The organism is Aquabacterium sp., assembly GCF_034003525.1.
GTDB lineage: Bacteria > Pseudomonadota > Gammaproteobacteria > Burkholderiales > Burkholderiaceae_C > Aquabacterium.
Window position 1 is genome coordinate 165,980 of record NZ_JAVEYN010000002.1, and the last position, 94,632, is coordinate 260,611.

82 protein-coding genes, 2 pseudogenes and 1 riboswitch (1 of these 85 running past the window's edge) are annotated in these 94,632 nt (G+C 67.8%); of the genes and pseudogenes, 32 read left to right on the top strand and 52 right to left on the bottom strand.

Features of this window, described 5'->3' with window-relative positions; genetic code table 11:
• The 15 genes from secY to rsmI all read right to left on the bottom strand — a co-directional run.
• Positions 1–1,019, bottom strand: partial view of a preprotein translocase subunit SecY gene (gene secY / locus RBT42_RS02295; RefSeq protein WP_320362196.1) — the 5' portion only. Its footprint begins 292 nt before the window's first position; only the first 1,019 of its 1,311 coding nucleotides appear in the window; the start codon lies at positions 1,017–1,019; the stop codon falls past the left edge of the window.
• A 44-nt stretch (positions 1,020–1,063) separates the two neighbouring features.
• The gene (gene rplO, locus RBT42_RS02300; protein ID WP_320362197.1) at positions 1,064–1,498 is read right to left on the bottom strand and encodes a 50S ribosomal protein L15; all 435 of its coding nucleotides are present in this window, start codon (positions 1,496–1,498) and stop codon (positions 1,064–1,066) included.
• A 23-nt stretch (positions 1,499–1,521) separates the two neighbouring features.
• Entirely contained in the window at positions 1,522–1,704 is a 183-nt protein-coding gene (gene rpmD, locus RBT42_RS02305) for a 50S ribosomal protein L30 (protein ID WP_306563604.1), read from the bottom strand.
• A 16-nt stretch (positions 1,705–1,720) separates the two neighbouring features.
• Positions 1,721–2,239 (bottom strand): 30S ribosomal protein S5, encoded by a 519-nt coding sequence (gene rpsE / locus RBT42_RS02310; RefSeq protein WP_300157552.1) that lies wholly within the window; start codon positions 2,237–2,239, stop codon positions 1,721–1,723.
• Between the two features lie 29 nt (positions 2,240–2,268).
• Complete coding sequence (gene rplR, locus RBT42_RS02315; RefSeq protein ID WP_320362200.1) at positions 2,269–2,631, bottom strand: 50S ribosomal protein L18; 363 nt, start codon at positions 2,629–2,631, stop codon at positions 2,269–2,271.
• A gap of 14 nt (positions 2,632–2,645) precedes the next feature.
• A complete protein-coding gene (gene rplF, locus RBT42_RS02320; protein WP_320362202.1) occupies positions 2,646–3,179 on the bottom strand; it encodes a 50S ribosomal protein L6 in 534 nt (177 codons plus the stop codon).
• 16 nt (positions 3,180–3,195) lie between these two features.
• Positions 3,196–3,591 carry a 30S ribosomal protein S8 gene (rpsH, locus tag RBT42_RS02325; RefSeq protein WP_320362203.1) on the bottom strand — a complete coding sequence of 132 codons (396 nt, stop codon included), beginning with the start codon at positions 3,589–3,591 and terminating at the stop codon, positions 3,196–3,198.
• A 30-nt stretch (positions 3,592–3,621) separates the two neighbouring features.
• Positions 3,622–3,927 (bottom strand): 30S ribosomal protein S14, encoded by a 306-nt coding sequence (rpsN, locus tag RBT42_RS02330; RefSeq protein ID WP_109037607.1) that lies wholly within the window; start codon positions 3,925–3,927, stop codon positions 3,622–3,624.
• An 8-nt stretch (positions 3,928–3,935) separates the two neighbouring features.
• Positions 3,936–4,487 (bottom strand): 50S ribosomal protein L5, encoded by a 552-nt coding sequence (gene rplE, locus RBT42_RS02335; protein ID WP_320362205.1) that lies wholly within the window; start codon positions 4,485–4,487, stop codon positions 3,936–3,938.
• Positions 4,488–4,495: 8 nt separating this feature from the next.
• Positions 4,496–4,813 carry a 50S ribosomal protein L24 gene (rplX, locus tag RBT42_RS02340; protein ID WP_320362207.1) on the bottom strand — a complete coding sequence of 106 codons (318 nt, stop codon included), beginning with the start codon at positions 4,811–4,813 and terminating at the stop codon, positions 4,496–4,498.
• 30 nt (positions 4,814–4,843) lie between these two features.
• Positions 4,844–5,212, bottom strand: a complete 369-nt coding sequence (rplN, locus tag RBT42_RS02345) for a 50S ribosomal protein L14 (RefSeq protein ID WP_260788821.1) — start codon at positions 5,210–5,212, stop codon at positions 4,844–4,846.
• 304 nt (positions 5,213–5,516) lie between these two features.
• The gene (gene tldD / locus RBT42_RS02350) at positions 5,517–6,977 is read right to left on the bottom strand and encodes a metalloprotease TldD (protein ID WP_320362211.1); all 1,461 of its coding nucleotides are present in this window, start codon (positions 6,975–6,977) and stop codon (positions 5,517–5,519) included.
• A 67-nt stretch (positions 6,978–7,044) separates the two neighbouring features.
• Positions 7,045–8,022, bottom strand: coding sequence for a lipase secretion chaperone (locus RBT42_RS02355; RefSeq protein WP_320362213.1), 978 nt, complete (start codon positions 8,020–8,022; stop codon positions 7,045–7,047).
• A gap of 44 nt (positions 8,023–8,066) precedes the next feature.
• Positions 8,067–8,999 carry a triacylglycerol lipase gene (locus RBT42_RS02360; protein WP_320362215.1) on the bottom strand — a complete coding sequence of 311 codons (933 nt, stop codon included), beginning with the start codon at positions 8,997–8,999 and terminating at the stop codon, positions 8,067–8,069.
• A gap of 144 nt (positions 9,000–9,143) precedes the next feature.
• Complete coding sequence (gene rsmI, locus RBT42_RS02365) at positions 9,144–10,061, bottom strand: 16S rRNA (cytidine(1402)-2'-O)-methyltransferase (RefSeq protein ID WP_320362216.1); 918 nt, start codon at positions 10,059–10,061, stop codon at positions 9,144–9,146.
• On the opposite strand from rsmI, the gene RBT42_RS02370 reads away from it, so the two are divergent.
• From RBT42_RS02370 to RBT42_RS02380, 3 genes are read left to right on the top strand one after another with little or no spacing between them, the layout of a single operon-like run.
• Positions 10,054–10,428: a YraN family protein gene (locus RBT42_RS02370; protein WP_320362217.1), complete on the top strand. Its 375-nt coding sequence runs from the start codon at positions 10,054–10,056 to the stop codon at positions 10,426–10,428. The genes rsmI and RBT42_RS02370 overlap by 8 nt on opposite strands.
• A 44-nt stretch (positions 10,429–10,472) precedes the next feature.
• Complete coding sequence (locus tag RBT42_RS02375) at positions 10,473–11,051, top strand: SIS domain-containing protein (RefSeq protein ID WP_320362219.1); 579 nt, start codon at positions 10,473–10,475, stop codon at positions 11,049–11,051.
• On the top strand, positions 11,051–11,704 hold the full coding sequence (locus RBT42_RS02380) for a BON domain-containing protein (protein WP_320362221.1): 654 nt from the start codon (positions 11,051–11,053) through the stop codon (positions 11,702–11,704). Before RBT42_RS02375 ends, RBT42_RS02380 begins: the two co-directional genes overlap by 1 nt.
• 80 nt (positions 11,705–11,784) lie before the next feature.
• Here the strand turns inward: RBT42_RS02380 and RBT42_RS02385 are convergent, their stop codons facing one another.
• From RBT42_RS02385 to RBT42_RS02395, 3 genes are all read right to left on the bottom strand, one after another.
• A complete protein-coding gene (locus RBT42_RS02385) occupies positions 11,785–12,684 on the bottom strand; it encodes an NAD(P)-dependent oxidoreductase (RefSeq protein WP_320362222.1) in 900 nt (299 codons plus the stop codon).
• Positions 12,685–12,752: 68 nt separating this feature from the next.
• The gene (locus tag RBT42_RS02390) at positions 12,753–13,889 is read right to left on the bottom strand and encodes a PilT/PilU family type 4a pilus ATPase (protein ID WP_320362225.1); all 1,137 of its coding nucleotides are present in this window, start codon (positions 13,887–13,889) and stop codon (positions 12,753–12,755) included.
• Between the two features lie 60 nt (positions 13,890–13,949).
• On the bottom strand, positions 13,950–14,993 hold the full coding sequence (locus RBT42_RS02395) for a type IV pilus twitching motility protein PilT (protein WP_320362227.1): 1,044 nt from the start codon (positions 14,991–14,993) through the stop codon (positions 13,950–13,952).
• A 36-nt stretch (positions 14,994–15,029) separates the two neighbouring features.
• Here RBT42_RS02395 and RBT42_RS02400 point away from each other — a divergent pair, with 36 nt between their 5' ends.
• Together RBT42_RS02400 and proC are read left to right on the top strand one after the other, a co-directional pair.
• Entirely contained in the window at positions 15,030–15,716 is a 687-nt protein-coding gene (locus RBT42_RS02400; RefSeq protein WP_320362229.1) for a YggS family pyridoxal phosphate-dependent enzyme, read from the top strand.
• Positions 15,717–15,768: 52 nt separating this feature from the next.
• Positions 15,769–16,587, top strand: coding sequence for a pyrroline-5-carboxylate reductase (gene proC / locus RBT42_RS02405; protein WP_320362230.1), 819 nt, complete (start codon positions 15,769–15,771; stop codon positions 16,585–16,587).
• Between the two features lie 3 nt (positions 16,588–16,590).
• Here the strand turns inward: proC and ubiA are convergent, their stop codons facing one another.
• Genes ubiA through RBT42_RS02425 form a run of 4 tightly spaced genes read right to left on the bottom strand, consistent with a single transcriptional unit; the run spans position 16,591 to position 23,378 of the window.
• Positions 16,591–17,475: a 4-hydroxybenzoate octaprenyltransferase gene (gene ubiA, locus RBT42_RS02410; RefSeq protein WP_320362232.1), complete on the bottom strand. Its 885-nt coding sequence runs from the start codon at positions 17,473–17,475 to the stop codon at positions 16,591–16,593.
• 7 nt (positions 17,476–17,482) lie between these two features.
• The gene (locus RBT42_RS02415) at positions 17,483–19,003 is read right to left on the bottom strand and encodes an efflux transporter outer membrane subunit (protein ID WP_320362234.1); all 1,521 of its coding nucleotides are present in this window, start codon (positions 19,001–19,003) and stop codon (positions 17,483–17,485) included.
• Positions 18,996–22,130, bottom strand: coding sequence for an efflux RND transporter permease subunit (locus tag RBT42_RS02420; RefSeq protein ID WP_320362236.1), 3,135 nt, complete (start codon positions 22,128–22,130; stop codon positions 18,996–18,998). Before RBT42_RS02420 ends, RBT42_RS02415 begins: the two co-directional genes overlap by 8 nt.
• Before the next feature lie 12 nt (positions 22,131–22,142).
• Entirely contained in the window at positions 22,143–23,378 is a 1,236-nt protein-coding gene (locus tag RBT42_RS02425) for an efflux RND transporter periplasmic adaptor subunit (protein ID WP_413785833.1), read from the bottom strand.
• Positions 23,379–23,552: 174 nt separating this feature from the next.
• Here RBT42_RS02425 and RBT42_RS02430 point away from each other — a divergent pair, with 174 nt between their 5' ends.
• Positions 23,553–24,185, top strand: a complete 633-nt coding sequence (locus tag RBT42_RS02430; protein WP_320362238.1) for a TetR family transcriptional regulator — start codon at positions 23,553–23,555, stop codon at positions 24,183–24,185.
• Between the two features lie 21 nt (positions 24,186–24,206).
• Here the strand turns inward: RBT42_RS02430 and RBT42_RS02435 are convergent, their stop codons facing one another.
• Positions 24,207–24,866, bottom strand: coding sequence for a histidine phosphatase family protein (locus tag RBT42_RS02435; RefSeq protein WP_320362240.1), 660 nt, complete (start codon positions 24,864–24,866; stop codon positions 24,207–24,209).
• Positions 24,867–24,932: 66 nt separating this feature from the next.
• Positions 24,933–25,283, bottom strand: a complete 351-nt coding sequence (locus RBT42_RS02440) for a DUF1840 domain-containing protein (RefSeq protein WP_320362242.1) — start codon at positions 25,281–25,283, stop codon at positions 24,933–24,935.
• Positions 25,284–25,397: 114 nt separating this feature from the next.
• Here RBT42_RS02440 and RBT42_RS02445 point away from each other — a divergent pair, with 114 nt between their 5' ends.
• The 5 genes from RBT42_RS02445 (at position 25,398) to RBT42_RS02465 (ending at position 30,785) form a co-directional block, all read left to right on the top strand.
• Positions 25,398–26,006, top strand: coding sequence for a YqiA/YcfP family alpha/beta fold hydrolase (locus RBT42_RS02445; RefSeq protein ID WP_320362244.1), 609 nt, complete (start codon positions 25,398–25,400; stop codon positions 26,004–26,006).
• 72 nt (positions 26,007–26,078) lie between these two features.
• Positions 26,079–28,142, top strand: a complete 2,064-nt coding sequence (locus RBT42_RS02450; RefSeq protein WP_320362245.1) for a ribonuclease catalytic domain-containing protein — start codon at positions 26,079–26,081, stop codon at positions 28,140–28,142.
• Positions 28,143–28,182: 40 nt separating this feature from the next.
• Positions 28,183–29,073, top strand: a complete 891-nt coding sequence (locus RBT42_RS02455; RefSeq protein ID WP_320362246.1) for a TonB family protein — start codon at positions 28,183–28,185, stop codon at positions 29,071–29,073.
• A gap of 18 nt (positions 29,074–29,091) precedes the next feature.
• The gene (aroE, locus tag RBT42_RS02460) at positions 29,092–29,958 is read left to right on the top strand and encodes a shikimate dehydrogenase (RefSeq protein WP_320362247.1); all 867 of its coding nucleotides are present in this window, start codon (positions 29,092–29,094) and stop codon (positions 29,956–29,958) included.
• Between the two features lie 29 nt (positions 29,959–29,987).
• Positions 29,988–30,785 carry a transglycosylase domain-containing protein gene (locus tag RBT42_RS02465; protein ID WP_320362326.1) on the top strand — a complete coding sequence of 266 codons (798 nt, stop codon included), beginning with the start codon at positions 29,988–29,990 and terminating at the stop codon, positions 30,783–30,785.
• Here the strand turns inward: RBT42_RS02465 and RBT42_RS02470 are convergent, their stop codons facing one another.
• A complete protein-coding gene (locus RBT42_RS02470) occupies positions 30,786–32,003 on the bottom strand; it encodes an alkane 1-monooxygenase (protein WP_320362249.1) in 1,218 nt (405 codons plus the stop codon). It abuts the gene before it with no gap.
• Positions 32,004–32,223: 220 nt separating this feature from the next.
• Here RBT42_RS02470 and RBT42_RS02475 point away from each other — a divergent pair, with 220 nt between their 5' ends.
• Positions 32,224–33,153: an AraC family transcriptional regulator gene (locus tag RBT42_RS02475; protein ID WP_320362251.1), complete on the top strand. Its 930-nt coding sequence runs from the start codon at positions 32,224–32,226 to the stop codon at positions 33,151–33,153.
• 91 nt (positions 33,154–33,244) lie between these two features.
• On the opposite strand, the gene RBT42_RS02480 is transcribed toward RBT42_RS02475, so the two are convergent.
• Entirely contained in the window at positions 33,245–34,759 is a 1,515-nt protein-coding gene (locus RBT42_RS02480) for a DEAD/DEAH box helicase (RefSeq protein ID WP_320362253.1), read from the bottom strand.
• A gap of 58 nt (positions 34,760–34,817) precedes the next feature.
• Positions 34,818–35,936 carry an aminoglycoside phosphotransferase family protein gene (locus tag RBT42_RS02485; RefSeq protein WP_320362255.1) on the bottom strand — a complete coding sequence of 373 codons (1,119 nt, stop codon included), beginning with the start codon at positions 35,934–35,936 and terminating at the stop codon, positions 34,818–34,820.
• 122 nt (positions 35,937–36,058) lie between these two features.
• On the opposite strand from RBT42_RS02485, the gene RBT42_RS02490 reads away from it, so the two are divergent.
• From RBT42_RS02490 to RBT42_RS02510, 5 genes are all read left to right on the top strand, one after another.
• On the top strand, positions 36,059–38,662 hold the full coding sequence (locus RBT42_RS02490; protein ID WP_320362257.1) for an LPS-assembly protein LptD: 2,604 nt from the start codon (positions 36,059–36,061) through the stop codon (positions 38,660–38,662).
• Entirely contained in the window at positions 38,643–40,040 is a 1,398-nt protein-coding gene (locus tag RBT42_RS02495; RefSeq protein WP_320362259.1) for a peptidylprolyl isomerase, read from the top strand. The genes RBT42_RS02490 and RBT42_RS02495 overlap by 20 nt, the downstream gene beginning before the upstream one ends.
• On the top strand, positions 40,030–40,869 hold the full coding sequence (gene rsmA / locus RBT42_RS02500; protein ID WP_320362261.1) for a 16S rRNA (adenine(1518)-N(6)/adenine(1519)-N(6))-dimethyltransferase RsmA: 840 nt from the start codon (positions 40,030–40,032) through the stop codon (positions 40,867–40,869). The genes RBT42_RS02495 and rsmA overlap by 11 nt, the downstream gene beginning before the upstream one ends.
• A 109-nt stretch (positions 40,870–40,978) precedes the next feature.
• Positions 40,979–42,238: a multifunctional CCA addition/repair protein gene (locus tag RBT42_RS02505; protein WP_320362263.1), complete on the top strand. Its 1,260-nt coding sequence runs from the start codon at positions 40,979–40,981 to the stop codon at positions 42,236–42,238.
• A 134-nt stretch (positions 42,239–42,372) separates the two neighbouring features.
• Complete coding sequence (locus RBT42_RS02510; RefSeq protein ID WP_320362265.1) at positions 42,373–44,214, top strand: long-chain-acyl-CoA synthetase; 1,842 nt, start codon at positions 42,373–42,375, stop codon at positions 44,212–44,214.
• Positions 44,215–44,359: 145 nt separating this feature from the next.
• Here RBT42_RS02510 and ftsZ read toward each other — a convergent pair whose 3' ends face one another.
• Genes ftsZ through mraZ form a run of 15 tightly spaced genes read right to left on the bottom strand, consistent with a single transcriptional unit; the run spans position 44,360 to position 62,178 of the window.
• Positions 44,360–45,580, bottom strand: coding sequence for a cell division protein FtsZ (gene ftsZ, locus RBT42_RS02515; protein ID WP_320362267.1), 1,221 nt, complete (start codon positions 45,578–45,580; stop codon positions 44,360–44,362).
• 53 nt (positions 45,581–45,633) lie between these two features.
• Positions 45,634–46,863, bottom strand: a complete 1,230-nt coding sequence (gene ftsA / locus RBT42_RS02520; protein ID WP_320362268.1) for a cell division protein FtsA — start codon at positions 46,861–46,863, stop codon at positions 45,634–45,636.
• Positions 46,864–46,875: 12 nt separating this feature from the next.
• Positions 46,876–47,715: a cell division protein FtsQ/DivIB gene (locus RBT42_RS02525; RefSeq protein WP_320362269.1), complete on the bottom strand. Its 840-nt coding sequence runs from the start codon at positions 47,713–47,715 to the stop codon at positions 46,876–46,878.
• A gap of 24 nt (positions 47,716–47,739) precedes the next feature.
• Entirely contained in the window at positions 47,740–48,714 is a 975-nt protein-coding gene (locus RBT42_RS02530; RefSeq protein WP_320362270.1) for a D-alanine--D-alanine ligase, read from the bottom strand.
• A gap of 2 nt (positions 48,715–48,716) precedes the next feature.
• A complete protein-coding gene (gene murC, locus RBT42_RS02535) occupies positions 48,717–50,126 on the bottom strand; it encodes a UDP-N-acetylmuramate--L-alanine ligase (protein WP_320362271.1) in 1,410 nt (469 codons plus the stop codon).
• Positions 50,123–51,238, bottom strand: a complete 1,116-nt coding sequence (murG, locus tag RBT42_RS02540) for an undecaprenyldiphospho-muramoylpentapeptide beta-N-acetylglucosaminyltransferase (protein ID WP_320362272.1) — start codon at positions 51,236–51,238, stop codon at positions 50,123–50,125. The genes murC and murG overlap by 4 nt, the downstream gene beginning before the upstream one ends.
• Positions 51,235–52,470: a putative lipid II flippase FtsW gene (gene ftsW / locus RBT42_RS02545; RefSeq protein ID WP_413785834.1), complete on the bottom strand. Its 1,236-nt coding sequence runs from the start codon at positions 52,468–52,470 to the stop codon at positions 51,235–51,237. The genes murG and ftsW overlap by 4 nt, the downstream gene beginning before the upstream one ends.
• Before the next feature lie 38 nt (positions 52,471–52,508).
• A complete protein-coding gene (gene murD, locus RBT42_RS02550) occupies positions 52,509–54,341 on the bottom strand; it encodes a UDP-N-acetylmuramoyl-L-alanine--D-glutamate ligase (protein WP_320362274.1) in 1,833 nt (610 codons plus the stop codon).
• 9 nt (positions 54,342–54,350) lie between these two features.
• Positions 54,351–55,529, bottom strand: coding sequence for a phospho-N-acetylmuramoyl-pentapeptide-transferase (gene mraY, locus RBT42_RS02555; protein ID WP_320362275.1), 1,179 nt, complete (start codon positions 55,527–55,529; stop codon positions 54,351–54,353).
• On the bottom strand, positions 55,519–56,937 hold the full coding sequence (locus tag RBT42_RS02560; protein WP_320362276.1) for a UDP-N-acetylmuramoyl-tripeptide--D-alanyl-D-alanine ligase: 1,419 nt from the start codon (positions 56,935–56,937) through the stop codon (positions 55,519–55,521). The genes mraY and RBT42_RS02560 overlap by 11 nt, the downstream gene beginning before the upstream one ends.
• Positions 56,934–58,454, bottom strand: a complete 1,521-nt coding sequence (locus tag RBT42_RS02565) for a UDP-N-acetylmuramoyl-L-alanyl-D-glutamate--2,6-diaminopimelate ligase (protein WP_320362277.1) — start codon at positions 58,452–58,454, stop codon at positions 56,934–56,936. Before RBT42_RS02565 ends, RBT42_RS02560 begins: the two co-directional genes overlap by 4 nt.
• A complete protein-coding gene (locus RBT42_RS02570; RefSeq protein ID WP_413785831.1) occupies positions 58,454–60,382 on the bottom strand; it encodes a peptidoglycan D,D-transpeptidase FtsI family protein in 1,929 nt (642 codons plus the stop codon). Before RBT42_RS02570 ends, RBT42_RS02565 begins: the two co-directional genes overlap by 1 nt.
• Positions 60,379–60,699 (bottom strand): cell division protein FtsL, encoded by a 321-nt coding sequence (gene ftsL, locus RBT42_RS02575; protein WP_320362278.1) that lies wholly within the window; start codon positions 60,697–60,699, stop codon positions 60,379–60,381. Before ftsL ends, RBT42_RS02570 begins: the two co-directional genes overlap by 4 nt.
• Positions 60,696–61,742: a 16S rRNA (cytosine(1402)-N(4))-methyltransferase RsmH gene (gene rsmH, locus RBT42_RS02580; RefSeq protein ID WP_320362280.1), complete on the bottom strand. Its 1,047-nt coding sequence runs from the start codon at positions 61,740–61,742 to the stop codon at positions 60,696–60,698. The genes ftsL and rsmH overlap by 4 nt, the downstream gene beginning before the upstream one ends.
• Before the next feature lie 4 nt (positions 61,743–61,746).
• Positions 61,747–62,178, bottom strand: coding sequence for a division/cell wall cluster transcriptional repressor MraZ (gene mraZ, locus RBT42_RS02585; RefSeq protein ID WP_320362328.1), 432 nt, complete (start codon positions 62,176–62,178; stop codon positions 61,747–61,749).
• Positions 62,179–62,527: 349 nt separating this feature from the next.
• Positions 62,528–62,645, top strand: a riboswitch (TPP riboswitch).
• A 162-nt stretch (positions 62,646–62,807) separates the two neighbouring features.
• Here mraZ and thiC point away from each other — a divergent pair.
• The 6 genes from thiC (at position 62,808) to RBT42_RS02615 (ending at position 70,705) form a co-directional block, all read left to right on the top strand.
• Positions 62,808–64,733, top strand: coding sequence for a phosphomethylpyrimidine synthase ThiC (gene thiC / locus RBT42_RS02590; protein ID WP_320362281.1), 1,926 nt, complete (start codon positions 62,808–62,810; stop codon positions 64,731–64,733).
• Positions 64,734–64,751: 18 nt separating this feature from the next.
• Positions 64,752–65,924: an FAD-dependent oxidoreductase gene (locus RBT42_RS02595; protein ID WP_320362282.1), complete on the top strand. Its 1,173-nt coding sequence runs from the start codon at positions 64,752–64,754 to the stop codon at positions 65,922–65,924.
• Between the two features lie 4 nt (positions 65,925–65,928).
• Positions 65,929–66,153: a MoaD/ThiS family protein gene (thiS, locus tag RBT42_RS02600; RefSeq protein WP_320362284.1), complete on the top strand. Its 225-nt coding sequence runs from the start codon at positions 65,929–65,931 to the stop codon at positions 66,151–66,153.
• Positions 66,154–66,157: 4 nt separating this feature from the next.
• Positions 66,158–66,979: a thiazole synthase gene (locus RBT42_RS02605; RefSeq protein WP_320362286.1), complete on the top strand. Its 822-nt coding sequence runs from the start codon at positions 66,158–66,160 to the stop codon at positions 66,977–66,979.
• Positions 66,976–68,796 carry a bifunctional hydroxymethylpyrimidine kinase/phosphomethylpyrimidine kinase gene (locus tag RBT42_RS02610; RefSeq protein WP_320362288.1) on the top strand — a complete coding sequence of 607 codons (1,821 nt, stop codon included), beginning with the start codon at positions 66,976–66,978 and terminating at the stop codon, positions 68,794–68,796. The genes RBT42_RS02605 and RBT42_RS02610 overlap by 4 nt, the downstream gene beginning before the upstream one ends.
• A 73-nt stretch (positions 68,797–68,869) precedes the next feature.
• On the top strand, positions 68,870–70,705 hold the full coding sequence (locus tag RBT42_RS02615; RefSeq protein WP_320362290.1) for a PAS domain-containing sensor histidine kinase: 1,836 nt from the start codon (positions 68,870–68,872) through the stop codon (positions 70,703–70,705).
• A gap of 24 nt (positions 70,706–70,729) precedes the next feature.
• Here RBT42_RS02615 and RBT42_RS02620 read toward each other — a convergent pair whose 3' ends face one another.
• Positions 70,730–71,200, bottom strand: coding sequence for an AtaL-like protein (locus RBT42_RS02620; RefSeq protein WP_320362291.1), 471 nt, complete (start codon positions 71,198–71,200; stop codon positions 70,730–70,732).
• 106 nt (positions 71,201–71,306) lie between these two features.
• Entirely contained in the window at positions 71,307–71,498 is a 192-nt protein-coding gene (locus tag RBT42_RS02625; RefSeq protein ID WP_320362293.1) for a hypothetical protein, read from the bottom strand.
• A gap of 8 nt (positions 71,499–71,506) precedes the next feature.
• Here RBT42_RS02625 and bioB point away from each other — a divergent pair.
• Both bioB and ppk2 read left to right on the top strand, forming a co-directional pair.
• Positions 71,507–72,436: pseudogene (gene bioB, locus RBT42_RS02630) on the top strand (biotin synthase BioB); the annotation flags it as partial.
• A gap of 146 nt (positions 72,437–72,582) precedes the next feature.
• Positions 72,583–73,728, top strand: coding sequence for a polyphosphate kinase 2 (gene ppk2, locus RBT42_RS02635; protein WP_320362295.1), 1,146 nt, complete (start codon positions 72,583–72,585; stop codon positions 73,726–73,728).
• A gap of 31 nt (positions 73,729–73,759) precedes the next feature.
• On the opposite strand, the gene RBT42_RS02640 is transcribed toward ppk2, so the two are convergent.
• A complete protein-coding gene (locus RBT42_RS02640) occupies positions 73,760–74,092 on the bottom strand; it encodes a zf-TFIIB domain-containing protein (RefSeq protein WP_320362297.1) in 333 nt (110 codons plus the stop codon).
• 150 nt (positions 74,093–74,242) lie between these two features.
• Between RBT42_RS02640 and RBT42_RS02645 the strand changes: the two genes are divergently transcribed.
• From RBT42_RS02645 to pap, 3 genes are read left to right on the top strand one after another with little or no spacing between them, the layout of a single operon-like run.
• A complete protein-coding gene (locus tag RBT42_RS02645; protein ID WP_320362299.1) occupies positions 74,243–75,100 on the top strand; it encodes a universal stress protein in 858 nt (285 codons plus the stop codon).
• Positions 75,097–76,650 carry an NYN domain-containing protein gene (locus tag RBT42_RS02650; RefSeq protein WP_320362301.1) on the top strand — a complete coding sequence of 518 codons (1,554 nt, stop codon included), beginning with the start codon at positions 75,097–75,099 and terminating at the stop codon, positions 76,648–76,650. The genes RBT42_RS02645 and RBT42_RS02650 overlap by 4 nt, the downstream gene beginning before the upstream one ends.
• Before the next feature lie 32 nt (positions 76,651–76,682).
• Complete coding sequence (gene pap, locus RBT42_RS02655; protein ID WP_320362303.1) at positions 76,683–78,305, top strand: polyphosphate:AMP phosphotransferase; 1,623 nt, start codon at positions 76,683–76,685, stop codon at positions 78,303–78,305.
• On the opposite strand, the gene RBT42_RS02660 is transcribed toward pap, so the two are convergent.
• The 6 genes from RBT42_RS02660 to RBT42_RS02685 all read right to left on the bottom strand — a co-directional run bounded on the left by RBT42_RS02660 (position 78,306) and on the right by RBT42_RS02685 (position 85,277).
• Positions 78,306–79,121: an ABC transporter ATP-binding protein gene (locus tag RBT42_RS02660; RefSeq protein ID WP_320362305.1), complete on the bottom strand. Its 816-nt coding sequence runs from the start codon at positions 79,119–79,121 to the stop codon at positions 78,306–78,308. It abuts the gene before it with no gap.
• A 10-nt stretch (positions 79,122–79,131) separates the two neighbouring features.
• A complete protein-coding gene (locus RBT42_RS02665) occupies positions 79,132–80,370 on the bottom strand; it encodes an ABC transporter permease (RefSeq protein ID WP_320362307.1) in 1,239 nt (412 codons plus the stop codon).
• A 13-nt stretch (positions 80,371–80,383) separates the two neighbouring features.
• Positions 80,384–81,733 (bottom strand): efflux RND transporter periplasmic adaptor subunit, encoded by a 1,350-nt coding sequence (locus RBT42_RS02670; protein ID WP_320362309.1) that lies wholly within the window; start codon positions 81,731–81,733, stop codon positions 80,384–80,386.
• Positions 81,734–81,815: 82 nt separating this feature from the next.
• A complete protein-coding gene (locus RBT42_RS02675) occupies positions 81,816–82,739 on the bottom strand; it encodes a hypothetical protein (protein ID WP_320362310.1) in 924 nt (307 codons plus the stop codon).
• Positions 82,740–82,889: 150 nt separating this feature from the next.
• A complete protein-coding gene (locus tag RBT42_RS02680; protein ID WP_320362312.1) occupies positions 82,890–83,258 on the bottom strand; it encodes a hypothetical protein in 369 nt (122 codons plus the stop codon).
• Between the two features lie 24 nt (positions 83,259–83,282).
• On the bottom strand, positions 83,283–85,277 hold the full coding sequence (locus RBT42_RS02685) for an acetoacetate--CoA ligase (RefSeq protein WP_320362314.1): 1,995 nt from the start codon (positions 85,275–85,277) through the stop codon (positions 83,283–83,285).
• A 168-nt stretch (positions 85,278–85,445) separates the two neighbouring features.
• Here RBT42_RS02685 and RBT42_RS02690 point away from each other — a divergent pair, with 168 nt between their 5' ends.
• Together RBT42_RS02690 and RBT42_RS02695 are read left to right on the top strand one after the other, a co-directional pair.
• On the top strand, positions 85,446–89,732 hold the full coding sequence (locus RBT42_RS02690) for a CHASE domain-containing protein (protein ID WP_320362316.1): 4,287 nt from the start codon (positions 85,446–85,448) through the stop codon (positions 89,730–89,732).
• A 5-nt stretch (positions 89,733–89,737) separates the two neighbouring features.
• Entirely contained in the window at positions 89,738–90,688 is a 951-nt protein-coding gene (locus tag RBT42_RS02695) for a diguanylate cyclase (protein WP_320362318.1), read from the top strand.
• A 13-nt stretch (positions 90,689–90,701) separates the two neighbouring features.
• Here RBT42_RS02695 and RBT42_RS02700 read toward each other — a convergent pair whose 3' ends face one another.
• Positions 90,702–91,595, bottom strand: a complete 894-nt coding sequence (locus RBT42_RS02700; protein ID WP_320362320.1) for a LysR family transcriptional regulator — start codon at positions 91,593–91,595, stop codon at positions 90,702–90,704.
• 163 nt (positions 91,596–91,758) lie between these two features.
• Between RBT42_RS02700 and RBT42_RS02705 the strand changes: the two genes are divergently transcribed.
• Both RBT42_RS02705 and RBT42_RS02710 read left to right on the top strand, forming a co-directional pair.
• Positions 91,759–93,876: a 3-hydroxyacyl-CoA dehydrogenase NAD-binding domain-containing protein gene (locus RBT42_RS02705; RefSeq protein WP_320362321.1), complete on the top strand. Its 2,118-nt coding sequence runs from the start codon at positions 91,759–91,761 to the stop codon at positions 93,874–93,876.
• A 38-nt stretch (positions 93,877–93,914) separates the two neighbouring features.
• Positions 93,915–94,632: pseudogene (locus RBT42_RS02710) on the top strand (acetyl-CoA C-acyltransferase); the annotation flags it as partial.

Genomic DNA, 94,632 nt, shown 5'->3' on the forward strand with positions numbered 1-94,632 from the left:
TTGTCTGCGGTTTCTCGGCTGTTGAACACCAGGGCCGTGTAGAAGAAACAGAAGAAGACGATCGCAACAGAATACAGAATCACGTAGATCGGCTGACCAGGCGACAACATGCCAGCGATGTCCTTGAGCCAACGCATGCTGTCACCGGTGGCAAACCAGCTCACTGCGGTCGTCGGCAGCAGGATGATCGAGGAAGCGAAGATCGGGGGGATCACGCCAGCCATGTTGATCTTCAAGGGCAGGTGCGAAGACTGACCACCGTAGACACGGTTGCCAACCTGACGCTTGGCGTAGTTGACCAGGATCTTGCGCTGACCCCGCTCGACAAACACCACCAAGTAGGTCACCAGAACCACCAGCGCCAGGATGAAGATGGCGGCCGGGATGCTCATGGCACCGGTGCGGATCAGCTCGAACAGACCACCCATGGCAGAGGGCAGGCCCGCAGCGATACCGCCAAAAATCAGGATCGAAATGCCGTTGCCCAGCCCGCGTTCGGTGATTTGCTCACCCAGCCACATGAGGAACATGGTGCCGGCAGTCAGGCTGATCACCGCAGTCATGCGGAAACCAAAACCAGGGTCGATCACCAGACCAGGCGTGCCCTCCAGGGCCACGGCAATGCCGAAGGACTGGAACAAGGCCAAGCCAAGCGTCGCAAAACGCGTGTACTGGGTGATCTTGCGGCGGCCGGCCTCGCCTTCCTTCTTCAAGGCTTCGAGGGTCGGTACCACATAGCCCATCATCTGCATGATGATGGACGCAGAAATGTAGGGCATGATGCCCAGCGCGAACACGGTGAAGCGCGACAGCGCTCCGCCCGAGAACATGTTGAACAGACTCAGGATGCCGCCTTGCTGCCCCTTGAACAACTGTTGCAGCTGCGCCGGGTCGATACCGGGCACGGGGATGTGCGCCCCGATGCGGTAGACCACCAAGGCGAGCAGCAGAAAGACCAAGCGACGTTGCAGGTCGCCATACTTACCGCTTTGAGCCAGTTGTGTGGGAGAAGTTGCCACGCTGAGTCCGTTCTCTGTCTTAAGTTCGCGTCGTGTCCGTTGGCTTATTCAGCCAGCGAGCCACCAGCAGCTTCGATCGCAGCCTTGGCGCCGGCGGTCGCGCCGATGCCCTTGAGCACAACCTTGGCCGACAGTTCGCCCGACTTGATCACCTTGACCACCTTGGCGATCTGGGGGATCAGGCCGGCTGCCTTCAGCGACAGAACGTCGACTTCAGCCGCGCCCAGAGCTTGCAGCTCGGACAGGGTGATTTCGGCGTTGTACTTCAGCAGGTGCGACTTGAAGCCACGCTTGGGCAGGCGACGTTGCAAAGGCATTTGACCGCCTTCGAAACCCACCTTGTGGTAGCCGCCCGAACGCGACTTCTGACCCTTGTGACCGCGACCAGCGGTCTTGCCCAGGCCAGAGCCGATGCCGCGGCCAACACGGCGCTTGGCATGCTTGGCGCCTGCGGAGGGCTTGATGCTATTGAGTTCCATGGTGTTCCCCAGTGTCAAAGTGCTTACAGCACCACGACCATGTAGCTGATCTTGTTGATCATGCCGCGGACAGCAGGCGTGTCTTCCAGGACAGACGTGCTGTTCATGCCACGCAGACCCAGACCACGCACGGTGGCGCGGTGATCGGCACGGGTGCCGATCGGGCTGCGCACCAGCTTGACGGTGACAGTTTTCTTTTCGCTCATCTCAGCTCTCCCGCGATCAGTTGAAGATGTCTTCAACGTTCAGACCACGCTTGGCAGCGACTTCGGCCGGGGTCGTCGCCTTGTTCAGGGCGTCGAACGTGGCGCGAACCATGTTGTAGGGGTTGCTCGAACCGAGGCTCTTGGCCACGATGTCGGTCACGCCCATCACTTCAAACACAGCGCGCATCGGGCCGCCAGCGATGATGCCGGTACCGGCGGGCGCCGGGGCCAGCAGCACCTTGGCTGCACCGTGTTCGCCACGGATGTTGTGGTGCACGGAACCGTTCTTGAGCGAGACCTTGACCATGTTGCGACGGGCTTGGTCCATCGCCTTTTGCACGGCCAGAGGCACTTCACGCGCCTTACCCTTGCCCATGCCAACGCGGCCATCGCCGTCGCCGACCACGGTCAGGGCTGCGAAGCCCATGATCCGACCGCCCTTGACCACTTTGGTCACGCGGTTCACCTGGATCATCTTCTCGCGCAGACCGTCGTCGCGACCTTCGTCCGCTACCTTGGGTTGAAACTTAGCCATTTGAAATTCCTTCCGGTTGCCGACGCGGCTTAGAACTGAAGACCGGCTTCACGCGCGGCTTCAGCCAAGGCCTTCACACGACCGTGATACTGGTAACCAGCGCGGTCGAAAGCGACCTTCTCGACGCCAGCAGCCTTGGCCTTCTCGGCGATGCGCTTGCCGATCAAGGCAGCAGCGGCGGCGTTGCCACCCGAAGCCTTGAGTTGCTCGCGCACTTCCTTCTCGGCGGTCGAGGCGGTGGCCAGGACCTTGCTGCCGTCGCCAGAAATCACGCTGGCGTAGATGTGCAGGTTGGTGCGGAAGACCGTCAGACGCACAGCGCCTTGCAGGGCGATGCGGGCACGCGTCTGGCGTGCGCGACGCAGGCGCTGTTCCTTCTTGCTTGTTGCCATGATGAATCAGCTCCTTACTTCTTCTTGGTCTCTTTGATGACCACACGCTCGTCGGCGTACCGGATGCCCTTGCCCTTGTACGGCTCTGGCGGACGGAAGGCGCGAATTTCAGCGGCGATCTGACCAACGACCTGGCGATCGGAACCCTTGATCAGGATTTCGGTCGGGGCCGGCGTCTCAACCTTGATACCAGCAGGCATGTCCTTCACCACGGGGTGAGAGAAACCGATCTGCAGGTTCAGCTTTTGACCTTGTGCCTGGGCACGGAAGCCCACACCCACCAGGGTCAGCTTCTTCTCGAAACCCTTGCTGACACCGTTGACGGTGTTGTTCAGCAGGGCACGGAAGGTGCCGGACATGGCATTGGCGGCGGCGGTGTCGTTAGCCGGGGCCACCTTCAACTGACCGGCTTCGTTCGAGACGACAACCAGGCTGTTGGCAGGCAGGCTCAGCGTACCGAGGCTGCCCTTGACGGTGACGGCGGCTGGGGTGATCTGGACGTCCACACCTTGAGGGACGGCGATCGGCATTTTTCCAACGCGGGACATTGCGATTGCTCCTCGATTAGGCGACGTAGCAGAGCACTTCACCACCGATACCGGCGGCGCGAGCCTTGCGGTCGGTCATCACACCCTTGGGGGTGGTCACGATTGCCACACCCAGGCCATTCATGACCTGAGGGATGTCGTGACGGCCCTTGTAAATGCGCAGACCGGGGCGAGAGACACGCTCGATGCGCTCGATGACCGGGCGACCAGCGTAGTACTTCAGCGAGATTTCCAGCGTGGGCTTTGCAGCCTCGCCGGTGACGGCGAAACCGTCAATGTAGCCTTCGTCCTTCAGGACCTGGGCAATCGCGACTTTCAGCTTGGACGACGGCATGGCAACACCGGTCTTGGAGACCATTTGGGCGTTGCGGATGCGTGTCAGCATGTCGGCGATGGGATCACTCATGCTCATGGGATAACTCCTGTTCGTGACCTGCTGGGATTACCAGCTCGCCTTGGTGACACCGGGGATGTCGCCAGCGAAAGCCAATTCACGGATCTTGGTGCGACCCAGACCGAACTGACGGAAAGTGCCACGGGGGCGACCAGTCAGGTTGCAGCGAGCGCGCAGACGGGTCGGGTTGGCATTGCGGGGCAGCTTTTGCAGCTCAAGACGGGCGGCGTAACGCTCTTCTTCCGACTTCTTGGCGTCATCGATGATGGCCTTCAGTTCGGCGTACTTTTGTGCGTACTTGGCAACCAGCTTTTCGCGCTTTTCTTCGCGTTGCTTCAAGGATACTTTTGCCACGATGTACCTCAGTTCTTGAACGGGAACTTGAAAGCAGCCAGCAGAGCCTTCGCTTCGTCGTCGGTCTTGGCCGTCGTCGTGATGCTGATGTTCAGACCACGGATGGCGTCGATCTTGTCGTATTCGATTTCCGGGACAATGATCTGTTCCTTGACGCCGACGTTGTAGTTGCCGCGACCGTCAAAAGAACGACCCGAGATACCGCGGAAGTCACGAACGCGAGGCAGCGAGATGGTGACGAAACGGTCCAGGAATTCGAACATGGTGGCACCACGCAGGGTGACCATGCAGCCGATGGGCATGTTTTCGCGGATCTTGAAGCCGGCGATGGGCTTGCGGGACATGGTGACCACGGGCTTTTGGCCAGCGATCTTGGTCAGGTCGCCGACGGCGTGCTCCATGACCTTCTTGTCCGACACGGCTTCCGAGACACCCATGTTCAGGGTGATCTTGGTCAGACGCGGCACTTCCATGATCGACTTGTAGCCGAACTTGGCCATCAGGTCGGGGACGACCTTTTCGCGGTAAAACTGCTGCAGGCGAGCTTGTGTTTGAGCCATTTTTGACCTCAAGCCTTGATTTCTTCGCCGCTGGACTTGTAGACGCGCACTTTCTTGCCGTCTTCCAGGAGCTTGATACCGACGCGGTCAGCCTTGCCGGAAGCAGGGTTGAAAATTGCCACGTTGGACTGGTGGATGGGCATGGTCTTGTCAACGATGCCGCCGGTGGTGCCCTTCAGAGGGTTCGGCTTGACGTGCTTTTTGGCAACGTTCACGCCTTCGACCAACAGATGGTCGACATCCACGCGAGCGGACACAGTGCCACGCTTGCCTTTGTCACGGCCGGTCAGAACAATGACCTGGTCGCCTGTCTTGAGCTTGTTCATAAGAGCTGTCCTTTGCGTTGCGCCGAGGGATTACAGAACCTCGGGAGCCAGCGACACGATCTTCATGAAGCGCTCGGAACGCAGTTCACGCGTCACGGGGCCGAAGATGCGGGTGCCGATCGGCTCCAGCTTTGCGTTCAGCAGCACGGCGGCATTGCCATCAAACTTCACCAGAGAGCCGTCTTGACGACGAACACCCTTGGCAGTGCGGACGACCACAGCGCTGTAAACCTCGCCCTTTTTGACGCGACCACGCGGTGCAGCTTCTTTGATGCTGACCTTGATGATGTCGCCAATACCGGCGTAACGACGCTTTGAGCCACCGAGCACCTTGATGCACATGACGCTCTTAGCACCCGTGTTGTCAGCGACGTCAAGTCGCGATTGCATTTGGATCATGGTGTACCCCAACTTGGCCCGATCGGCTGCGCAAACCACTTACGCAACAACGAACGGTCAGTCTTGGGCCCGTAGAACGGGCGGATCTGCAAAAGCTCACAACCTCGTGAATCCTGCCGCAGCGCCTGCTTGTTGCAATTTGAGTCTTACAACGAGCCAGCGAGGGTAACCAGGCCGAAATTGATCGCTTGAGCAGCGAAGCCTTGCATTATGCATGAGGAGCCGACACGGGGTCAAGCACTTCCTGCAAAAAATCGCAAGGGGCGAATCGTCCCTGCGCTGACGTGCGCCGGGACGGTGGAAATCAGGCGGTGCCGCCGACAGTCAGGCCTTCGATGCGCAGTGTGGGCTGGCCGACACCAACCGGCACGCTCTGGCCTTCTTTGCCGCAGGTGCCCACACCGGGGTCGAGCGCCAGGTCGTTGCCGATCATGCTGACACGGGTCATGGCGTCGGGACCGTTGCCGATGAGGGTGGCTCCCTTGACGGGGTACTGGATCTTGCCGTTTTCGACCCAGTAGGCCTCGGAGGCGGAGAAGACGAACTTGCCGCTGGTGATGTCGACCTGGCCCCCGCCGAAGTTGACGGCGTAGAGGCCGCGGTCGATGGAGGCGACGATTTCCTGCGGATCCTTGTCACCGGCCAGCATGTAGGTGTTGGTCATGCGGGGCATGGGCAGGTGGGCGTAGCTTTCGCGGCGGCCGTTGCCAGTGGGCGCGGTCTTCATCAGGCGGGCGTTGGTGGCGTCCTGCATGTAGTTGCGCAGGATGCCGTCTTCGATGAGGACAGTGCGCTGAGTCGCGTGGCCTTCGTCATCGATGTTGAGCGAGCCGCGGCGGTCGGGGATCGTGCCGTCGTCGAGGATGGTGACGCCCTTGGCGGCGACGCGCTGGCCGATGCGGCCGGAGAAGACGCTGGAGCCCTTGCGGTTGAAGTCACCCTCCAGGCCGTGGCCGACGGCTTCGTGCAGGAGGATGCCGGGCCAGCCGTTGCCGAGGACGACCGTCATTTCGCCAGCGGGGGCAGGACGGGCTTCGAGGTTGACGAGGGCGGCGTGGACGGCCTGGTCCACATAGGTCTGGGTGACGGCCTGGCTGAAGTAGCCGAGGTCGTAGCGGCCACCGCCGCCGGCCGAGCCGACTTCGCGGCGGCCGTGCTGTTCGGCGATGACGGTGAGGGAGAGGCGGATCAGGGGGCGGACGTCGGCGGCCATGGTGCCGTCGGCGCGGGCGACCATGACAACGTCGTATTCGCAGCCAAGGCCAGCCATGACCTGGACGATACGGGGGTCCTTGGCGCGGGCGCGGCGTTCGACGTCTTCCAGCAGGGCGACCTTGGCGGCGCTGTCGAGCGAGGCGATGGGGTCGAAGGCCGGGTAGAGGGTGCGGCTGGGGGCGACGCGAGGCTCACCGACCTTGACCTTGCGGCTTTGACCGGCTGCGGCGATGGTGCGCACCGTGCGGGCCGCGTCAAGCAGGGCCGCTTCCGAGATGTCATCGGAGTAGGCGAAAGCGGTCTTCTCGCCGGAGATGGCGCGCACGCCGACACCCTGGTCAATGCCGAAGCTGCCGGACTTGACGATGCCCTCTTCCAGGCTCCAGCCTTCGCTGCGGGTGTACTGGAAGTAGAGGTCGGCATCGTCCACGCGGTGGGCGGTGATGACCTGCAGGGCCTTGAGCAGGGTGGACTCGTCCAGCTGGTAGGGAGCGAGCAGCAGCTCACGGGCAGTCTGGAGGCGGGCGATGGTGGCGTCAACGGCGATCATGGGCGCATTGTAGGCATGGCGGCGTGCGGCTGCGCGGCGAAGACGCGAAGCCCTCCCTGCCAGCGTTTCAGAGTGCCAGCAGGGCCTCGACGCGGCGGCGCTCGTCAGGGCGGAAATGAATCTGAATGTGCGCGTCGATGGCCTGGCGCCGCTGTGACCAGGAGAGCTCGGGGGCGGCTTGCAGGCGCGCCCATTCGCTTTGCACGGTCTGCAGGCGACGGGTCCAGTCAACCCATTGCGCGTCGGCCTGAGCGAGGCGATCGGCCGCGGCGGCGCCGTAGCGCGCGACGCGATCGGTGTGGACAGCGTGAGGGGGGCCTGCGGCGGCGCCCGGCACAGCGGATGGGACGGGCAGGCCCGGGTCGGCCGGCAAGGGGGCGCCGCGTTCGAGGTGTGCAAGATCGCTTCGGGCCTCGGTTTCCTCGGAGGCGAAGAAGGCCTGGGCCCAGGTGTCGCCGAGGATCTGGCGGCGGGTGCGCTGCTGTTCGTCGAGCAAGGCGCGCCAGGTGGCGAGGTTGTGGGGGTCAAACACCGTGCGGTAGGGGTGGGCACGCAGCGTCAGGTAACGATCCCAGAGGGCAAGGACCTCGGCCACCGGCGCGGGGCCGTGCGTGCGCTTGACTTCGTCTGCCACGAGGGCACGCAGGTCGTCGGACGCGACTTCGCCCTGGGCGAGCAGGTAGTACTCAAAGCGGTGACGCAGGGCCTCGCAGGGCTGAACTTGCCCGGCGCGCACGCACCAGTCACCGGTGGGGCTGGTGCCGGCCAGGGAGCCGTGGCGAAACAGGCGCTCGCGCGTTTGCGCCGGGGTGAGGCCAGCGGGCATCGGCGCGGCGGCGGCATGCCCCGACGTGATGAGGGGGGCCATGCCGGACGCGGCGCCGGCCAGCTCAGCGCGGCCCGCTTGCACGGACGGCGCCGACTCACCGCCCCTCTTGAGCACGCTCCAGGTCAGCATCAAAGCGGCCAGCAAGCCCGCGCCCGCCAGTCCCCAGACGATCAGGGGGCGCCGAGAGATCATCAGCAGGGGACGAATGGGGCTCACGGTCAAGGGCAACGAGACGAGGGGGCGCTGCTGCGGCGGACGGCTTACAGGCCGACCTGCTTGAGGCGGTTGGCGTGCTGGACGTAGAAGGCCAGCGGGCTGGGGGCGTTGCGGCCGACCAGACCGAAGACCTGGTTGATCTCGTCGAGGTGGTTCCAGTCGTAGTTGTCCTTCAGGACCTTGCCCCAGTGGCTGGCGCAGCGGCCCACGAGGCCGTCGTGCGCCTCGGTGAAGTACTGCGAGGCGAAGGTGTCGAGCAGCGCGTCGGAGATGTCCCAGAAGTTGGTTTTGACCGACGTGCCGGAGACGGAGTACCAGCGGATCGGGTGTCCGTCGACGGCGGCGACCTCGGGGCCGCTGCCGCAGGGGGTGGTCGGCGCACCGGCGGGGAAGCGGGCGTTGAACTTGGCCAGGCCCGTGGCGCTGAGGGAATCGACGGCGTCGCGCAGGTTGACGTCGGAGGTGCTGGGGGTGCCGTTGAGGAAGGAGATCAGCTTGGCCAGGGTGGTGGCGGTTTGCTCGAACAGGGCCCCCGGGGTCATGTTGGCTTCGAGCTGGTCGGCCACTTGGGAGCCGAAGTTGGCGCCGGCCACGGTGGTGACGCTGGCGACCATGGCAGGCATGACGCCCGCGGCGTAGCGCACGGTGGGTCCGCCATGGCTGTGGCCGATGAGGTTGAACTTCTGGGCGCCGTCACGCGCCGCCCATTGCTGCAGCTGACGGATCAGCTCTTCGCCGCGGTATTCGGTGGTCTGGGCGGGGTTGACGGAGGCGATGTAGACGGTGGCGCCCTCTTTGCGCAGGGCCTCGGGGATCTTGTACCAGTAAGGGATGCCGAGGACGGTGTTGAAGCCCATGAAGCCGTGGACCAGCACGATGGGGTGGCGGGTCTGGGCGGTGGTGCCGGCCTGGGCGACGGACAGTGTCGCAAGCAGCAGCAGCGCGGTCAGGCCGCGACGAAGGAGGGACAAGGTCATGGAGGGCTCCCGGTGAGTGCGCCATGTCAGGCGCACGGTAGCCCAGACTGTCATTTGGGATACGGGCGATGTCACAACTGGAGAACCCTGATTTCGCGGGTTGCTCCGGACCCCTGCTCGCGGGAGCGAGGGGCGCGCGGTGCGTCAGCGGGCGTCGTCGGCCTGGCGGTAGGTCAGGGCCTGCTCGTACAGGGCTTTGCGCGGCAGGCCGGTGACATCGGCCAGCAGGCCGGCAGCCTGCTTGACGGGGAGGTGTTGCACCAAGGCTTGCAACAGCGTGGCCTGCGCGGGCGTGAGCAGGGTCTCGGCCGCCTCTTCGGGCTGGGCGTGCACAACGATGACGAATTCGCCGCGCTGGCGGTGGGCCTCGGCGGTGAGCCAGGCGGGGAAGTCGGCGACGGGCAGCGTGGCGATTTCTTCAAACTGCTTGGTGAGTTCGCGGCACAGCGTGAGGCGGCCGTGCGGCAGCACCTCGACGAGGTCACGGGCCAGTGCGTCGATGCGGTGCGGGGCCTCGAAGAGCACCACGCTGTGGGACTGACCGAGCACCTCGCGCAACTGGGCCTGGCGGGCGGTGCCTTTGGCGGGCAGGAAGCCGAGGAAGCGAAAGCCCTGGGCGACGGTGTCGCCGGCCACACTCATGGCGGTGGTGACGCTGCTGGCGCCCGGCAGGGGCACAACGGTGAGGCCGGCGGCCTGTACGGCTTGCACGAGGTGGGCGCCGGGGTCGGAGACGGCGGGGGTGCCGGCGTCGCTGACATAGGCGACGCGCTGACCAGCCTGCATGAGCGCGATCAGGGCCTGGGCGCCGCCAACTTCATTGTGCTGGTGCAGCGGCAGAAGGCGCTTGTCCATGCCGAGGTGGCGCAGAAAGCCGCCGGTGACACGGGTGTCTTCGCAGGCGACGACGTCGGCCAGCGTGAGCGCCTGGACGGCGCGCAGGGTGATGTCGGCCAGGTTGCCGATGGGGGTGGCGATGAGGTAGAGCGCGCCTTTGGGATACTGTTGGCCGCCGGCCACGTGTTGGGCCGCCTGGAGCAGCAGATTGGCATCGATGGTCACGACAAAGTCCCGGGGAGATGAGGCGGAGGAACGGGCGCTGCAGCATTTGCTGGCGCAGGGCCTGACGCTGGTAGAGCGCAATTATCGGGTGGCGCGCGGCCCGAGCGCACGCGGGGCCGAGGTGGACCTGATCATGCGCGCTCCGGACGCGGAAGGGACGCTGGTGTTCGTGGAGGTGCGACAGCGCAGTGCACGCACCCATGGCGGGGCCGCGGCCACGGTGACACGGGGCAAGCAGCGGCGCTGTGTATTGGGCGCGCAGTTTTACCTGTCCACCCTCAAGGTGTGGCCGCCGTGCCGCTTTGACGTGGTGGCCATCGACGGTGAGGACGTGACCTGGCTGCCCGCTGCCTTTGATGCGTCCTGACGTCATGAGGCTGGGACTGGCAAACCCTGGGTATCATCCCCGCCATGCCGGATTCCTCCTTTCAGCAGTCTTATCTGCAGCAGCCTTTGCTGGAAACCGCCGACTGGCTGTATCAGTCGTCCGAGCGGTTGGCCCAGCAGTTGAATTACGCGGCCTTGGCCCTGATGCACACCATCACCTCGGGCGGCAAGGTCCTGTGCGCCGGTGAAGCCGAAGCCGCCTGGCTGGCCCAGCAGGCCGCCACCTGGCTGGTGCGGGGCACGGGGCGCGAGCGCCCTCCCCTGTCGGCCGTGGCCCTGGTGCCACCGGCCGGACCGATGCAATCCACCTTGGCGCAGCAGGTGCGTGCACTGGGCCACCCCGGTGATGTGTGGCTGGCGTTTTCGCTGGAGCGCGATGACCCCGATCTGCTGGCCGCCACGGAAGCGGCCGCGGAACTGGACCTGACTTTGGTGGTCTTCACAGGAGAGGCGGCCCGCACGCTGGGGCCGCTGTTGCGTGACACGGATGTGTGGGTGCCCTTGCCGGGCACGCGCGAATCCACCCTGTTTGCGATCGCCTGGCTGGCCCTGGAAGGCCTGTGTGCGGCCGTGGACACCCACCTGCTTGGAGAGGATGCCTGATGACCCGTTTGACTTTCACCCCCACCGTACTGCGCTGGACCGCGGCCTTGGCCGCTGCCCTGAGTCTGTCGGCCTGCGCCCCGCTGGTGCTGGGCACCGCCGTGGGGGGCGCGTTTGTGGCCACCGATCGCCGCACCTCGGGCATGCAACTGGAGGACCAGGGCATCAAGATCAAGGCCGCCAACCGCATTCGGGAGGTGCTGAAAGACCGCGGGAATGTGAACGTGAACGCCTACAACCGTCGGGTGCTGCTGACCGGTGAGGTGCCGACCGAAGCCGACCGCGCGGCGGCTGTGGCCGCGGCCGCACAGACCGAGAACGTGGCCGGGGTGGTCAATGAGCTGATCGTGAGCCTCAGCAGCACGCTGACCTCACGGTCGAGCGACGTGCTGGTGGCCACCAAGGTGCGTGCCACGCTGGTGGACGCGCGCGACCTGATGAGCAATGCCTTCGACGTGGTGGTCGAGCGCGGGGATGTCTACCTGATGGGCATCGTGACCGAGCGCGAAGCCAACCGCGCTGCCGAGCTGGTGTCGACCATCAGCGGCGTGCGCCGGGTGGTGAAGGTGTTCGAGATCATCAGCGAGGACGAGCTGGCGCGCAAGCTGCCCAAGCCGGTGAGCCCGGCCGCCAGCGACAGCACGCAGCCTTGAGCGGGCTTCGGCCGGGCTGGTGAAGCCCGGCGCCCGGTCACCGGGGGCGCACGCGGGGTGCGTGCGCCGATGCCGAGAGATCAACGCAGGCGCTTGATCAGGCTGGAGGTGTCCAGGCGGCCGCCGCCCATGGCCTGCACATCGGCATAGAACTGATCGACCAGCGCCGTGGCGGGCAGGCGCGCGCCCAGGCGTCGGCCTTCGTCGAGCACCAACCCCAGGTCCTTGCGCATCCAGTCCACGGCAAAGCCGAAGTCGAACTGGTCGGCGATCATGGTGGGGCCGCGGTTGACCATCTGCCAGCTGCTGGCGGCGCCCTGCGAGATCACGTTGAGCACCTGGTTCATGTCCAAGCCGGCTTTTTGCCCGAAGGCCAGCGCTTCGGCCAGGCCTTGCAGCAAGCCGGCCACGGCGATCTGGTTGACCATCTTGGCGAGCTGGCCCGCGCCACTGTCGCCGAGGTGGGTGATGGCGCGAGCGTAAGCCGCGATCACGGGCTGGACGCGGGCATAGGCCTCGGCATCGCCCCCACACATGACGGTGAGCACGCCGTTGAGGGCGCCGAGGTTGCCGCCGGACACCGGGGCGTCAATGAAGCTGATGCCGCGCGCGTGGGCGGCCTGCGCGAGCTCGCGGGCGACTTCGGCCGAGGTGGTGGTGTGATCGACGACGACCGCGCCAGGCGCGAGGCTGTGGAACACGCCTTGCGGTCCGGTGCAGACCTCGCGCAGATCGTCGTCGTTGCCCACGCAGGTGACGACGATGTCGGCGCCCTGAGCGGCTTCACGCGGGGTGGCGGCGGACAGGCCACCATGCGCCTGCACCCAGGCAGCCGCTTTGGCCGCGGTGCGGTTGTAGACGGTGACACTGTGGCCGGCACGCTGAAGGTGGGCGGCCATGGGGGCGCCCATGGTGCCCAGGCCGATGCAGGCGATGCGGCGGGCTGGGGTGGGCTCGTAGGTCTTGTCGGCGACGTTCATCGGGCTCTCCGGGATGGAGAGCCGATTGTGTCAGAGCGGCGCCAGACCGCCCGGAGTGAAGGCGCCGATCAGACGATCTGGAAGTGCTCGGTGCCGGCCGACAGATCCTGGTTGCGGGCGCGCTGGCTGTGCAGCTTGATCTGCAGGCGCAGGTCGTTGAGCGAGTCGGCGTTGCGCAGCGCGTCTTCGTAGGTGACGTAGTTGCCCTCGTAGAGGTCGAACAGCGCCTGGTCGAAGGTCTGCATGCCCAGCTCGCGCGACTTCTTCATGATCTCCTTGATCTCGCCCACCGAGCCCTTGAAGATCAGGTCGGCGATCAGCGGCGAGTTCAGCATCACTTCCACGGCGGCGATCCGGCCCTTGCCGGCTTCGCGCGGCAGCAGACGCTGCGACACGAGGGCACGCAGGTTCAGCGACAGGTCCATCAGCAGTTGGTCGCGACGGTCTTCGGGGAAGAAGTTGATGATGCGGTCAAGCGCCTGGTTGGCACTGTTGGCGTGCAGGGTGGCCATGCACAGGTGACCCGTTTCGGAGAACTGGATGGCGTGCTCCATGGTCTCGCGGTCGCGGATTTCACCCATCAGGATGACGTCGGGGGCCTGACGCAGGGTGTTCTTGAGGGCCTGTTCCCAACCCTCGGTGTCGATGCCGATCTCGCGCTGCGAGACGATGCAGTTCTTGTGCGGGTGCACGAACTCGATCGGGTCTTCGACGGTGATGATGTGACCGTAGGAGTTCTCGTTGCGGTGGTCCACCATGGCGGCCAGCGAGGTGGACTTACCGGAGCCGGTGCCGCCCACGAAGATGACCAGACCGCGCTTGGCCATGGCCACATCCTTGAGGATCAGGGGCAGGCCCAGGCCGTCGATGGTGGGCAGGTGTGCCGGGATGACCCGCAGCACGATGCCGACCTGGCCTTGCTGGATGTAGGTGTTGACACGGAAGCGGCCGATGCCGGTGGGCGCGATCGCGAAGTTGCACTCCTTGGTGCGCTCGAACTCGGCGGCCTGCTTGTCGTTCATGATCGAACGCGCCAGGGCCATGGTGTGCGAGCCACTCAGGGGTTGGGGCGAAACCTTGTTGATCTTGCCGTCGACCTTGATGGCAGGCGGAAACTCGGCCGTCAGGAACAAGTCGGAGCCGCCCCGCGAAATCAGGAGTTTGAGCAGGTCGTTGATGAATTTGGAGGCCTGGTCGCGTTCCATGGTGGTGTCCTGATTTTGTGGGGTCGGTGAAAGTCAGCGTGCGTCCGGCGGCGACCGGGATCAGCCCGGGAAGTTCTCGGGGATCTTGGCCTTGGCGCGTGCCTCGGCCGGCGAGATGATGTTGCGACGCACCAGGTCGGCGAGGTTCTGGTCGAGGGTCTGCATGCCCTGGCCGCTGCCGGTCTGGATGGCCGAGTACATCTGGGCGATCTTGTTTTCGCGGATCAGGTTGCGGATGGCCGAGGTGCCGATCATGATTTCGTGGGCGGCGACACGGCCGCTGCCATCCTTGATCTTGCACAGCGTTTGCGAGATGACGGCCTGCAGCGACTCGGACAGCATGGCGCGCACCATTTCCTTTTCGGCGGCGGGGAAGACGTCGACCACGCGGTCGATGGTCTTGGCGGCGCTGGAGGTGTGCAAGGTGCCGAAGACCAAGTGGCCGGTTTCGGCGGCGGTCAGGGCCAAGCGGATGGTTTCGAGGTCGCGCAATTCGCCCACCAGAATGCAGTCGGGGTCTTCACGCAGGGCCGAACGCAGGGCGTTCGAGAAGCTCATGGTGTGCGGGCCGACTTCGCGCTGGTTGATCAGGCACTTCTTGGCCTCGTGCACGAATTCGATCGGGTCTTCCACCGTGAGGATGTGACCGTACTCGGTTTCGTTGAGGTGGTTCACCATCGCGGCCAGCGTGGTGGACTTGCCCGAGCCGGTGGGGCCGGTGACCAGCACCAGGCCTCGGGGCTTGAGCGCCAGGTCGCCGAAGATCTTGGGGGCGTTGAGCTGCTCCAAGGTCAGGATCTTGGACGGAATGGTCCGGAACACGGCGCCGGCGCCGCGGTTCTGGTTGAAGGCGTTGACGCGGAAACGCGCCAGGCCCTGGATCTCGAACGAGAAGTCGCACTCCAGCGTCTCTTCGAAATGCTTGCGCTGCGCGTCGTTCATGATGTCGTACATCATTTCGTGGACCTGCTTGTGGTCCAGCGCATCGACGTTGATGCGGCGCACGTCGCCGTTCACCCGGATCATGGGAGGCAGGCCTGCCGACAGGTGGAGGTCAGAGGCCTTGTTTTTGACCGAGAAGGCCAGCAGTTGGGTGATATCCATGGATGATGTCGACCTGTCATTCGTTACAGACCCATTATGGCGACGATCGCGAACAACCTGCAACTCGTACGAAACCGGATTCAGGCAGCGTGTGCACAAACGGGGCGTCCTGCCGACAGTGTCACGCTGCTCGCGGTGAGCAAAACGTTTCCAGCCGTAACGGTGCGCGACGCATTTCACGCTGGGCAGCGCTGGTTTGGTGAAAACTATGTGCAAGAGGCGCTCGACAAGATCGCCGAGCTGGCCGACCTGCGTGAGCAGATCACCTGGCACCTGATTGGCCCGCTGCAGAGCAACAAGACCCGCGTGGTGGCCGAGCACTTTGACTGGGTGCAGAGCGTGGACCGGCTCAAGATTGCACAGCGCCTGAGTGAGCAGCGCCCGGCGCATCTGCCGCCCTTGCAGGTGTGCATTCAGGTGAACACCAGTGGCGAGGAGAGCAAGAGTGGCGTGGCGCCCGGCGAAGCGCTCGCCCTGGCACAGGCCGTGGCCGCCCTGCCCCGTTTGCAGCTGCGTGGGGTGATGGCGCTGCCCGCGCCCTCGCCCGACCCGGCGGTGCAGGCCGAGGCGCTGGCGCAGGTGCGCGTGGTGTTTGAGCAACTGCGCGCCGCCGGGCTGGCGTTGGACGTGCTGTCGATGGGCATGAGCGGCGACCTGGAAGCCGCGGTGGCGCAGGGTTCGACCATGGTGCGGGTGGGCACGGCGCTGTTTGGACAGCGTTGAGACCGACGGGTGGCGGGCCGGAGTCGGCCGCGATTGCGGCATGATGACGACCATGAGCACCTCCATCGACATCGCATTCATCGGCGGGGGCAACATGGCCACTGCCATCATCGGCGGCCTGTTGCGCCAAGGCACGGCCCCCACCAGCATCCTGGTCATTGATCCGGTGGCCGAACAGCGTCAGCGCCTGACCGACACCTTGGGCGTGCAGACGGCCGCCGGCCCGGACGAGGCCCTGCGCACGGCACGCACCGTGGTGTGGGCCGTCAAGCCGCAGCAGTTCAAGGACGCGGCGCAGAGCTATGCCCCGTTGACCAGCCAGGCCCTGCACTACAGCGTGATGGCCGGCCTGCGCACCGACGACATCGCCCGCCTGCTGGGCACGCCGCGCATCGTGCGCGCCATGCCGAACACACCGGCGCTGGTGGGCCAGGGCATGACGGGCATGTTCGCCCGTGCCGAAGTCAGTGCCGACGAACGGGCGGCCATCGAAGACATGGTGCGCTCCACGGGTGCGCACCTGTGGGTGGCGCAAGAAGCCGATCTGGACGCGGTGACCGCCTTGTCGGGCTCGGGACCGGCCTATGTGTTCTATTTCATTGAGGCCATGATGCAGGCCGCGCAGGACATGGGCCTGAGCGCCGAGCAAGGTCGCCTGCTGGCCCAGGCCACGTTTGCGGGCTCGACCGCCTTGGCTCAGCAGTCGGACGTGAGCCCGGCGGTGTTGCGTGAGCGCGTGACCTCAAAGGGCGGCACCACGTATGCGGCGCTGACCCATCTGGAGTCGGCTGGCGTGAAAGACGCGTTCGTGGCCGCGATGCGGGCGGCGCAACAGCGGGCCGCCGAGTTGGGCGACGAGTTCGGGCGTTGACCCTCAGCCGCGCAACGCCAGATCGGCGGCCACGCCCACCCACACACTGAAACCCAGCCAGTGGTTGAGGCGGAAGGCCTTGAAACAGGCCAGACGTTCACGGCCCTTGATGAGCGTGAAGTGGTACAGCGCCTGGGCCGCAGCCACCACCAGGGACAGGTCGTAGACCCAGCCCAGGCCCGCCAGCTGCCCCGCCTGCCACCAGCAAGCGATGCACAGCGCGTACAGCGTCATGACCCCCGCCACGTCGAAGCGCCCCAGCGTGATGGCCGAGGTGCGAATGCCGATCTTGAGGTCGTCGTCGCGGTCGACCATGGCGTACTCGGTGTCGTAAGCGATGACCCAGGCCAGCTTGCCAGCCAGCAGCCACCACATCACCGGCGGCACCTCGTTGCGCACGGCCGTGAAGGCCATCGGGATGCCGAAGGCGTAGGCCACGCCCAGCACCGCCTGCGGCATGGCAAAGAAGCGCTTGGTGAAGGGGTAGACGATGGTGACGGCCAGGGCCCCGAAGGACAGCGCCACGGTGGCGGCATTGGTGGTGAGCACCAGCGCGAACGAGATCAGCGCCAGCACCACACCGATGAGGACGACCTCCTTGACGGAGATGCGGCCGCTGGTGAGCGGGCGCTGGGCGGTGCGCTCGACGTGGCGGTCGAAGTCCTTGTCGGCGAAGTCATTGACGGCGCAGCCAGCGCTGCGCATCAGGATGGTGCCAGCGGTAAAGACCGCCAGCAGGTGCCAGCCCGGAAAGCCTTGCGCGGCGATCCACAGGGCCATCAGGGTGGGCCACAGCAGCAGCAGCCAGCCCTGAGGGCGGTCCCAGCGGATCAGGTCAAGATAGAGCGACCAGCGGTCGCGCAGGGTCAGGGTGGCGGCGGTGTTCACACCGGAATTATGGCGTGACCGGCTGGGCTGTGGCGGCGCTCTGCTGCTGCGCCACCCAGCCCCCGCCCAGCGCCTTGTAGACGCCGATGTGGGCCTGCTGACGCGCCAGCTGGGCCGCGATCAAGGCCTGCTGGCTGTTGAACAGGGCACGCTGGGCATCGAGCAGGTCGAGTTGGCTGGCGACGCCGGTGTCGTAACGCAAGGTGGACAGGCGCAGACGGGCGGCCTCAGCCTGGGCCTGGGCCAGTTGCGCTTCGGCCTGTTCGGCGTAGCTGCGGCGGGCCACCAGGGCGTCGGCGACCTCCTTGAAGGCGGTCTGCACGGCCTTGTCGTACTGGGCCACGGCGATGTCGCGCTTGACCTCGGCGACGGCCACGCCGGCCTTGGCGCGACCTGCGTCGAAGATCGGCACGCTCAGGGCGGGGGCAAAGCTCCAGGCGTTGCGGCCGTCGTCGAACAGCCCGGACAGCGAGTCGCTGACCACGCCAGCGCTGGCCGTCAGGCTGATGCGCGGGAAGCGCGCCGCGCGGGCGGCGCCGATGTTGGCGTTGGCGGCGATGAGCTGTTGCTCGGCCTGCGCAATGTCCGGGCGCTGCAGCAGCACCTCGGACGACAGGCCCACCGGCAGCTCGCTCAGGCCGGGCCACAGGGTGGCGAGCACGGCCTGGCTGGCCGCCTGGGTGTCAGCACTGCGACCCACGGCCTGGGCGTCAAGCTGAGGCACGGGCGGCAGCAGGTCGGCCGGGGCGGGCGAGCCCAGCAGCAGGTTCAGGGCGTTGAGGTCCTGCGCCCACTGGCGCTGGGCCTGGGCCCGGGTCACGCGGGCGGCCTCGACCAGGGATTGCGAGGAGCGCAGGTCCAGCTCGTTGAGCACGCCGTGGTCGAACTTGAGCTTGAGCAGCTTGTAGGAGTCTTCGCGCGTTTTCAGGGTCTGCTCGGCCAGGGCGAGCTGCCAGCGGTCGGCCCACAGGGCGTAGTAGCTGTTGGCCACGGCGGCGACCAGGCTGATGTGGGCGGTCTTGCGCGCCTCTTCCGAGGCCAGCACCTGGGCGGCAGCGGCCTCGCTGAGCGCCTTGACGCGGCCGAACAAATCCAGCTCGAAGGCAGAGACCGTCACCCCACCGGTGACGGTGGTGGTGATGTCGTTGGGCGGATTCGACGAAGGGCCTCGTGTACCGCTGACGACGCCACTCAGGGTGGGGAAGCGGTCGGCGTTCTGGATCTGGTAAGCGGCGCGCAGCTGCTCGATGTTGAGCATGGCCACGCGCAGGTCACGGTTCTGGTCCAGCGCTTGGCGGATCAGGCCTTGCAGCCGGGTGTCCGGGAAGTAGCTGCTCCAGGGCAGCTCGGACACCTGGGTGGCAGCCGCCGACGGCGCCGACGCAGACGCCGCAGCCGAAGTCGCGGGCAGCTGCTCGGGCACGGCCAAGGCCGGGCGCTGGTAGTCGGGCGTGAGCGAGCAGGCAGCCAGGCTCAGCAGCGCCGCCACGGCGATGGCGGGGCGCAGCAGGCGAGTGGTCTTAGTCATGAGCGGTCTCCACATCGGAAGCAGGGGCAGCGGCGGACTTGCCCGGGAAGAAACGCCGCACCACCACGAAGAACACGGGTACAAAGAACACGGCGAGGACGGTGGCCGCGATCATGCCGCCCATCACGCCGGTGCCGATGGCGCGCTGGCTGGCCGAGCCAGGGCCCGACGCCAGCACCAGGGGCAACACGCCGAGGATGAAGGCCAGCGAGGTCATGATGATCGGACGGAAGCGCAGGTGGCAGGCCCGCAGCGTGGCGTCGATCAGGCTCATGCCCTTTTCCTGCAACTCCTTGGCGAACTCGATGATCAGGATGGCGTTCTTCGCCGACAAGCCGATGATGGTGATCAGGCCGACCTTGAAGTAGACGTCGTTAGGCATGTCACGCAGGTTGGCGCCCAGCAGCGAGCCCAGGATGCCCAGCGGCACGACCAGCAGCACGGCCACGGGGATGGACCAGCTTTCGTACAGGGCGGCCAGGCACAGGAACACCGCCAGCAGCGAGAACACCAGCAAGATGGTGGCTTGCGAGCCCGACAGGCGCTCTTCACGTGACAGGCCCGTCCACTCGATGCCAATGCCCGGGGGCAACTGATCGACCAGGCGTTGCAACTCGGCCATGGCGTCGCCCGAGCTGTAGCCCGGCGCCGCCGCACCCGAAATCCGCATCGACGGATAACCGTTGTAGCGCACCGCCTGCATCTGCCCGCTCACCCAGCGGGTCGTGGCAAAGGCCGACAGGGGCACGCTCTGCCCGCTGCTGTTGACCACGTTGATGCGCAACAGGTCTTCGGCCTGCATGCGGTCCTTGGCGTCGGCCTGCACGATGACGCGCTGCATCCGGCCGGCGTTCGGGAAGTCGTTGATGTAGGCCGAACCCAGCGAGGACGACAGCGAAGCGCTGATCGAGCCAAAGTCCACGCCCAGGGCATTGGCCTTGTCTCGGTCGATGTCGATCTGCAACTGAGGCGCGTCTTCCAGACCTTCGGGGCGCAGGCCCGTCAGGATGGGGCTTTGCATCGCCATGCCCAGCAACTGGTTGCGGGCGGCCAGCAGGGTGTCATGGCCCAGCGAGCCGCGGTCCTGCACGCGCACGGCGAAACCGGTGGCGTTGCCCAGCTCCATGATCGGCGGCGGCACCAGAGGGTAGATGAAGGCGTCGCGCACCCCCATCAGCGCCCCGAAGGCGCGCTTGGCCAGGGCCTGCGCGCTGTGCGCCTCACCCACACGCTCGTGGTGGTCCTTCAGGGTCACGAAGGCCAGGCCGGCGTTCTGGCCGGAGCCGGAGAAGCTGAAGCCGATCACGCCGACCACAGACTTGACCTCGGACTGCTTGAGGTAGAAGCTCTCCACCTGCTTCATCACGGCTTCGGTGCGCTGCGCCGTGGCCCCTGCGGGCAACTGCACGAGGGTGATCAGACTGCCCTGGTCTTCGTCCGGCAGGAAGGAAGTGGGCATGCGCACATACATCCAACCCACGGCCCCGACGATGATGGCGTAGATGATCAGGGTACGGCCACCGCGCTTGACCAGGCGGGCTGCCCAGCTTTCGTAGCCGTGCGTGGTCGAGCTGAAGGCGCGGTTGAACCAGCCGAAGAAGCCTTTCTTCTCGTGGTGATCTTCGGCGGCCGGCTTGAGCAGCGTGGCGCACAGCGCGGGAGTCAGCGTCAAGGCCAAGAAGGCCGAGAACAGGATGGAGGCGACCATCGACAGCGAGAACTGCTTGTAGATGTTGCCCACCGAGCCCGAGAAGAAGGCCATCGGGATGAACACCGAAACCAGCACCACGGTGATGCCGACGATGGCCCCGCTGATCTGGCCCATGGCCTTGCGGGTGGCCGCCAGGGGGGACAGCCCCTCTTCGACCATGATGCGCTCGACGTTCTCGACCACCACGATGGCGTCGTCCACCAGGATGCCGATGGCCAGCACCATGCCGAACATGGTCAGCACGTTGATGGAGAAGCCGAACACCGACATCACGCCGAAGGTGCCCAACAGGGCCACCGGCACGACCAGCGTCGGGATCAGGGTGTAGCGCCAGTTCTGCAGGAACAGGAACATCACCAGGAACACCAGGATCACCGCTTCCACTAGGGTCTGTACGACCTGGGTGATGGACAGCTTGATGAAGCCCGAGGTGTCATAGGGCACGGAGTAGTCCACGCCCGAGGGGAAGTACTTGCGCAGCTCTTCCAGACGCGCCTTGGCCGCGGTGGCCGTGGCCAGCGCGTTGCCGGTGGGCGAGAGCTGGATGGCCATGCCCAAGGCAGGCTTGCCGTTGAGGCGGGCATACGCGCTGTAGCTTTGCGCCCCCAGCTCAACCCGGGCCACGTCTTTCAGACGCACGGTGGCGCCATCGGCCTTGGCGCGCAGCACGATGTTGCCGAACTGCTCGGCGTTGCTGAGTTGCCCTGCCACCACCACGGTGGCCGACACGGTCTGCTCGGTCAGGTTGGGCAACTCGCCCAAGCCCCCTGCGGGCACCAGTGCGTTCTGGGCGCGGATGGCGGCATTGACCTCGGCCACGCTCAGGCCGTAGGACACGAGCTTGGCCGGATCGACCCAGATGCGCATCGCACGCTCGGTGCCGAACATGGTGACCTGGCCGACGCCAGGCACGCGCTGCATTTCGGGCACGATGTTGCGCGAGGCGTAGTCCCCCAGCGCCACCGGGTCGTAGGCCGGGTTGCTGGACGACAGCATCACGAACATCAGGATGTTGCTGCGGGTCTTTTCAACCTTCACGCCCTGCTGCGTCACCGCACTGGGCAGGCGCGGCGTGGCGCGCGCCAGGCGGTTTTGCACCTCGACCTGGGCCAGGTCGATGTTGGTGCCGGACTCGAAGGTGACCGTGATGGCTGCCGTGCCGTTGGCCTGGCTGACCGACTCCATGTAGGCGAGACCGGGCGCGCCGTTGAGCTCCTGCTCGATGACGTTGACCACCGCTTCGTCGAGCGTCTTGGCCGAGGCGCCGGGATAGACGGCGCTGATGACGACCGACGGCGGCGCCACGGTCGGGTACTGGGCCACGGGCAGCTGCGTGACCGCCACTGCACCGAACACCAGGATGAAGAGGGCGATCACCCACGCAAAGATGGGCCGATCAATGAAGAAACGTGACATGCGCGCGCTCCCTTACTTCGAGGCCGCAGCCGATGCGGCGGGCGTGGCCGAGTCGGGCGCCGCGCCCATGCCGGCTTGCGCGCTCGGCTGCTGCCAGGGGACGGCCTTGACGGGCGCCTTGGGGTTCATCATCTTCTGGAAGCCGTCGACCATGACCTGCTCGCCGGTCTTCAGTCCACCCAGCACCACCCAGTTCGTGCCCTGGGCCCCGCCCAGTTTGACCTGGCGGGGCGCGACCATGCCCTTGTCGTCGACCACCATCACGGTGTCCGCCTGCGGGCCACGCGTGACCGCCTGCTGCGGCAGCAGGATGCCGCCGTCCACCTGGGCCTGGGCCAGGCGCACGCGCACATACATGCCGGGCAGCAGCAGACCTTCGGGGTTGGGCAACTCGGCGCGCAAGGCGACCTGCCCCGAGGTGGCGTCCACGCTCAGGTCAGAGAACAGCAGCTTGCCGGGCAGGGGGTATTCGCGGCCGTCGTCCAGCACGATGCGGATCTCGGCGGCGTCGGCGCCGGCGCGCTTGAGCGAGCCGGCCTTGAGTGCCTCGCGCAGCTTGAGAACTTCGGTGGCGGGTTGGGTGAAGTTGACGTAGAGCGGGTGGACCTGCTGGATCAAGGCCAGTTGGGTGGCCTCACCCTGCCCCACCAGCGCCCCCTCGGTGACCAGGGCGCGGCCGATGCGGCCCGAGATGGGCGCCGTCACGGCGGCATAGCCCAGGTTGATGCGGGCCGTCTGCACGGCGGCCTTGGCCGCGGCGACATCGGCCTGGGCCTGGCGCTGCGCCACCTGGGCGTTGAGGAATTCTTGCGGGCTGATGGCCTTGGCGGCTTGCAGCGGTTCGTAACGCTGCACCAGGGCACTGGCCTGCGCCAGATTGGCTTCGGCCTTGGCTTGGGTGGCTTGGGCGCTGTCGAACGCAGCCTGGAACGTGGCCGGATCGATCTGGAACAAGGGCTGGCCGGCCTTCACGTCGGCGCCTTCGGTGAACAGGCGCTTTTGCAGGATGCCGGGGACGCGGGCGCGGACCTGAGCGGTGCGCACCGCCTCCAGGCGGCCGGGCAACTCGCTCATCACCGGCACGCTTTGCGGCTGCACCGTGATCACGCCCACTTGGGCGGGCGGCATGCCACCGGCCGGCGCGCCACCGGGTGCGGCCGCCTGCTTGTCACCACATCCTGCCAGCATGGCCAGCGTCACGACGCCCAGCGCCAGCCCCCCCATCGACCGCCCGCGACGTCGGCGCATCGCAGCAGTGGGTTGCAGGGGAGAAAACGCGGTCACATCTTGACTGGCCATGGGGCACCTCGTGGAACACAAGTCGGGTCGACAATACAAGACTGAAATATACATACATTCTTGTATGTATGTGTCCGAATGAACGATAATCCCCGTACTGTCGACTGGTTTTATGTCACCGCCATGCGCCGAACCAAAGAAGATGCACAACACACCCGCGAGGCCCTGCTGGACGCCGCGGAGTTGGTGTTCGCGCAACGCGGGGTGTCGCGCACGTCCTTGCAGGAGATAGCCAAGGCTGCCGGGCTGACCCGGGGCGCGGTGTACTGGCATTTCAAGGACAAGGCGGAACTGTTCAATGCCATGATGGCACGGACCGCCTCACCCATGGAAGAGGCCGCCCAGACCCTGGTGGACACCCCCCTGCCCCCGCTGGCCGAGCTCAAGCGCACGGCCATGGACGCGTTGACCCGCATCGCCCACGACCCGCGCACCCGTCGGGTGTTCGGCATCGCGACCCAGAAGGTGGAATACGTCGACGACCTGATGGGCGTGCGCGAGCGGCATCTGGAAATCCACCAGACCTGTCAGGATTGTGTGCGCACGGCGGTGGAGCGCGCCCAGAACCTGGGCCATGTGTCGGCGCACCTGGATCCGCAGGTGATCGCCATGAGCTACCAGGCCATGCTCAACGGCCTGATCAATCACTGGATGCTCGACCCCGAGGCCTTTGACCTCGTGGCCTGTGGCGAGCAGAGCCTGGACCTGTTCATGGGCGGCCTGACGCAGGCGCCTGCGCTCTGCGCCACGGACTGACGCACCGCGTCACCGGCGCACTCAGGCCGCGCGCACCGCCCCGTCACTGCTTTCGTCGAGCGAACCGCCCAGGTGCTGGTCATCGGCCCAGCCCACCAGCGTGAAGCCCTCGGGGCTGTAGAGCAGGCGGTTGATGGTGGCATTGCCCACCTTCCAGGCCCGCGGCGCGTCGAGCGCAATGCGGTTGGCCGCCCGGTAGAAGCAATCGAGCACGCCCCCGTGGGCGACCACGGCAATGCACTCACCCGGGTGGCGCCTGGCCAGTTGGGCCAAGGTGCCCACGCAGCGGTCGTAGAAGGCCTGCAGGGTTTCGCCCCCGTCCGGACCAAAGGCCGGGTCACGTGCCAGCCAGCGGCGTGTCTGCTCCGGCCAGCGCAGCGCGATCTCATCCCGCGTCAAACCCTCCAGATGCCCGAAATGCCTCTCGCGCAAGCCGGTCTCCAACCTCAGGTTCAGACGCTGAGCCTGGGCAATGGCCTCGGCCGTGGCGCGCGCCCGTTGCAGATCGCTGCTGTAGACCGCCTGCAGAGGCTCGCCGTGCAAGGCCTGCGCCACGCGGGCGGCCTGCCACAGGCCGGTGTCGTTCAAAGGGATGTCGGTGTGGCCCTGGATGCGGCTTTCGGTGTTCCAGGCGGTTTCACCGTGACGGATGGCGAGGATGCGGGTGGCGTGCTCAAGCATGCGCCCATGATGCCTCAGGCGTGCTGCGGCGCACAATCCCCGCCCTGATCGAAGGGCGGCAAAGGACTAGACGCCCCAGACAATGGGCTTGTCGGCCGCGTGGGCTTTCTCCAGCATCTGGATCAAGGGCCAGGCCCGCAGACGCAGGCTGACCCGCTCGCCCTGAAAGTCCGCCCCGCGCTGATCACCCGCATCGCGCTCGTCCGGGTCCTCGTCGCGCTCGATGTCGCGGCTCGCCTCGTCCTCGGCGACCTCATCGCCCAGCGCGCGCAGGATCTGCAGCGCCGCCGGCATGTCCTTCGTTTCAATGATGCCCTGGGCCGCTGGCGCCTTGCCCAGCAGCTTCAACAGCGATTCGGCATGGGCCTGGACCATGAACAGGTCGCCCGTGGCCTGGGATTTGAACGTGATGGACATGGTGAACCTCCCCTTGTGGCAGGGTCGAGATTTTGGGGGACGCGGCATACTGACCGCTGCATGCCTGCACCGTATCACGGCGCAGCCCTTGTGTCTGCCAGAAAGTAGCCCGCCATGTCCACGCCCACCCACCTGCTGTACCTGCACGGCTTTCGCTCCTCGCCGCAGTCGGCCAAGGCGCAGTTGCTGGGCCGCGCCATCGCGCAACTGCAAGGCCAGGGCCACAACCTGACCTGGCTGTGCCCGCAACTGCCGCCCTCGCCGGCCGACGCCCTGGCCGAGCTCAAGGCCCTGACGCTCGACTGGCCGCACGAGGACATGGTGGTGATCGGCTCCTCGCTGGGCGGCTTTTATGCCACCGTGCTGGCCGAAGCGCTGGACTGCCGCGCGCTGCTCATCAACCCGGCCGTGGCACCCGCGCGTGACCTGGCGCGCTACATTGGCGAGCAGACCAGCTTTCACAACCCGGCGGATCACTTTTTCTTCCGCCCCGAGTTCATCTCCGAATTCGAGGCCATGGACCCCTACCCCATCACCCGTCCGGAGCGCTACCACGTGCTGGTGGCCGAGGGTGACGAGGTGCTGGACTGGCGCGAGATGGTGGCCCATTACCTGGGCACGCAGCTGACGGTGCTGCCCGGCAACGACCACGCCATCAGCGACTTCGCCAACCACTTGCCCACGGTGCTGGGCTGGCTGGGCTTGCCTCTGCCGCAAGCCTGAAACATCCGGCGCGGGCGCCGCCCCCATCTCAATGGGACAATCACGCTTCCACCCTCGCGAGATTCCATTTCGATGTTTGCCCTTTTTGATGACGCCGGCAAGTTCCTGGCCGGTCGTGTGATGTCCGAAGCCGACAGTTCGATGCAGATCGAGCTCGATTCGGGCAAGCGCGTGAAGGTGAAAGCCGCCAACGTGCTGCTCAAGTTCGCCAAGCCTGCACCCGCCGAGCTGATCGCCCAGGCCGCCGCGCAAGCCACCGACATCGACGTGGACCTGGTGTGGGAAGTCGCCCCCGAAGAAGATTTCGGCTTTGACGAGCTGGCCCGCGAGTACTTCAGCGACAGCGCCGATGCCGTGCAGCAGGCCGCCATGCTGATGCGCCTGTTCGAGACGCCGCACTACTTCCACCGCCGCGGCAAGGGCCGCTTCAAGAAGGCCCCGGAAGACATCCTCAAGCAGGCCCTGCTGGCCATCGAGCGCAAGAAGCAGATCGCGCTGCAGATCGAGCAATGGGCGCAGGAACTGGCCAGCGGCCAATGCCCAGCCCCCATCAAGGACCAGCTCTACAAGATCCTGTTCAAGCCCGACAAGAACGGCGCCGAGTACAAGGCTGTGGTCGAGGCGGCCAAACAGACCCAGCGTGCCCCGCTGGATCTGCTCAAGGACGCAGGCGCCATCGACAGCCCCTACCAGTTCCACTGGAGGCGCTTCTTGTTCGAGAACTTCCCCAAGGGCACGGGCTTCCCCGCGCTGGAAGCCCCACCGATCAAGGACGAGCTGCCCCTCTCGCCCGCCCAGGCTTTCTCCATCGACGACTCGATGACCACCGAGATCGACGATGCCCTGTCCGTGCAGGGCTTGGGCAGCGGCACCGTGGTGTTCGGCGTCCACATCGCGGCGCCCGCGCTGGCCATCTTGCCGGGCAGCCCGGTCGACGGCGTGGCGCGCAACCGCATGTCCACCGTCTACATGCCGGGCCACAAGATCACGATGCTGCCCGACGACGTGGTGCAGACCTACACGCTGCAGGAAGGGCGTGACTGCCCCGCCGTCTCGCTGTACGTGACCTTCGACGAGGCCACGCTGGCCGTCCAGGCCACCGAGACCAAGCTGGAGCGCGTGCCCATCGTCTCGAACCTGCGCCACGACCAGCTCGACGGCGTCATCACCGAGCCGACGCTGACCGGCGAGGCCCCGGCGACCTATGCGCACGCGGCCGAACTGGCCTTTGCCTTCCGCCTCGCCAAGCACCTCAAGGCCCAGCGCGAGGTGGTGCGCGGCAAGCCCGAAACCTTCAACCGCCCCGACTACACCTTCAAGCTGGTGAGCGAGGCCGGCACCAACACCATGCACGACGGCATCGAGCCCACCGGCGTCGAGCAGGTGCTGATCGGCACGCGCCAGCGCGGCGCACCGCTGGACCTGATCGTGGCCGAAGCGATGATTTTGGCCAACAGCACCTGGGGTGGCTGGCTGGCCGAGCTGGGCGTGCCCGGCATTTACCGCAGCCAGGCCAGCCTGCAGCCCGGCATCAAGGTGCGCATGAGCACCAAGGCCTTGCCGCACGCGGGCATGGGCGTGGCGCAGTACACCTGGGCCACCTCGCCGCTGCGCCGCTATGTGGACCTCGTCAACCAGTGGCAGATCGTCGCCTGCGCCAAGAACGGCCGCACCGCCGCGCTGGCCGCGCCCTTCAAGCCCAAGGACGCCGAGCTGTTTGCCGTCATCTCCAACTTCGACACGGCCTACAGCACCTACAACGGCTTCCAGTCGGCCATGGAGCGTTACTGGACCCTGACCTACCTGGGCCAGCAAGACATCACCGAGCTCGACTGCGCCGTCATGGTCAACGGCCTGGTGCGCGCTGACAGCCTGCCCCTGGTCTTCAAGGCCATCGGCGCCGACAGCCTGCCGCGCCACGCTCGCGTACGGGTGCGTGTGACCGGCGTTGACCTGCTGACCCTGGACGTGCACGCCAGCGTGATCGCCCGACTCGACGAAGCCGGCAGCACCACGGATGAGGGTGACTCCGAAGGCGAAGGCGACGAAGAGGTGCTCGACAATGCAGGACCGCTGACCCTGGCCATCGACGTGAGCGATGCCGATGCCCCGACGGGCGATGCCGCCCCGGCCTGAGGTCTCTTGAACTGAACGCTGACGACTGGACGTGCACCGGATGCTGGACCGCCTTCGATCTCTGTGGAGCCGCCTGACCCTGCTGCAAATCTGCCTGGGGATCTCGGTGGCGGTGCATGTGGCCCTGCTGGGTTTTCGTTTTGTGGACCCGGAAGGCTTCAACCGCACCTTCAAGGACACCCCACTGGAGGTGATCCTGGTGAACGCGGCCAGCGAGGAAGCCCCCGAAAAGGCCCAGGCGCTGGCCCAGCAGAACCTGGCCGGCGGCGGCGAGGCCGACAAGGGGCGCGCCACCTCGCCTCTGCCGCCCTCGCAAGACGCCACGCTGGGCGATGCGATGGACGAGAGCCGGCGCATGATCCAGCAAATGCAGCGCGAGCAGCAGAACCTGCTCACCCAGGTGCGCCAGGAACTGGCCGCCCTGCCCCCGCCGCAGCCGCGCGACCAGGCCGAATCGGCGCAAAGCCGAGCCGAAGAGGAGCGCCGCCGCCAGCTGACCAAGCTGCTGGCCGAGATCGAAAAGCGCATCCACGACGAGAACGCCCGACCGAAGAAGCGCTACCTGAGCCCCGCCACCCTGCGCTCGGTGGACGCGCTGTACTACAGCGCCTTCCGCACCCAGGTGGAGCGCGCGGGCACCACCTACTTCCCCATGGAAAAGGGACAAAAGCTCTATGGGGAGCTGGTGATGGAGGTGTGGCTCAACCGTCAGGGCAAGGTGGTGGACGCCATCGTGCTGCAAAGCTCGGGCAACGCAGTGCTCGACAAGCGGGCCCGTGCCATCGTCATGCAGGCGGGCCCCTTTGGCGCCGTCCCGGCCGAGGTCAGCGCGGGCAATGACCTGCTGCTGATTTCCTCGCGCTTCCGCTTCACCCGCGATGCCGGCCTGGAAGCGACCACCACGAAGGTCGTCTCGAACGCGGCGCCCTGATTTCCTGTTTTTGTCACGATGAGCACCTCCCCCCCTGACCGCTACGCCGTCGCGGGCAACCCGATCGCCCACAGCCGCTCGCCCCTGATCCACACGCAGTTTGCGCAGCAGACCGGCCAGGCCATGGTGTACGAGCGCCTACTGTGCCCGCTGGACGACTTCCCGGCCACGCTGACCCGCTTTGTGCAAGAAGGTGCCCGAGGCTGCAACGTGACCGTACCCTTCAAGTTCGAGGCCTTCGAGATGGCCGCGCGCCGCACACCACGCGCCGAGCTGGCCCAGGCGGCCAACACCTTGCGTTTTGATGCCACCGCCGACGGCGGCTGGCTGGCCGACAACACCGACGGCGTGGGCCTGGTGCGCGACATCACCGTGAACGCCGGCGTGCCGCTCGCAGGTGCGCGCGTGCTGCTGCTCGGCGCGGGTGGCGCCAGTGCTGGCGTGCTGGGACCGCTGATCGAGGCCCGCCCCGCCGAGATCGTGGTGGCCAACCGCACGGCCGACAAAGCCCAGGCGCTGGTCGATCGCCATGCGGACTGGGCACGCCAACACGGTGTGGCCTTGAGCGCGCGCTCACTGGCTGAGCCAGGCCAGGCGTATGACGTGTTCATCAACGGCACGGCCGCCAGCCTCTCGGGAGGCGGCATCCCGGTGGGCCCGGAAGTGCTCAAGCCAGGCAGCCTGGCGCTGGACATGATGTACGGCCCCGCCGCGCAGGGCTTCCTGGACTGGGCCCGCGCCCACGGGGCCGTGGCCCGTGATGGCCTGGGCATGCTGGTGGAGCAGGCGGCCGAGTCGTTTGCGCTGTGGCGCGGCGTGCGCCCGGATACCGCCCCCGTGCTGACGGCCATGCGCGCGCTGGTCGATGGTGCCGCCCCTCACTGACGCAGAAGGGCGCGCCCATGACCTCCCCGATGCGCGCCGTCTGGCGCATCCTGGCCCTCATCGTGCTGGCCGGCCTGAGCCTGCAGCTCTACTTTGTGGCGCGTGTGGCGCTGATGGCTGTGCTCGCCCCCGAGTCCACGACCTTCCAGCGCAGCGAGATGCGCCGCATCGTGGCCGACACCGGCACGCTGCTTTGGAGCCAGAGCTGGCGTGATGCCGGCCAGATCTCCGACCACCTCAAGCGCGCGGTGATCGCCTCCGAGGACGCGAACTTCGTCGACCACGCGGGCATCGAGTTCGAGGCTTTGCACAATGCCTGGAAGAAAAACAGCCGTGCCGAAGAACGGGCCGAACGGGCCCGTCAGGCCGCCCTGGCCCGCCATGAGCGGGCTGTGCAACGGGCACTGAAGCGCGGTCGCACCCCACCCCCACCGCCCGCGGCCGCGCAGGCGGTGCCCAAGGTGATCGGCGGCTCCACGATCACGCAGCAGCTGGCCAAGAACCTGTTCCTGAGCAAGGAGCGCAATTTCCTGCGCAAGGGCCAGGAGGTGCTGATCACCTTCATGCTCGAAGGCCTGCTCAGCAAGGAGCGCATCCTCATCGTCTACCTCAACAACGTGGAGTGGGGCGAAGGCGTGTTCGGCGCCGAAGCCGCTGCGCACCACTACTTCCGGGTCGATGCCGCCCGGCTGGCGCCCATCCAGGCCGCTCGGCTGGCGGTGATGCTGCCGGCGCCCAAGCGCTTTGAAAAACAGCCGCGCTCGGGCTACGTCATGGGTCGTGCGGGCACCATTGCCGCCCGCATGCGCGACGTCGAACTGCCCTGATCAGGCCGCCGGGCTGGCCGAGCGCCGCGCCTGCGCGGCCGCCTCGTCGGCGTACCGGGCCATCAAGGCCTCGCGGCGCGGGCCGTACCAGTTGATGCGACTTAGGTCACCCTGGTAGTGGCGGATCACCCGCTTGTCCATCACGGCAAACCACAGCGGCGGGAAGTAGGCCAGCAGGATCATCGCGGCGTAACCGGCAGGCAGTTGCGGGCTCTCTTCGAAGTGGCGCAGGGCCTGGTAGTGGCGCGTCGGGTTGGCGTGGTGGTCGCTGTGGCGCTGCAGGTGGTACAGGAACAGGTTGGTCACCATGTGGTTGCTGTTCCACGAATGCTCGGGCAGGCAGCGCTCCACGCGGCCATCGGGCAGGCGACGGCGCAGCAGGCCGTAGTGCTCCAGGTAGTTCACCACCTCCAGCAGCGAGAAGCCGTACACCGCCTGGATCAGCAGGAAGGGCAAGGCCACCCAGCCGAACACGGTCAGCACGCTCCCCCACAGGACCACCGACATGGCCCAGGACTGCAGGTTCTCGTTGGACAGGCTCCACACGCCCTTGCCCGAACGCGCCAGGCGCTCGGCCTCCAGGTGCCAGGCCGAACGCAGGCTGCCCACCACGGTGCGCGGCCAGAACGCCCAGAAGGTTTCGCCCATGCGCGAGCTGGCTGGGTCGGCCGGGGTGGACACGTTCTTGTGGTGGCCGCGGTTGTGCTCGACATAGAAGTGGCCGTAGAAGGTGGGTGCCAGCGAGATGCGCGCCAGCCAGCGATCGAGCTTGCCCTTCTTGTGGCCGAGTTCATGCGCGGTGTTGATGGCCACGCCGTTGACCATGCCCACGCTGATGGCCAGGCCCAGCAGGTGATGCCAGGGCAGATCGCCCGTGGCCGCCAGCCAAGCGCCGCCCACGGTGGCCGCCAGTTGCAGCGGCACGAAGGCGTACAGCACCCAGCTGTAATAGCGGTCCTGCACCAGGCCGGCCAGGGCGGCCTCCGGCGGGTTGGCGGCGTCTTCGCCAAACAACCAGTCCAGCGCCGGGATGATGGCATGCACCAGAATGACCACGAACCACAGCGCCCACACCGAGCGGGTCTGCGCATAAATGGCCAGCATGGCCAGACCGATCAATGGCACAGCGGGGCCGAGCAGCCAGAGGTAGCGCTTGGGGTCCGACCACGCGGCGCTGGGCGCTGGCGTCGGTGTGGGGGCAGATTGAACATGAGACATGGGGCACTCCTGTGGAATGCCTTCAGTGTCTGAAAATTGATCTGCGGCAGGAATCCGCGCCCCTCCGCCCGACCATCGCAAGACGCCGGCCGACTCTCGGGGCAAACCCGAGCCCGCTTGGGTTCGCGGCATCGGCGGTCGTGTAGGAGGTGTATCGCGCGGGTCATGCGGCGTTTTCGCCAGGACGCCCACACCGCGTGCCATGGCATGCTGCAGGACAATGGACACGCTCAGCCTGATTCTGGACGACATGCACTTCGATGGCGTCGTCTTCGCCTCCACCCACAACACCGCGCCCTGGGCCTGGTCCCTGGCCACGCCCGGCCTGGCGAGCTTTCACATCGTCACCAGCGGGCAGGCCTGGCTGATGCGCGAGGGCCTGCCGCCCACCCTGATCCAGACCGGTGACCTGTTCGTGCTGCCGGCCGGCGGCGCGCACCGCATCCAGGACAAGCCACAGACCCTGGCCGTGCCCGCCGACCTGCTGCCCATCATGGCGCAGGGGGCCACCGACACGCCGCAGTTGCACGGTGGAGGCGGGGTGGCCTGCACCCTCATCAGCGGCCACGCCCGCTTTGACGTGGGCATGGCCGCCCCCTTGATCGCAGCCCTGCCCACCGAGATGCACGTGCGCGGCCTGGGCGAGGCGCCGCCGCTGTGGTTGGCCATCGGGCTGCAATTCCTCGCGCAAGAGGTGGCGGCGCGACGGCCCGCGCAGCAGGCCATCATCAACCGCCTGGGCGACATCCTGTTCATGGAGTGCATCCGTGAGCATGTGGAGTCGGTCCCGGAAGGTTCCGGCAACTGGTTGGCGGCCCTGAAAGACAGGGCCCTGTCCAGCGCCCTGGCCCAGATCCACCGCGACCCGCGCCGTGCCTGGACGGTACCCGAACTGGCGGCGCACGCCTGCCTGTCGCGCTCGGCCTTTGCAGAGCGCTTCAGCCAGGTGCTGGGCGAGCCACCGCTGACCTATCTGACACGCCACCGCATGCGCCTGGCCGCCCGCCATCTGGGCAGCAGCGCCTTGCCAGTCAGCCAGGTGGCGGAGTTGGTGGGCTATGCCTCCGAAGCCGCGTTCAGTCAGGCGTTCAAACGGGCGCATGGGGTGTCGCCGTCGGTGTGGCGGCAAGGTGCGGCAGTCAGCGCCTAGCTGGGTGCACCAACACAAAGGGCTGCACAACGGCAGCCCTTGTTCATCGCCTCACGCACCACGGTCAGGTTCCGCGGCCGCATGACTCAGCTCACCGGCGGTGCGTCCCCGAGCCGCCCAGCAAGGTTGCGACCTTGCGCTTGGGCTTGAGGAAGCGCGACAGGCCCGAGCCGCCGCCGCTGGCCGGTACCGGCGCGGTAGCCGCGCTCTTGCTCTCCCAGGCCGGGTCGGCCGAGGGATCGGGCTCGTAAGGCTTGTCAAAGAAGGGGTCGGAGGACGCGCGACGCACCGGCGCAGCGCGAACCGGACGCTCTTCGCGCTCTTCGCGCCCACCGAAGTCACGGGCTTCACGACGGTAGCTGTCACGCTCACCGCGCTCGCCCCGGTCGCTGCGCTGGCGGCGCTCCAGCTCGAAGGTCTCAACCTCGGGCTTCTTCTTGATCAGCTTTTCGATGTCGCCCATCAGGCGCGCATCCGAGCCCGTCACCAGGGACACAGCCAGGCCGCTCGCACCGGCACGACCGGTACGACCGATTCGGTGCACATAGTCTTCGGCGTTGAAGGGGATGTCGTAATTGAACACCGCCGGCAGGGCCGCGATGTCGATGCCGCGCGCGGCCACGTCGGTGGCCACCAGCAGGTCCACCTCGCCGCGCTTGAAGGCGTCCAGCGCCTTGATGCGCTCGTCTTGCGACTTGTCGCCGTGCAAGGCGGCCGTGCGCAGACCGTCACGCTCGAAGGTGCGGGCCAGGCGGGCAGCGCCCAGCTTGGAGTTGACGAAAACGATGGACTGCTTGATGTCGCGGTCGCGCAGGATCTGGCGGATCACGTGGCGCTTGTCGTCGTCTTCGACGCGGTAGAAGCGCTGCTCGACGTTGGTGGCGGTCTGGTTGGGACGGGCCACTTCGACCAGCACCGGGTCTTGCAGATAGCTCTGCGCCAGCTTCTTGATCTCGGGCGAGAAGGTCGCCGAGAACAGCAGGGTCTGGCGGGTCTTGGGCAGATAGCTCAGGATGCGCTGCAGGTCGGGCAGGAAGCCGATGTCGAGCATGCGGTCGGCTTCGTCGAGGACCACGTACTCCACCTGCGAGAGGTTGCAGTTCTTGGCCTCAATGTGGTCGATCAGGCGGCCCGGGGTGGCAATCAGCACCTCGACGCCGGCTTTCAGCTCGACCGTCTGCTCTTTCATGTTCATGCCGCCAAACACCACGGCCGAGCGCAGGTTGCACTTGCTGGCGTAGGTCTTGACGTTGTCGGCCACCTGGATGGCCAGCTCGCGCGTGGGCGCCAGCACGATGGCGCGCACCGGGTGGCGCGCCGGCGACATGCTGGCGTTCTCGTGCTTCATCATCTTCTGAAGCAACGGGATGGAGAAGGCGGCGGTCTTGCCGGTGCCGGTCTGGGCGGCACCCATCACGTCGCGCCCGGCCAGGACCAAGGGGATGGCCTTGGCCTGGATCGGCGTCATCGTGGGATAGGTGATGGCGCTGAGGATCTTGGGATCCAGGGGCAGCGTGTCAAACCGGGCGGGGGCTTCGGGCGCAGCCTGGGGGGCGGCGCTCACCTCGGCCGTCACGGCCGCGTCTTGGGAGAGGTTTTCATTCATCGAGGCCGGATTATCCGCTTCTTGCTGCTTTTTTGCGCAGTTTTCTTGCGAACGCCCCTCAGAACGTGTAGCCGACCTGCGTTTGGGTGCCGCCGTGGGCCGCTTCGGCCTGCTCCAGCAGGCGCGCGAGCGGGCCCAGGCCCTGGTAGCGCGAGGCCACGCGGTGGGCGTAGGTCCACACGCGGGGGATGTCGTCGAGGTACTGGCGCTTGCCGTCGCGCAGGGCCAGGCGGGCAAAGATGCCCAGCACCTTGAGGTGGCGCTGCAGGCCCATCCATTCGAACTGGCGCCAGAAGTCGCCGAAATCGTCGGCCACGGGCAGGCCGGCCTTGCGGGCCTTTTCCCAGAAGCGCACGGCGTAGTCAAGCTGGATGTCTTCGTCCCAGATCACATAGGCGTCGCGCAGCAGGGACACCAGGTCGTAGGTGAGCGGCCCGCGCACGGCGTCCTGGAAGTCGATCACGCCCAGGCGCGCCTTGGGGTCGGCCGGGTCGGCCATCAGGTTGCGGCTGTGAAAGTCGCGGTGCACGAAGCCGGTGGGCTGGGCCAGCACCTCGGCCTTGATAAGGGCGAAGGTCTGGGCCAGCATGGCGCGTGTGGCTTCGTCCAGCGTCAAGCCACGCAGCTGGGTCAGGTACCAGTCGGGCAGCAGGTCCAGTTCACGCTGCAGCAGGGCGTCGTCATACGGGGGCAGGCTGTCGGCGGGCACGGCCTGCAGGCGCACAAGCTCGTCGATGGCACTCATGTACAGGGCACGGTTGTGAGAGGCCGGGCCGTGGTCGTAGTCGGTGGCCTCCAACGTGGCCAGGAAGGTGTGCTGGCCCAGGTCGGACAACAGCATGAAGCCCTGGGCCTCGTCCCATTCCAGAATGTGGGGCACGCCCACGCCGCCGGCTTCCAGCAAGCGGGCCACAGCGACGAAGGGGTGGCAGTCTTCCTTGTCGGGCGGGGCGTCCATGATGATGAGCGTGCCGCGTGGGGCGGTGGGCGCGTCCACGCGGAAGTAGCGTCGGAAGCTGGCGTCGGCACTGGCCGAGCGCAGGCTGTCGGGCTGCAGGCCATGGCGGCTCGCCTGGGCGGCCAGCCAGGTTCCGAAGGCCTGCTGACGGGCCGGATCGGCCCAATGGATGTCGAAAGCAGACGGGGCCGAAGCCGGTGTGGACGACGCAGATGTCATGGAGGACTCAGAGAACGGTCAGAAGGCGAAGGGACATGAAATAATGCACCGATTTTAGGCAAGGCCAGCCCGCACCTGCGCAGGCCCCGCCGCCGCCCCTTTAGCGACGCGCCATCGTGACCGTGAATTCCCTCCTGGCCTGCTCTTCTCGACGCCCTGGCGTCCTGCCCACCCGCTGGACCCCGACCGCTTGCGCGGCCGGTCTGGCGCTGGTGAGCCTCACGCTGACGGCGCCCGCCCGCGCTCAGACGGTGGACCCGTCCCCGCCCAATTTGCTGGCGCAGGCGGCGGCTTCGACCCCGACCAGCGCCCGTGCCGCCGCTGCGGCAGTGGCGACGCCGGCCAGCGCGCCCACCCTGCCCTTTTCGCTGCCCCCCATCGTCACGGGCGGCAAACAGGGCAAGGAGCCGATGTATTTCGAGGCGGACCACCTGGAAGGCGAGGCGGGCGAGCGCACCCGCGCCACCGGCAAGGTGCGCCTGCGCCAGGGCGACCTGTCGCTGCGGGCCGACGAGCTGACCCACACCCAGGCCGACAACACGGCCCGGGCCGTGGGCAAGGTGCGCGTCGAGCGCCAGGGCAACATCTTCATGGGCCCGGAGCTGTCGCTGCAACTCGACCGCCTGGAAGGCGAGTTCGTACGCCCACGCTTCTGGTTCGCGCGGCCCCAGGCCGGCGGCAGCGCCGAGCTGGTCGAATTCCTGGGAGAAAAGCGCCTGCGCGCCACCCGCACGACCTACAGCAGCTGCACCCCGGCCAACACCGCCGAGGGCCTGCCGGGCGAGCCCGACTGGTCGCTGCAGACCAGCAGCGTCGACCTGGACATGGCGGCCGATGAAGGCGTCGCCCGCAATGCGGTGATCTGGTTCAAGGGCGTGCCCATTCTGGCCACGCCCTACCTGAGCTTCCCGCTGAGCGACGCCCGCCGGTCCGGCCTGTTGCCGCCCAGCTTCTACTTCGACAGCAAGAGCGGTTTCGAGCTGTCACTGCCCTACTACTGGAACATCGCCCCCGATCAGGACGCCACCATCGCGCCGCTGCTGTCCACGCGCCGTGGCCTGGGCCTGGACCTGGAATACCGCTACCTGGCGCCCAATGACAAGGGCGTCCTGAACTTGTTCGGCTTGCCGAACGACCGCGTGGCCGACCGCTCACGCGGCATGGTCGACTTCACCCACCAGGGCAGCCTGCGCATGGGCAACTCGCCCTCTCAAACCGTCTACGACGTCCAGCTGCTGCGCGTGTCCGACGATGAATACTGGCGGGACTTCACGCACAACCTGAAGAACAAGACGCCGCGCCTGTACGACAGCCACCTGCGGGTCGAGCAGGTGCTCAATGAACGCAACTGGGGGCTGGGCGACAGCCAGACCAGCTTGTACGCCGGGGTGCAAAGCTGGCAGACACTGAAGGACCTGGACCCGAAGTCCGACCCGATCGACAGTGCCATTGACGCCCCCTACCGCCGCACGCCGCAGATCGGCATCCGCAGCCGCAGTGGGGTGGACCAGGCTCTGAACTGGCAACTGCAAGGCGAGTTCAACCGATTCACCCACCCCGACGAGCAGAAGGTTTCGGGCAACCGCCTACACGCCGTCGGGCAACTGGACCGCTCGTTTGACCTGGGGCCGCTCACACTCACGCCTCGTCTGGCGCTGCACAGCACCAGCTACGACCTGGACAAGGTGCCAGGCAGCCCCCAGCGCAGCATCACGCGCACCATCCCCACCTTCAGCCTGGACGCCCGCACCGAGCTGGAGCGCCCGGTCGAGCTGTTCGGCCGCCAGCTGACGCAGACGCTGGAGCCGCGTGTGCGCTACGTGCGCACCCCCTATCGCGACCAGAGCATGCTGCCGCTGTTCGACAGCGCACCGCGTGACTTCAACCAGTACGCCATCTTCAACAGCGACAACAACGACAACGCCTACACCGGCGTGGACCGCATCTCCGACGCCAACGAGATCACGCTGGGCGCCACCTCGCGCCTGCTCGACCAGAACGGCGGTGAGACCCTGCGTTTGGGCGTGGTACAGAAGTGGCTCCTGTCCGAACAGCGCCTGAACCCCTATGGCGCCGACCCCATCAAGGCCGGCCTCTCCGACACCCTGCTGCTGGGCTCGACCTCCGTGTTCCCGAGCTGGTACCTCGATGGCAGCACCCAGTTGGGCGCCGACAACCAGGCCACGCAGCAGGCCACCCTGGGCGTGCGCTACTCGCCGGGAGCCTGGCGCACCGTCGGGGTCACCTACCGCTACAACCGCGACAACAGCGAGCAGATTGAAGTGGGCTGGCAATGGCCGCTGGGTGGGCGCAAGCCGCCGCTGCAGGAGCTGATGGCCAAGGTAAGCTCGCCGGATGTCCCTAAGCCCGGCCAGCTGCTGGGCGGCGGCAACCAGTGCGGTGGTGCCTGGTACAGCGTGGGCCGGGTGATTTACGACAAGCGTGACGACCGCTTCACCAACACCCTGGCGGGTTTCGAATACGATGCGGGCTGCTGGATCGGCCGCTTCGTGATGGAGCGCGTGGCCCTCGGCCAGAGCGAAGCCACCACCCGTTTCATGTTCCAACTCGAGCTCATTGGTCTGTCCCGTCTGGCCCTGGGCTCCAACCCGCTGCGCACCTTGCAGACCAGCATCCCGGGCTACCGCCTGCTGCGCGATGAAGCGCCGCAGCCGCCCGCCCTTGCACCCCAGCCTTTCCTCGACGATGACACACCCCTTCCGTAAGCCCCGTCTGCGCCCCCTGGTTCAGGGTCTGTGCCTGAGCCTGCTGCTCACCAGCCTGACCTCGGCCCAGGCTCAGTTGCGCAACCCGGACGCCCCCTCGGTGGTGCCGCGCATTCCGGGTGCACGCCAGTTGAGCACCGACCTCAAGCTGCCTGGCAAGCCGACCACGGCCGACTACATCGTGGCCGTGGTAGACCAAGAGCCCATCACCCACCTCGATGTCGACAAGCGGGTGGCGCGCATCCAGGAAACCGCCCCGGCCGGCAGCCGCCTGCCCCCGCCCGATGAGCTGCGCCGCCAGGTGCTCGATGCGCTGATCGACGAGAAGGTGCAGATCTCGCACGCGCGCACGGTGGGCCTGAACGTCCCGGACGCCGAGGTCGATGCGGCCATCGAGAACATCGCCGCCCAGAACAAGCTGAGCCTGCGCGAAATGCAGCGTCGCATGGAAGCCGACGGCCTGGACTACCCGCGTTACCGCGCCAGCCTGCGTGAGCAAATCCTGCTGCAGCGTCTGCGTGACCGCGAGGTCAACGCCCGCATCCAGATCAGCGACAGCGACATCGATGCCTTCCTGGCCACCGACCCGGCCGCGCAGACCGAGGTCGCCCTCAACCTGGCTCACATCCTGATCCCGGTGCCCGAGCAGGCCACGCCCGCCCAGATCGAAGCCCTGGCGGCCAAGGCGCGCCAGGTGCAGGAGCAGGCGCGCAGCGGCGGCAACTTCAACCAGTTGGTGCGCACGCACTCCGCCGACACCCAGACCAAGGAGCAGGGCGGCGCTTTCGGCATGATGCCGGTCAGCCGCTTGCCGGACCTGTTCGTCTCTGCGGTGCGCGACCTCAAGGTCGGTGAAGTGGCCCCCGTGGTGCGCTCCAACGCCGGCTTTCACATCATCAAGCTCGTCGAGCGCGAGAACAGCGCCGAGGCGTCCTACACCCAGCAGCGCAGCCGCCACATCCTGCTGCGCGCCAACCCGAAGGAATCCACGCAAGCCCAGGTGGCCCGCCTCGCCGAGATCCGCAGGGAGATCGTGAGCGGGGGCGCCGGTTTTGCGCAGATGGCCCGCCAGCACTCACAGGACGGCAGCGCCGCCAACGGGGGCGATTTGGGTTGGGCCTCGCCCGGCCAGTTCGTGCCCGAGTTCGAGCGCGCCCTGACGGCCCTGCAAGCTGGCGAAATCTCGCAACCCATCGTCAGCCGCTTCGGGGTGCACCTGATCCAGCTGATCGAACGCCGCGAGGTCAAGCTCACCGACGCGCAAAAGCGGGAAGCCGCCCGAGCCGTGCTGCGTGAGCGCCGCTTCGAGTCGACCTACGAAGACTGGGCCCGCGAGCTGCGTGCCGCCGCCTGGGTGGAAATGCGCGATGCGCCCTGACACCCGTTCCAAGTCCGCCCGCCCGAGCGGCCAGCGCGCCGTACAGGGGGGGGGCGGCCACATTGCCCGCAAGCGCTTTGGCCAGAACTTCCTGGTCGATCATGGTGTGATCGATGAAATCGTGCGCGCGATCGCGCCCCAGCCGGGCCAGACCCTGGTCGAGATCGGCCCCGGCCTGGGCGCCCTGACCAACCCGGTGGTCGAGCGCAGCGAAAAGCTCACCGTGATCGAACTCGACCGCGACCTGGCCGCGCGTCTGCGCAAGCGCCCCGAGCTCAACGTCATCGAGTCCGATGTGCTGAAGGTGGATTTCGGCCAGCTCGCGCAAGAGGCGGGCCAGAAGCTGCGCCTGATCGGCAACCTGCCCTACAACATCTCCAGCCCCATCCTGTTCCACCTGCTGCCCTGGGCCGATCAGGTGGTGGACCAGCACTTCATGCTGCAAAAGGAAGTGGTCGACCGCATGGTGGCCACGCCGGGGAACAAGGACTACAGCCGCCTGAGCGTGATGCTGCAGTGGCGCTACCAGATGGAGTGCGTGGTCGACGTGCCGCCGGGTTCGTTCGACCCGCCGCCCAAGGTGGACTCGGCCGTGGTGCGCATGATCCCGCTGGCGGATCCGCCCGCGGTGGACCTGCCCGAATTCACCAAGATGGTGGCCGTGGCGTTTTCGCAGCGCCGCAAGATCCTGCGCCACACGCTGGGCGCGTGGATCAGCGAGCACGGCATCGTGACCGATTTCGATCTGCAACGCCGCGCAGAAGAGGTGCCGGTGACCGACTACCTCGCCCTGGCGGCGTTGAAGAAAGCGAAAGGCGCCGAGGCCTGAGCTTTCTGCTGCATCAACCGTGCCAGGCTGAACGCACCAGCCGTGTGCACGGGCAGCGCTTGTGCTTGCCATGGCGGCCCTCAGCGCCAGCCTCGCTACACTGCCATCCATGCAGATCTATCTCGTTGGCGGCGCGGTGCGCGACCGCTTGCTGGGCCGCCCCGGGGGCGACCGTGACTGGGTGGTGGTGGGCAGTACGCCCGAGGCCATGGTGGCGGCCGGTTTTCGGCCGGTGGGCAAGGACTTCCCCGTCTTCCTGCACCCCGACACCCAGGAGGAGTATGCGCTGGCACGCACCGAGCGCAAGCATGGCCACGGCTACCACGGCTTCCAGGTCTACGCCGCCCCCGACGTCACGCTCGAAGACGACCTCGTCCGCCGCGACCTGACCATCAACGCGATGGCCGAGGATGCCGAGGGCCAGGTCATCGACCCGAATGGCGGCCAGCGCGACCTGCGCGCGCGCGTGCTGCGCCATGTCTCCCTCGCCTTTGCCGAAGACCCGGTGCGCATCCTGCGGCTGGCACGCTTTGCCGCCCGCTTCGCCGACTTCAGCGTGGCCGACGAGACGATGGCGCTGATGCGCCAGATGGTGGCCGAGGGCGAGGTGGACCATCTGGTGGCCGAGCGCGTGTGGCAGGAGCTGGCCCGGGGCCTGATGGAAGAGCGCCCCTCCCGCATGTTCGAGGTGCTGCGCGACTGCGGGGCACTGGCGCGCCTGCTGCCCGAACTCGACCGCCTGTGGGGCGTGCCCCAGCGTGCCGACTTCCACCCCGAGATCGACACGGGCGTGCACGTGATGATGGTGCTGGACATGGCCGCCCGGCTTCAGACCCCCTTGAGCGTGCGCTACGCCTGCCTGGGCCACGACCTGGGCAAGGGCACCACCCCGGCCGACATCCTGCCGCGCCACCTGGGCCACGAAGGCCGCAGCGTGCAACTGCTGCGCGCCGTCAACGAACGGCTGCGCGTGCCCAACGAGTGCCGCGAACTGGCCGAGGTGGTGGCGCGCGAGCACGGCAACATCCATGGCAGCCTGAACTTTGGCGCCGCCGCGGTGCTGCGTCTGCTGGGGCGTTGCGACGCCTGGCGCAAGCCACAGCGCTTTGCCGAGGTGCTGCAGGCCTGCGAGTGCGACGCCCGCGGCCGCCTGGGTTACGCCGAGCAGCCCTACCCGCAAGGTGCACGACTGCAACGGGCTCTGGCCCTGGGACAGGCCGTGGACACCGCACGCGTTTCGGCCGAGGCCCTGGCCCGGGGCCTGAAAGGTCCGGCCATCGGGCAGGCCATTGACGATGCCCGGGAGGTCGCCCTGAGCGCGGGACTGGACACGGAGCGGCCAGACTGCAGCGCGCCACCCAGCGCCTGAGGAATACCCAGGCATCGACGCCGGCATCGCACCGCCCGCCACGCAGCGGAAAGCTGTCGCGTCTTCACCCCCGCCCGAGGGGGGCGAAGCAACCTGGCACGGCGACCAGGCCGGGGGCCGCCTAGACTGGTCCGATGAGCCCTCCTGCCTCCGACCGTGCGCCCGCCGCACCCCAACTCGTCCGCCTCACCGACTGGATCCCGGCCGCCTGGCGCACCGTCCGCACCGACCTGCGTCTGCTGCTCAAGGGCCTGATCGGCCTGCTGCGCCTGCGCCCCACCCGCCTGGGCTCCATCGGCCAGACCTTTGCCCAACAAGCCGCCCGCCACCCTGAGCGCCCCGCCGTGGTCTGTGGCGACCGACGCTGGACCTATGCCGAGTTCAATGCCTGGGCCAACCGCTGCGCCCATGCCCTGCAGGCGGCCGGCGTGAAGTCAGGTGACAGCGTGGGCGTGCTGCTCGACAACCGCGCCGAGGTGCTGGCCTGGGTGCTGGGCACCGTCAAGCTGGGCGCCATCGCCACCCTGCTGAACAACCAGCAGCGCGGCGAGGTGCTCGCGCACAGCCTGCGCCTCAGCACCCCGGCCCTGGTGGTGGTGGGCGAAGCCTGCGCCGATGCCCTGCACAGTCTGCCCCCTGCCGAACGCGCCACCTTGTGCGAACGCTGGTGGTGGGAGGGCGAGACGCCCCCACCCGACAACCTGATCTGGGCGCAGGAGCGCCTGGCCGTGGCCCCCAGCCACAATCCGCCCGAGACGGCCACCATCCGCCTGCATCAGCCGGCCTTCCACATCTACACCTCGGGCACGACCGGCCTGCCCAAGGCCTCGGTGATGTCGCACTACCGCTGGCACCGCTGCATGTCAGGCATGGGCGTGATGGGGCTGCGACTGCGCCCCGACGACGTGCTCTACTGCCCCTTGCCGCTGTACCACAACAACGCGCTGACCGTGTCCTGGGGCGCCGTGGTCGGGGCCGGTGCCAGCCTCGTGCTCGTGCCCAAGTTCAGCGCCTCACGCTTCTGGGACGACGTCCGGCGCTATCAGGCCACATCGTTTTGCTACATCGGGGAGCTGTGTCGCTACCTGCTCAACCAGCCGGCGCGCCCGAACGACCGGGAGCACCGTGTGCGCGCCATGATCGGCAACGGACTGCGCCCGGAGATCTGGGACGCCTTCCAGCAGCGCTTCGGCATCGGGCACATCGCCGAGTTCTACACCGCCAGCGAATGCAACCTGGCCTTCATCAACGCCCTGGGCCTGCCGCGCACCACGGGGCTGTGCCCGCTGTCCTACGCCATCGTGCGCATGGACCTGGACACCGAACAGCCCGTGCGCAGCGGTCGCCGCCAGCACATGAGCCGGGTCCAGCGCGGCGAGGTCGGGCTGCTCATCACCGAGATCACCACCCGCGCGCCGCTGGACGGCTACACCGATGCCGAGGCGACCGAAGCCAAGGTGCTGCGCAACGTGTTCAAGAAGGGGGACGCCTGGTTCAACACCGGCGACCTGGTGCGCCACCAGGGCCTGCACCACATGCAGTTCGTCGACCGCCTGGGCGACACCTTCCGCTGGAAAGGCGAGAACGTGGCGACCACCGAGGTGGAAGGCGTGCTCGCGCATCAGCCGGAAGTGGCCGAAGCGGTGGTGTACGGGGTGACGGTGCCAGGTGCCGATGGGCGGGCGGGCATGGCGGCGCTCACCCTGTGCGATGACGCGGCGCCTTTCGATGGGGCGGCGCTGGCACGAGCGCTGTACGCTCAACTGCCGCACTATGCGGTGCCGCTGTTCCTGCGGCTGCGCGACGACCACGCGGTGACCGCGACGTTCAAGTACAGCAAGGTGGCACTCAAACGGGAGGGCTATGATCCGACCGTGGTCCACGATGCCTTGTATGTGCTCACACCGGGTGGCTACGTGCCCATGACGGGCGAGCTCTGGCAGGCCTTGTCAGCGGGCACACACCGGTTCGACTGACGCTCGGCATCTCAGCGCATCCGCTGGATCGCCCGGCTCAGTCCAAGATTGAATTCAGAACAAGGTTCAGACGAAGACGGCCAAAAACCCCCTGCGACCGGCAAGGCGCAGGGGGAAAAAGGCAACATGGAGAGAGGATCAGAAATCAGTCAGCCTGACGACGCAGGAAGGCCGGGATCTCGATCTCGTCCATGCCGTTGCTGGCCAGGGCGTCGACCTTGGCTGCCGCTTGCGTGCGGCCACTGCGCCACACGCTCGGGGTGTTCAGGCCGCTGAAGTCACCACCGGCGCTGGCACGGCCCATGCCCAGACCGCTCGGGTGCGGGGCCACCGGGTCGGTCAACACGGGGATGTTGTCGGTGCCGGTGCGCAGGGCGCTGTGCACGACGGTCATCGGGGCGGCGGCACGCTTGGCCGAGCTCAGGCCCGTGGCGATCACGGTCACGCGCAGCTGGTCGCCCAGGCTTTCGTCGTAGGCGGTGCCGTAGATCACATGGGCGTCTTCGGCGGCGTAGCGGCGGATGGTGTTCATCGCGTTGCGCGACTCGCTCAGCTTGAAGGTGGCCTTCGAAGCGGCGATCAGCACCAGCACGCCACGGGCGCCCGACAGGTCGATGCCCTCCAGCAGCGGGCAGGCCACGGCGGCTTCGGCGGCCTTGGTGGCGCGGTCCGGACCACCGGCGGTGGCGGTACCCATCATGGCCTTGCCCGGCTCGCTCATCACGGTCTTGACGTCTTCGAAGTCGACGTTCACCAGGCCGGGAATGTGGATGATGTCGGAGATGCCACCGACGGCGTTCTTGAGCACGTCATTGGCCTTGCCGAAAGCTTCTTCCTGGGTGACGTCGTCGCCCATGACTTCCAGCAGCTTCTCGTTGAGGACGACGATCAGCGAGTCGACATTGGCTTCGAGCTCGGCCAGGCCTGCGTCGGCCTGCTTCTGGCGACGGTTGCCTTCAAAGTCGAAGGGCTTGGTCACCACGCCGACGGTCAGGATGCCCATTTCTTTGGCCACGCGCGCGATCACGGGCGCCGCACCGGTGCCGGTGCCGCCGCCCATGCCAGCGGTGATGAACACCATGTGGGCGCCATCCAGCGCGTTACGGATGTGGTCCACAGCCTCTTCGGCGGCGGCCTTGCCAGCTTCAGGCTTGGCCCCAGCGCCCAGGCCCGAGTTGCCCAGTTGCAGCAGCACTTCGGCGCTGGAGCGGTTGAGCGCCTGCGAATCGGTGTTGGCGCAGATGAACTGCACGCCTTGCACACTCTCGCTGATCATGTGTTCGACGGCGTTGCCGCCACCGCCGCCCACACCGATCACCTTGATCTGTGTGCCCATGTCAAAGTTGTCGATCATCTCGATGGCCATGTCGTACCTCTCTCTTGTCTAACGGTTGCCGGTTGAATTGAGTAAAACTTTTTTTAGAAACTGCCTACGAACCAGTCGCGCACGCGGCCGAACAGGGTCTGAACCGACCCCACCTGCTGCGCCGCCTTCATCCCGCGCGAACGCGCGAGCCTTGCCTCTTCGAGCAAGCCCATGACGGTGGCCGAGCGCGGGCTGGCCACCATGTCGTGGAGGGGGCCTGCGTACAAGGGCGTCCCCTTGCGCACAGGCTTGAGGAAGATGTCTTCGGCCAGTTCGACCATGCCGGGCATGACCGCCGAGCCGCCCGTCAGGACGATGCCCGACGACAACAGTTCCTCGTAACCAGAATCGCGGATCACCTGGTGAACCAGCGAGAAAATTTCTTCAACGCGCGGCTCGATCACGCCGGCCAGGGCCTGACGCGAGAGCATGCGCGGCGCGCGGTCGCCCAGACCGGGGACCTCGACGTGTTCGTTCGGGTCGGCCAGCAGTTGCTTGGCCACGCCGTAGTCCACCTTGATGTCCTCGGCGTCCTTGGTCGGCGTGCGCAGCGCCATCGCGATGTCGCTGGTGATCAGGTCACCGGCGATGGGGATGACGGCGGTGTGGCGCACCGAGCCATCGGTGAAGATGGACACATCGGTGGTGCCCGCGCCGATGTCGACCATGGCCACGCCCAGCGACTTCTCGTCTTCGGTCAGCACGGCCGAGCTCGACGCGCTCGGGTTGAGCACCAGTTGCTCGGCTTCCAGACCGCAGCGGCGCACGCACTTGACAATGTTCTCGGCAGCGCTTTGTGCCCCGGTCACGATGTGGACCTTGACCTCCAGACGGCCGCCGCTCATGCCGATGGGCTCTTTGACCTCGTGCCCGTCGATGATGAACTCTTGCGGCTCGACCAGCAGCAGGCGCTGGTCGTTGGGGATGTTGATGGCCTTGGCCGTCTCCACCACACGCTGCACGTCGATGGGTGCGACTTCCTTGTCGCGCACGATGACCATGCCGGTGCTGTTCTGACCGCGGATGTGGCTGCCGGTGATGCCGGTCCAGACGCGGGCGATCTTGCAGTCGGCCATCAGCTCGGCCTCTTTGAGCGCTTGCTGGATGGACTGCACGGTGGCGTCGATGTTGACGACCACGCCGCGCTTGAGGCCGTGGCTGGGCGCCATGCCCAGGCCAGCCAGACGCAGGTCACCGCCGGGCATGACTTCGGCCACGACCGCCATTACCTTGGCAGTGCCGATGTCGAGTCCGACAACCAGATCCTTGTATTCCTTGGCCATGGTGTGTTTGCGTTAACGGGTTGAAGACTGAGGTTTTGGGGGAGGAGCTGCGCCATCGGGCAAGGTCGTCAGGCCACGGAGCTTGACGGCATAGCCTTGCGGATAGCGCAGGTCGGCTTGAGACAGGGGCGCCGGGTAGTAACGGCGCAGTTCGGGCAAGGTGGCGACAAAGCGCTCGGCCCGCGCGAGGATGGCCTCGTCGCTGCCGCGGCCCAGCACGATCTGGGCCTCGTCGTCGAGCTGCAGCGACCACGAACCCCGGTCGCTCAGCTTGAGCGTGACGACCTCGCCCAGGGGTTTGAACACGTCCTGCAGCTGGCGCAGCATCTGCAGCATGTGGGCGGCCTCGCTGGCGCCGGTGTTGGCCGGCGCCTCCAGCGTGGGCAGGCGCTCGTCCTCGACGTCGCCGAGGTTGGCATCGAACACCTCGCCAAAGGTGTTCACGAGCTGGTCCTCGCTGTGGGCCTGACGCCAGTAGGCGGCCGGCTTGTGCTCTTCCAGCGTGACACGCAGCTGGTTGGGCCAGACGCGGCGCACCACGGCCTTGCGCACCCAGGGCACCGATTCGAAGATGGCGCGGCTGCGCACCAGGTCGGCCTGGAAGAAGCTGCCATACAGGCGCGGCACCGTGTTGGCGCGCACGGTGACCAGGTTGTTGCGCGTCAGGTCACCCTCGATCTGCACACGTTGCAGATCGAAGTACGGCAGACGCCCGAGCTTGAGCAACCCGGCGGCCAGCAGCATGAGCACCGCCACGACCACCAGCGCTGCGGCGGCCGCGTTCATCCAACGGACGTCTTGCGGCGTCTCGTCGGGCGAGCTGTAGCGGTTGAGGGCGGCGGCGGCCAACATGGTGGGGCTCGATCAGTCCAAGGTTCAGCGGGTGGAAGAGTCCAGGCTGGCCGAGGCCAGCAAGTGCAAGCACAGTTGTTCGTAGCTCAACCCGGCCACCTTGGCCGACATGGGCACCAGGGAGTGCCCGGTCATGCCTGGGGAAGTGTTGATCTCGAGCAGAAAGGGCTGACGGTCGGACTTGCGGATCATCACGTCGGCACGCGCCCAGCCCCGGCAACCCAGCGTCTTGAAGGCCCGCACCACTTCGCGCTGGATCTCGGCTTCTTCGTCGGCGTCCAGCTGACTGGGGCACAGGTACTTCACGTCGTCGGTGAAGTACTTGTTCTGGTAGTCGTAGTTGCCACCGGGGGCGACGATGCGGATCACGGGCAGCGCCTGGGCCTGACCGTCGACGATGAGCACCGGGCAGGTGGTTTCTTCGCCCTCGATGAACTGCTCGCACAGCACCTCGGGATCATGCTGGGCGGCCGCGGCATAGGCGGCGGCGCACTGCGACACATCGGTCACCTTGGTCAGACCGATGGACGAGCCTTCGCGGGCGGGCTTGACGATCATGGGTGCGCCCAGCGCGATCAGGGCCTGCTCGCACTCATGGGCATTGGCCACCAGACGCCATTCCGGCGTGGGCAAGCCCTCGAAACGCCAGATGCGCTTGGTCATCACCTTGTCCATGGCAATGGACGAGGCCATCACACCGGAGCCGGTGTAGGGGATCTTCAAGAGTTCGAGCGCGCCTTGCACGGTGCCGTCTTCGCCACCGCGGCCATGCAGGGCGATGAAGCAGCGGTCCACGCCTTCGACCTGGAGCTCCTGCAGCGGACGCTCGGCGGGGTCGAAGGCGAAGGCGTTGACGCCCTGCGATTGCAGGGCTTGCAACACGCCCGCGCCCGACATCAGCGAGACGTCGCGCTCGGCCGAGGTGCCGCCCAACAGCACGGCGACCTTGCCCAGGTCAGCGGGGTTCACCGTCGGTGCCGAGAGGTGAATGGTGCTCATGATCAGTTCTTGTCCTTCAACAGTTCAGCGGTCTTGCCGGCCACGGTGCCGATCGAGCCGGCACCCATGCAGATCACGACATCGCCATCGCGGGTGTTGTCGGCAATCGCCTGGGGCAAATCGTTCACGTCGTCGACGAAGACCGGCTCGACCTTGCCGGCCACGCGCACCGCACGAGTCAGGGCGCGCGCATCGGCGGCGACGATGGGGGGCTCTCCTGCCGCGTACACCTCGGTCAGCAGCACGGCGTCGGCGGTGCCCAGCACCTTGACGAAGTCTTCGAAGCAATCGCGCGTGCGGGTGTAGCGGTGCGGCTGGAAGGCCAGCACCAGGCGGCGGCCGGGGAAGGCCCCCCGCGCGGCCGCGATGACCGCGGCCATCTCGACCGGATGGTGGCCGTAATCGTCGATCAGCGTGAAACGCCCACCGTCGGCAGCGCGGTGCTCGCCATAGCGCTGGAAGCGCCGGCCCACGCCGGTGAAGGCGCCCAGGGCACGGATGATGGGCTCGTCGGCCAGGTCGATCTCGGTGGCCACGGCAATCGCGGCCAGCGCATTGAGCACGTTGTGCATGCCGGGCAGGTTGAGCGTCACCTGCATGTCGGGCAGGACCACGCCATTGCGGCGCTGCACGGTGAAGCGCATCTGGCCGCCGGGCAAGGCTTCGACATCGACCGCACGCACCTGGGCATCTTCACCGAAGCCGTAGGTGATCACGGGGCGTGAGACCATCGGGATGATGGAGCGCACGCCAGGGTCGTCGCAACACAGGATGGCCGAGCCGTAAAAGGGCATGCGGTGCAGGAAGTCCACGAAAGCCTGCTTGAGACGGGCATAGTCGTGGCCATAGGTCTCCATGTGGTCGGCGTCGATGTTCGTCACCACTGCCAGCACGGGCATCAGGTTCAGGAAGGAGGCGTCCGACTCGTCGGCCTCGACCACGATGAACTCGCCCTTGCCCAAGGCCGAGTTGGCCCCGGCGCTGTGCAGCTTGCCGCCGATCACGAAGGTCGGATCCACACCGGCTTCGGTCAGGATGTCGGTCACCAGCGAAGTGGTTGTGGTCTTGCCGTGTGTGCCGGCGATCGCGATGCCCTTGCGCAGGCGCATCAGCTCGGCCAGCATCACGGCGCGCGGCACCACGGGGATGCGCTTGGCGCGTGCGGCGATGACCTCGGGGTTGTCGCCCTTCACCGCCGTGGAGGTGACCACCGCCTCGGCGCCTTCGATGTGCGCGGCGTCATGGCCCACATGGACGCGGATGCCCAGCGAGGCCAGACGGCGCGAGGTGGCGCTGTCGGCCTGGTCGGAGCCCGAGACCACGTAGCCCAGGTTGTGCAGGATCTCGGCAATGCCGCTCATGCCGGCGCCACCAATGCCCACGAAATGGATGTTCTTGACGGCGTGCTTCATGGGGACGCCTTTACGGTAGAGGGTTTCACGTTTTCTTCGATGGCATCGGCCACGGCGGCGGCCGATTGGAGACGGGCCAGGCGATGGGCCTTTTGGGCCATGGCCAACAGTTCAGGGCGTTGCAGGCCTTGCAGGCGCTGGGCCAGCGAGGCTGCCGTGAGTTCGGCTTGCGGCAGGTGCACCGCGGCACCATGCTCGGCCATGTACTCGGCGTTGTCGCGCTGGTGCGCGGTGGTCGAGACCACCAGCGGGATCAGCACGCTGGGCACGCCCGCGGCGCACAGCTCGCTGACGGTGATGGCGCCGGAACGGCAGATGATGACGTCGCAGTCGGCCAGGCGCTGCGCCATGTTGTTGATGAAGGGCAGCACCTCCGCATCGACCACCGGGTCGAGACCGGCATTGGCGTAGCTGGCCTTGACGGCCTCGAGGTTGGCCATGCCGGTCTGGTGGGTGATGCGCGGGCGCTGGTCGGCCGGGATCAGGGCCAGGGCTTGCGGCACCACGTCGTTGAGTGCACGCGCACCCAGGCTGCCACCGACGATCAGCACGCGCAGCGGACCGGTGCGATCGGCAAAGCGCTCGGCCGGCGGCGCGATGGCCTCGATCTCGGCGCGCACAGGGTTGCCGGTGACGCGGGCCACTTTGTGACGGGCGGCGGGGCCGTCGAAGCCGCAGGCCAGCACGTTGGTGATCGGCAGCAGCGCCTTGTTGCTCAGCAGCAGCGCGGCGTCAGCGTTGACCATCACCAGCGGCAGGCCCCGGGCCTTGGCCATCAGGCCGCCGGGGAAGCAGACATAGCCGCCCATGCCCAGCACGGCGCTCGCCTGACGGGCCTTCAAGATGCGGGCGCATTCGGCAAAGCCCTTGAGCAGCTTGAAGCCACCCAGCAGCGTGCCCTTGGCCCCCTTGCCGCGCAGGCCGTTGAAGGAGATGGTGTCGAGCGGGATGCCAGTGGGCGGCACCAGGCGGTTTTCCATGCCGCCTTCGGTGCCCAGCCAGCTCACGGTCCAGCCGCGGCGCTTCATTTCATCGGCCACGGCCAGGCCGGGCATGATGTGGCCGCCGGTACCGGCCGCCATGATGACGAGGTGACGAGCGGTCGTGCTCATGCGCGCCCCCCCCTCATGAGTTGGCGATTCTCCATGTCCACCCTCAGGCAAATGGCCAGCGCGATGGCGTTGAGCAGCAGGCCCGAACCGCCGAAGCTCATCAGCGGCAGGGTCAGGCCCTTGGTGGGCAGCACGCCCAGGTTCACGCCCATGTTGATGAAGCCCTGGCCGCCCATCCACACCGCCACGCCTTGCGAGACCAGGCCCGCGAACACGCGGTCGAGCGCGATGGCCTGACGGCCGATGTTGAACAGGCGCACGACCAGCCAGAAGAAGGTCAGGATCACGGCCGAGACGCCGACAAAGCCCAGCTCTTCGCCGATCACGGCGAGCAGGAAGTCGGTGTGGGCTTCGGGCAGGTAGTGCAGCTTTTCCAGGCTGGAGCCCAGACCCTCGCCAAAAATCTCGCCCCGCCCGAAGGCGATCAGCGAGTGGGTGAGCTGGTAGGCCTTGCCCAGCGCATTCTGCTCCGACCAGGGGTCGAGGTAGGCGAAGATGCGCTCGCGCCGCCAGGGGCTCAGGCCCACCATCAGGCCGAAGGCCCCGATCAGCACCCCGGTGATCAGCGCGAACATGCGGCCATTGACGCCGCCCAGGAAGAGGATGGCCATGGCGATGGTGGCGATCACCATGAAGGCGCCCATGTCGGGCTCGGCCAGCAGCAGCACGCCCACCAGACCGACGGCCAGGGCCATCGGGTAGACGGCCTGCACAAAGCGCTCCTTGACGTCCATCTTGCGCACCATGTAGTCGGACGCATACAGGACGATGGCCAGCTTGGCCAGCTCGGAGGGCTGGAAGTTCATGATGCCCAGCGGCAGCCAGCGCCGTGCGCCGTACACCACCTTGCCGATGCCCGGGATCAACACCAGCACCAGCAGGAACAGCGAGAACAGGAACAGCGGCCGCGCCAGACGCTCCCAGCTGGCCATCGGGATCTGCGTGACCACGGCCGCCAGGGCCACGGCCATGACCATCGAGATCAGGTGGCGCTGCAGGAAGAAGGTGGGCGTGTAGTTGGCAAAGCGCGGGCTGTCCGGCAAAGCGATGGTGGCCGAATAGACCATCACCAGACCCAGCAGCATCAGCGACAAGGTCACCCAGACCAGGGCCTGGTCAAAGCCCATCATCCGTGTCGGCTGGCCCGCATTGACGTTCACGTGGTCGCGCACCGGCAAGCTGCCGACGTGGTCAGCCGAGCCCCGGCCCAGACGGGCGCGCACGGCCGCCATCAGGGCAGTCCAGGGCATGCGGCGGACGCTCGACTGGCTCATGCCATGTCTCCCCGCTCAATCGCCAGTTCACGCACGGTGGTCACGAACACCTCGGCGCGGTGGGCGTAGTTGCGGAACATGTCCAGGCTGGCACAAGCCGGGCTCAGCAGCACGGCGTCACCGGCTGAGGCCTGCTCGAAGGCCCAACGGGTGGCCGCCTCCAGGCTGTCGTGACGGGCCATCGGCAGCGCCTCGCCGGTGGGCGTGCGGACCTCGGCCAGCACCGCTTGCAAAGCCGGTGCGTCCTGACCGATCAGGGCCACGGCGCGCGCAAAGCGCCCCACCGGCTCGGCCAGCGGACCGAAGTCCTGGCCCTTGCCGTCGCCCCCCAGGATGACGACCAGCTTGCCTGGCGCCAGATCGGCCCCCAGGCCCAGCAAGGCCGCCACGGTGGCGCCCACATTGGTGCCCTTGGAGTCGTCGATCGCGTCCACGCCACCGACGGTGGTGACGTGCTCGACACGGTGCGGCTCGCCGCGGTACTCGCGCAGGCCGTGCAGCATCGGCGCCAGAGGGCAGCCAATCGCCGTGGACAGCGCCAAGGCCGCCAGGGCGTTGGACGCGTTGTGGCGCCCACGGATGCGCAGCGCGTCGGCGGGCATCAGGCGTTGCAGGATGATCTCATGCTGCTCACCCTTCTTGAGCTTGAGCGTCGGATCGGCCTCGCGGGCGCGCACCAGCCAGGCCATGCCGGACTCGGTCACCAGACCGAAGTCACCCGGATGCTGAGGCATGTCCAGACCGAAGCGCACCACCTGGCGGTGCACCAGTTTGGCGGGGCGGCCACGCACGCCCGACTTGATGACCTCGGGCGGCGGGACCATGGCGGCCACTTCCGGGTCATCGCGGTTGATCACCATCACGGCCTGTTTGCCGTAGATGCGGGCCTTGGCGGCGGCATACGCGGCCATCGAACCGTGCCAGTCGAGGTGATCCTGGGTGATGTTGAGCACCACGGCCGCATCCGGCTCGAAGTTGCTCACGCCATCGAGTTGGAAGCTCGACAGCTCCAGCACCCAGGCTTCAGGCAAGACTTCAAAGGTCGGGGCAGCGGGCGTCGGCGGGGCCAGTTCGATCAGCGGCGCATCGGCGTCCTCGCTCAGCGGTGCCACGGCGGGCGCCTCCTCGTCGGGCGATGTCACGTCGGCGTGCGCCGGTTCGTCATCGGCCGAAGCCTCGATGACCGACGAGGCATCGCCCTCACCCAGATCGGGCTCGGTCTGCACCGACGTGGCGCCCGACTCGGCCTGACCGGGCAACACAGACGCATCACCACCGAAAGCCAGCTCGGTCTGCTCGGCCGCCGACTCACGTGCCGGCTCGGCGTCCAGCGCCACACGCAGCGTGTCGAGCAAGGTTGGGCCGATGTTGCCGGCCATGCCCACGCGCAGGCCCGCGCGCTCGATGAGCTGGGCGGTCAGCGAGGTCGTCGTGGTCTTGCCATTCGTGCCAGTGATGGCCACCACCTTGGGTGCATAGCCCAGATCGGTCTTCAGGTCGGCCAGGGCCGAGGCGAACAGCGACAACTCACCGCGCACCGGGATGCCCAGCGCGTCAGCGCGGGCCGTCAGCGCGGCCACGGCCGGGTCGTTGGGCATCAGTCCCGGGCTCTTGAGCACCAGGTTCACGCCGTCGAGCAAAGCCACGTCCAGGCCCTGGTGCAGTGTGGCAGCCGGCACGTCGGCGGCCAGCGTGCCCGCCTGCGGGGGCGTCGCACGCGTGTCGGCCACGCGCACGTGGGCGCCGCACCGGGCGCACCAGCGCGCCATGGCCAGGCCCGAGTCACCCAGACCCAGGATCAGCACGGTGAGGTCACGAAGGTAGTGCATGGCGTTCGATCAGCGCAGCTTGAGGGTGGACAGGCCCAGCAGGCACAGCAGCATGGTGATGATCCAGAAGCGGACCACGACCTGCGTTTCTTTCCAGCCGGATTTTTCGAAGTGGTGGTGCAGCGGCGCCATCAGCAGGATGCGGCGGCCTTCGCCGTACTTGCGCTTCGTGTACTTGAAGTAGGTGACTTGGGCCATGACGGACAGGGCCTCGACCACGAACACGCCGCCCATGAAGGCCAGCACGATTTCCTGGCGCACGATGACGGCGATGGTGCCCAGGGCGCCGCCGAGCGCGAGCGCCCCCACGTCACCCATGAAGACCTGGGCCGGGTAGGCGTTGAACCACAGGAAGGCCAGGCCCGCGCCCGACAAGGCCGCGCAGAACACCAGCAACTCGCCCGCGCCGGGAATGTGCGGCAGCTGCAGGTACTTGGCGAACACGGCGTTGCCGGTGACGTAAGCGAAGATGCCCAGGGCGCCGGAGACCATGACCACCGGCATGATGGCCAGGCCGTCCAGGCCGTCGGTCAGGTTGACCGCGTTGCTGGTGCCCACGATGACGATGTAAGTCAGCACCATGAAGCCCCACACGCCCAGCGGGTAGCTGATGGTCTTGAAGAAGGGCACGATCAAGTCGGCCTTGGGCGGCAGCTCGTTGGAGAAGCCCGAGGCCACCCAGTTGCCGAACAGCTCGATCACGCGCAGCGCGTTGACCTCGGAGACGCTGAAGGCCAGGTAGATGGCAGCAATCAGGCCGATCACCGACTGCCAGAAGTACTTCTCACGCGAGCGCATGCCCTCGGGGTCCTTGAGCACGACCTTGCGCCAGTCATCGACCCAGCCAATGGCGCCAAAGCCCGTGGTCACGATCATCACGATCCACACGAAGCGGTTGGCCCAATCGAACCACAACAGCGTCGACAGGCCGATGGACAGCAGGATCAGCACCCCGCCCATCGTGGGCGTGCCGCGCTTGGCGAGGTGGCTCTGCATCCCGTATTCGCGGATGGGCTGGCCGACCTTGAGCTCGGTGAGCTTGCGGATCACATAGGGGCCCAGGACCAGGCCGATCAGCAAGGCGGTGACCGACGCCATGACCGCGCGGAAGGTCAGGTACTGAAAGACCCGCAGGAAGCCCCACTCGGGGTTGAGGCTTTGCAGCCACATGGCCAGGTTAAGCAGCATGGGCAGCTCCTGTCAGGGCGGCGACGACTTGTTCCATCTTCATGAATCGAGAACCTTTGACCAGCACCGAGCCCACCGCAGGGGCCTGGTCTGGGGTCGGCAGCGCCGCGACGAGGTCGGCGCCAGTGGGGAAATGACGGGCGGACGGGCCGTAGGCCTGCGCCGCATGGGCACACAGCTCACCGGCCGTCCAGACATGTTCGATGCCGCGTTCGCGGGCGTAGTGGCCGACTTCGGCGTGGAAGGCAGGGCCTTGTGAGCCCACCTCACCCATGTCGCCCAGCACCAGCCAGTGCGGGCTCGGCAAGCCGGCCAGCATGTCGATGGCGGCGCGCACGGAATCGGGGTTGGCGTTGTAGCTGTCATCGACCAGCGTGATCGCGCGACCATGCAGGCTGAGCGAACGCAGCTGCGAGCGGCCCTTGACGGGCTCGAAGGACTGCAAGCCTTGCGCGATCAGGCTCAAGGGCACGCCCGCACCCAAGGCAGCGGCCGTGGCGGCCAGGGCGTTGCGCACATTGTGCTGACCGGCCATGTGCAGGTGGAACGTGGCCTCGCCCATCGGCGTGCGCACGCTCAGCTGCCAGTGTGGCTGGGGCTCGGCCACCCAGTCGGCAGCCGCCAGCGTGACGGCGGCCTCGCCCTCGGTGGCAAAGTCGATGACCTGGCGGCCCTGGGCCAGCTCGTGCCAGATCGAGGTGTAGGCGTCATCGGCCGGGAAGACCGCCACGCCGTCGCACGACAGGGCCTGCAGCACGGCCCCGTTTTCACGCGCCACGGCCTCGACCGTGTGCATGAACTCCTGGTGCTCGCGCTGGGCGTTGTTGACCAGGCCCACGGTGGGGGCGGCCAGCGCGGCCAGCTGCGCGATTTCCCCGGGATGGTTCATGCCCAGCTCAACCACCGCACAGCGGTGCACGCCTTCGCGCAGGCGCAGCAAGGTCAGCGGCACACCGATGTCGTTGTTGAAGTTGCCCGCCGTGGCCAGGGCCGCATCGGCGTCGCCTTGTGCCGTCATCCAGGTGCGCAAGATGGCCGCGATCATCTGGGTGACCGTGGTCTTGCCATTGCTGCCGGTCACGCCGATCAGCGGCATCTCGAAGCGGGCGCGCCAGCCGGCGGCCAGCCAGCCCAGTGCCGCCCGGGTGTCGGTGACGGTCAGGCCCGGCAGGCCGCACTCGGTGACGCCACGCTGGCCGATCACGGCAGCAGCCCCCGACTGCGCCACCTGAGGCAGGAAGTCGTGCGCGTCATAGCGCTCGCCGCACAGGGCCACGAACAGGTCACCGGTCTGCAGGGTGCGGGTGTCGGTGTGCACGCGACCGATCGGCGTGGTCGGGTCCCCGGTCAGCACCGCATCGGGCAGCAGGCTGTGGGCCAAACCCAGGGTCATCATCGGCGTGCTCATGGCTCACCTCGCTGTGCCAGTGCGGCCACGGCCTCGTCGACATCGCTGAACGGGGTTTTGACCCCGGCGATCTCCTGTGTGGCCTCGTGGCCCTTGCCGGCCAGCAGCACCACATCATTGGCGGCTGCATCACGCAGCGCGTGGCGGATGGCGGCCCGGCGGTCGTCGATCACGTCGATGCGCTCGCGGCCGGCCACGCCGGCCAGGATCTGCGACAGGATGAAGGCAGGCGACTCGCTGCGCGGGTTGTCGCTGGTCAGCACGACCTGGTCGGCGTACTGCTCGGCCACGGCGCCCATCATCGGGCGCTTGACCGGGTCGCGGTCGCCACCGCAGCCGAACACGCACCACAGCTTGCCACCGCGGGCCTCGGCCACCGGACGCAGGGCGTGCAGCGCCTTGAGCAGGGCATCGGGCGTGTGGGCGTAGTCCACGAGCACCAGCGGCTGATGGGCTCGCGCGGGGACCAGTTGCATGCGGCCCGGCACCGGCTGCAGACCGCTGCAGGCCTGGGCCGCGTCGGCCAACGAAACGCCCAGGGCGCGCAAGGCGCCCAGCACGGCCAGCAGGTTGGCCACATTGAAACTGCCGATGACGGGGGCATGCACCACGCCGCGCGCGACCACGTCGTGCAGGGACTCGGCGCGCTCGACCACGGTGAAGCGCACGCCTTGTGCCTCATAGCTCAGATCCTGAGCCTGCAGGCGCACTGGGCCCTGCAGGCCATAGGTCCAGACATCGAGGTGCCGGCTGCGGGCATGATCGGCCAGCCCCTGGCCCATCGGGTCATCCTGGTTGATGACGGCGGCCTTCAGGCCCGGCCAGTCGAACAGCGCACGCTTGGCCAGCCAGTAGGCCTCCATGCTCTCGTGATAGTCGAGGTGGTCCTGCGTGAAGTTGGTGAACTGCGCCACGGCAATGTGCGTGGCGTGCAGGCGCAGCTCTTCGATGCCGATCGACGAGGCCTCGATGGCCGCGGCCTGCAGGCCCTGGTCGACGAAGCGACGGAAGGTGGCGTGCAGCGTGATCGGATCGGGGGTGGTCAGGCCGGTGGACACCACCGCGCCCACCTCGCCCACGCCCAGGGTACCGACGACCCCACAGGGGCGCCCCAGCGCGGACAAGGCCTGCGCCGTCCACCACGAGGTCGAGGTCTTGCCATTGGTGCCGGTGACGGCCACCACCTGCAACTCGGCGCTGGGCTCGCCATAGAAGCCATGGGCGATCTCGGCGCTGCGGGCCTTGAGACCGGGCACGGCGGCCACCCGGGGATCGTCAAAGCCAAAGGCCTCCACGCCCTCTGCCTCGACGAGGCAGGCACGTGCGCCCTGGCTCAGGGCCTGCGCCACGAAGGCACGGCCATCGCGGGCGGCGCCCGGCCAGGCGATGAAGCCCAGCCCCCCAGCCGCGCCCGGCGCCACCTGACGGCTGTCAACCGTCAGGGCGGTCACGCCCTGCGCGCGCAACCAGGCCAGCGCCTGGGTGGTGTCTGCGAGATGAAGAAGGGTTTGACTCATCAGAAACTCTCCACTTCGCCGGGCTCGGTCGAGATGATCTGCGACTGCACCTCGATGTCGGGCAGCACCCCCAGGCGGTTGAGTGTTTGCTGCACCACCTGGCTGAACACCGGCGCGGCCACCAGGCCGCCGTAGTACTGCCCGTTGCTGGGCTCGTCGACCATCACCGCGACGATGATGCGTGGCTTGCTGATGGGCGCGATGCCCACGAACCAGGAACGGTACTTGTTGCTCGCATAGCCGCGGCCTTCCTGCTTGTGCGCCGTGCCGGTCTTGCCGCCCACGCTGTAGCCCAGGGCCTGGGCGCGAGGTGCGGTTCCGCCCGGGCCGGTCGACAGCTGCAGCATTTCGCGCACGGCGCGGGCCGTCTCCGGCGAGATCACCCGGGCGCCACGCACCTGCACCGGCTCGTCCTGCGCGGCAGGCGCCGGATGTGACGCGACCGCCTCCGGGCGGAAGGCGGTCTTGAAGGCGAGCGTGGGGCGGGGTCCATCCCCCTCGGCCGTGAGCGGTGGCCGCTCTCCCTCCCCCTGATCCCGTTTGATCATGCTCATGGGGATGAGCTCGCCATCGGTGGCGAAGATGCTGTAAGCCTGCGCGATCTGGAACAGGCTGGACGACAGGCCGTAGCCGTAACTCATCGTGACCTGCTCGATGCGGCGCCACGATTTATAAGGACGCAAACGACCCGAAACCGCGCCGGGGAAACCCAGTTGCGGCTTCTTGCCCAGGCCGACGGACGAGAACATCTCCCACATCTCGCGCGGCTGCATCTGCAAGGCCAGCCTGGCGGTGCCGACGTTGCTGGACTTCTGGATCACCTGCGCCACCGTGAGGTCGCCCTTGGGGTGGGTGTCCGAAATGGTCGAACCGTCGATGGTGAGGCGCCCGGCGGCCGTGTCCAGCACGGTGGTGGGCCGCACACGCCGGGTTTCCAGCGCCAGCGCCACGGTGATGGGCTTCATGGTCGAGCCGGGCTCGAAGGTGTCGGTCAGCGCGCGGTTGCGCAGCTGCGCCCCGGTCAGGTTACGACGGTCTTCCGGGGTGTAGCTGGGCACGTTGGCCAGCGCCAGCACCTCGCCGCGCACGGCGTCGAGCACCACCACACTGCCAGCCTTGGCTTTGTGCGCCTTCACGGCGTCGCGGATGCTCTGGTAGGCGTAGAACTGAATTTTGGCGTCGAGCGAGAGTTGCACGGCCTGGCCATTTTCAGCCGGCACCAACTCGCCCACCGACTCGACGGCACGGCCCAGGCGGTCCTTGATGACGTGGCGCGAACCATCGCGGCCGGCCAGCTGGTTCTGATAGGCCAGCTCGATGCCCTCTTGGCCCTCGTCTTCGATGTTGGTGAAGCCAACCACATGGGCCGCGGCCTCGCCTTCAGGGTACTGGCGCTTCCACTCGCGCAGCTCGTACACGCCCTTGATCTTGAGTGCGGCCACGGACTGTGCGACCTCGTCGTCCACCTTGCGGCGCAGCCAGACGAAGTTGGGGTTGGACTTCAGGCGCTTTTGCAGATCGGCCGGCGGCATCTTCAGCAGGCGGGCCAGTTCACGGACCTGCTCGGGCGTGGCCTTGAGGTCTTTGGGGATGGCCCACAAAGACGGCGCGGGCACGCTGGAGGCCAGCAGCTCGCCATTGCGGTCGAGGATGCGGCCGCGGTTGGCCTGCAGCTCGATGCGGCGCTCGTAGCGGTTGGCACCCTGCTGCTGGAAGAAGTCGTTGTGGATGATCTGGATCCAGGCGGCACGCCCGATCAGCACGGCAAAGCCCAGGCCGATGGCGCCGATGAGGAACTTCACGCGCCACACGGGCGTGCGCGAGGCCAGCAGCGGGCTGGTCGCGTAACGCATGGTGGGCATGGCCGCCGGGCCCTGCTTGCGCGGGCGACGGGCGACGCGACGCCACAGGTCAGCCAGGCGGCTCATGGGGCCACCTCCTGCACCTTGGCGGGCGAAGACGACAGCACCTGCCCCGACTCGGACAGCGCCACATAGTGGGTGCGTGCCGGCGAGTTGTCGAACATCTTGAGCTTGTCGCGCGCGAGCTTTTCGACGCGCAGCGGCGTGGCCTGGGCGCGCTTGTCGACCTGCAGGCGCTCGAACTCGATCTGCAGTTCGCTGGCCTGGGCGCGGGCCTTGTCCAGCGCGACGAACAGGCGGCGCGACTCATGGCTGCTGCCAATGAGCCAGTAGCTGCTCAGCAGCAGCGCCACGACCAGGGCGATGTTGAGGCGCAGGGTCATCGACGCCCTCCTCGTCCACCGGCCCTGGCACCACCCTTGCCACGCGGTGCGCGACCTGCTGACAATTCAGGCTCCGGCATCCAGGGCACGTCGGTGCGTTCGGCCACGCGCAGCACGGCCGAGCGCGAACGCGGGTTGGCCGCCACCTCATCGGCCGACGGCTTGACGCGTGCGATGGCGTGCAGCATCAGCGGCTTGGGCGTGGCAAAGGGCACGCGACGATCGACCTCTTCCTTGCTGTGCTTGGCGATGAAGGTCTTGACGATGCGGTCTTCCAGTGAGTGGAAGCTGATGACGGACAAGCGTCCGCCGGGTGCCAGCATCTTCAGGGCAGAGGCCAACGCGTCTTCGAGCTCGCCGAGCTCGCGGTTGACGTGAATCCGAAGAGCCTGGAAGGTACGGGTGGCGGGGTCTTGGCCGACTTCACGGGTTTTGACCGTACGAGCCACGACCGCGGACAACTCGCCTGTGGTGCGCACAGGCTGGCCTTCATCGCGACGAGCGACAAGCGCCTTTGCAATGGGCCAAGCAAACCGTTCTTCTCCATAGGTGCGAATCACCTCCGTCAGTTCGTCGACCGAGGCCCGAGCCAGGAAATCGGCCGCGCTCTCGCCCTGGGTGGTGTCCATGCGCATGTCGAGCGGCGCATCGAAACGGAAACTGAAGCCGCGCTCGGGGTTGTCGATCTGAGGCGACGACACACCGATGTCCATCAGCAGACCGTGCACCGGCCCCAGGCCCAGATCGGCGATCACCTCGGCCCACGACGAGAACGGCGCGTGCACGATCTGGAAGCGCGGATCGGTGATGGCATCGGGCCCTTGCGTGGCATGGGCAATGGCTTCGGGATCGCGATCGAGCGCGACCAGGCGGGCCTCAGGCCCCAGCTTGGACAGGATCAGACGCGAGTGACCGCCGCGGCCAAAGGTAGCGTCCACATAGACGCCCTGTGGGTGCGGACCGACGGCCGGATCCCACAAACCATCGACTGCCTCGTGCAGCAGAACGGTCCGATGCTGCCAAGGGGAAGTGACCTGTTGCATCGCGTCAGAAGGTGAAGTCCTGCAACGCGTCGGGCATGGCTTGCGCCATGACTTCGGCCTCGTGCGCGGCGTAGCGCTGCGCGTCCCACAACTCGAAGTGGCTGCCCATGCCCAGCAGCATCACGTCCTTGCTCAGGCCGGCGGCGGCACGCAGCTCGGGAGCGACCAGCACACGGGAGGCGGCGTCGATGTCCACGTCCTGGGCGTTGCCCAGAAAGATGCGCTTCCAGCCCGAGGCGGACATGGGCAAGGCGGCGACCTTGTCACGAAAGACCTCCCACGCCGGGCGCGGAAAGACCATCAGACAGCCCTCAGGATGCTTGGTGAGGGTGAGCTGGCCATTGCACAGGGCTTGCAGGGCGTCGCGATGGCGCGCCGGGACGGCCAAGCGTCCCTTGGCGTCCAGCGACAGCGCTGATGCTCCCTGAAAGACCAGACTCACACAAAACCCCACGAATTTGCACTAAATCCCACTTTACCCGATGCCGACTCACTCGAACAGTCCAGAAGCGAAAAATTTCCAATGAAATCAAAGACTTAGAGTTGATTTGTTGGCAAATTGTGCGAGAAAAAGTCGTTATGAATCAACGACCTGCAAAAGGGTCTGGAAGTGCTTCATGAGGAGCATCCCCCATCAGCGTGGGGTAAACACTCCCCTCGATCGGGCCCCGTTCATCCTCACGACCTGAGCCGGATCAAGGCCATGGTTGCGAATGAATCGCATTTGTCGCGGGAGTGGTCGTGGGCCCGGCGCTTGTCGGCCGCCGCCTTCAAGACGTACACTGTGCGTTGCTCCGGGGTGTGCCGCACACGTGATGTGTGTGGGCGCTGAGATGGCATCGTGCCGAACCCGCTGAACTTGATCCGGTTCATACCGGCGAAAGAAGAGCCGTCTCTGCCAGAGGCCCGACCCGGTGCCGAAGGTGGGTGCCGCCCTTCCAGTGTGCGGCACGCCGCCACTGGCCAGGCCTGTTTGTGCACCCCACCCTCGTCTGCCCGTTGACGGCCCCTTGCGGCGTCCCTCGGAGCTTGTGTTGCCCCACTTGCTGCCCAGGAGAGACGCCCATGAATGCCCCCGACCCGATCGTTGCCCAGCAGGCGCTGGCCGAGCTGACCCGCCTGACGCGCGAGCCCCTGCCCGCCTCCCGCAAGGTCTATGTGGAGGGCCGCCACCCTGGCGTGCGCGTGCCGATGCGCGAGGTGGCGCTGACCAACGGGGAGGGCGTCACCCTGTACGACTGCTCGGGCCCCTACACCGACCCGAACGTCGAGATCGACGTGACCCGCGGCCTGCCGCCGGTGCGAGAAGCCGCCGTGGTGGCACGCGGCGACACCGAAACCTACGCGGGCCGCAGCGTGCAGGCGATGGACGACGGCCTGCAGCCCGGCGAGCGCCATGACGCGCACATGGCCGCCTTGCGTGCCGCCGCTCAAGGCCTGCAGCGCCAGCCCCGCCGCGCCCAGGCCGGCGCCAACGTGACGCAGATGCACTACGCGCGCCGCGGCATCGTCACGCCCGAGATGGAGTTCGTGGCGCTGCGCGAGAACCAGCGACGCCTGGACCTGGCCGAAGACTGGCGCAGCCGCTACAGCCAAGATGCCGAGCGCGAAGCCCGCCTGCGCGGCCACCCGATGGGCGCGATGATCCCGCGCGAGATCACGCCCGAGTTCGTGCGCGATGAAGTGGCCCGGGGTCGCGCCGTGATCCCCGCCAACATCAACCACACCGAACTGGAGCCGATGGCCATTGGCCGCAACTTCCTGGTCAAGGTCAACGCCAACATCGGCAACTCGGCGGTGAGTTCGTCGATCGAAGAAGAAGTGGAGAAACTGGTGTGGTCGATCCGCTGGGGCGCCGACACCGTGATGGACCTGTCCACCGGCAAGCACATCCACACCACGCGCGACTGGATCGTGCGCAACAGCCCGGTGCCCATCGGCACGGTGCCCATCTACCAGGCCCTCGAAAAGGTGGGCGGTGTGGCCGAGGATCTCAGCTGGGCCATCTTCCGCGACACGCTGATCGAGCAGGCCGAGCAAGGGGTGGACTACTTCACCATCCACGCCGGCCTGCGCCTGCCCTTCATCCCGATGACCGCCAACCGGCGCACCGGCATCGTCTCGCGCGGCGGCTCGATTCTGGCGAAATGGTGCATGGCCCATCACCAGGAGAACTTCCTGTTCACGCACTTCGAAGAGATCTGCGAGATCATGAAGGCCTACGACGTGACCTTCTCGCTGGGCGATGGCCTGCGCCCGGGTTGCCTGTCGGACGCCAACGACGAGGCCCAGTTTGCCGAGCTGCGCACCCTGGGCGAGCTCACGCAGATTGCCTGGCGGCACGATGTGCAAACGATCATCGAAGGCCCCGGCCATGTGCCCATGCACCTGATCCAGGCCAACATGGACGAGCAGCTCAAACACTGCCACGAAGCGCCTTTCTACACCCTGGGCCCGCTGACCATCGACATCGCGCCGGGCTATGACCACATCGCCTCGGCCATTGGCGCGGCCATGATCGGCTGGATGGGCACGGCCATGCTCTGCTACGTGACGCCCAAGGAGCACCTGGGCCTGCCCAACCGTGACGACGTCAAGCAGGGCCTGATCGCCTACAAGATCGCCGCCCACGCGGCCGACATCGCCAAGGGCCATCCGGGGGCGCGGGCGCGCGACGACGCACTCTCGCAGGCGCGCTTCGACTTCCGCTGGCAGGACCAGTTCAACCTGGGTCTGGACCCCGAGACAGCGCGTGACTTCCACGACGAGACCCTGCCCAAGGACGCTGCCAAGGTGGCGCACTTTTGCTCGATGTGCGGGCCCAAGTTCTGCTCGATGAAGATCACGCAGGAGGTGCGCGAGTTCGCCCAGACGCAAGGGCTCAGCGCGCAGCAGGCGTTGACGCAAGGCATGAGCGAGATGTCGGCGCAGTTCAAGGAAGGCGGCGCGCAGCTCTACATCCCGATCCAGCCAGCCCCCACCCAGGCCTGAGCCCGCAAGGAGTCTGTCATGCAAAGCACACTGGGGACCCACCCTGGCCCGCGTCTGCGCATCGGCATCGCCGGGGCCGGACTGCTGGGGCGACTGCTGGCCTGGACCCTGGCCCACCAGGGCCATCAGGTCAGCGTCTTCGACCCCGCCGCGGGGCCACACCCCTCGTTCGACGGCCAAGGCGCGGCCGGCTTCACCGCCGCCGGCATGCTCAGCCCCCTGGCTGAGCTGGAGACCGCCGAGCCCGATGTGGCCGAACGCGGCTGGGATGCGATCACGCGCTGGGCCGAGATCCGCGCCGACATGGCGCTGCGCCAGCCAATCGCCCCTCACTTTGCCCGCGAGGGCAGCCTGATGGTCGCGCACCGCCCGGACCTGGGCGCGGCGCGACGGGTGCTCTCCCGACTCGATGCGCTGACGCACGAGCGGGCCGCACCGTATCGACCGCAAGCGCTGGATGCACCCCAACTCCAGTCACTGGAGCCCGACTTGCACAGCACCCTGGGCCCGCTGCACGCCTGGCTGCTGCCCGGCGAAGGGCAGATCGATGCCGCGGCCATGATGCAGGGCCTGCAGGCCGATGCGCCGGGCGTTGCCTGGCATTGGGGACGCGCGGTGCGCCAGATCGGCCCCGGCTACCTGAGTCTGGCCGATGAGGCCAGCCCCCCGAGGCGGCGCTTTGACTGCGTGTTCGATGTGCGCGGCGTGGGCGCCCGTCCCGAGGCACCCGTGCGCGGGGTGCGCGGCGAGGTCGTCTGGCTGCATGCGCCCGGGCTGGAGTTGCAGCGGCCCGTGCGCCTGCTGCACCCGCGCCACCGCGTCTACATCGTGCCGCGCCCCGGCGACGTGGTGCTGGTCGGGGCCAGCGAGATCGAAAGCGAAGACCGCTCGCCGATGTCGCTGCGCAGCGCCGTCGAGCTGATGGCCGCCGCCCACAGCGTGCTGCCCGGCCTGGCCGAGGCCCGCATCCTGCGCCTGGACACCAACCTGCGCCCCGCCCTGCCCGACAACCGCCCCGAGGTCCACACCGAGCCGGGCCTGGTGCGCCTCAACGGCCTGTACCGCCACGGCTGGCTGCTGGCCCCCTCGGTGGTCGACGAGGCCCTGGGGCGCATCGGCCTGGGTCCGACGCAGGACCTCATCGATGCCACCGCACCGCGTCCCCACGCCCTTGCCCCCCTTGCCGTGTGATGCCATGTCCGACCTGATCACCATCCACAGCGACCACGGCCCCGTACAGCTGCCCGCCGGCAGCACGCTGGCCACCGCCCTGACTCACATCCTGAGCCTGACCGGACAGGACGCCCACGGCGTCGCCACCGCCGTCAATGGCGTGTTCGTGCCGCGTGCCTCACGCGCCAGCCACCCGCTGGCCGATGGCGACGCGGTGCTGTGCTTTTCACCCATCACCGGAGGCTGAACCGATGTCATCCACGCCCCACCCCACCGACGACACCTGGCAGATCGGCGACACCCCCTTGAGCAGCCGCTTCCTGTTGGGCACGGCCGGTTACCCGTCGCCGGACGCCCTGCGCCTGGCCATCCTGGCCTCGGGCAGCCAGGTGCTGACCCTGGGCCTGCGGCGCACCCTGGCCGTGCCCGGCAGCAGCGACAACGGCTTTGTGCAGATCATCCGCGACACCGCCCGCCAGCACGGCGCCCACCTGCTGCCCAACACCGCAGGCTGCCGCAGCGCCCGCGAGGCCATCACCCTGGCCCACATGGCGCGCGAGCTGCTGGGCACCCACTGGATCAAGCTGGAGGTGGTCGGTGACGAACAGACCCTGCAGCCCGACCCGTTCGAGCTGGTCACGGCTGCGGCACAGCTGGTCCGCGATGGCTTCGAAGTGCTGCCCTATTGCACCGATGACCTGGTCAGCGCACGTCGCCTGGTCGATGCTGGCTGCCGCATCCTCATGCCCTGGGCCGCCCCCATCGGTTCGGGCCTGGGCCTGCTCAACCCCTGGGCGCTGCGCACCTTGCGCGCCCGCCTGCCCGACATCACCCTGATCGTGGACGCGGGCCTGGGCGCCCCCTCGCACGCTGCCGCCGCGATGGAGCTGGGCATGGACGCGGTGTTGCTGAACTCGGCCGTGTCACAGGCGCACGATCCGGTGCGCATGGCGCGCGCCTTCCGTCGTGCGGTGCAAGCGGGCCGGGATGGCCATCGCGCGGGCCTGATGGCCACCAGCGACGTCGCCATCGCCTCCACGCCAGTGAGCGGCCAACCCTTTGTCCTGCCATGAGCGCCGACCTGCCTGCCGACCTGCCTGCCGACCTGCCGCTCGCGCCGGAAGCTGCGCTGGCGCCCTCATACCGTGCGGGTCCGCCGGTAGTCTGGAGCATTGCGGGACTGGACACCGCAGGCGGCGCCGGACTGAGCGCCGACCAACGTGCGGCCGACGCCCTGGGCGTGCACCTGTGCCCGGTGGTGAGCGCCTTGACCGCGCAGCATTCGCGCGGGGTCGAGGCGGTGTTTCCCGTGCCCGCCGAACAGCTGGAGCGCCAGCTGCAGGCCCTGGCCGGCGACCTGCCGCCGCGCGCCATCAAGACCGGCCTGCTGGGCAGTGTGGCCGCCATCGAGGCCGTGGCTCGCTGGGTGGACCGATGGCGTGCGCTGGCCCCGCCCGGCGCCGACCCGCATCGCCAACTGGCCCTGATCGTGGACCCGGTGCTGGGGGCCAGCGCGGGTGGCGCCGCGTTCAGCGACGACGCCATCGTGGCCGCCTACCGGAGCCTGCTGCTGCCCCGCGCCACCGTGCTCACACCCAACCGGGCCGAGGCGCGGCGCCTGCTGGGCAAGCCCGCCGAACATGGGGGGCCGGCCGACGCTGTGCCGGACCTGGGCCGCGCCCTGCGGGCTCTGGGCGCACACAGCGTGGTGATCACCGGCGGCGATGCCCCCACCGGGACGTCGCACGGCGGCACTGCGGCATCGGCACACTGCCTGGACTGGCTGGACACGCCTCATGCCCGGGGCTGGCTGACCGCGCCCCGCGTGTCCACACCCCACACCCACGGCACCGGCTGCACCTTGGCGAGCGGCGTGGCAGCGGCCTGGGCGCTCGGCCATGTGGCAGCCGACGCCATCGTGCTGGCCAGGATGCTCACGCACCACGCCCTGATGCGTGCGCATGCGGCGGGCCAGGGCGCCGGCCCGGTGAAGGCCGACGCCGACTTTGCGGTCGGCGCCGCGGCGGGTGGTGCCCCCCTGCCCTGGCTGGGTCTGGGGGAGGCGCTGCCCTGGCAGCTGACGCTGGGAGATGCCCGAGGCGAGGTGCCGTCCCCGCTGTTCCAGCCCTTTGTCCCGCCCGCCGACGGGCTCTACGGCATCGTACCGGACAGCGACCAGTTGGGCCACGCCCTGCAGGCGGGTTGGCGCTGCGTGCAATTGCGCCACAAGACCCGCGCAGGCCTGTGGCCACACCTGCACGAGAGCCTGGCAGTCAGTCAGGCCCATGGCGCGACGCTCTTCGTCAACGACCACTGGCGGGAGGCGCTGCAGGCCTTGCGCGACCGCCCGGCAAGCCAGACCTCCGAGCCCCCCCCGCCCGCCGCCGTGGGCCTGCACCTCGGCCAGGAAGACCTGCTTGCCCTCGACGAGGCCGACCGCCACACGCTGCTGACCGCACGCCACCGCCTCATGCTGGGCCTGAGCTCACACAGCCTGTGGGAGCTGGCCCGCGCTGCCGGTTGCGGTGCCAGCCTGATCGCCTGCGGACCGGTCCAGCCCACCACCACCAAGGACATGCCCTGGCTGCCGCAAGGCGCCGACAACCTGAGCTGGTGGGTGCGCCACAGCCCGGCCCCGGTGGTGGCCATCGGCGGCCTGCTCACCCCCGAGGATGTGGCCGACGTGGCGCGCTGCCACCCTGCCGCCGTCTGCATCGTGCGGGGTCTGGGGCACAGCCCCGCCGAGATGCGCGCCCGGCTGCCTGCGCTGCAGCAGGCCTGGCAGCGCGCTCGCCACACGTCCCAGCCCGAGGCCCCGCCCCTGCCTCACCCCTGCCTGCCCACATCCCCCCGGGTAAGCCCCGAAACAGGAAGATGCCCCCCGGTATGACAGACGCCTACACTGAGGCTTTCAGGACGACGAAGCCCTTGGCTCCGCCGCCTGGGAAAACCATCCAGCCCACATGACGTCACGACCTCCGCCTACCGCCCGTTCCGCGGCGCGACGCCATCACGTCGCGCTGATGCTCATCCCCTTGTTGGTGCTGGTGCTGGTGACCGGGCTGGCCATGGCCGCGGTGCAGGTTCAGGCCGCGGTACGGGCCTTCGAACGCAGCGCCAACCAGACCGCCAACGTGCACCTGCAGGCCGTCAACGCCCTGCTGCGCTACGCCCATGATCAGCGTGAGAGCGATTGGCAGCACTACCGGGAGGTCATGCGCATCCCGGAAAGCGCGCAGCAGACACGACGCCTGCTGCTGCAGCACGGCCCGGAGGCGCTGCCCGAGGTCGAGAAGAGGATGATCGCGGCCGGGAGGGAGCCTGGGGACGTGGCGGCCATGCTCCGCCTCTACCGCTGGGTCGGCCCGCGCTTCATGTCCGACACCACGCGCATGGGCTGGCGCCAGACCGACGCCCTGATGGACAGGCTGGAGCAGGAAGCCCAGCATCTGCACGCGGCCGCCCAGGCCGGTACCGACCCGATCGCGACCGACACTCCGGCCGTCCTGCAGCGCATCCACGCGATCGACACCAGCTTGCGCGCCACCGACCTCAGCCTGTCAGCCTCCTGGGCACGGGCGGCACGGTCCACCACCTTGGTGCTGCAGGTCGGTATCGGTCTGATCGCGGCGGTGCTGGCCTTGCTCAGCGCGCTGCTGATCCGGCGCAGCCTGGCCGAGCAGACCCACTACACCCGCGCCCTGAGCGAAGCCCATCGGCGCTGGGAGCTGGCCTCCCATGCCGCCGGCCTGGGCCTGTACCAGCTGGACGCGGCCACCGGTGACATCCAGCTGGACGGCACGGCCGCGGCCATGCACGGCCTGGGCGACCAGCCATGTGCGCTGAAGCGCGACGCGTTGCGCGCGCTCATCGTCGAGGAGGATGTTCTGCGCACCCGGCAAGAGGTCGATGAGGCCCTGCAGGTCGGCGACGACTACCGCATCACCTACCGCGTGCGCCAGCCGGATGGCCAGGTGCGCACGCTGGAAGCCAGCGGCCGGCGCATCCAGGCGGGCCGCCCTCAACACATCAGCCTGATCGGCGTGCTGCGGGACGTGACCGAGGCGGCCAACCAGGCCGAGCAGGCCTTGAGGCGCGAAGCCGCCGAGCGCGTGGCCCAGGAGCAACGCGCCTTTCTGTCCCGCCTGAGTCACGAGCTGCGCACCCCGCTGAACGCCATCCTGGGCTTTGCGCAGTTGCTGGGGCTCGGCGACCGCGCCTCCTTGGGCGATGCCCAGCGCCAGCAGGTGCAATGGATCTTGACCGCCGGCCAGCAGCTGCTGGCCCTGATCGAAGACGTGCTCGACCTCTCCAAGGTGGAGGCCGGCGAGATCACCCTGCACCTCGAGCGCGTGGACGTCAACGCCCTGGTGCGCGAGTGCCTGCCCCTGCTGGATGCCGCACGCCAACAGCATCAGATCACGCTCCTGAACCGGGCCGCAGAAACGCCCTTGTACGCCCAGGTCGATGCCCAGCGCCTGCGCCAGATCGTCATCAACCTGCTGAGCAATGCCTGCAAGTACAACCGCCCGCACGGCCATGCGACGATCGACACCCGGCTGGACGACGGGGAGGTCGTCATCGACATCAGCGACGACGGCATCGGCATGCGCCCCGAAGATGCGGCCCAGCTCTTTCAGCCCTTCAAGCGGGTGGCGTCGGCCATGGGCCACGCCGAAGGCACTGGCCTGGGGCTCTACATCGTCAAGCAACTGGTCGAGCGCATGCAAGGCCAGGTGAGCGTGGTCAGCGAGCTGGGGGTGGGCACCCGCTTCAGCGTGCGCCTGCCCCAGGCCTGAGGCTCAGGGCGGGCCCACAGCGCCTCACAGGCCCTCGTCCGACAGCCACTGGCGCAGCGTGCGCACCATGTCGCGGTCGTTGTGCAACCAGGCATTGTGACGGTAGTCGTTGTAGTAGCGCTCTTCCTCGCTCTGCTCGGCCAGCGCTTCGTACACAAATCGCAGCACCATCTGCCCGGCTTGAGGCTCTTCAATGCGAATGGTCAGCCGGATCGGGGCGGTGTCGCCATGGGTCTCGGGCGTGAAGACGAGTTCGGCGTGCGGCCTGGCGACCACCACGTCGCGGAGCGTGTGCGGACCGAAGACCTGGGTGCGCGCATACACGCCCGGCTCGGTTTCGCGCCAGGTGCAGGACTCGGGCCCCATGGGAAAGCGCTGGGGCTGCTGCACGCGCAGCATCAGGCCCTGCCAAAGCTGCTCGCGCGTGAAAGCGGGCGCCATCAGCTGCAGGCTGGTCGCCGGGGCATTGACTTCGATGAGGTGTTCAAAACGCATGGGGCGAAGCTTACCGCTGACGCGATAACCCTGTTGCGTCAACACATTGCGCATGACGTCAAGACAGTCACCCGGCAAGGAGACTAAACTGGCGCTCGCTTGTGTTTCAACTCCAGCCGCGTTCAAGCGCGGACCTCGCCATGTCCCAGTGCACGACCTCGTCTTCTGCAGCCCCGGCCGCCGCCCCCTCGGCCCAGCCCATCAAGCTCGTGCCGCCGAAGTCGGTGCTCAACAGCCATGGCTGCGGCGGTGCCTGCACCGATCCGGATTTCGCCGACGGCCGCTGGCCGCGCGCCAAGGTGCTAGCTGTTCAACCTGCCCTTCAACGACCTGCTGTGGCAGGCCCAGCAGGTGCACCGCGCCCACTGGGATGCCAACGAAATCGAACACGCCACCTTGCTGTCGGTGAAAACTGGCGGGTGCCCGGAAGACTGCGGCTACTGCCCGCAATCGGCCTCGTACGACACCGGCGTGGAAGCCAGCAAGCTGATGTCGCCCGACGAGGTGCGCGAGGCCGTGATCGCCGCGCGCGATGCCGGCGCCAGCCGCTTCTGCATGGGTGCCGCCTGGCGCGCCCCCAAAGACCGCGACATCGAGAAGGTGGCCGAGCTGATTGGCGTGATCAAGCAGGAAGGTCTGGAGGCCTGCTGCACGCTGGGCATGCTGACCGACTCGCAAGCCCAGTCGCTCAAGGATGCCGGCCTGGACTATTACAACCACAACCTCGACACCGCCCCCGAGCTGTACGGTGACATCATCACCACGCGTGACCTGGAAGACCGCCTGCACACGCTCGAACACGTGCGCAAGGCCAACCTGAAGGTGTGCAGCGGCGGCATCGTGGGCATGGGCGAGACCCGTGAAGGCCGCGCCGGCCTGATCGCCCAGCTGGCCAACCTGCCGGTCTACCCCGAGTCGGTGCCCATCAACGACCTGGTGCGTGTGCCCGGCACCCCGCTGGCGGAGACCCCGCAGCTCGATCCGCTGGAGTTCGTGCGCACCATCGCCGTGGCTCGCATCACCATGCCCACCGCACGTGTGCGCCTGTCGGCCGGCCGCCAGGCCATGAGCGAAGCCGTGCAGGCGATGTGCTTCCTGGCCGGCGCCAACTCGATCTTCTACGGCGACAAGCTGCTGACCACCGGCAACCCCGAATTCGACAAGGACCAGGCGCTGATGGCCAAGCTGGGCCTGAAAAGCGGCAAGGCCGTGACGGCCAAGGCCCAGGCGGCCTGAGCTGGCGGCGAGGCCCGGCGGCCTGGCGGCCTGGGCCCAGTCGGCGTTGGAATAAATGAGCAATCCAGGCGGCCATCCCGCTCCGCCGGTGGGCGTCGGGGTACGCTTGCAGATTGTTTCATCCAGCCCCCCGGAGACCCTGCCCGATGGCCGCGCCCACTTCCTCGCCTCGCCCCCGCCCTGCCGCACGCCGCCCCACCTCACGCCGGGCTTCGGCCGGCGACATCAGCACCGCGCTGACCCCTGAGGGCCTGGCACAGCAGACGGCCGCCCAGGCCACCGAAGCGAGCCAGATCGCCCAGGTCGAGGCTCTGCGCGACATCGTCACGCAAACGCCACCCGCCACCTTGGCCCACGCGCTGGAGGCCGTGCTCAAAGGCGCCTCGCCCGATGACGCCGAGGTGCTGCGCGCCGCGCTCAAGGGCATGCTCGACGAGCCCGAGGTGACCGTGCACCCCGACGAGGAGCTCAGCCCCCACTGGCGCGATGCAACGGCCTACCCGTATCGCAACCTGATGTCGCGCAAGAATTACGAGAAGCAGAAGTACCGCCTCCAGGTGGAGTTGCTCAAGCTGCAGGCCTGGGTCAAGACCACCGGGCAGAAGGTCGTGATCCTGTTTGAGGGGCGCGATGCCGCCGGCAAGGGCGGCACCATCAAGCGCATGATGGAACACCTCAACCCGCGCGGTGCGCGCGTGGTCGCGCTGGAAAAGCCCAGCGATGTGGAGCGCGGTCAGTGGTACTTCCAGCGCTATGTGCAGCACCTGCCCACCGCCGGCGAGATCGTGCTGTTTGACCGCAGTTGGTACAACCGCGCCGGCGTCGAGAAGGTGATGGGCTTTTGCTCCGAAGCCGAGTACAAGGAGTTCATGCGCCAGGCGCCCGAGTTCGAGCGCAACCTGGTGCGCTCGGGCGTGCACCTGATCAAGTTCTGGTTCTCGGTGAGCCGTGACGAGCAGCGCCGCCGCTTCAAGGAGCGCGAGACCCACCCCCTCAAGCAGTGGAAGCTCTCACCGGTGGATCTGGCCTCGCTCGACAAGTGGGACGACTACACCCACGCCAAGGAGGCGATGTTCTTCCACACCGACACCGCCGATGCGCCCTGGACGGTGATCAAGAGCGACTGCAAGAAGCGCGCACGCCTCAACGCCATGCGCTACGTGCTGCACAAGCTGCCCTACACCAACAAGGACCTGCACCATGTGCCCATGCCCGATCCGCTGCTGGTGGGGCGCGCCAACGTGGTCTATGAAGAGGGCGAGCACGACGGCGACTCGCCCGACAAGGCCTGACGGTTCGGGGCCCGCCGGCCCGTCTCGATGCTCAGTCGAAGATCTCGCTGAGCCAGGACTTGGGCTTGCGGTAGCCCTGGCGGCTGTGCTTGCCAAAGTCGGAATCATCGAAATCGCGGTGGTGCGGCGGGCGCTGTGGCGCCTGGGGCTGTGCCGGGTGCGGCGCGTGGGCGGCCGGTTGCGGCGCATAGGCCGCCTGCGGCAAGGGCGCCGGGGCCGCCGCCACGGTGGCGCTGCGCTCGATCAGCTTGTCCAGCTCACCGCGGTCAAGCCACACCCCGCGGCACTGCGGGCAGTAATCGATCTCCACGCCCTGGCGCTCCGACATGACCAGGGTGACATCATGGCAATGGGGGCATTTCATCGGGGGCTCCTCGGCAACAACAGACAAGGCCCCGACGATAGCGCCTCGCACCCTTCGTGAACACCAGAAAAATCCACGCGCATGATGCGAAGGATTCGATAGATTGACCGCGACTTAGAATTTCAACGACCCCACAGACGAAGCACACACATGAACAAGGTTTACGCCTGCATTGACGGCCGCGCCAACACCTCCGCCGTGATCGATGCAGCGGCCTGGGCGGCGCAGCGCCTGTCCTGCCCCCTGACGCTCGCCCACGTGATCGAACCCCAGCCGGTGCTGGCCACCGGCCTGGACGCCAATGCCGCCATCGGCCTGGGCGCCCCCGACGTGCTGCTGCAGCAACTCAGCGAGCTCGATGCCCAGCGCACCCAACTGGCCCAGCAGGCCGGCCAGCGCATGATCAGCGCCGCGCAGGCCCGTGCCAGCGCGGCCGGCCTGAGCGCCGTCGACAGCGTGGTGCGCACCGATGAGCTGAGTGATGCCACCCTGAGCTGGCAGGCCGACGCCCGCGTCTTCGTGCTCGGCCAGAACCGCGACACCGCCCCGCGCGGACGCCGCCACCTGGACCACCACATCGAGCGCGTGGTGCGCAGCGTCAGCCGCACGGTGATGGTGGTGCCCAGCGAGGCCTTCACCGCCCCCGACCAGATCGTCGTGGCCTACGACGGCAGCCCCACCGCGCAGCGCGTGGTCGAGCGCCTGGCGGCCAGCCCCATCCTCACCGGCCTGCCGGTGACGCTGTTGATGGTGGGGGCCGACACCCCGGAGCACCGCGCCACCTTGCTGACCGCGCGCCAGAAGCTGGAGGCCGACGGCCGCCACGTCGAGACCCTGCTGTCGCCCGGTGAGCCGGAAGCCGAGATCCTGAACCTGCTGGGCCAGCGCCCACGCAGCCTGCTGGCCATGGGGGCCTACGGGCACTCGCGCATCCGCGAGTTCATCGTCGGCAGCACGACCACCACCTTGCTGCGTCTGAGCCCGGTGCCCGTGATGGTGCTGCGATGAGCACGCCCTCGGCCCTGAAGTCCGCGCTGTTTGTCGACTTTGACAATGTGTACTCCGGGCTGCGGCGCCTGGACGTGGCCTATGCCGAGGCCTTCGCCAGCGACCCGCTGCGCTGGCTGAACTGGGTCACGACCCAGCTGGCCATGCCCCTGGCCCCCGAGGCCCCGGTGCAGCGGCGCATCCTGGTGCGACGCTGCTACCTCAACCCGGTGATGTACCAGCGCTTTCGCTTCGGGTTCAGCAAGGCCGGCTTCGAGATCATCGACTGCCCGCCCATGACCTCAGCGGGCAAGACCAGCACCGACATCCACATGGTGCTGGACATGGTGGACGTGCTGCAAAGTCCCACGCATTACGACGAGTTCATCGTGTTCTCGGCCGATGCCGATTTCACGCCGCTGCTGCGCAAGCTGCGCCGTGACGACCGCCGCACCACCATCTTCGCGGCCGGCGCCACCTCGGCGTCTTACGATGCCTCGTCCGACCTGATCATCGACCCGGACGCCTTCGTGAGCGAGGCCCTGGGCTTTGGCGACGAGGACACCACCCCCACAGCCCCGCCGGACTTCGAAAGCCTGCTGTCACAGGCCGAAGCCCTGATCTGGTCGGTGATGGACAAGTCGCCCGAGCCCATCATGCTGCCGGCGCTCACGCGCATCCTGGCCACGCAGGTGCCGGGCCTGACCGACTCGCGCTGGGCCGGGCGTGGCACCTTCACGGGCTTTCTGCGCGATCTGACGCTGGAGCCGCTGCGCATCGACCGCGAGAACAACTGGCTGTACGATCCGCGTCGGTTGCGCGGCGCCGCCCCCGCCGAGGCGCCTCGCAACGGGCGGACGGACGCACCACCGAGCGCCCCCGCGGCAGCCTCCGCTGCCCCGTCCGACCCGCGCGCGCAGATCGAGCGCCTGCTGGCCGACGCCGTGGCCAGTTCGGCCCGGCCCGTGGCGGTGGCCCGACTGGCGCACTTGGTGCGCCAGCACATCCCCGGCATCGACACCGACTGGCTGGGCCACGGCACCTTCAAGCGCCTGCTGGAGACACTGCACCCGCCGGGCGTCGAGATCTCGTGGTCGCACCTGGGGGGGCATGCCCTCGACCCCCAGCGTCACAGCCCGGACTTCCTGAGCCAGTCGGCGGCCACCGCGGGCGACCAGCCCTCGCGCGACCCGCGCTGGCCGCAGGTGGCACCCATGCTGCAGGTGGCCAACCTGCCCGCCATGCCGGGCTACAAGTACCGTGCGGTGCTGCAGGCCCTGTCCCATGCTTTGGCCGAAGGACCCTACGCGCTGGCCCACACCAGCAAGCGCATCCACGAGCGGTGTCTGGACGCACACGTGAGCGTGAGCCGCCCCGACATCCACGCGCTGCTGCGGGCGCTGCTTTTCAACGGCTTTGACCCGACGACGTCGGCCACCTCGTTCGACGACCTCGTGGCCACCACCTGTGGGGTGGCGCTGGCCGCATGCGAGCGCGAGGGCATGACCATCAGCGACGCCGACCGGGCCGCCCTGCTAGGCTGGGTGGTGAGCGAGCAAGGCGCGCCCTGAGGCGCCGCACCCAGCACAACAGGAGACGCACGATGTTTGAATCGGCCGCCATCGGGCACAAGATCAGCAAGGACGTTTACAAGGCCGAGGTACCCGCCTTGCGCGCCGCCTTGCTCGACGCGCAGATCGAGCTGTTTGAGCGCAAGAAGATGCCCGTGCTGGTGCTCGTCAGCGGACAGGATGGCGCCGGCAAGGGCGAGACCATCAACCTGCTCTACGAGTGGATGGACCCACGCTTTCTGTCCACCCTGGCCTTTGCCGACCCCACCGACGAAGAACGCGAGCGCCCGCACATGTGGCGCTACTGGCGCTCGCTGCCGCCCAAGGGCCGCATCGGCATCTTTGCCGGCTCCTGGTATTCCGATCCGATCCGCGAGCGTCTGCTGGGCCACATGTCGCTCAAGGAGCTGGACGCGCGCGCCGACCAGATCAACCGCTTCGAGGCCATGCTGGTCAACGAGGGCGCCCTGGTGCTGAAGTTCTGGTTCCACCTGACCAAGGACGCGCAGCGCAAGCGCCTGAAGTCGCTGGCCAGCGACCCCCGCACCGCCTGGCGTGTGACCCAATGGAACTGGGACCGCCTCAAGACCTTTGACAAGCTGCAAGAGGCTGCCGGCCACATGCTGCGCATGACCAACACGCCGCAGGCGCCGTGGGTGGTGCTGGACGGCAGCGACGACCGCTACCGCCACCTGACGGTGGGCAAGGTGATGCTGGACGCGATCCGCGCGCGCCTGGCCAGCCCGGAGCCCGCCCATCCCCCGGTGGCCCCGATGGTGCGCGTGGACACCGACGGGCGCAATGTGCTGACCGAGCTGGACCTGACGCTCAAGATGGAGGAGCGGCAGTACGAGAGCGAGCTGTCGCGCTGGCAGGCACGCCTGTTCGAGCTGATGCGCGATCCGCGCTTCAAGGACCGGGCGCTGGTGTGCGCCTTCGAAGGGGCCGATGCCGCAGGCAAGGGCGGCGCGATCCGGCGCATTGCGTCGGCGCTGGACGCGCGCCAGTACCAGATCGTGCCGGTGGCCGCCCCCAACGAGGCCGAGAAGGCCCAGCCCTATCTGTGGCGCTTCTGGCACCACCTGCCCCGCCGCGGGCACCTGACGATTTTTGACCGCACCTGGTACGGGCGCGTGCTCGTGGAACGTGTGGAAGGTTTTTGCAGCGAGAGCGACTGGCTGCGCGCCTACAACGAGATCAACGACTTCGAGCACGAGCTGAGTGCATCCGGCATCATCGTCATCAAGTTCTGGCTGCAGACCAGCCGCGACGAACAACTGCGACGTTTTGAAGAGCGCGCCAAGGTGCCCTTCAAGCAGTTCAAGATCACGGAAGAAGACTGGCGCAACCGCGAGAAGTGGGACGCCTACCAGCAGGCCGTGTGCGACATGGTCGAGCGCACCAGCACCGGCGAGGCGCCCTGGACGCTGGTCGAGTCGGACGACAAGCGCCATGCGCGGGTCAAGGTGCTGCGGACCCTGTGCGAACGACTGGAGGCCGAGCTGGAGCGGGGGATGCCCGACGGGATGCATGCCGGGGCCTGGGACCGTGGCCTCGGACCGGAGGCGGCCACGGAGCGGCACGGCAAGGGCAAACACAAAGCCAAGCACAAGGCCGGCAAAGCCCGCAAGGCCGGACGCGCCAAAAAGGACTGATCAGGCGGTCGTGGGCGGCGCCCCGTCGCTGGCCACCCTCCCATCGACCAGTTCGATGACGCGGTCGCAGCGCCCGGCCAGGCGCGGGTCGTGCGTGACCACCAGAAAGGTGGTGGCGACCTGTTCGTGGATGCGTCGCATCAGCGCGAACACCTCGCTGGACGAGGCGGTGTCGAGGTTGCCGGTGGGCTCGTCGGCCAGCACCAGCTTGGGTTCGAGCATGAGCGCCCGCGCCATGGCGACGCGTTGCTGCATGCCCCCCGACAAGGCGCCCGGCACACGGTCCATCGCATGGGCCAGGCCCACGGCGTCGAGCAGGCTGCGGGCGCGTTCGCGCTCACGCGGCCCGATGCCGCCATCGCGGGCCAGCACGGGCATCAGCACGTTTTCCAGCGCGGTGAAGGCCGGCAGCAGGTGGTGGAACTGGAAGACGAAGCCCAGGGTGTCGCGGCGCAGGCGGGTCAGGGCCTCGTCGTCGAGCTCGGCGACCGACTGGCCATCGAGCACATAGCGGCCGCTGGTGGCGGGCTCCAGCAGGCCGAGGATGTTGAGCAAGGTGCTCTTGCCTGAGCCCGAGGGGCCGATCAGGGCAGCGAACTCGCCGGTGGCCAGGCGCAGGTTCAGGCCATGCAGCACCTCGGTTTCGTTGGGCTGACCGACGTTGTAGCGCTTGCGCAGGTCGGTGAGCACCACCAGGTCGCGGCCAGCCCGAGATGCCGAGGCCGGCGCGGCGGCAGACACCTCGGATGGGGTGGGCAATGAGGACGATGCAGTCGATGCGGGCATGACAGGCTGGGGGAGGCCGGGCTGGCTCATGTCGTGCGCCTCACATCCGGATGGCCTGGGCCGGGTCCATGTGCGCGGCCCGGCGTGCCGGGGCCACGGCGGCCAGCACCCCCGCCACGCTGGTGATCAGCACGATCTGCAGGGCCATCGCGGGCGGCAAGGTGATGGCGAACAGCGGCAGGCCATCCGAGCCTTTCACGAAGGCCGTGAAGCCGGCGATCAGGCCGGCGGCCAGCAAGACGCCGAGCAGGGAGCCCAGCGTGGCCACCAGCACGCCTTGCAGCAGGAACACCCGCAGGATCTGGCCGCGGGTGGTGCCCATGGCGCGCAGGATGCCGATTTCGCGCTGCTTTTGCACCACCGAGACCACCAGCACGCTGGCAATGCCCAGCACCACCACCAGCATCACCACGGTGCGGATCACGGCGGTGCTGACGCTTTGCGCGCGCAGGGCCGACACCAGCTGGGCATTGGCCTCTTGCCAGCTTTCGACCTTGTTGGGCAGCTCGCGGGCGAGTACCTTGGCCAGGTCCTGCGCGGTCCAGACATCGTCCAGGCGCAGGTCGATCTGGGTCACGCCGCCGGGCAGGTTCAGCAGGGTCTGGGCCGAACGCAACGGCACCAGCACCATGCGGCGGTTGAGGTCCTTGATGCCCAGATCGACCAGACCCGTCAGGCGCACCGTGTCGAGGCGCTCGTTGATGACCACGGTGATGCGGTCGCCCACGCGCACGCCCAGGTCCTCGGCGAGGGTCTGGCCGATGATGGCTTCGCCAGGCGACAGGGTCAGGGTGCCGGCCACCAGTTTGCTGCGCAGGTTGACGATGCGATCGTAGCGGCTCAGTTCCACGCCGGACAGGGCGATGGCGCGGGTGGCCTCACCGCGCTGGGCCAGGGCCGCGCCCGAGGTCATCGGAGACACGGCCGAAACGCCCGGGCGCTGTGCCAGCAAGGTGGCGATCGCCTGCCAGTTGGTGATGGTCTGGAGGCGCTGGGCGCGCGCCTGGGTGTCGCTCCAGCGCACACTGCCCACCTGTGGCGCGAGGGCCGGGGTGACGCGCTCTTCCAGCGGGGAGACGCTGATGTGGGCCTGGGCACCCAAGGTTTTCTCCAGGGTGTTGCGCTGCAAACCGGTGATGAGGGCCGAGATGTAGGCGACCACGGCCACGCCTGCGGCGACGCCCACGATGATGAGCAGGCTCTGGAAGCGCCCCTCGGTGAGGAAGCGCACGGCCACCCGCCATTCGAAGCCCAGCGCGGAGAAGGTCGGGGGGCGCACGATACAGCCCGTTTCAGCGGCTGAAGGTCTGGGAGATACCGCCCTCGGCGCGGTCGCGCGAGACGCCGCCTTGCGAAGGGGCCGGAGTGGCCTTTTGCGCAGCGTTCTGTTGCGCGGACTCGGCCTGCGTGAGCGCACGCACGCGGGTGCCCGGGGTCACGGTTGGGTCAAGCAGCACCTGCTCGCCCGCACGCAGACCGCTGCGCACCGCGACCTGGTCCAAGGTGCGCAGGCCCAGCGTCACCTCACGCACCTGGGCACGACCGTCTGCCAACACCAGCACGGTGGCCCGGCCATCGCTGGCACGGGTCTGGGCGCCGTCGGCCGCGTCGCGCACGGCCTGCAAGGGCAGCGCCAGTACCGCGGCTTCACGGGCGGTGACCACTTCGATGGACAGGGTCATGTCTTCGCGCAAGAAGGCGGGGCGCTCGCCCTGCAGGCGCAGCGTCACCTCGACCGCGCCGCTTTGGGCATTGACGGCCGGGGCGAGCCGATCGACCACGGCCTCGAAAGGCTGGGCCGGGTAGGCATCGGCCAGCACGGCGGCGCGTTGGCCGACCTGCAACTGGCCAAGGTAGCGTTCGTCCACCTGGGCGACCAGTTCGGTGGGGCCGTCCACCGACAGGGTCAACAGGCTTTTGCCGGCCTGCACGATCTGGCCGGGCTCAACGCTGCGCACCAGCACACGACCGGGGCCAGGGGCGCGCACGGTGGCCTGGTCGAGCTTGGCACGGGCCACCTCGACCGCCGCCTTCGCCGCCGCCAACTGGGCCTGGCTGCCGGCGCGCTCGGCGCCTTGCGGGCGATTGGCCTGCACCTGCACGCGGGCCGCATCACGCTGGGCGCGGGCCACGGCCACGCTGCGCTGGGCCTCGTCCAGGCGGGCCTGGCTGTAGAACTGTTGGGCGACCAGCTCGCGGGTGCGGGCCAGATCGCGCTCGGCCTGCAGCACGGTGGCCTCGGCCTGAGCCAAGGTGGCCTCGGCACTCGGCAGCGCCAGGGCCTGCACGCTGCCCAGTCGCGCCTGGGCCTGTTGCGCGCTGGCCTGGGCCTGCAGCCAGGCGGCACGCCATTCGTCGGCCTCCAGCTCGATCAGGGCATCGCCCTGGGCCACGACGTCGCCCTCGCGCACGCGCACCTGCTGCACCCGGCCGGTCAGTGTCACGCCCACATCCACACGGGCCGGGGTCTTGACGCGACCGGTGAACTGCAGGGTGCGCACCAGGGGCTGGGACGCCACGGTGATCACGGCCACGGCTTGGGCCCGCCCCCACAGCCCCGCCGCGATCAACCCCAGCAGCACCACGGCGGCGATCAGCCACCAACGAGGTCGGGTCCACCAGGATGAAGACGATGCAGGCATGACAGGCGGGTCAAGGGGGTGAGTCGGGGACGACGGGGGGCGAACTCAAAGTGTGCCCGAAATCACCGCCCCGCTTGCCGACTCAAAACGGCGGCAAGCCTGCGTCAGGGGCGGCGCTGTTGTCCGTGGCAGCTTGGGCGGCTTGCCAGCGCGCCTGCCAGCGGGCGTTCTCGGCGCGCAGGCTGGCCACGGTCTGCAGCAGGCGGGCGATGGTGGCCTCGGGCGCTTCGCCGGGGCGAGGGCCGTCGTCCACCTCGGGCGCTGGGGCGCTGTGATCCGAAGGCAGGTCACCCTCGGTCTGAGGTGCTCGGGCCATGCGGGCCGCAGCGCGGGCCTCGCGCACCTGGCGGGCGGCCTGCTGCAGCTCTTTCTTGCCCCCGGCCACGGCGGCGACCTGCTGTTCGACCGGCAGCGAGGCCACGGTGGCTGCGGCATTGATGGAGATGGTGCCGGCCTTGACGGCCTCGACCAGCTCGGGCGCGGCGGCCTTCTGGATCTTCTCGATCTGGGCGACGGTGGTGCTGCTCAGGCGGGCCACGCGGGCCAGTTCTTCGCGGCTGGGGATGGCGGGCTTGGCGGCCTCGGCGTCCCCGCCCTGCCCTGATTCAGCGGCCTCACGCTCGGCCTGGGCCGCAGCGGCTTCGGCCTGGGCGGCGGCCAGCCCCGCCTGCACGGCCTGGGTGCGCGCACTCAGGATCTCCTTCTTGCGCAGCGCCAGCACGCCGCGCTGGAAGTCGGACACGCTGCGTCGGCCCAGGTGCTGGTCGATCATCCACAGGTGCACGTCTTCCATGCAGGTGAAGCGCGGGTTCTGCACGGTCTGGAAGGGGAGCCCGTGTTTCTGGCAGATGCCATAGCGGTTGTGGCCGTCCACCAGCACGTCGCCCCACAGCACCAGCGCGTCGCGGCAGCCTTCGGCCAGGATGCTGCGCTCGAGCGAGGCATGCTCCTCCGGGGTCAGCGGATCGATGTAGGCGCGCAGTTCCTCGAGGACGGTGATGTTCATGGTGGGCAGACAGACAGGTAGGGGCGGTGCGCGCCCGGAAGGCAGGCTCTCGGCGTGGCCAGAGGGGCCGCAACCGAAGGGGCGCCATTGTAGTGAGGCCCCGGTGGCGGGGCGCGGGGCGAGTGCTGCCGGTTCAACCCGGGATCGAAATCAACCCAGATCGAACTGCGCACGCAAGGCGTCGCAAAAGGCCGGCGTGCCGCTGAGCGACAGGCTCACAGTGTGGCGCGGTGTGCCGGGCGGCTGGGGCTCGACGCTGATGCGGCCGGTGCGCTCGTCAAAGCACAGGGACTCGGCCGCGGTGAACTCGCGCTGGCCCTGCAGGTCGTGGTCCCACTCGAAGCCTTCGGCCACGGGGCCGTGCCCGTCGGGGAAGGTGCGAAAGGCCCAGGCCAGCACCTCGGCCACCTCGGCATGCACGGCGGCCACCTGCGAAGGGCTCACCGAGGCCAGGGTTTCGAAGGTGCCGATGCCCTCGGCGTCTTCGCTGTAGTCAAATTCCAGGTAGTTCAGCGTCATGCGCGCCGAGCTTACGCCGAATTCCTACGCGGCGTTCGCCTGGGCGGCCTGTTCGGCATACCAAGCCAGGCAACCGGGGTTGGCCATCGCCTCGGGGTTCACCACCTTGCGGATGTCGTGGCCCAGGAAGAGCTTCTTGATCGGCACCTCCTGCTTCTTGCCCGACAGCGTGCGCGGGATCTCGGGCGCCTGCCACAGGTCGTCCGGAATGAAGCGCGGCGACAGCGTGGTCTTGATGGCGTCGTGGATGCGCTCACGCAAGGCCTCGTCCAGCGTCAGCCCGTCGCGCAGCACCACGAACAGGATCATGCGGCTGGGCCGGCCCAGGTACTCCAGGTCGATCACCATGGCGTCGAGCACCTCGGGCAGGGCTTCGACGGCGGCGTAGATCTCGCTGGTGCCCATGCGCAGGCCGTGGCGGTTGATGGTGGCGTCGCTGCGGCCGTAGATGATGCAACTGCCGTCCGGGTGGATGCGCACCCAGTCGCCGTGGCGCCAGATGCCGGGGTAGACGTCGAAGTAGCTCGACAGGTAACGGGCGTTGCCACTGTCACCCCACAGGTAGAGCGGCATGGACGGCAAGGGGCGCGTGCAGACCAGCTCGCCCACCTCGTCGATGACCGGCCCGCCCGCTTCGTTCCAGGCTTCGACGGCGCTGCCAAGCTGGCGGCAGGCCAGACGCCCGGGTTGCTGCGGCAGCTCGCGGTGGCTGCCGATGAAGACACCACAGAAGTCGGTGCCGCCCGAGATGTTGTTCCACCAGATGTCGGGCGTGCCCAGGCGCGCGAACTGCGCCGTGCCCCAGCGCTGCACGTCTTCGGACAAGGGCGAGCCGGTGGAGCCCAGGGCGCGGATGCGCGTGAGGTCGCCGCAGGCGGTCAGGTCGATGCCGGCCTTCATGCAACCGGCATAGAAGGCCGCCCCCGCGCCGAAGTAGGTGACGCGGTGGCGGGCCGCGAAGCGCCACAGCACCGACCAGTCGGGCGCGTCTTTCGAACCGGCGGGGCTGCCGTCGTACAAGCAGATGGTGGCGCCATCGAGCAGGCCACTGACCTGGCTGTTCCACATCACCCAGCCGGTGGTGCTGTACCAGTGAAAGCGCTCGCCCAGGCTGTTGGGCGCGTAGCTGCAGCCGACATCGCCCAGCTTGCGCGAGGCCGCGCTCACCATCACGATGCCGCCGTGGCCGTGCACCAGGGCCTTGGGCAGGCCGGTGGTGCCGCTGGAATAGACAATCCACAGCGGGTGGTCGAACGGCAGCCACTCGGGCTCGAAGGCGGCGGTGGCCGCGTCGTCGCGGGCAATGGCTTGGGCGAACTCGCGCTCGGCCGCCACGTGGTGGGTGGCGTAGGGGCTGCGCAGCACGATGAGGTGCTCGACCGTGGGCAGGTCGGCGCGCAGGGCCTCGACCACGGCGCCGCGGTCCAGGGCCTTGCCGGCATAGTGGATGCCATCGACGGCGATCAGCACGCGCGGCGTGATCTGCGCAAAGCGGTCGGCGACGGCCTGCGTGCCCATGTCGGGCGCGCACACGCTCCAGATGGCCCCGACGCTGGCACAGGCCAGGAAGGCGACCACCGTCTCGGGCGTGTTGGGCAGGTAGGCAGCCACGCGGTCGCCACGCTGCACGCCCAGCTCGCGCAAGGTCAACGCCAGCGACGCCACCTGGCGGCGCAACTCGGGCCAGCTGAGCTCGCGCACCTCGCCCAGCTCGTTCTCGCTGACGATGGCGGGAAAGCCCGCAGCGTGGGCCGGCGCCACATGGCTGAGCACGCGCTGAGCGTAGTTGACCTGGGCGCCCTCGAACCAGCGTGCGCCCGGCATGCGGGCATCGGCCAGGGCCGCGGTGTGCGGCGTGGGCGAAACCATGCCGTCGTAGTCCCACAGGCTTTGCCAGAAGGCTTCCTGGTCGGTGACCGACCAGCGCCACAGCGCGTCGTACGAATCGAAATGCAGGCCGCGTTCGGCGGCCAGCCAGTCCTGGTATAGCCGGATCTGGGGAACGTAGGGAGGCGTCATGGGGCGCAGGTCCTTTGGAGGCAATCGTCGCAATTTAGCCCCACACACCCGGCCGCGCCATGCTGGATAAGCCTGAGTCCGCACATCCCCTGTGACCGAAAAGCCGAAACATCCTCCGCATTCGCCACCGCCCGGGTGACAATCACGACACGCTCACCGCCCCGCGACATGAAGCTTTCGACCCCCTACATTCGCCTGGTTCTGGAAGTCACCCTCGCTGCGGCCCTGATCGAGCTGGTGATCATGCGGCTGGTGCCGCTGAGCCTGCCAGGCGTCAGCGGCTGGCGTGAAGCGGTGGCCGATGCGGTGCTGCTCGTGCTCGCCCTGGCCCCCATCGTGTGGTGGCGCAGCGTGCGGGCCTTCCAGCGTCATGCCCGCCAGGGGGGCCACCCAACCCTCGCGCTCGATGCGGCCGGCAGCCTGGGCCTGAGCCTGATCGTACTGGTCACCGGCATGCTGCTGAGCCTGTGGGCCGGCCAGCGCACCGGTGCCACCATCGAAGACCAGGCCCGCGAACGCTTCGGGCGGATCTCCGCGCGCTTGGAGCAAAGCATCCACCAGCGCTTTGCCATGCCCCTGTTCGGCCTGCGCGGCGCGCACGGCACCCACAATGCCAGCGAGAAGCTCGACCGCGCCTCGTTTCGCAACTATGTCCATGCCATCAACCTGGATCAGCAGTTCCCGGGGGTGCGCGGCTTTGGCTACATCGTCAAGGTGCCGCGCAGCGAGATGAGCGCATTCGAACGCGCCGAGCGCGCTGACCACGCCGAGACCTTCACGGTCAGCACCCAGGGCACCGCGCCCGATCTGTACGTGATCAAGATGATCGAGCCCTCGGCCACCAACCAGGCCGCTCTGGGGCTGGACGTGGGGTCCGAGCCGGTGCGCCGGGCCGGGGTGCTCCGTGCCATTGAGACGGGACAACCGACCCTGACCGGGCCGATCACGCTCAAGCAGGACGAACGACAGCGCCCGGGCGTGCTGTACCTGCTGCCGCTCTACCAGGGTGCCTCCCCGCCGCTGAGCGCAGCCCAGCGCCGCGACAGGCTGGTGGGCATCTACTACGCGCCCATCGTGATCGACGAGCTGATGCAGGGCCTGTTCGACACCAGCGACCGGCAGGTCAACGTCAGCCTGAGCGACGAAACCGATGTCGACCCGGTCGAGATGTTCCGCGCCGACGGCCCCGCCGCGAGCGAATACAGCCAACGCTTCCAGGCCCGACGCACCCTCTCGATTGCCGGACGTCAGTACGTGCTGCGCACCCAGGCCAATGCCGCGTTCGAGCAGCGCGTGGACCGCAGCACCCCGAGCTGGATCGTGCTGGGCGGCTCGCTGCTGAGCGCCTTGCTGGCGCTGGCCACCTGGATGCTGGCCAGTGCCCGGGCCCGCACCGAAGCCCAGGCGGCCCGGCTGACGGCCGACCTCGAACGCCTCGCCGAGGTGGCCCGCCGCACCTCCAATGCCGTGATGATCACCGACCCTGACATGCGCATCAGCTGGGTCAACGAGGGTTTCACGCGCCTGTACGGCTACAGCTTTGACGAGGCCAAGGGCCAGTTGATGCGCACACTCGTTGGCACGCCCGACTGCCCCACCGAACGGCTGGTCGAGCTCGACGCCGCCTTGGCACGCGGCGAAGGCTGCCGGGTGGAGCTGCTCAACCGCGGCAAGGACGGCCACACCTTCTGGATCGACACCGAGATCCAGCCCCGCCGCACGGCGCAGGGCGAGTTGCTGGGCTTCATCGAGATCGCCCAGAACATTTCAGACCTGAAAGAGGCCAAGCGCCGGCTGGAGGCCGCCCAACGTGACACCGATGCCTTGCTGCGCACCCTCAACGCACATGCGCTCATCTCCGTCACCGACCGCAGCGGGCACATCGTCGAGGTCAACGACGCCTTCTGCGCCCTGAGCGGCTACAGCCGGGCCGAACTGCTGGGCCAGACCCACCACATCAACAACTCGGGCGTGCACGACCGCGCCTTCTGGGCCCACCTGTGGGAGACGGTCACGGCCGGTCGGCCCTGGCGTGGCGAAATCTGCAACCGCGCCAAGGATGGCTCGCTGTACTGGGTAGACAGCGTGATCGCGCCCTTCCTCGATGCCGACGGCCGGGTCGAACGCTTCGTCGCCATCCGCCACGATGTGACCCTGCGCAAGCTGACCGAGCAGCAGCTGCGCGACACCAGCACCTTGCTGACCAATGTGCTCAATGCCGCGTCCGGCATCGCGGTGATCGCCACGGACGCCGACCTGGTGATCCGCGTGTTCAACACCGGCGCCGAGCGACTGCTGGGCTGCCCCGCCAGCGAGATCGTGGGCCAGGCCACCCCCTTGCGCTTCCATGACCCGGCCCGCATCGCTGCGCGGCGCGCCTCCGTGCGGGCGCGACTCGGCAACATCGAACCCACGCCGCAGCAGCTCCTGATCGAACCCGGCGTGTTGGGCCAGGTGCGCCACCTCAACTATGTCCGTCAGGATGGCAGCCTGGTGCCGGTGTCCAGCGTGGTCACCGAGATGCGCTCCGCACAGGGTGAGCTCACGGGCTACCTGGGCATCGTCCAGGACCGCACCCAGAGCCTGGAGTACGAGACCTCGCTGCAGCAGGCCAAGCAGGTCGCCGAACAGGCCAGCGCGGCCAAAGGCCAGTTCCTGGCCAACATGAGCCACGAAATCCGCACGCCCATGAACGCCATCCTGGGCATGCTGCGCCTGCTGCACAAGACGGCGCTGGACGCGCGTCAGCTCGACTACACCAGCAAGGCCGAACGAGCGGCGCAATCGCTGCTGGGCCTGCTCAACGACATCCTGGACTTCTCCAAGATCGAAGCCGGCAAGATGAGCCTGCACCCACGGGCCTTCTCGGTGGCCCGTCTGCTGAGCGACCTGCACGTGGTGATGTCGGCCAACCTGGGCGACAAGCCGGTGGCCCTGCACTTCGTGCTCGACCCCGCCCTGCCCGACCGCCTGGTCGGCGACGATCTGCGCCTGCTGCAGGTGCTGATCAACCTGGGCGGCAACGCCATCAAGTTCACCCACCAGGGCCAGGTTGACGTGACGCTGGACGTGCTGTCGCAAGACGACGAGCAGGTGCGGCTGCGCTTTTCGGTGCGCGATACCGGCATCGGCATGAGCCCGGACGCCCTCTCGCGCATCTTCGAAGGCTTCTCGCAAGCCGAAGGCTCGACCACCCGCCAGTACGGCGGCACGGGCCTGGGCCTGGCCATCAGCCGGCGCCTGATCCAGCTGATGGGCAGCCAGGTGCTGGTGCGCAGCGAGCCCGGACAGGGCAGCACCTTCTGGTTCGACCTCGCGCTGCGCCTGCCCACCGCCGCCGATGCCGACCCCAGCTCCCCCATGCCGCTGGACGCCCTTGCCCCCACGCGCCGCCTCGCCGGCTGGCATCTGCTGCTGGTGGAAGACAACCCCAACAACCGCCAGGTCGCCAGCGAGTTGCTGAGCGACGAAGGCGCCGAGGTCAGCATGGCCCACAACGGCGCCGAGGGCGTGCAGGCGGTGCTCAACGCCCCGGACCTGATCGACGCGGTGCTGATGGACGTGCAGATGCCCGTGATGGACGGCCTCACGGCCACGCGCACCTTGCGTGAGGCCCTGGGCGAGGCCGCCCCGCCCATCATCGCGATGACCGCCAACGCCCTGCCTGCCGACTTGGCCGCGTGCCGCGAGGCGGGCATGGTGGCCCACGTCGGCAAGCCCTTCGACCTGAACCACCTGGTCGAGACCGTGCTGACCCATGGCCGTCGGGCGCTGGCCCCGGCCGCCAGCGCCCCGGCCATGCGGGTGCGCAGCCTGACTCCCACCTTGCTGCCGGCCGCCCAGGCCGAGGCCCAGGTGCAGGGCGTGGCCCTGGACGCCGCCCTCGCGCGCCTGGGCCACCGACAGGACGTGTACCGGCGCCTGCTCGCGCGGTTCTGCGAGCAACTGCCGGACGCCGTCGCGCAGGCCCGCCAGGACTGGGCCCAGCATGACGCCCACGCCCTGCGGGCCTGGCTGCACGGCTTCAAGGGCCTGGCCGGCACCCTGGGCCTGCACACGCTGCAAGCGCTGGCGGCGGCGGCCGAACAGGCCTGCCCAGCGCCCCTGCTCGACGGGCCGCGTCCCGCCTGGCTGGAACAGCTGCTGAGCGCCATGGAGACCGCCCACACCCGCCTGCCCGCGCTGCTGGCCGCCCTGCCCCCACCCACGCAGGCCGCCACCGACGCCCTGGCACCCCTCGACCGCACTCTGTTGCACACGCAGCTGCAGGAGCTGATTAAACTGCTGCAACACTCGGACATGACCGCGCTCGACTGCCACGCCCGCCTGCAGGCCGCCCACGGCCCGGCCCTGGGCGAGGCCTTGACGCCCCTCAACGACGCGATGGCCCACCTGGACTTTGCCCAGGCCATCGAACACGGTCAGCATCTGCTGACCACCTGGCCCCTGGAGTGACACGGATGCTGCCTGTCGATGCGGCCCTGGCCGATCTGCTCAAAGAGCCCGAGCGCAAGCCCCGGCTGCTGGTGGTCGATGACCAGCCCACCAACATCCAGGTGCTCTACCGCGTCTTTGCGGACGACTGCCAGGTCTTCATGGCCACCTCGGGCGCGCAGGCCCTGCAGACGGCGCGCCAGGAAAGCCCCGACGTCATCCTGCTCGACGTGATGATGCCGGAGATGGACGGCTACGAGGTCTGCCGCCAGCTCAAGCAGGACAGCGCCACCCGCGACATCCCGGTGCTCTTCGTCACGGCCCACCACGAAGCCCAGGAAGAGACCCGGGGCCTGGACGCCGGCGCGGTGGACTTCATCACCAAGCCCATCAACCCGGCGGTGGTGCGCGCGCGGGTGCGCACCCACCTGACCCTCAAGCGCCAGACCGACCTGCTCAAGCGCCTGGTCTTCATCGACGCGCTCACCCACGTTTTCAACCGCCGCTACTTCGATGAGCGGCTGAGCGACGAGTGGGGTCGGGCGCAGCGCACGGGCAAGCCCCTGAGCCTGATCCTGGTCGACGTGGACTTCTTCAAGCAGTACAACGACGAGCTGGGCCACCAGCGCGGCGACGAGGCTTTGCGCCAGGTGGCCCATGCCCTCACCGAGACGGCCCTGCGCCCTGGTGATGTGGTGTGCCGCTACGGCGGCGAAGAGTTCGCCTGCCTGCTGCCCGACACCGACCTGGACGGCGCCCGGCAGGTGGCCCAACGCATGAAGCTGGCCGTGCGCGAGCTGGCCATCGCCCACCCCGCCTCGAGCGTCGCCGAGGTCCTGACCATCAGCGCGGGCCTGGCCGTGCGCGCCCCCACCTCCCGCGAGGATGCGGCCGCCCTGCTGGCCCTGGCCGATGCCCAGCTCTACCGCGCCAAGGCCGAGGGCCGGGCCCGGGTCTGCCACGCGGTGCTGGACTGAAGCCTGCCCTCGCTCACGCCGCGCGGCGTGCCTGCTCGAGCATGAAATCGATGAAGGTGGACGCCGCCCGCGTGTGGTGCCGGTTGGGCATGTAAAGCATGTACATCTTGGTGCCGAAGATGCTGAGCTTCCAGTTGTCGAGGGCGGTGACCATCTCGCCGTGCTCGACCAGGTCCTGCACCACGTAGTCGGGCACCAGGCCCACGCCCAGGCCGGCCACGATGGCCTCGCGCAGAAACAGGAAGTTTTCGCTGGTGAGCGTGGGCGACAGCGGCACCTCGTGGCGCTCGCCCTCCAGATACGCCGCCAGGCGCAGCTGCCGCCCCACCACCGCCGAGGTGATCAGCGGCGCGCGCGAGAGGTCTTCCAGCGTGGCAGGCATGCCCTGGGCCTGGGCATAGCCCGGTGTGGCGCACGCCACGTAGCGCACCGAGCCCATGTCGCGGGCCACCAGATTGTCAGGCGGGTCGGTCATCACGCGCACGGCAATGTCCACCTCGTCGCGCATCAGGTCGACCACGCGGTTTTCAAACACCACGTCCAGCACGATCCCGGGGTAGGCGCGCTTGAAGTCGATCAGCCAGGGCGCCATGACCAACTGGCCGTAGCCGCTGGGCACGCTCAGGCGCACCCGCCCCTGCAGGGTCTGGCCCAGGGTGGTGACGGTTTCACGCGCGGCTTCCAGCTCGTTGCGGATCTGGCGGCCGTGCTCGTACAGCCGCAGCCCGATCTCAGTGGGCTCGATGCGGCGGGTGGTGCGGCGCACCAACTGCTGGCCCACAGCGCGCTCGAACTGGTTGAGGTGGTAGCTCACGTTGGCGCGGCTCATCTTCAGGCGCCGGGCGGCCTCGGAGAGGTTGCCAGCGTCGAGGATTTCGACCAACATCGACAGGGACTGCAGTTCCATAGCGCAATAGAGCGGCCCGTCGAGCGGGCCAACTGTCAAATTTTGCTTGACAGTCTGTCAATGCCCGAAGGGATTGTCAAGACAGCGACCCTGTCGAACAATCCGTGTCAACCTGCTGGCCGTCCGGCCCGGGTCGTTTTCTGCTCCAAGAAAGAGACACACCATGGAACCCACCGCTGCCGCGCCCGTTGTCCAGACCACCGTGAGCGACCACATCGCCCTGGTGACCCTCTCCAACCCGCCCGTCAATGCGCTGAGTACTGCGGTGCGCCAAGGTCTGCAACAAGCGATCACCGCGCTCAACGGCAACGCCGACGTGCACGCCATCGTGATCACGGGTTCGGGCAGCAACTTCATGGCCGGCGCCGACATCCGCGAATTCGGCCTGCCCCCGCAAGCGCCTTCGCTGCCCGATGTGTGCAACCAGATCGAAGCCTCGGACAAGCTGGTGATCGCGGCCATCCATGGCGCCGCACTGGGCGGTGGCCTGGAAATCGCCCTGTCGGCCCACTACCGCGTGGCCGTCGAGACCGCCAAGGTCGGCCTGCCCGAAGTGAACCTGGGCCTGCTGCCCGGCGCCGGTGGCACGCAACGCGCGCCGCGTCTGGCCGGTGCCGCCGCCGCGCTCGACCTGATGCTCAGCGGCCGCCACGCTGGCGCCAAGGAAGCGCTGCGCCTGGGCCTGATCGACCACATTGCGACCAGCGATGACATCGCCGCCGAAGGCATTGCCTACGCCCGCAGCCTGCTGTCGGACGGTGCCCCGGTGCGCCGTAGCAGTGAGCAAACCGACGCCCTGGCCGACCGCGCCGCGCAGCAAGCCGCCATCGACGCCGCCCGCGCCGATGTGGCCAAGAAGAAGGGCCTGTTCTCGCCCGCCAAGATCGTGGACTGCGTGCAGGCCGCTCTGGACCAGCCCTTTGCCGAAGGCCTGGCCGTCGAGCGCGAGCTGTTCACCCAGTGCCTCAACAGCCCGCAGCGTGCCGGTCTGGTCCACGTGTTCTTTGCCGAGCGTGAAGTCACCAAGTCGCCCGAAACCCAGTCCGCCCAGCCCCGTCCCTTCCAGAAGGTCGGCGTGATCGGTGGCGGCACCATGGGTGCCGGCATTGCCGTGTCCCTGCTGGACGCCGGCTTGAGCGTGACCATGATCGAGCGCGATGACGCCGCCCTGGCCCTGGGCCAGTCGCGCGTCGCCAAGGTCTACGACGGGTCCATCGCCAAGGGTCGCCTGAGCGAAGAAGGCAAGGCCGCCATCCTGGCGCGCTTCAACGGCTCGACGAGCTACGACGCGTTGGCCGATGCCGACATCGTCATCGAAGCCGTGTTCGAAGACATGGGCGTCAAGAAGGCCGTGTTCGCCGAACTCGACCGCGTCTGCAAGCCCGGCGCCGTGCTGGCCACCAACACCTCTTACCTGGACATCAACGAGGTCGCCAACAGCGTCTCGCGTCCGCAAGATGTGGTCGGCCTGCACTTCTTCTCGCCGGCCAACATCATGAAGCTGCTGGAGATCGTGGTGCCCGCCAAGGTGAGCGCCGACGTGGTCGCCACCGGCTTTGCGCTGGCCAAGAAGCTCAAGAAGGTGCCCGTGCGCGCTGGCGTGTGCGACGGCTTCATCGGCAACCGCATCCTGGCCGTGTACCGCCAGGCCGCCGACTACATGATGGAAGACGGCGCCTCGCCGTTCGAGATCGACGCCATGGTGCGTGCCTTCGGCTACCCGATGGGCCCGTACGAAATGAGCGATCTGGCCGGTGGCGACATCGGCTGGGCCACGCGCAAGCGCCGTGCCGCCACGCGTGACCCCAAGGCCCGTTATGTGCACATCGCCGACAAGCTGTGCGAGCGCGGCTGGTTCGGCCAGAAGACCGGCCAGGGCTGGTATGTCTACGAAGCCGGCACCCGCGGTGGCAAGCCCAACCCGGCGGTCGAGCCCATCATCGCCGAAGAGCGCGCCAAAGCCGGCGTGACCCCGCGCACCTTCACCCGCGAAGAGCTGGAGCGCCGCTATGTGGCCGCCATGGTCAACGAAGGCGCCAAGGTCGTGGCCGAAGGCATCGCCCTGCGCCCGCTCGATGTGGACGTGACCCTGGTCTATGGCTACGGCTTCCCCCGCTACAAGGGCGGCCCGATGAAGTACGCCGACCTGGTCGGTCTGCCGCAGATCCTGGCCGACATCGAAGCCTTCGCCAAGGAAGACCCGCTGTTCTGGCAACCGGCCCCGCTGCTGGTCAAGCTGGTGCAGGAAGGCAAGAACTTCGACAGCCTGAACAAGGCCTGACCCGCCGCTCACCGCAGAACACCTAGGAGACCCGCATCATGCGCCAAGCCGTCATCGTGTCCACCGCACGGACCCCCATGACCAAAGCCCACCGGGGCGAATTCAACGTCACCCCCGGCACCACACTGACGGCCTTTGCCGTCAAGGCCGCAGTCGAGCGCGCTGGCATGGACCCTGCCCTGATCGAAGACATCATCATTGGCTGTGGCTACCCCGAAGGCCGCAGCGGCCGCAACCTGGGCCGCACCAGCGCCCTGCGCGCCGGCCTGCCGCTCACCATCGCTGGCGCCACCGTCAGCCGCTTCTGCGCATCGGGCCTGATGGCCGTGGCCACCGCGGCCAGCCGCATCATCGTGGACGGCGCCCCGGTCATGGTCGCTGGCGGCATGGAGAGCATCTCCGGCCTGCGCCGCCCGGACGGCACCGGCCTGGAGTCGGGCATCGACCCCTGGCTGCTGGAGCACAAGCCCGATCTGTACATGACCATGATCGAGACGGCCGACGTGGTGGCCCAGCGCTACGCCATCAGCCGTGAAGCACAGGACCAGTTCTCGCTGGCCAGCCAGCAAAAAACCGCCGCCGCACAAGCCGCTGGCATCTTCAAGGAAGAGATCATCTCGGTGACGACCACCATGGGGGTGACCGACAAGGAAACCAAGGAGGTGTCCTACAAAGAGGTCTCGATCGATCACGACACCTGCAACCGCGCCGACACCACCTACGAAGGCCTGGCCAAGCTGGCCCCGGTGCGTGGCC

What these genes read in the sequence shown, in the direction of transcription:
- rplO (WP_320362197.1), bottom strand. Translation starts at nt 1,498, where the DNA reads ATGGAACTCAATAGCATCAAGCCCTCCGCAGGCGCCAAGCATGCCAAG.
- rpmD (WP_306563604.1), bottom strand. Translation starts at nt 1,704, where the DNA reads ATGAGCGAAAAGAAAACTGTCACCGTCAAGCTGGTGCGCAGCCCGATC.
- rpsE (WP_300157552.1), bottom strand. Translation starts at nt 2,239, where the DNA reads ATGGCTAAGTTTCAACCCAAGGTAGCGGACGAAGGTCGCGACGACGGT.
- rplR (WP_320362200.1), bottom strand. Translation starts at nt 2,631, where the DNA reads ATGGCAACAAGCAAGAAGGAACAGCGCCTGCGTCGCGCACGCCAGACG.
- rplF (WP_320362202.1), bottom strand. Translation starts at nt 3,179, where the DNA reads ATGTCCCGCGTTGGAAAAATGCCGATCGCCGTCCCTCAAGGTGTGGAC.
- rpsH (WP_320362203.1), bottom strand. Translation starts at nt 3,591, where the DNA reads ATGAGCATGAGTGATCCCATCGCCGACATGCTGACACGCATCCGCAAC.
- rplE (WP_320362205.1), bottom strand. Translation starts at nt 4,487, where the DNA reads ATGGCTCAAACACAAGCTCGCCTGCAGCAGTTTTACCGCGAAAAGGTC.
- rplX (WP_320362207.1), bottom strand. Translation starts at nt 4,813, where the DNA reads ATGAACAAGCTCAAGACAGGCGACCAGGTCATTGTTCTGACCGGCCGT.
- rplN (WP_260788821.1), bottom strand. Translation starts at nt 5,212, where the DNA reads ATGATCCAAATGCAATCGCGACTTGACGTCGCTGACAACACGGGTGCT.
- tldD (WP_320362211.1), bottom strand. Translation starts at nt 6,977, where the DNA reads ATGATCGCCGTTGACGCCACCATCGCCCGCCTCCAGACTGCCCGTGAG.
- RBT42_RS02360 (WP_320362215.1), bottom strand. Translation starts at nt 8,999, where the DNA reads ATGACCTTGTCCCTCCTTCGTCGCGGCCTGACCGCGCTGCTGCTGCTT.
- RBT42_RS02370 (WP_320362217.1), top strand. Translation starts at nt 10,054, where the DNA reads ATGGTCACGACAAAGTCCCGGGGAGATGAGGCGGAGGAACGGGCGCTG.
- RBT42_RS02375 (WP_320362219.1), top strand. Translation starts at nt 10,473, where the DNA reads ATGCCGGATTCCTCCTTTCAGCAGTCTTATCTGCAGCAGCCTTTGCTG.
- RBT42_RS02380 (WP_320362221.1), top strand. Translation starts at nt 11,051, where the DNA reads ATGACCCGTTTGACTTTCACCCCCACCGTACTGCGCTGGACCGCGGCC.
- RBT42_RS02385 (WP_320362222.1), bottom strand. Translation starts at nt 12,684, where the DNA reads ATGAACGTCGCCGACAAGACCTACGAGCCCACCCCAGCCCGCCGCATC.
- RBT42_RS02390 (WP_320362225.1), bottom strand. Translation starts at nt 13,889, where the DNA reads ATGGAACGCGACCAGGCCTCCAAATTCATCAACGACCTGCTCAAACTC.
- RBT42_RS02395 (WP_320362227.1), bottom strand. Translation starts at nt 14,993, where the DNA reads ATGGATATCACCCAACTGCTGGCCTTCTCGGTCAAAAACAAGGCCTCT.
- RBT42_RS02400 (WP_320362229.1), top strand. Translation starts at nt 15,030, where the DNA reads ATGGCGACGATCGCGAACAACCTGCAACTCGTACGAAACCGGATTCAG.
- proC (WP_320362230.1), top strand. Translation starts at nt 15,769, where the DNA reads ATGAGCACCTCCATCGACATCGCATTCATCGGCGGGGGCAACATGGCC.
- RBT42_RS02415 (WP_320362234.1), bottom strand. Translation starts at nt 19,003, where the DNA reads ATGACTAAGACCACTCGCCTGCTGCGCCCCGCCATCGCCGTGGCGGCG.
- RBT42_RS02420 (WP_320362236.1), bottom strand. Translation starts at nt 22,130, where the DNA reads ATGTCACGTTTCTTCATTGATCGGCCCATCTTTGCGTGGGTGATCGCC.
- RBT42_RS02425 (WP_413785833.1), bottom strand. Translation starts at nt 23,378, where the DNA reads ATGCGCCGACGTCGCGGGCGGTCGATGGGGGGGCTGGCGCTGGGCGTC.
- RBT42_RS02430 (WP_320362238.1), top strand. Translation starts at nt 23,553, where the DNA reads ATGCGCCGAACCAAAGAAGATGCACAACACACCCGCGAGGCCCTGCTG.
- RBT42_RS02435 (WP_320362240.1), bottom strand. Translation starts at nt 24,866, where the DNA reads ATGCTTGAGCACGCCACCCGCATCCTCGCCATCCGTCACGGTGAAACC.
- RBT42_RS02440 (WP_320362242.1), bottom strand. Translation starts at nt 25,283, where the DNA reads ATGTCCATCACGTTCAAATCCCAGGCCACGGGCGACCTGTTCATGGTC.
- RBT42_RS02445 (WP_320362244.1), top strand. Translation starts at nt 25,398, where the DNA reads ATGTCCACGCCCACCCACCTGCTGTACCTGCACGGCTTTCGCTCCTCG.
- RBT42_RS02450 (WP_320362245.1), top strand. Translation starts at nt 26,079, where the DNA reads ATGTTTGCCCTTTTTGATGACGCCGGCAAGTTCCTGGCCGGTCGTGTG.
- RBT42_RS02455 (WP_320362246.1), top strand. Translation starts at nt 28,183, where the DNA reads ATGCTGGACCGCCTTCGATCTCTGTGGAGCCGCCTGACCCTGCTGCAA.
- aroE (WP_320362247.1), top strand. Translation starts at nt 29,092, where the DNA reads ATGAGCACCTCCCCCCCTGACCGCTACGCCGTCGCGGGCAACCCGATC.
- RBT42_RS02465 (WP_320362326.1), top strand. Translation starts at nt 29,988, where the DNA reads ATGCGCGCCGTCTGGCGCATCCTGGCCCTCATCGTGCTGGCCGGCCTG.
- RBT42_RS02470 (WP_320362249.1), bottom strand. Translation starts at nt 32,003, where the DNA reads ATGTCTCATGTTCAATCTGCCCCCACACCGACGCCAGCGCCCAGCGCC.
- RBT42_RS02475 (WP_320362251.1), top strand. Translation starts at nt 32,224, where the DNA reads ATGGACACGCTCAGCCTGATTCTGGACGACATGCACTTCGATGGCGTC.
- RBT42_RS02480 (WP_320362253.1), bottom strand. Translation starts at nt 34,759, where the DNA reads ATGAATGAAAACCTCTCCCAAGACGCGGCCGTGACGGCCGAGGTGAGC.
- RBT42_RS02485 (WP_320362255.1), bottom strand. Translation starts at nt 35,936, where the DNA reads ATGACATCTGCGTCGTCCACACCGGCTTCGGCCCCGTCTGCTTTCGAC.
- RBT42_RS02495 (WP_320362259.1), top strand. Translation starts at nt 38,643, where the DNA reads ATGACACACCCCTTCCGTAAGCCCCGTCTGCGCCCCCTGGTTCAGGGT.
- rsmA (WP_320362261.1), top strand. Translation starts at nt 40,030, where the DNA reads ATGCGCCCTGACACCCGTTCCAAGTCCGCCCGCCCGAGCGGCCAGCGC.
- RBT42_RS02505 (WP_320362263.1), top strand. Translation starts at nt 40,979, where the DNA reads ATGCAGATCTATCTCGTTGGCGGCGCGGTGCGCGACCGCTTGCTGGGC.
- RBT42_RS02510 (WP_320362265.1), top strand. Translation starts at nt 42,373, where the DNA reads ATGAGCCCTCCTGCCTCCGACCGTGCGCCCGCCGCACCCCAACTCGTC.
- ftsZ (WP_320362267.1), bottom strand. Translation starts at nt 45,580, where the DNA reads ATGGCCATCGAGATGATCGACAACTTTGACATGGGCACACAGATCAAG.
- ftsA (WP_320362268.1), bottom strand. Translation starts at nt 46,863, where the DNA reads ATGGCCAAGGAATACAAGGATCTGGTTGTCGGACTCGACATCGGCACT.
- RBT42_RS02525 (WP_320362269.1), bottom strand. Translation starts at nt 47,715, where the DNA reads ATGTTGGCCGCCGCCGCCCTCAACCGCTACAGCTCGCCCGACGAGACG.
- RBT42_RS02530 (WP_320362270.1), bottom strand. Translation starts at nt 48,714, where the DNA reads ATGAGCACCATTCACCTCTCGGCACCGACGGTGAACCCCGCTGACCTG.
- murC (WP_320362271.1), bottom strand. Translation starts at nt 50,126, where the DNA reads ATGAAGCACGCCGTCAAGAACATCCATTTCGTGGGCATTGGTGGCGCC.
- murG (WP_320362272.1), bottom strand. Translation starts at nt 51,238, where the DNA reads ATGAGCACGACCGCTCGTCACCTCGTCATCATGGCGGCCGGTACCGGC.
- ftsW (WP_413785834.1), bottom strand. Translation starts at nt 52,470, where the DNA reads ATGGCGGCCGTGCGCGCCCGTCTGGGCCGGGGCTCGGCTGACCACGTC.
- murD (WP_320362274.1), bottom strand. Translation starts at nt 54,341, where the DNA reads ATGCACTACCTTCGTGACCTCACCGTGCTGATCCTGGGTCTGGGTGAC.
- mraY (WP_320362275.1), bottom strand. Translation starts at nt 55,529, where the DNA reads ATGCTGCTTAACCTGGCCATGTGGCTGCAAAGCCTCAACCCCGAGTGG.
- RBT42_RS02560 (WP_320362276.1), bottom strand. Translation starts at nt 56,937, where the DNA reads ATGAGCACGCCGATGATGACCCTGGGTTTGGCCCACAGCCTGCTGCCC.
- RBT42_RS02565 (WP_320362277.1), bottom strand. Translation starts at nt 58,454, where the DNA reads ATGAGTCAAACCCTTCTTCATCTCGCAGACACCACCCAGGCGCTGGCC.
- RBT42_RS02570 (WP_413785831.1), bottom strand. Translation starts at nt 60,382, where the DNA reads ATGAGCCGCCTGGCTGACCTGTGGCGTCGCGTCGCCCGTCGCCCGCGC.
- ftsL (WP_320362278.1), bottom strand. Translation starts at nt 60,699, where the DNA reads ATGACCCTGCGCCTCAACATCGCCCTGGTCGTGGCGCTGCTGCTGAGC.
- rsmH (WP_320362280.1), bottom strand. Translation starts at nt 61,742, where the DNA reads ATGCAACAGGTCACTTCCCCTTGGCAGCATCGGACCGTTCTGCTGCAC.
- thiC (WP_320362281.1), top strand. Translation starts at nt 62,808, where the DNA reads ATGAATGCCCCCGACCCGATCGTTGCCCAGCAGGCGCTGGCCGAGCTG.
- RBT42_RS02595 (WP_320362282.1), top strand. Translation starts at nt 64,752, where the DNA reads ATGCAAAGCACACTGGGGACCCACCCTGGCCCGCGTCTGCGCATCGGC.
- thiS (WP_320362284.1), top strand. Translation starts at nt 65,929, where the DNA reads ATGTCCGACCTGATCACCATCCACAGCGACCACGGCCCCGTACAGCTG.
- RBT42_RS02605 (WP_320362286.1), top strand. Translation starts at nt 66,158, where the DNA reads ATGTCATCCACGCCCCACCCCACCGACGACACCTGGCAGATCGGCGAC.
- RBT42_RS02610 (WP_320362288.1), top strand. Translation starts at nt 66,976, where the DNA reads ATGAGCGCCGACCTGCCTGCCGACCTGCCTGCCGACCTGCCGCTCGCG.
- RBT42_RS02615 (WP_320362290.1), top strand. Translation starts at nt 68,870, where the DNA reads ATGACGTCACGACCTCCGCCTACCGCCCGTTCCGCGGCGCGACGCCAT.
- RBT42_RS02620 (WP_320362291.1), bottom strand. Translation starts at nt 71,200, where the DNA reads ATGCGTTTTGAACACCTCATCGAAGTCAATGCCCCGGCGACCAGCCTG.
- ppk2 (WP_320362295.1), top strand. Translation starts at nt 72,583, where the DNA reads ATGGCCGCGCCCACTTCCTCGCCTCGCCCCCGCCCTGCCGCACGCCGC.
- RBT42_RS02640 (WP_320362297.1), bottom strand. Translation starts at nt 74,092, where the DNA reads ATGAAATGCCCCCATTGCCATGATGTCACCCTGGTCATGTCGGAGCGC.
- RBT42_RS02645 (WP_320362299.1), top strand. Translation starts at nt 74,243, where the DNA reads ATGAACAAGGTTTACGCCTGCATTGACGGCCGCGCCAACACCTCCGCC.
- RBT42_RS02650 (WP_320362301.1), top strand. Translation starts at nt 75,097, where the DNA reads ATGAGCACGCCCTCGGCCCTGAAGTCCGCGCTGTTTGTCGACTTTGAC.
- pap (WP_320362303.1), top strand. Translation starts at nt 76,683, where the DNA reads ATGTTTGAATCGGCCGCCATCGGGCACAAGATCAGCAAGGACGTTTAC.
- RBT42_RS02660 (WP_320362305.1), bottom strand. Translation starts at nt 79,121, where the DNA reads ATGAGCCAGCCCGGCCTCCCCCAGCCTGTCATGCCCGCATCGACTGCA.
- RBT42_RS02670 (WP_320362309.1), bottom strand. Translation starts at nt 81,733, where the DNA reads ATGCCTGCATCGTCTTCATCCTGGTGGACCCGACCTCGTTGGTGGCTG.
- RBT42_RS02675 (WP_320362310.1), bottom strand. Translation starts at nt 82,739, where the DNA reads ATGAACATCACCGTCCTCGAGGAACTGCGCGCCTACATCGATCCGCTG.
- RBT42_RS02680 (WP_320362312.1), bottom strand. Translation starts at nt 83,258, where the DNA reads ATGACGCTGAACTACCTGGAATTTGACTACAGCGAAGACGCCGAGGGC.
- RBT42_RS02685 (WP_320362314.1), bottom strand. Translation starts at nt 85,277, where the DNA reads ATGACGCCTCCCTACGTTCCCCAGATCCGGCTATACCAGGACTGGCTG.
- RBT42_RS02690 (WP_320362316.1), top strand. Translation starts at nt 85,446, where the DNA reads ATGAAGCTTTCGACCCCCTACATTCGCCTGGTTCTGGAAGTCACCCTC.
- RBT42_RS02695 (WP_320362318.1), top strand. Translation starts at nt 89,738, where the DNA reads ATGCTGCCTGTCGATGCGGCCCTGGCCGATCTGCTCAAAGAGCCCGAG.
- RBT42_RS02700 (WP_320362320.1), bottom strand. Translation starts at nt 91,595, where the DNA reads ATGGAACTGCAGTCCCTGTCGATGTTGGTCGAAATCCTCGACGCTGGC.
- RBT42_RS02705 (WP_320362321.1), top strand. Translation starts at nt 91,759, where the DNA reads ATGGAACCCACCGCTGCCGCGCCCGTTGTCCAGACCACCGTGAGCGAC.